Origin of the sequence: Pseudomonas sp. MWU13-2105, assembly GCF_023242315.1 — a bacterium.
GTDB lineage: Bacteria > Pseudomonadota > Gammaproteobacteria > Pseudomonadales > Pseudomonadaceae > Aquipseudomonas.
The window spans coordinates 1-115343 of record NZ_JALLIY010000009.1; the positions used below are offsets into that span (position 1 = coordinate 1).

At 62.1% G+C, this 115343-nt stretch carries 97 protein-coding genes, 3 tRNA genes and 2 pseudogenes (1 of these 102 running past the window's edge); 34 read left to right on the plus strand and 68 right to left on the minus strand.

Translation table 11 applies throughout. The features are described from left to right. The first annotated feature begins 322 nt into the window (after positions 1–322). From M5B96_RS14365 to M5B96_RS14385, 5 genes are all read left to right on the plus strand, one after another. Positions 323–1087: a transporter substrate-binding domain-containing protein gene (locus M5B96_RS14365; protein ID WP_412548611.1), complete on the plus strand. Its 765-nt coding sequence runs from the start codon at positions 323–325 to the stop codon at positions 1085–1087. Between the two features lie 67 nt (positions 1088–1154). Then, positions 1155–1871, plus strand: a complete 717-nt coding sequence (locus tag M5B96_RS14370) for an ABC transporter permease (RefSeq protein WP_248797334.1) — start codon at positions 1155–1157, stop codon at positions 1869–1871. A gap of 21 nt (positions 1872–1892) precedes the next feature. Continuing rightward, complete coding sequence (locus M5B96_RS14375; protein WP_248797335.1) at positions 1893–2630, plus strand: ABC transporter permease; 738 nt, start codon at positions 1893–1895, stop codon at positions 2628–2630. A gap of 18 nt (positions 2631–2648) precedes the next feature. Beyond that, a complete protein-coding gene (locus M5B96_RS14380; RefSeq protein WP_248797336.1) occupies positions 2649–3440 on the plus strand; it encodes an ABC transporter ATP-binding protein in 792 nt (263 codons plus the stop codon). Between the two features lie 272 nt (positions 3441–3712). After that, positions 3713–3985 (plus strand): DUF2790 domain-containing protein, encoded by a 273-nt coding sequence (locus M5B96_RS14385; RefSeq protein ID WP_248797337.1) that lies wholly within the window; start codon positions 3713–3715, stop codon positions 3983–3985. 62 nt (positions 3986–4047) lie between these two features. Here the strand turns inward: M5B96_RS14385 and M5B96_RS14390 are convergent, their stop codons facing one another. The 5 genes from M5B96_RS14390 to M5B96_RS14410 all read right to left on the minus strand — a co-directional run bounded on the left by M5B96_RS14390 (position 4048) and on the right by M5B96_RS14410 (position 10222). Continuing rightward, positions 4048–4983: a LysR family transcriptional regulator gene (locus M5B96_RS14390; protein WP_248797338.1), complete on the minus strand. Its 936-nt coding sequence runs from the start codon at positions 4981–4983 to the stop codon at positions 4048–4050. Between the two features lie 101 nt (positions 4984–5084). Then, complete coding sequence (locus M5B96_RS14395; RefSeq protein ID WP_248797339.1) at positions 5085–6026, minus strand: aldo/keto reductase; 942 nt, start codon at positions 6024–6026, stop codon at positions 5085–5087. Positions 6027–6148: 122 nt separating this feature from the next. Continuing rightward, positions 6149–7597, minus strand: coding sequence for an efflux transporter outer membrane subunit (locus M5B96_RS14400; RefSeq protein WP_248797340.1), 1449 nt, complete (start codon positions 7595–7597; stop codon positions 6149–6151). 19 nt (positions 7598–7616) lie between these two features. Next, entirely contained in the window at positions 7617–9089 is a 1473-nt protein-coding gene (locus M5B96_RS14405) for a DHA2 family efflux MFS transporter permease subunit (RefSeq protein ID WP_248797341.1), read from the minus strand. Continuing rightward, positions 9086–10222 carry an HlyD family secretion protein gene (locus M5B96_RS14410; RefSeq protein WP_248797342.1) on the minus strand — a complete coding sequence of 379 codons (1137 nt, stop codon included), beginning with the start codon at positions 10220–10222 and terminating at the stop codon, positions 9086–9088. Before M5B96_RS14410 ends, M5B96_RS14405 begins: the two co-directional genes overlap by 4 nt. Positions 10223–10474: 252 nt before the next feature. On the opposite strand from M5B96_RS14410, the gene M5B96_RS14415 reads away from it, so the two are divergent. The 4 genes from M5B96_RS14415 (at position 10475) to M5B96_RS14430 (ending at position 14255) form a co-directional block, all read left to right on the plus strand. Further along, positions 10475–11098 carry a TetR/AcrR family transcriptional regulator gene (locus tag M5B96_RS14415; RefSeq protein ID WP_248797343.1) on the plus strand — a complete coding sequence of 208 codons (624 nt, stop codon included), beginning with the start codon at positions 10475–10477 and terminating at the stop codon, positions 11096–11098. A 45-nt stretch (positions 11099–11143) separates the two neighbouring features. Continuing rightward, positions 11144–11701, plus strand: a complete 558-nt coding sequence (gene mug, locus M5B96_RS14420; RefSeq protein WP_248797344.1) for a G/U mismatch-specific DNA glycosylase — start codon at positions 11144–11146, stop codon at positions 11699–11701. An 85-nt stretch (positions 11702–11786) separates the two neighbouring features. After that, on the plus strand, positions 11787–12977 hold the full coding sequence (locus M5B96_RS14425) for a cyanate transporter (RefSeq protein ID WP_248797345.1): 1191 nt from the start codon (positions 11787–11789) through the stop codon (positions 12975–12977). 357 nt (positions 12978–13334) lie between these two features. Next, positions 13335–14255: a LysR family transcriptional regulator gene (locus M5B96_RS14430; protein ID WP_248797346.1), complete on the plus strand. Its 921-nt coding sequence runs from the start codon at positions 13335–13337 to the stop codon at positions 14253–14255. A 39-nt stretch (positions 14256–14294) separates the two neighbouring features. Here M5B96_RS14430 and M5B96_RS14435 read toward each other — a convergent pair whose 3' ends face one another. Both M5B96_RS14435 and M5B96_RS14440 read right to left on the minus strand, forming a co-directional pair. Then, a complete protein-coding gene (locus M5B96_RS14435) occupies positions 14295–14912 on the minus strand; it encodes a LysE family transporter (RefSeq protein WP_248797347.1) in 618 nt (205 codons plus the stop codon). A gap of 19 nt (positions 14913–14931) precedes the next feature. Next, positions 14932–15882 (minus strand): 2-hydroxyacid dehydrogenase, encoded by a 951-nt coding sequence (locus tag M5B96_RS14440; protein ID WP_248797348.1) that lies wholly within the window; start codon positions 15880–15882, stop codon positions 14932–14934. 318 nt (positions 15883–16200) lie between these two features. Between M5B96_RS14440 and M5B96_RS32730 the strand changes: the two are divergent. The 4 genes and pseudogenes from M5B96_RS32730 to M5B96_RS14455 form a co-directional block, all read left to right on the plus strand. Then, positions 16201–17355: pseudogene (locus M5B96_RS32730) on the plus strand (FIST signal transduction protein); the annotation flags it as partial. A gap of 372 nt (positions 17356–17727) precedes the next feature. Next, entirely contained in the window at positions 17728–18225 is a 498-nt protein-coding gene (locus M5B96_RS32735) for a methyl-accepting chemotaxis protein (protein WP_412548612.1), read from the plus strand. Between the two features lie 120 nt (positions 18226–18345). Further along, the gene (locus M5B96_RS14450; protein ID WP_248797350.1) at positions 18346–19923 is read left to right on the plus strand and encodes a sensor domain-containing diguanylate cyclase; all 1578 of its coding nucleotides are present in this window, start codon (positions 18346–18348) and stop codon (positions 19921–19923) included. A gap of 365 nt (positions 19924–20288) precedes the next feature. After that, the gene (locus tag M5B96_RS14455) at positions 20289–21347 is read left to right on the plus strand and encodes a carotenoid 1,2-hydratase (protein WP_248797351.1); all 1059 of its coding nucleotides are present in this window, start codon (positions 20289–20291) and stop codon (positions 21345–21347) included. Between the two features lie 123 nt (positions 21348–21470). Here M5B96_RS14455 and M5B96_RS14460 read toward each other — a convergent pair whose 3' ends face one another. Together M5B96_RS14460 and M5B96_RS14465 are read right to left on the minus strand one after the other, a co-directional pair. After that, complete coding sequence (locus M5B96_RS14460; RefSeq protein WP_248797352.1) at positions 21471–21845, minus strand: hypothetical protein; 375 nt, start codon at positions 21843–21845, stop codon at positions 21471–21473. Next, positions 21829–22812 (minus strand): hypothetical protein, encoded by a 984-nt coding sequence (locus M5B96_RS14465; protein ID WP_248797353.1) that lies wholly within the window; start codon positions 22810–22812, stop codon positions 21829–21831. Before M5B96_RS14465 ends, M5B96_RS14460 begins: the two co-directional genes overlap by 17 nt. 194 nt (positions 22813–23006) lie before the next feature. Between M5B96_RS14465 and M5B96_RS14470 the strand changes: the two genes are divergently transcribed. Together M5B96_RS14470 and M5B96_RS32595 are read left to right on the plus strand one after the other, a co-directional pair. Further along, a complete protein-coding gene (locus M5B96_RS14470) occupies positions 23007–23255 on the plus strand; it encodes a type II toxin-antitoxin system Phd/YefM family antitoxin (protein ID WP_248797354.1) in 249 nt (82 codons plus the stop codon). Between the two features lie 138 nt (positions 23256–23393). Then, positions 23394–23486 (plus strand): annotated as a pseudogene (locus M5B96_RS32595) (transcriptional regulator); the annotation flags it as partial. A 159-nt stretch (positions 23487–23645) separates the two neighbouring features. Here M5B96_RS32595 and M5B96_RS14480 read toward each other — a convergent pair. Together M5B96_RS14480 and M5B96_RS14485 are read right to left on the minus strand one after the other, a co-directional pair. Beyond that, positions 23646–24134, minus strand: coding sequence for an RES family NAD+ phosphorylase (locus M5B96_RS14480; protein ID WP_248797356.1), 489 nt, complete (start codon positions 24132–24134; stop codon positions 23646–23648). Beyond that, positions 24131–24640 (minus strand): antitoxin Xre/MbcA/ParS toxin-binding domain-containing protein, encoded by a 510-nt coding sequence (locus M5B96_RS14485; RefSeq protein WP_248797357.1) that lies wholly within the window; start codon positions 24638–24640, stop codon positions 24131–24133. The genes M5B96_RS14480 and M5B96_RS14485 overlap by 4 nt, the downstream gene beginning before the upstream one ends. A 354-nt stretch (positions 24641–24994) precedes the next feature. On the opposite strand from M5B96_RS14485, the gene dusA reads away from it, so the two are divergent. Beyond that, positions 24995–25996 (plus strand): tRNA dihydrouridine(20/20a) synthase DusA, encoded by a 1002-nt coding sequence (gene dusA / locus M5B96_RS14490; protein ID WP_248797358.1) that lies wholly within the window; start codon positions 24995–24997, stop codon positions 25994–25996. A 182-nt stretch (positions 25997–26178) separates the two neighbouring features. On the opposite strand, the gene rssC is transcribed toward dusA, so the two are convergent. Together rssC and rssB are read right to left on the minus strand one after the other, a co-directional pair. After that, on the minus strand, positions 26179–26661 hold the full coding sequence (gene rssC, locus M5B96_RS14495) for an anti-sigma factor antagonist RssC (RefSeq protein ID WP_100942915.1): 483 nt from the start codon (positions 26659–26661) through the stop codon (positions 26179–26181). Continuing rightward, positions 26661–27842, minus strand: a complete 1182-nt coding sequence (gene rssB, locus M5B96_RS14500) for a two-component system response regulator RssB (protein ID WP_248797359.1) — start codon at positions 27840–27842, stop codon at positions 26661–26663. The genes rssC and rssB overlap by 1 nt, the downstream gene beginning before the upstream one ends. A 276-nt stretch (positions 27843–28118) precedes the next feature. Between rssB and M5B96_RS14505 the strand changes: the two genes are divergently transcribed. Then, a complete protein-coding gene (locus M5B96_RS14505; RefSeq protein WP_248797360.1) occupies positions 28119–28415 on the plus strand; it encodes a PilZ domain-containing protein in 297 nt (98 codons plus the stop codon). Positions 28416–28477: 62 nt separating this feature from the next. On the opposite strand, the gene M5B96_RS14510 is transcribed toward M5B96_RS14505, so the two are convergent. After that, complete coding sequence (locus M5B96_RS14510; protein ID WP_248797361.1) at positions 28478–29164, minus strand: VacJ family lipoprotein; 687 nt, start codon at positions 29162–29164, stop codon at positions 28478–28480. 196 nt (positions 29165–29360) lie between these two features. Between M5B96_RS14510 and M5B96_RS14515 the strand changes: the two genes are divergently transcribed. Then, a complete protein-coding gene (locus M5B96_RS14515; protein WP_248797362.1) occupies positions 29361–29972 on the plus strand; it encodes an HAD family phosphatase in 612 nt (203 codons plus the stop codon). Positions 29973–30096: 124 nt separating this feature from the next. Continuing rightward, positions 30097–30360: a DUF4404 family protein gene (locus tag M5B96_RS14520; protein ID WP_248797363.1), complete on the plus strand. Its 264-nt coding sequence runs from the start codon at positions 30097–30099 to the stop codon at positions 30358–30360. 59 nt (positions 30361–30419) lie between these two features. Here M5B96_RS14520 and M5B96_RS14525 read toward each other — a convergent pair whose 3' ends face one another. From M5B96_RS14525 to M5B96_RS14565, 9 genes are all read right to left on the minus strand, one after another. Beyond that, positions 30420–35483 carry an NEL domain-containing protein gene (locus M5B96_RS14525; protein ID WP_248797364.1) on the minus strand — a complete coding sequence of 1688 codons (5064 nt, stop codon included), beginning with the start codon at positions 35481–35483 and terminating at the stop codon, positions 30420–30422. Between the two features lie 240 nt (positions 35484–35723). Further along, a complete protein-coding gene (locus M5B96_RS14530; protein WP_248797365.1) occupies positions 35724–40583 on the minus strand; it encodes an NAD-glutamate dehydrogenase in 4860 nt (1619 codons plus the stop codon). A 354-nt stretch (positions 40584–40937) separates the two neighbouring features. Continuing rightward, positions 40938–41792, minus strand: coding sequence for a class I SAM-dependent methyltransferase (locus tag M5B96_RS14535; RefSeq protein ID WP_248797366.1), 855 nt, complete (start codon positions 41790–41792; stop codon positions 40938–40940). Next, on the minus strand, positions 41770–43206 hold the full coding sequence (locus M5B96_RS14540; protein WP_248797367.1) for a hypothetical protein: 1437 nt from the start codon (positions 43204–43206) through the stop codon (positions 41770–41772). Before M5B96_RS14540 ends, M5B96_RS14535 begins: the two co-directional genes overlap by 23 nt. Further along, entirely contained in the window at positions 43203–43928 is a 726-nt protein-coding gene (locus tag M5B96_RS14545) for an ABC transporter ATP-binding protein (protein WP_248797368.1), read from the minus strand. Before M5B96_RS14545 ends, M5B96_RS14540 begins: the two co-directional genes overlap by 4 nt. Before the next feature lies 1 nt (position 43929). Continuing rightward, positions 43930–44709: an ABC transporter permease gene (locus tag M5B96_RS14550; protein WP_248797369.1), complete on the minus strand. Its 780-nt coding sequence runs from the start codon at positions 44707–44709 to the stop codon at positions 43930–43932. Positions 44710–44746: 37 nt separating this feature from the next. Continuing rightward, the gene (locus tag M5B96_RS14555) at positions 44747–46102 is read right to left on the minus strand and encodes an ABC transporter ATP-binding protein (RefSeq protein WP_248797370.1); all 1356 of its coding nucleotides are present in this window, start codon (positions 46100–46102) and stop codon (positions 44747–44749) included. Then, on the minus strand, positions 46092–46910 hold the full coding sequence (locus tag M5B96_RS14560; protein ID WP_412548609.1) for an ABC transporter permease: 819 nt from the start codon (positions 46908–46910) through the stop codon (positions 46092–46094). The genes M5B96_RS14555 and M5B96_RS14560 overlap by 11 nt, the downstream gene beginning before the upstream one ends. A 76-nt stretch (positions 46911–46986) precedes the next feature. Continuing rightward, positions 46987–47907: a glycosyltransferase family 2 protein gene (locus M5B96_RS14565; RefSeq protein ID WP_318654840.1), complete on the minus strand. Its 921-nt coding sequence runs from the start codon at positions 47905–47907 to the stop codon at positions 46987–46989. 285 nt (positions 47908–48192) lie between these two features. Here M5B96_RS14565 and M5B96_RS14570 point away from each other — a divergent pair, with 285 nt between their 5' ends. The 11 genes from M5B96_RS14570 to M5B96_RS14620 all read left to right on the plus strand — a co-directional run bounded on the left by M5B96_RS14570 (position 48193) and on the right by M5B96_RS14620 (position 61996). Beyond that, positions 48193–48549, plus strand: coding sequence for a hypothetical protein (locus M5B96_RS14570; protein ID WP_248797371.1), 357 nt, complete (start codon positions 48193–48195; stop codon positions 48547–48549). Between the two features lie 101 nt (positions 48550–48650). After that, positions 48651–49403: a CDP-diacylglycerol diphosphatase gene (locus tag M5B96_RS14575; protein ID WP_248797372.1), complete on the plus strand. Its 753-nt coding sequence runs from the start codon at positions 48651–48653 to the stop codon at positions 49401–49403. A 209-nt stretch (positions 49404–49612) separates the two neighbouring features. Continuing rightward, on the plus strand, positions 49613–50572 hold the full coding sequence (locus M5B96_RS14580) for an AAA family ATPase (protein ID WP_248797373.1): 960 nt from the start codon (positions 49613–49615) through the stop codon (positions 50570–50572). An 8-nt stretch (positions 50573–50580) separates the two neighbouring features. Continuing rightward, on the plus strand, positions 50581–51525 hold the full coding sequence (locus M5B96_RS14585) for a DUF58 domain-containing protein (protein WP_248797374.1): 945 nt from the start codon (positions 50581–50583) through the stop codon (positions 51523–51525). Beyond that, positions 51522–52016: a DUF4381 domain-containing protein gene (locus tag M5B96_RS14590; protein ID WP_248797375.1), complete on the plus strand. Its 495-nt coding sequence runs from the start codon at positions 51522–51524 to the stop codon at positions 52014–52016. The genes M5B96_RS14585 and M5B96_RS14590 overlap by 4 nt, the downstream gene beginning before the upstream one ends. Further along, positions 52009–53085: a vWA domain-containing protein gene (locus M5B96_RS14595; protein WP_248797376.1), complete on the plus strand. Its 1077-nt coding sequence runs from the start codon at positions 52009–52011 to the stop codon at positions 53083–53085. The genes M5B96_RS14590 and M5B96_RS14595 overlap by 8 nt, the downstream gene beginning before the upstream one ends. Then, on the plus strand, positions 53082–54842 hold the full coding sequence (locus M5B96_RS14600; protein WP_248797377.1) for a VWA domain-containing protein: 1761 nt from the start codon (positions 53082–53084) through the stop codon (positions 54840–54842). Before M5B96_RS14595 ends, M5B96_RS14600 begins: the two co-directional genes overlap by 4 nt. Continuing rightward, a complete protein-coding gene (locus tag M5B96_RS14605; RefSeq protein ID WP_248797378.1) occupies positions 54839–56488 on the plus strand; it encodes a BatD family protein in 1650 nt (549 codons plus the stop codon). Before M5B96_RS14600 ends, M5B96_RS14605 begins: the two co-directional genes overlap by 4 nt. Before the next feature lie 20 nt (positions 56489–56508). Next, positions 56509–57753, plus strand: coding sequence for an exonuclease SbcCD subunit D C-terminal domain-containing protein (locus M5B96_RS14610; RefSeq protein WP_248797379.1), 1245 nt, complete (start codon positions 56509–56511; stop codon positions 57751–57753). Then, on the plus strand, positions 57750–61391 hold the full coding sequence (locus M5B96_RS14615; RefSeq protein WP_248797380.1) for an AAA family ATPase: 3642 nt from the start codon (positions 57750–57752) through the stop codon (positions 61389–61391). Before M5B96_RS14610 ends, M5B96_RS14615 begins: the two co-directional genes overlap by 4 nt. Next, entirely contained in the window at positions 61388–61996 is a 609-nt protein-coding gene (locus tag M5B96_RS14620; RefSeq protein ID WP_248797381.1) for a glutathione S-transferase, read from the plus strand. Before M5B96_RS14615 ends, M5B96_RS14620 begins: the two co-directional genes overlap by 4 nt. A 175-nt stretch (positions 61997–62171) precedes the next feature. On the opposite strand, the gene M5B96_RS14625 is transcribed toward M5B96_RS14620, so the two are convergent. The 10 genes from M5B96_RS14625 to M5B96_RS14670 form a co-directional block, all read right to left on the minus strand. Next, positions 62172–62351 carry a hypothetical protein gene (locus M5B96_RS14625; protein WP_248797382.1) on the minus strand — a complete coding sequence of 60 codons (180 nt, stop codon included), beginning with the start codon at positions 62349–62351 and terminating at the stop codon, positions 62172–62174. Positions 62352–62563: 212 nt separating this feature from the next. After that, entirely contained in the window at positions 62564–62842 is a 279-nt protein-coding gene (locus M5B96_RS14630) for a DUF5629 family protein (RefSeq protein ID WP_248797383.1), read from the minus strand. Positions 62843–63014: 172 nt separating this feature from the next. After that, on the minus strand, positions 63015–65399 hold the full coding sequence (locus tag M5B96_RS14635) for an efflux RND transporter permease subunit (RefSeq protein WP_248797384.1): 2385 nt from the start codon (positions 65397–65399) through the stop codon (positions 63015–63017). An 18-nt stretch (positions 65400–65417) separates the two neighbouring features. Further along, entirely contained in the window at positions 65418–66470 is a 1053-nt protein-coding gene (locus M5B96_RS14640) for a WD40/YVTN/BNR-like repeat-containing protein (RefSeq protein WP_248797385.1), read from the minus strand. A gap of 306 nt (positions 66471–66776) precedes the next feature. Beyond that, positions 66777–69434, minus strand: coding sequence for an aminopeptidase N (pepN, locus tag M5B96_RS14645; RefSeq protein WP_248797386.1), 2658 nt, complete (start codon positions 69432–69434; stop codon positions 66777–66779). A 12-nt stretch (positions 69435–69446) separates the two neighbouring features. Next, positions 69447–70277 carry a DUF2797 domain-containing protein gene (locus M5B96_RS14650; protein ID WP_248797387.1) on the minus strand — a complete coding sequence of 277 codons (831 nt, stop codon included), beginning with the start codon at positions 70275–70277 and terminating at the stop codon, positions 69447–69449. Continuing rightward, a complete protein-coding gene (locus M5B96_RS14655) occupies positions 70274–70534 on the minus strand; it encodes a YeaC family protein (protein ID WP_248797388.1) in 261 nt (86 codons plus the stop codon). The genes M5B96_RS14650 and M5B96_RS14655 overlap by 4 nt, the downstream gene beginning before the upstream one ends. A gap of 27 nt (positions 70535–70561) precedes the next feature. After that, positions 70562–71434: a rhomboid family intramembrane serine protease gene (locus M5B96_RS14660; protein WP_248797389.1), complete on the minus strand. Its 873-nt coding sequence runs from the start codon at positions 71432–71434 to the stop codon at positions 70562–70564. After that, complete coding sequence (locus tag M5B96_RS14665; RefSeq protein ID WP_248797619.1) at positions 71431–72405, minus strand: metallophosphoesterase; 975 nt, start codon at positions 72403–72405, stop codon at positions 71431–71433. The genes M5B96_RS14660 and M5B96_RS14665 overlap by 4 nt, the downstream gene beginning before the upstream one ends. Further along, complete coding sequence (locus M5B96_RS14670) at positions 72402–73292, minus strand: NAD(+) kinase (RefSeq protein ID WP_103495792.1); 891 nt, start codon at positions 73290–73292, stop codon at positions 72402–72404. Before M5B96_RS14670 ends, M5B96_RS14665 begins: the two co-directional genes overlap by 4 nt. Before the next feature lie 88 nt (positions 73293–73380). On the opposite strand from M5B96_RS14670, the gene M5B96_RS14675 reads away from it, so the two are divergent. Next, positions 73381–74331, plus strand: coding sequence for a DUF1853 family protein (locus M5B96_RS14675; protein WP_248797390.1), 951 nt, complete (start codon positions 73381–73383; stop codon positions 74329–74331). Between the two features lie 40 nt (positions 74332–74371). Here the strand turns inward: M5B96_RS14675 and M5B96_RS14680 are convergent, their stop codons facing one another. Continuing rightward, positions 74372–75658: an arsenic transporter gene (locus tag M5B96_RS14680; RefSeq protein ID WP_248797391.1), complete on the minus strand. Its 1287-nt coding sequence runs from the start codon at positions 75656–75658 to the stop codon at positions 74372–74374. A 42-nt stretch (positions 75659–75700) separates the two neighbouring features. Beyond that, a complete protein-coding gene (locus M5B96_RS14685; RefSeq protein WP_248797392.1) occupies positions 75701–76048 on the minus strand; it encodes a metalloregulator ArsR/SmtB family transcription factor in 348 nt (115 codons plus the stop codon). 185 nt (positions 76049–76233) lie between these two features. On the opposite strand from M5B96_RS14685, the gene M5B96_RS14690 reads away from it, so the two are divergent. After that, the gene (locus tag M5B96_RS14690) at positions 76234–76785 is read left to right on the plus strand and encodes a cytochrome b (RefSeq protein WP_248797393.1); all 552 of its coding nucleotides are present in this window, start codon (positions 76234–76236) and stop codon (positions 76783–76785) included. Between the two features lie 140 nt (positions 76786–76925). Here M5B96_RS14690 and M5B96_RS14695 read toward each other — a convergent pair whose 3' ends face one another. Next, positions 76926–77843 (minus strand): 1-aminocyclopropane-1-carboxylate deaminase/D-cysteine desulfhydrase, encoded by a 918-nt coding sequence (locus M5B96_RS14695; RefSeq protein ID WP_248797394.1) that lies wholly within the window; start codon positions 77841–77843, stop codon positions 76926–76928. Positions 77844–78036: 193 nt separating this feature from the next. Then, positions 78037–80073 carry an NADPH-dependent 2,4-dienoyl-CoA reductase gene (locus M5B96_RS14700; RefSeq protein ID WP_248797395.1) on the minus strand — a complete coding sequence of 679 codons (2037 nt, stop codon included), beginning with the start codon at positions 80071–80073 and terminating at the stop codon, positions 78037–78039. A 213-nt stretch (positions 80074–80286) separates the two neighbouring features. On the opposite strand from M5B96_RS14700, the gene M5B96_RS14705 reads away from it, so the two are divergent. Continuing rightward, the gene (locus M5B96_RS14705) at positions 80287–81426 is read left to right on the plus strand and encodes a nitrilase-related carbon-nitrogen hydrolase (protein WP_248797621.1); all 1140 of its coding nucleotides are present in this window, start codon (positions 80287–80289) and stop codon (positions 81424–81426) included. Further along, on the plus strand, positions 81423–82463 hold the full coding sequence (locus tag M5B96_RS14710) for an AraC family transcriptional regulator (protein ID WP_248797396.1): 1041 nt from the start codon (positions 81423–81425) through the stop codon (positions 82461–82463). Before M5B96_RS14705 ends, M5B96_RS14710 begins: the two co-directional genes overlap by 4 nt. Positions 82464–82928: 465 nt before the next feature. Here M5B96_RS14710 and M5B96_RS14715 read toward each other — a convergent pair whose 3' ends face one another. From M5B96_RS14715 to asd, 31 genes are all read right to left on the minus strand, one after another. Beyond that, positions 82929–83813 carry a DUF2242 domain-containing protein gene (locus M5B96_RS14715; protein WP_248797397.1) on the minus strand — a complete coding sequence of 295 codons (885 nt, stop codon included), beginning with the start codon at positions 83811–83813 and terminating at the stop codon, positions 82929–82931. A 105-nt stretch (positions 83814–83918) separates the two neighbouring features. Then, positions 83919–84614 (minus strand): response regulator transcription factor, encoded by a 696-nt coding sequence (locus tag M5B96_RS14720; RefSeq protein WP_248797398.1) that lies wholly within the window; start codon positions 84612–84614, stop codon positions 83919–83921. A gap of 304 nt (positions 84615–84918) precedes the next feature. Next, positions 84919–87705: an ImcF-related family protein gene (locus tag M5B96_RS14725; protein WP_248797399.1), complete on the minus strand. Its 2787-nt coding sequence runs from the start codon at positions 87703–87705 to the stop codon at positions 84919–84921. Continuing rightward, on the minus strand, positions 87696–88157 hold the full coding sequence (locus tag M5B96_RS14730; protein WP_248797400.1) for a hypothetical protein: 462 nt from the start codon (positions 88155–88157) through the stop codon (positions 87696–87698). Before M5B96_RS14730 ends, M5B96_RS14725 begins: the two co-directional genes overlap by 10 nt. Before the next feature lie 38 nt (positions 88158–88195). Continuing rightward, the gene (icmH, locus tag M5B96_RS14735) at positions 88196–89410 is read right to left on the minus strand and encodes a type IVB secretion system protein IcmH/DotU (protein ID WP_248797401.1); all 1215 of its coding nucleotides are present in this window, start codon (positions 89408–89410) and stop codon (positions 88196–88198) included. Continuing rightward, positions 89410–90747, minus strand: coding sequence for a type VI secretion system baseplate subunit TssK (gene tssK, locus M5B96_RS14740; protein ID WP_248797402.1), 1338 nt, complete (start codon positions 90745–90747; stop codon positions 89410–89412). Before tssK ends, icmH begins: the two co-directional genes overlap by 1 nt. Continuing rightward, complete coding sequence (tssJ, locus tag M5B96_RS14745; protein WP_248797403.1) at positions 90740–91249, minus strand: type VI secretion system lipoprotein TssJ; 510 nt, start codon at positions 91247–91249, stop codon at positions 90740–90742. Before tssJ ends, tssK begins: the two co-directional genes overlap by 8 nt. Next, entirely contained in the window at positions 91236–93164 is a 1929-nt protein-coding gene (locus M5B96_RS14750) for a type VI secretion system Vgr family protein (RefSeq protein WP_248797404.1), read from the minus strand. The genes tssJ and M5B96_RS14750 overlap by 14 nt, the downstream gene beginning before the upstream one ends. Positions 93165–93180: 16 nt before the next feature. Then, a complete protein-coding gene (locus tag M5B96_RS14755) occupies positions 93181–93570 on the minus strand; it encodes a DUF4280 domain-containing protein (protein WP_248797405.1) in 390 nt (129 codons plus the stop codon). A gap of 81 nt (positions 93571–93651) precedes the next feature. After that, a complete protein-coding gene (tssG, locus tag M5B96_RS14760; protein WP_248797406.1) occupies positions 93652–94650 on the minus strand; it encodes a type VI secretion system baseplate subunit TssG in 999 nt (332 codons plus the stop codon). Continuing rightward, a complete protein-coding gene (gene tssF, locus M5B96_RS14765; protein WP_248797407.1) occupies positions 94635–96500 on the minus strand; it encodes a type VI secretion system baseplate subunit TssF in 1866 nt (621 codons plus the stop codon). The genes tssG and tssF overlap by 16 nt, the downstream gene beginning before the upstream one ends. After that, a complete protein-coding gene (locus M5B96_RS14770) occupies positions 96493–96987 on the minus strand; it encodes a type VI secretion system baseplate subunit TssE (RefSeq protein ID WP_248797408.1) in 495 nt (164 codons plus the stop codon). The genes tssF and M5B96_RS14770 overlap by 8 nt, the downstream gene beginning before the upstream one ends. Positions 96988–97057: 70 nt before the next feature. After that, positions 97058–97531, minus strand: coding sequence for an Hcp family type VI secretion system effector (locus M5B96_RS14775; RefSeq protein ID WP_248797409.1), 474 nt, complete (start codon positions 97529–97531; stop codon positions 97058–97060). Positions 97532–97606: 75 nt separating this feature from the next. Continuing rightward, complete coding sequence (tssC, locus tag M5B96_RS14780; protein ID WP_412548610.1) at positions 97607–99097, minus strand: type VI secretion system contractile sheath large subunit; 1491 nt, start codon at positions 99095–99097, stop codon at positions 97607–97609. A gap of 38 nt (positions 99098–99135) precedes the next feature. Beyond that, positions 99136–99651: a type VI secretion system contractile sheath small subunit gene (gene tssB, locus M5B96_RS14785; protein WP_248797410.1), complete on the minus strand. Its 516-nt coding sequence runs from the start codon at positions 99649–99651 to the stop codon at positions 99136–99138. A gap of 29 nt (positions 99652–99680) precedes the next feature. Next, a complete protein-coding gene (gene tssA, locus M5B96_RS14790; protein ID WP_248797411.1) occupies positions 99681–100697 on the minus strand; it encodes a type VI secretion system protein TssA in 1017 nt (338 codons plus the stop codon). Positions 100698–101109: 412 nt separating this feature from the next. Then, positions 101110–101186 (minus strand) — tRNA-Asp (locus tag M5B96_RS14795). A 107-nt stretch (positions 101187–101293) separates the two neighbouring features. Then, a tRNA-Asp gene (locus M5B96_RS14800) sits at positions 101294–101370 on the minus strand. A 57-nt stretch (positions 101371–101427) separates the two neighbouring features. Continuing rightward, positions 101428–101503, minus strand: a tRNA-Val gene (locus tag M5B96_RS14805). A 212-nt stretch (positions 101504–101715) separates the two neighbouring features. Continuing rightward, positions 101716–102477, minus strand: a complete 762-nt coding sequence (locus tag M5B96_RS14810; protein ID WP_263859585.1) for an SDR family oxidoreductase — start codon at positions 102475–102477, stop codon at positions 101716–101718. 11 nt (positions 102478–102488) lie between these two features. Beyond that, positions 102489–103700, minus strand: a complete 1212-nt coding sequence (locus M5B96_RS14815; RefSeq protein WP_248797413.1) for an O-succinylhomoserine sulfhydrylase — start codon at positions 103698–103700, stop codon at positions 102489–102491. Positions 103701–103849: 149 nt separating this feature from the next. After that, entirely contained in the window at positions 103850–105355 is a 1506-nt protein-coding gene (gene purF / locus M5B96_RS14820; RefSeq protein WP_100942976.1) for an amidophosphoribosyltransferase, read from the minus strand. Positions 105356–105396: 41 nt separating this feature from the next. Further along, positions 105397–105954: a CvpA family protein gene (locus M5B96_RS14825; RefSeq protein ID WP_248797414.1), complete on the minus strand. Its 558-nt coding sequence runs from the start codon at positions 105952–105954 to the stop codon at positions 105397–105399. Between the two features lie 96 nt (positions 105955–106050). After that, positions 106051–106716: an SPOR domain-containing protein gene (locus tag M5B96_RS14830; protein ID WP_248797415.1), complete on the minus strand. Its 666-nt coding sequence runs from the start codon at positions 106714–106716 to the stop codon at positions 106051–106053. Next, positions 106700–108007: a bifunctional tetrahydrofolate synthase/dihydrofolate synthase gene (gene folC, locus M5B96_RS14835; protein ID WP_248797416.1), complete on the minus strand. Its 1308-nt coding sequence runs from the start codon at positions 108005–108007 to the stop codon at positions 106700–106702. The genes M5B96_RS14830 and folC overlap by 17 nt, the downstream gene beginning before the upstream one ends. Next, the gene (accD, locus tag M5B96_RS14840) at positions 108004–108924 is read right to left on the minus strand and encodes an acetyl-CoA carboxylase, carboxyltransferase subunit beta (protein ID WP_248797417.1); all 921 of its coding nucleotides are present in this window, start codon (positions 108922–108924) and stop codon (positions 108004–108006) included. The genes folC and accD overlap by 4 nt, the downstream gene beginning before the upstream one ends. 94 nt (positions 108925–109018) lie before the next feature. Continuing rightward, positions 109019–109651: a phosphoribosylanthranilate isomerase gene (locus M5B96_RS14845; RefSeq protein WP_248797418.1), complete on the minus strand. Its 633-nt coding sequence runs from the start codon at positions 109649–109651 to the stop codon at positions 109019–109021. Between the two features lie 64 nt (positions 109652–109715). Next, complete coding sequence (truA, locus tag M5B96_RS14850; protein ID WP_248797627.1) at positions 109716–110540, minus strand: tRNA pseudouridine(38-40) synthase TruA; 825 nt, start codon at positions 110538–110540, stop codon at positions 109716–109718. A 234-nt stretch (positions 110541–110774) separates the two neighbouring features. Continuing rightward, a complete protein-coding gene (locus tag M5B96_RS14855; RefSeq protein ID WP_248797419.1) occupies positions 110775–113405 on the minus strand; it encodes a FimV/HubP family polar landmark protein in 2631 nt (876 codons plus the stop codon). A 208-nt stretch (positions 113406–113613) separates the two neighbouring features. Next, positions 113614–114612: an aspartate-semialdehyde dehydrogenase gene (locus M5B96_RS14860; RefSeq protein WP_248797420.1), complete on the minus strand. Its 999-nt coding sequence runs from the start codon at positions 114610–114612 to the stop codon at positions 113614–113616. Positions 114613–114806: 194 nt separating this feature from the next. After that, positions 114807–115343 carry the final stretch of an aspartate-semialdehyde dehydrogenase gene (asd, locus tag M5B96_RS14865; RefSeq protein WP_248797421.1) on the minus strand. The gene runs 576 nt beyond the window's last position, so only the last 537 of its 1113 coding nucleotides appear in the window; its start codon lies beyond the right edge, outside the window; its stop codon occupies positions 114807–114809.

Consider the following 115343-nt stretch of genomic DNA (forward strand, 5'->3'; position numbering starts at 1 on the left):
TTGAACCTGCCGATGATCACCGGTTGATCTGTCGACCAGGGCACATGGAGATGGGGCCGCCGTCCAGGCTGAAACCATTATGGGTGCGAATTAACCGGCTTGACTGGCAGGTTGGGTTTTAGGGTTTTGTCTTGTCCGCACAACAATCCTTGTGCGGACAAGCATTGGAGATTCGGCCTGAGCCGGATCAGTTCGCAACACTCCATTGATTAGGCAGGAAGTTATCAAGATGTCGAAGAAATCAAGCTGGTTGGGTTCTGTAGCGCTCAGTGCAATGGTTCTGGCCTGTGCTCCGGCACTGCAGGCCAAGGAATGGACCTCGGTGAATATCGCCACCGAGGGCGCTTACGAGCCGTGGAACCTGACGCTTCCAGGTGGAAAAATCGGCGGCTTCGAACCGGAACTGATGGATATCATCTGCCCGCGCATGAAGCTCAAGTGCAACGTCGTGGTCCAGAACTGGGACGGGATGATCGCCAGTCTCAACGCCGGTAAATTCGACGTGCTGATGGACGCCATCGTCATCAACGAAGAACGCCAGAAGGTCATGGCCTTCTCGACGGCTTACGCCCAGACCCCGGCCAGCTTCGTCTCGTTGAAAGCCGATCTGCTGCCGGGCAAAACCGGTGACGCCGCCGCCATCACCCTGGGCACCGATGCCAAGCAAGTCCGTGCCGGCGTCGAAGAGCTGCGCAAGGCCCTCAAGGGCAAGACCATCGGTATCGCCTCCGGCACCATCTACACCTCGTTCATCGACGAGAACTTCAAGGATGTCGCGACCATTCGCGAGTACGGCAGCTCGGCCGAAGCCATCCTCGACCTGCTGGCCGGTCGTATCGACGTCGCTTTCGACGACGTAACCTTCTTCAATTCGGTCATGGACAAGCCAGAGAACAAACCGCTGGTCTTTACCGGCCCGGTCATCAAAGGCCCGATCTGGGGTGATGGCGAAGCACTGGGCTTCCGTCAGAAAGACCCGGAGCTGAAAGCCAAGTTCGACGCGGCGCTCAAGGAAGCCATGGCAGATGGCACCATCAAGAAGCTGAGCGAAAAGTGGTTCAAGGCAGACCTTACCCCCAAGCAATGATCTTGAATGGCCCGGCAGCGTAAAGGTTGCCGGGTTGCTTGAACTTTCATCATAAGTGGGACCTTCTATGAACCTCTTGCAGCTACTCAGTTTTGGTGACTCAGGCTGGGGAATGGCGCTGCTCAAGGCAGCGGGCATGACCGTGGTATTGACCCTGGCGGCGCTGCTGGTGGGTGCGGTATTTGGCAGCCTGGTCGCGGCGGCCAAGCTATCCCGGCAGCGCGGCCTGCGCTGGCTCGGAGACCTGTATTCGATCCTGTTCAGGGGCATCCCTGAATTGCTGGTGATCTACCTGTTCTACTTTGGCGGTGCCAGTGTGGTCACGGCGGTGGGCCATTGGTTCGGCGGCGAAGGCTATATCGACGTGCCGCCTTTTCTCGTCGGGGCCCTGGCGGTCGGGCTGATTTCCGGTTCCTACCAGGCGGAAGTCTATCGTGGCGCTTTTCTCGCGGTCTCGAAGGGCGAACTGGAAGCCGGGCTGGCCATCGGCATGACCCGGGCCATGCGTTTCAAACGAATTCTGGTGCCCCAGGTGCTGCGCTTTGCGCTCCCCGGGCTGGGCAATGTCTGGCAAATGAGCCTGAAGGACTCCGCGCTGATTTCCGTGATCGGCCTGGTGGAGTTGATGCGCGCCAGTCAGGTCGCGGCCGGATCGACCCGGCAATATTTCACTTTCTACATCATCGGCGGCATCGTCTACCTCGTGCTCACTGGCCTGTCCGGTCGGCTGTTCAACATGGCCGAGGCTCGCGTGCGTCGCACGCGGCAGCGCAGCCCAGTCTAGTTCGAGTCGAGAGGACTACTTATGATCGATTTTCCGTTCCTCGCTGACACCATGCTCAAGCTTTTGGCCGCGTTGCCCACAACGCTGACGCTATTTTTCTGCTCATTGGTGATCGGCCTTACCCTCTCCGTCGGCATTGTCAGCCTGCGGGTCAGCCGCTGGTGGTTCTTCAGCTATCCGGCACGCTTCTACATCATGTTGTTTCGCGGCACGCCGCTGCTGATCCAGATGTTCCTGATCTACTACGGCCTGGGCCAGTTCCCGGCCATCCGCGACAGCTTCGCCTGGGTCCTGCTCCGCTCGCCCTATGGCTGCGCGGTGGTGTCGCTGGCCTTGTGCACCGCCGGTTACACCGCCGAAATCATTCGTGGCGGACTGCTCAGCGTGCCCCAGGGGCAGATCGAAGCAGGCAAGGCCGTGGGCATGTCGCCCTGGGAACTGCTGCGCCGGATCATTGCCCCGGTGACCCTGCGCCAGGCCCTGCCGGCCTACTCCACCGAAGCCATCTTGCTGGTCAAGTCCACGGCACTGGCCAGCCTGGTGACCGTGTGGGACGTCACCGGCGTCGCGCAACAGATCATCCAGCGCACCTATCGCACCATGGAAGTGTTCATCTGCGCGGCGGTGATCTATCTGGTGCTGAATTTCCTGGTCGTCCGTGCTGTCGCCTGGCTCGAGTATCGCCTCTCGCCGCACCTGCGTGAACGGCCGGTCGACACGATCAAAAAAGCCGCCCCTTCGCTGCCTACCCATTCCTGATTTGATACGGAGCCTGCCATGAGCACTCAGTCCGCTTCAGCCCTGTCGGTGACTAATATCCAGAAGTCCTTCGGCAACGCCCATGTCCTCAAGGGCATTTCCCTGGACGCCCACAAGGGCGACGTGATCTCGATCCTCGGTGCCAGCGGATCCGGTAAAAGTACCTTCCTGCGCTGCATCAACCTGCTGGAAACCCCCGATCAAGGCATCATCACCGTCAATGGTGAAGTGATCGAAATGAAACAGCACGCCGACGGCCGCCAGACCCCGAGCAACGCCCGTCAGGTCGAGCGCATGCGCAGTTGCCTGGGCATGGTGTTCCAGAGCTTCAACCTGTGGTCGCACATGACCGTGCTGCAAAACGTCATTGAAGGCCCGATGCGGGTGCTCAAGCGCTCCCGTGCCGAGTGCGTCGAGGAGGCCGAGGCGCTGCTGCACAAGGTCGGCCTGTACGACCGTCGTGACTACTACCCGGCGCATCTGTCCGGTGGTCAGCAGCAACGCGTGGCGATTGCCCGTGCACTGGCGATGAACCCGCAGGTGATGTTGTTCGACGAGCCGACCTCGGCCCTTGACCCGGAGCTGGTGGGCGAAGTGCTGCGGGTGATGCGCTCCCTGGCCGAGGAGGGCCGCACCATGCTGGTGGTGACCCACGAAATGGGCTTTGCCCGCCACGTGTCAAACCGGGTGGTGTTCATGCACGGTGGCCTGGTCGATGTCCAGGGAACGCCGGCGGAACTGTTCGAAGGCTTGCCGACCGAACGCTTCAAGCAATTCGTCTCCAGCCATCAGGAGCGCAGTGCCGAGTAAGCAAGCCCGACGCGCTGGACTGGCGAAACGACAACGGCCCCTGATTCGGGGCCGTTGTCGTTTCCAACCGGCGATTGATGCGGAATCTGGCAACAGTGTTTGTCCAACAGGCCGCTATATGGAGGAATAACAAACACCTAATATCGTCTCTACCGAGTGAGCCAATACAGTCAGCCTCAACCACTCACCCGGTAAACACTCGGAAACTCCGTTCCAGGCTTTACGACCATTGCGCTCGCAAAGCAACCGACCCAGACGATACGGTGAACATCATGAACTTCTCGAAAATCGCACTTATCCTTGTTCTTGGCAGTACTGCCGCGCAGGCATTTGCCGACGACGGTTACTCATCGGCAGCCAGCAGCCAGGTCCCTGTCGAAACCTACACTTACGCAGCAAAGCCCGATATCGAAAAAGTCGTTTCAATCACCGAGGCCGCCGATCAATGCGCGCCGGTCCCAGTGCAAATGACCTATGAAGACTCGCACGGCCAACGCCACATCCTGCAATATCAAGTGATGGGCACTGGCTGCTCGAACGGTTGAGCCCTGTTGTGGACGATGGAGGGTCGACACTCCTTCCCCGCACGACCTGCTGAAAAAAGTCATTATCGTTGTTGTGAACCGACACCTTCCTTATTCGATGCCAACAACTCCGGAATCACGCCTTTGAGAAACTCGAGCCAGGTTTTTATCTTGGCATCAAGAAACTTTCGCGAGGGGTAGATTGCAAACAGATTCAACTCTTCAAGATGATAGTCTGGCAATACCCGCAGCAACGTTCCGTGCCTGAGCCCCTCGACAGCCGAAGCAATAGGTTGTATTCCGATGCCCATCCCGCTTTTTATCGCGACGGTCATGCCATCGGCGGTATTGATGTGCAAGGGAGATAATGGAGTGCTGACACTTTCCATACCTTTCGGCCCCTCGAATATCCAGTTTTCAGCCGGCATTACCGTGTTCACGATTCTCAGGCAATCGTGTGCACAAAGATCCCCCGGAGAATCCGGGTATCCGCGTTTTTCCAGGTAGGCGGGCGAAGCGCAAAGAATGCTGTAGGTGCTACCGAGCCGCTGCGCGACAAACCCTGAGTCGGGTAAATCCCGCGCCAACACAATCGACATGTCATAGCCCTCCTCCAGCAAGTCAGGCAAGCGATTGGTCAGGACCAGATCAAACATCACCGAGGGATGCGTCTCCCGATACTTGGCAATGGCCTGGATCACATAGTGATTGCCAATGGCCGACATCGCATGAATCTTGAGCCTGCCAGACGGCATCACTTGAGCGGTACCGGCCTCCTCGTCCGCTTCACGCACCTCATCGAGGATTTTCTCGCAGCGCTGCAAATAACGCAGACCGGCCTCGGTCAATGCCAGGCGGCGAGTCGTGCGGTTGATCAGGCGGGCTTGCAGCCTGGCCTCAAGGCTGGAGACTGCTTTGGAGACGTTGGCGGTGGTGGTGTTCAGGATCTCGGCGGCGCCGGTAAAGCTGCCGCTTTGAGCGACCGCCGTGAAAAAACGCATGGTCTGGAACACGTCCATCGTTTCCACCTCGGGAAATCAGTAAAAATACCATAGGCCTGGTTTGAAGCAGCGCTCGCGCAAAAAGGGACGGCCCTGCAACAGCCGCCCCCGGCCACACATTATTTTTTGCGCGGAATAAACCCGGGCACGCCGGTTTCCACCACCGAATTGAAGCGTATCCGGGTGGTGATATCGTCGCGAATTTCCGCCATGGCCCGCTGCGGCAAGCTCGATATATCAAAGTTTTCCTGGATATGGCTCGGCGATACGGAGGTGGTCAGGAAAGCGACGCCGCGCTGTACCGCCCAGGCCAGCGCCACTTGCGCCGGGGTTTTGCCCAAGCGCCGGGCGATCCCGGTCAGCACCGGTTCTTCCAGCACATTAGGTTCCATACCATGCCCGAGTGGCGCAAACGCCAGGAGGATAATGCCGTGCTCCTGGCAAAACTCGAGCAGTTCCCATTCTGGCAGATAAGGGTGGGATTCGACCTGCACCACCGCGGGTTTTATCCGCGCCACGGCCACCAGCTCTTTCAAGGCCTCCAAGCTGATATCGGACAAACCGATGGACCGGCAGCGGCCTTCATCCACCAGGCGCTCAAGCGCCCTCCAGGTCTCGATCAAGGTGACGCCCGAGTCATAGATCACATGCCCCTGAAAATCCCTTGGGTCCTGGTCATCGCCGGGCTGGAAGGCAAAAGGTGTATGGACCAGATAACAATCGATGTAATCCACCTGAAGTCGGCGGCAACTGGCGGCAAAAGCCGGTTCGACGCGCTCGGGACGATGGTTGGTATTCCACAGTTTGGTGGTAATGAACAGCTCTTCCCGTCGAACCTCACCGGTCTGCAAAACCGCCTGCAGAGCAATGCCGACGCTTTCCTCGTTGCGATAGCGCTCGGCACAATCGAAATGTCGAAAACCCGCCTCCAATGCGGCCTTGACGGCTTGCGTGGTTAGCGAAAGGTCTCGAAACAGCGTACCAAAGCCCACCGCCGGCATCTCACCGGTTCCATGAACGATGGGAAATCGGGTGTCGCGAAGAGCATCGTGATAGGTCATGTCTTTACTCCATTGCCAAGGGCCACCACCGCGACAACGGCAGTGCCCGTTCATAAAATTTCGCCAGGCCGGACAGGGTCCGTGAACAGATGACTGAGCGGTGGACTCGAAGCTGACCGCTCTTAGCGAGCCGCCACTTTTTGCTCAAGGACACCGACGCAATTACCGCCGAGCGCGACGAACAAGCGCACCGTGTCGAGATAGCGCGCGGTCTTCACCCGGATCTGTCCCAACAGCGCCTGTTGATAGGCACGTTCGGCCTCCAGCACTTGAAGAACGCTGTTCTCGCCTTGCGCGTAGGCTTGCTGGTTCAAGCGCAAGCTGGTTTCGGCGGCGCTTAACGCGTCGCCTTGGGCGAGACTTTCCTGCTCGTCATGGTTGATGGCCTGCAAGGTGTCGGCGACCTGGCCGAACGATTGGATGAGCGTCTGCTGGTAGCCGGCGAGGGACGCCCGGTAACCGTCGACGGCCGCCTGGCGTTCAGCCTTGAGCGTCCCGCCATCGAAGATCGGCCCCGCCAGCCCCGCCGCCAAACCCCAGAGTGCCGCGCCGCCATTGCCGGAAGCGGCCTGCGCCAGCGACGCGGACAGCGCCACATGGGGATAAAGGTTCGCGGTCGCGATCCCCACGGCGGCGCTGGCCATATGCAAGTCAGCCTCCGCTTGCAGGATATCGGGCCGGTCGTGGGCCATTTCCGAGGGCAGGCTGACGGGCACGCTGGAGGGCAAGGCAAATTCGGCCAGGTCGAAGTCAGGCGCGATCCAGTCGGCCGGGCCTTTTCCAGCCAGAATCGACAGCGCATGGCGTGCCGCATCTCGTTGCTGGGCCAGCGGCGGCAGCAGCGTGCGATCCTGCGCCAGCCGTGTCTCGGCCAGTGCCACATCGATCTGCGTGGTGCTGCCGTTGAGACGGGCCATGCGCACCAATTCGAGATTTCGACGGTCATTGGCCAGCAGTTTCCCGACCGCGGCCATCTGCGCGTTGGCAGAAGCAACCAGCAGCGCCTGGCTGGCGACGTTGCCGGTCAGGGTCAGATACGCAGCCTCGTAGCGATGCGTCTGAAGATCGACCAGAGCGGCTTGTTGTTCGACCCGCCGCTTGTTAGCGCCGAAGGCATCAAGGTCAAAGCTGACCTGTGGCCCGACACTGTAGAAGTTGGCCACCGAAGGCTGGGCGCCGGTGTGGACCCGTTGGCGACCGCCCTGGGCGGCAAAGTCGACCTGCGGATACAGCGCCCCCTGCGCGGCAAGCACGGACGAAGCCGCCTGCCGCAGGGTGGCATCCGCCGCCACCAGTTCAAGATTACCGTCGATGGCCCGCCGGACAACCTGGTCGAGCTTCGCCGATTGAAAAGCCGACCACCAGTCACCGCCGGCCTTCTTGCCCAGGTCGATCTTGCCGCTGCGACCCAGCCCCGACTCGGCCTGTTGGTCATAGTGCTGCGACAGGCTGGCCACCGGTGCCTGATAATCAGGCCCGACGGTACAGGCCGACAAGAACAGAGCCGCCGACAGCGCACCGACCATCATAGGCAACAGCGGTCTGTCGAGGACGAACATATTGGCTTTCATTTGCCAGACTCCACGAAAACTAGTTGGTCGGAACGGGTTTGCGAAGAAACACCACCAATGGAGCCACCACCAGCATCGCCCACATCAAAATCTTGAACTGGTCGATGATGGCGATGAAGGCCGCCTGGCCGGTGATCATTTCGTTGAGCGCGCCCAGCGCCGGCAAGGACGTTGCTGCCGCCAGCCGATACGCGGTCAGATGACTGGCCAGTGCCTGGTGCATTGCCTGCGTGTTGTTGAAGAAGCAGGCTTGCACCACCGCCACGCCGAGCGTGCTGCCGTAGACCCGGGCCAGATTGAAAAAACCAGTGCCTTCCGCGCGCAGCTTCGGGTCCAGGGTACTGAACGCCACCTTGCTCAGCGCCGGCATCAACACCCCGAGCCCCGCGCCCTGCAGCGCACCGGCCAGCGCCACTGGCCACCAATCCATCAACGGCGAATAACCGAGCATCAGCCAGTTGGCATAGATCACCACGGCGATACCCAGGGCCACGAAGAGGCGGCGGTCGAGACGCTCGGGAACACGGCCCATCAGCAGGAAGGCAGCGAGCAGCCCGACACCCCGCGGTATCGTCAGATAACCCGTGGTATCCGGCGGGAAGCCGAGCAGTTCATCCAACATCGGCGAGGTCAGCGCCATGGTCGACAACAGCACAAAACCGAGGGCGAAAAACATCACGGTCGACAGCACGAAGTTGCGGTCCCGGAACAACCCCTTGCTGAGGAAGTGCACCTTCGCGGTCAGCGCATGCACCACGAACAGGTACAACCCCAGCGCACAGGCCACGGCTTCCAGGCAGATTTCCGCGGAAGCAAACCACTCAAGGCGTTCACCGCGATCGAGCAGCATCTGCAGCCCGATCATGCCCAGCGTGAAGCTGCCGAAGCCGAAGAAATCAAAGGGCGGACGTTGCTCGGCCTTTTTCTCCTCCAGCAACAACGTCACCACGAGGAAGATCAAGGCCGACAGGGGAACACTGATGTAGAAGATCGAGCGCCAGCCGTAAAGCTCACCGAGCCAGCCGCCGAGACTCGGGCCACTGACGATGCCCAGCAGCACAATGGCCGTCCACCTCGGGCCAAATGTCCCGCGTCGTGCCGACGGTAACGTCTCCATGGCAATGGCCATCGACAGCGGTGCCAAGACACCACTCGCGGCGCCCTGGATAATCCGTGCGCCGACAAACCCCAATGGCGTCGTTGCCTGGGTTGCGAGCAATAAGCCAAGGACAAAGCAGGCTATCGCGGCCTGATACACCACCTTCAAGCCGTAGCGGCCGGCGAGCCACTGCGCCATCGGCAGAGTAATCGCGCTCGCCGCCAGATACGAAGTGAAGACCCAACCTGCCTGGTCGTCGCTCATCGACAAGGCACCCTGGATAAACCTGAGCATCGCATTCGGCAGCGGCAGGCTGGCAGACTGCATATAGGTCACGAACAGCGCGGCAAGCCTGAGCGCACGCGCGCCCTCCTCTCCGGGGTTGGCGTTCATTGATCAGTCCCCGCGGTCAACAGCGCCTTGAGCGGTTGCCACCAGGGCGAGCGATAGCCGGTATCGACCCTGACCGTAGCGCTGGTGCCGGAAAACAGCGGCAGCTCCGGATCGACCTGATCGAGTTCGAGTCGAACCGGAACCCGCTGGACCACCTTGACCCAGTTGCCGGTGGCATTTTCCGGCGGCAGCAGGGCGAAATCCGCGCCGGCCCCAGGGCTCATGCTGATAACGTGGGCCTTGAACGGGTGCCCCGGATAGGTATCGATACGGATGGTCGCGGCCTGGCCCGGATGCATATGGGTCACCTCCGTTTCACGGAAGTTGGCCTCGATCCAGACCCGCCGGGACAACAGGGCAAAAGCCGGCGCCCCATTGCTGAGAGCGTTGCCGACCTGCAAATCGTCGACCTTGGCGACGATGCCATCGTCCGGCGCATACACCGTGGTGTATGAGAGGTAGAGCAGCGCCTCGTCGAGCTGCGCCTTGGCCTCACGGATCGCCGGGTGGCTATCGACCTCGATATCCGGATTGCCATTCAACGCAGCCACCGTGTTGGCAATCTGCTGCTCGATAGACGCCACATGTTGCCGGGCCATTTTAAGGTCGGTGTCCGCGCGCTCATAAATAGACCGCGAGACAAACTCCGTCGCCACCAATGCCTGCTTGCGGGTGAACTCCTTTTGATCGAAGCCGGCCGACTCCTTGGCCGCTTGCAGTTCGGCCTGTTGCTGGCGGTAGCTGGCCTTGAGTCCCTGGATGCGCAGCCGCGCCACGCTCAGTTGGGCCTCGGCGCGATTCACCGCGATCTGGAACGGCTGCGGATCGATCCGAAACAACACCTGGCCCTTGCGCACCGGCTGATTGTCCTCGACGGCGATCGCCACCACCTGCCCGGAAACCCGAGCGTTGACCGAAGCCTTCGCCACCCGGGCGTAGGCGTTATCGGTCGAGACATACGGCTCGCCCACCAGATAACGGACATACCCGAAGGCCGCGAAAAGCACCGGCACACCGACCATCAGCCAAGGTCTTAATTGCGCTTTGAGCGGTTTCCTGACGGGCATCCCGGCCGGGGTCTGACCCGGATGCTCGAACGTCTGCGAAGCGGGGATATCGAACGGTTGAGTCATGATCGAATGCACCTTTAACCGGGGAATCGGGCCGCAAAATCACTTGCGGCCCGGGGGATCGATAGTTGCTGTGAAGAAGCAGTCCATGCGCGGTCTGGAGGATGGCTCCAGCCCACCTGTTTCATCGCAGCACCAGCCGGTTCGAGCTCCGCCACAACAAACTTGAGATTCAGGAACTTCTGGTTCCTTAATTTTGTGCGATGGTGTAAGAATATCCCCACAGCGGTTTCCACTCAAGGATTTTTGTACATCATGGCACAAAATAAAATTACCGAGGGCAAGGGCCGCGGCCGGCCCCGCGCGTATGACCCGCAGACGGCGCTGCAGCAGGCGCTTGGGGTTTTCTGGAGCACCGGGTATGCCGGCGCCTCGCTGGACAGCATCGCCACCGCGGCCGGGATGAACCGTCCAAGCCTTTATGCAGCGTTCGGTGACAAGCACGCCCTGTATATCAAGGCGTTTGAGCAATACTGGCAGCAGGCCTCCGCCGCTGTGCACGAGGCACTGACGGACAACCGGCTGACCTTGCGCGAGGCATTGCTGGGGTTCTACGAGGGGCAGTTGTCGATCTACTTCTCGGGTGACGGTCAACCACGGGGCTGCTTTGTGATCGGCACCGCGACCACCGAGGCGGCCGCTGATCCCGAGATACGCGACATGCTTTCTGATCGCCTGGGCAAGCTCGATGCCGATCTCGAAACACGCCTGCGAGCGGCAATCAGCGCCGGCGAGTTGAGGCGCGATGCCGACCCGGCAGCCCTGGCCGTCCTCGCCTCTTCCCTGCTGCACAGCATTTCGATCCGGGCCCGGGCGGGGAAATCCCGCGCCGAATTGACGGAGCTGGCCCGCAATGCAGTCAACGTGATCTGCGCATGAGCCTGAATCGACTGTCCGGCAACTGCCGGGCCAGCGAGGTGCGGGGTGAGTGAAAAACTCGAAGACCTCCTCGCCGCACAGCTGGCGGTGATTTTCTGCGGCATCAACCCGGGACTGATGGCGGCCGCCCAGGGGCATCACTTTGCCGGGAGAAACAATCGCTTCTGGCGGACGTTGCACCTGGCCGGTTTTACCCCGGAGGAAATCCGCCCGCAGAATGATCGGACAATCCTGCGCCATGGCTGTGGACTGACCGCCGTGGTTGAACGGCCCACGGCACGCGCGGACCAGCTGTCATCCGCTGAATTCAGCGCGATCGCCAGCGACTTCGAACACAAGATCGCCCGCTACGCCCCGCGCTTCGTGGCCTTTCTCGGCAAGGCGGCGTACTGCGGGTTATCCGGCCAACGAGACGTCGCCTGGGGGCTTCAGCCACACACCTTTGGCAATGCCGCAGTGTGGGTCCTGCCCAATCCCAGTGGACGCAATCGGGCATTCACCCTTGAGCAACTGGTGGTCGCCTACCGTCAACTCCACCTGGCCGCGGGCGAAGCCCTGGCGCATTCCAGGCAGTTCCCGGTCCTGGAAGACAGCGAATCCTAATTTCTCGATACCCCGCCCTATTCATCAAATTGCTCCCCCCCACCGGCAATGGCCTAATCGAAGCTTTGTCATGCAAGGCTTACCAATGGAAAATGCTCGAGCTGCAAGCACCCACGCCGCAGGGTTGATGGTCAGTGTGGTGTTGGTCGCCCTCAATCTGAGGCCATCCATGGCCGCTGTCGGGCCGCTGTTATCGGCGATTCGCGGGGACATCCCCTTGAGCTTCAGCGCCGCTTCGTTGCTGACCATGCTGCCGGTCATGGCGATGGGCCTGGCAATGTTCCTCGGCCTGCGCATCGCCCAGCGTTTCGGCGAACACCGCACCATCGCCCTGTCCTTGCTGGTCATCGGCCTGGCGACGGTTTCGCGGCTGTACCTGGACAGCACCGTCGAACTGATCCTCAGCGCGGTACTGGCGGGCCTCGGGATCGCCCTGATTCAAGCGCTGATGCCGGCGCTGATCAAGTCCCGCTTCAGCAACAATGTGTCGCTGTACATGGGGCTGTACGTCACCTCGATCATGGGCGGCGCGGCGCTCGCGGCAGCGTTCTCGCCGTTTATCCTGGCGCGGAGCGCAAGCTGGCGGATCAGCCTGGCCAGTTGGGCGCTGCTGGCACTGCTCGGCCTGCTGGCCTGGTTCGCCCAAGGCTCGGCGGTCGCCGACTTGCCACAGGCACCGGCAAGCGGCCGACAAGCATCATTCTTCGGTAATTCACGGGCCTGGCTGCTGGCGATATTCTTCGGCCTCGGTACCGCGTCCTACACCTGCGTGCTGGCGTGGCTGGCGCCCTATTACGTGGAAAAAGGCTGGAGCGAACAAAGCGCCGGCCTGCTGTTGGGCCTGCTGACCGCCTTGGAAGTGGTGTCAGGCCTGGTCACCCCGGCGCTGGCCAATCGCAGCCAGGACCGGCGCCTGGTGCTGGTGATATTGCTGGCCTTGATCATCGGCGGCTTCTGCGGACTGATCCTCAGCCCGCAACGCTTCACCCTGCTCTGGCCCTGCTTGCTGGGCCTGGGTATCGGCGGCCTGTTCCCGATGAGCCTGATCGTCGCCCTCGATCACCTGGACAACCCGCGCCGCGCCGGCGGCCTGACCGCCTTTGTACAAGGGATCGGCTATCTGATCGCCGGTCTCTCACCGCTGATTGCCGGGGTGATTCGCGACCGGCTGGGCAGCTTCGAGTGGGCCTGGTGGTCGCTGACGGCGGTGATGGCCGTGATGATCGTGATGGTCCTGCGCTTCAATCCGCAGCATTACGCACGGCATATCCAATAGTCGTCAAAGAGCCGTTGGAGATCTCCTCGCGGACGGATCAGCCGGCCGTGGAAGCATCAGGTCGACGACGCCTCCCGGTGGTCGCGCCTCGGTGTTGCCAACGATCCGGCCGACCTCAACGAAGTGCATAAAACGGCCGCTCCGGGCAACGCCGGCGAGTGCAACGCGGGAGACACATACTTGGTTCACGGTGATTTTCTTCTTGGCGTGGATAACACAAGGGCCAGCCCCCTTATATTGAAGCAGTCGCCACCCGCTATTTAAAAAACAGATTCCATCCACTAATATACCAATAGACTGCCTTGCCACAAACATGAACAAAAGTCACAACTATGGAACCTGACCGAGACGGATCTTATGCTCAATAGCAATTTGCTCAGAAAGCTGGACATGCAGGACCTGATGGTATTTGTCGCGGTATATGAGCAGAGCAGTGTCACCGAGGTTTCCGAAATCCTTTGCGTCAGCCAGTCCACCGTCAGCTACTGCCTGAAAAAGCTGCGGACCAGCTTCGAGGACGAGCTGTTCATCCATACCCGCAATACCATGTGGCCGACCAGCAAGGCCACCAGCATGTACAGCCATGTGGTCAACATCATAAAAAACATCAATCTGTGTCATTCCGGGGCCAACGCCTTTGAACCTAGCGAACAAGAGATCACCTTCAATATCTGCGCACCGGAGTATTTCGAACTACTGATTCTCCCCGCCCTGTTGAAAAGTTTTATCAAGAGCCATCTTCCTATCATCGTAAACGCCCATAAATTCCACAAGGATGTGCCTGTCGATGAACTGGCGGACGGGCGCATTGACCTGGTTATTTGTGCCGGCCCGAATTTCCATCATGACGCCAAGCACTTCAAATCCAAGATACTGCTGGACGATGACCTGGTGTGCGTGGTCGACAAGCACTTCACCCCGCCGGAAAACAAGTTCAGCCTGGAAACCCTTGTCGCCCGCCAGCATATTTTCCCGACGCCGTGGACGTCAGACACCAACATGGTGGATGGCTGGCTTGGCAAACAGGGTTATACCCGGCAGATTGTCGCCCGTACCAATAGTTATGTCGCGGCACTTGAGATGGTCAGCGGAACCGATCGGGTGCTCATGTTGCCTCGCCGTCTCCAGCGGCGGATCTGTGACGAAACCAAGTTCGCGGCCTGCCAGCCACCTGTCGGCTTGCCCGGTTTCACAATAGACATGCTGTGGGACAGGAAAGCCGAGCAAAACAGCGCCAACACCTGGCTGCGCGAGCAGATTGCCAAGATCTGCGCCTAGGGCGACTTGGGGCGAAGCCTCGACAATCCCCATACAGCGTCAGCGCACGCCCCTGGCAACAGCCAGCAAAACACCGAAGCCCACCAGCAACCCGCCGAACGCACGGTCGATCCAATGCCGCACAGCCAGCAACCGTTCGCGCACGGCGCTAGCCGAAAAGCACAAGGCAACCACGCTGAACCAGGCCATATGCGCCCCCGAGATAAAAGCCCCATAGCCGATCTGCACGGCCAGCGGCGTATCGGCACGGACCACCTGCATGAACAGGCTGATGATAAAAATCGTCGTCTTCGGATTGAGGACATTGGTCAGGAAACCCGTGCGCAGTGCGGCAAAATCCGATAGCGGTGCAACAGCACTCTCGGCCAGCGCGCCACTGGGCTGGGTCCGCAACATCTTCACACCCAGCCAGATCAGATAGGCCGCCCCGGCCAGCTTGATGCTGTTGAACAGCCACAGCGACTGCTGGATCAGCAGGCCCAGGCCAACCAGCGTGTAGCTGACGTGGACCAGCACGCCCAACCCTATGCCCAAGGCCGTGAGCACACCCGCCCGGCGTGACAACATCAGGCTGTTGCGCGTGACCATGGCGAAGTCCGGGCCAGGGCTGATGACAGCCAATAGGGTGATGGAGATCACCGCCAACAATTGCGCCATAGCCAATCCTCTGAAAATCCTATTGAACCAATGGCACAGGTGTCAGGACGGGATGCCCGGAAAAATGCGCCTTCAAGTTATCAATGACCAATTGCACCGTGGCGGTGACGGCCTCCGGTGATCGCCCGGCGATATGCGGCGTCAGGATCACGTTATCCAGATTAGCGAATTCCACCGGCACATCCGGTTCACCTTCCACGACATCCAGTGCCGCCCCGGCAATGTCCCGGTTTGTCAGTGCAGCAATAAGCGCAACCGTGTCCACAACGCTACCGCGGGCGATATTGACCAGATAACCGCTGGGACCAAGGGCCTTCAGTACCGCGGCGTCGACCAGATGAAAGGTACCGGCACCGCCGGGCGTGGCGACGATCAGGAAATCGGCCCAGCCGGCCAAGGCTACCGGCGTATCAAAATAGGTAAAGGGTGAGTCGTGTCGAGGATGACGACTGTGATACCCCAGCGACATCTCGAATCCACCGACAGCGCGCCGGGCAATCTGCTGCCCGATATTGCCCAGCCCGAGAATCCCCAGGTTCTTTTTCGAGAGCATGGGACGCGGTTGCCTGGATTGAGACCATTGGCCACGACGGACCGCGGCATCGGCCTGCGGAATACCCCTGACAATAGCCATCAACAGCGCGATGGCATGATCGGCAACCGAGGCATCATTGGTGCCCGGGCCATGTGTCACGAGGATATTGCGGGTGCGAGCCGCAAGCAGATCGACCTTTTCATAGCCCGCGCCCTGGGCGCAGATGATCCGGAGTTGAGGCAGGGCGGCCATTTCAACGGCCGAGAGCCCCGTGGATCCGTTTGTCAGAACGGCCTGAACCTGAGGGCCCAAGGTCTTCAGCGTGTCGACCTTCGCTTCAGCCGACACCGCCACGTGCGCCTTGAAGCCGGCTGCTTCCAGGCGGGCAAGGCTTTCGGGAGCCAGCTCGATCAGAACCAGGAGATCTCGAACCATGACCAGGTACTCTTGATTTAGCCTGCGCGGGTTGGGTGCGCTCTACTCCATAGACTACATGATTAGTTGCAAGCGACCCGCCCCCCTTTGCCCGATCAGATGGACATTGCCGTGCCAGCAATCACCGTCGGCGAAGTCGGCCTGAACGGTTTCGTTGATCAAAATCAAAACCGGAAATCATATTGATATCACGCTGAACAGCACGGGTTGCGCGGGCTACGCTCACATCAACGGCAACAAACCATGCTCGCGCCCGTACGGCAATGGACCGCTGTTACCCACAATAACAATCTGCGGTTTACCTTGAGGTAGTCCTTGATGAATCTTTCTCATTTGCTCAGCCGAACCCGTTCCGCTTCCTCAGGCACCCTCAGCGTGCTCAGTACCGCCAATGAGCTACAGGCCAAGCTGCAGGCAGTTCGCCTGGAGCCGGTATTCATCTCCGGCTTCGTGTCCCCTCACCTGGACCTCGAACAGATCGCCCGCACGGTGCGACAGCGCTTCCCGGGCTGCGTCATCAGCCTGTGCACCACCTCCGGCGAACTCTGCAGCACCGACAGCCAGCTTTACTGTCCGACCGGCGAACGCTGGGACCGGATCGTATTGCAGTTGTTCGACCGCAGCGTGATCGCCAGCGCCGAAATTGCCATGGTGTCCCTGGAGTGCAGCGACATCCGCGGCGATGGCAAACGCATCAGCATGCGTGAACGCATCGCCCGCCTGGTGCAGAACCTCAAGAGCGTGCAACTGCGGACCCAGATCGATCAACGTGACACCTTGGCCTACATCCTTTTCGACGGCTTGTCGGCGTCCGAATCCTTCTTCATGGAAGCCCTTTACGAATCCGGTCGCTTCCCTTGCCTGTTCGTTGGCGGATCGGCGGGCGGCAAGGGCGACTTCAAGAAAACCCTGATCCACGATGGCTCGCGCAGCTACGAGAACCACGCCCAGATCGTCTTCCTCAAGTGCCCGCCCGGCATTCGCTTCGGCGTGTTCAAAAGCCAGAACTTCCAACCCTCGACGCTGACCTTCAACGTCCTGACCGCCTCCCTGGAAGATCGCACCATTCACCAGGTCATCGATGCCCAGGGCAATATCAAGACCATGGTCCAGGCCCTGGCCGACGCCTTCAAATGCGCGCCACAGGCCCTGGAGCAGCACCTGGGCGACTACTCCTTCGCCATCCGCGTGGGCGACGAGCTGTTCGTCCGTTCCATCGCCCGTATCGACCCGACGCAAGGCCTGGTGCACCTGTTCTGCGACGTGGCGCCGGGCGAAGAACTGATCATGGTCAAACGCACCTCGATCCGCGATGCCACCCGCGCCGACTACCAGCGCTTCCTGCAGGGCAAAGGCAGCCAGCCGATTGCCGGCATCCTCAACGACTGCATCCTGCGCCGGCTCAACAACGGCGCGGAGCTGGGCTCAATGACCGGCCTGTTCGGCGACGTGCCGCTGATCGGTTTTTCCACCTTCGGCGAGATTCTGGGGCTCAACCTCAACCAGACCCTGACCGCGATCTTCTTCTTCCACGTCGCCAACGGCGCCAGCTTCGAGGATGACTACGTCGACCGCTTCCCGATCCACTACGGTGAATTCAAGGCCTTCTTCCTCCGTCGCCAGGTCAAGAAACTGGTCGGCCTCAACCATGTCCTGGTCAAACAGATCGAAGCCTTCAAGAACAACAACTTCGCCAGCACCCTGGATGTGAGTGGCCTCGATGAAAACCTGCAGCCGGTGTTCCACGGCCTGACCGACCTGGGCGCCGTACTCGACCAGGCCAACCGCCATCAGGAACAGATCACTGGCGAGCTGCAGCACTATTCCCAGGAGTTGCACCTGTCGATGGACGACCTGACCACCACCATCGACCGCCAACACGACGTCGCCGCCGAAGCGCGCTCGACCTTCGACGGCCTGTCCACCCAGGCCGAGGAAGTGGTCGGTGGGGCACGCGAACTGGCGCAATCGAGCCTGCGCATCCAATCGATCGTCCAGGTCATCCAGCAGATCGCCGGCCAGACCAACCTGCTCGCCCTCAACGCCGCCATCGAGGCTGCCCGGGCCGGTGAAATGGGCCGCGGTTTTGCCGTGGTGGCCGACGAAGTGCGCAAACTGGCGGAGATTACCCGCAAGAATGCCGGGGAGATCGGCGTGGATATCGATCGGTTGTCGTCCGAGATCCAGAAAGTCGCGGTGCAGATCGAAGACCAGTCCACGGCCGTGGGCACCCTGAGGGGCTTGCTCGATGCCCTGGAAGACTCCGGCCAGATGACCGAAGGAACATCGCGGCGGACCAAGACAATTGCCGATACACTGACCGGGCTGACGCGGCGCGGTTGAAGGCCTGCCCAGCAAGAGCAAACCCGGGGGCTACGGGATGGCGTCAGCCAGACGTCCCAGTCGCCCCCCATTGCTTCATCATCGCCACAGGTATTCCCATGTCTATCCGGATCTCATCAAATGCCCACCCGGCCAAAGCCAACGCTTAACCTGCGCACTCTCATCCTGCTGATTGCACTCCTCTCCGCCGTAACGACCCTGGCCAACAGTTTCTGGGTTATCTACAAGGTTCAGAAGCAGGAGTTGATCAGCAACGCACTCGATAACAACAAGGACTACGCATCAAGAATCGCCGCCGGTATCGAGCAAGTCCTCAGCTCCGATATTGAAAAACTCAAATACAGCGCAGGTGTCATTGGCCGCGACTTTGACAACCAGGGCCGCCTGGATGACGAAGCCCTGCGACTGCTCAAGCAGGACAGCAGTTTCAATTCCATCCTGGTGGCAAACACCACCGGCACAGTAGTGACATCAGCGCCGGAAAGTCTGAACATCAGTGGTCAGGCGCTGCGTGACAAAGAGCCGCTGCAAAGCCGTGTGCCCAAGATCAGCAACTCATTCAAATCCATCGCCGGCAATCTCGTGATCTTCATCTCTTATCCCGTATTCGGCGCACGGGGAGAATACCTGGGGCTCATCGGCGGGACCGTTCGACTCGACCAGGAAAACGCCTTGAACACCTTGGTCGATCAACATGTTCGCCATGACGGCGCGCATGTTTATCTGGTCGACAGAACACGCCGCGTGCTCTATCACCCGCAACCCGACAACATCGGAGCCATCATCGGCGATGACGCCATCGTCGATGCCGTCTTACAACGCAAGAACGGTACTCTCCAGGCGCACGACGCCAGCGGTATCGAGATGCTGGCCGGCTTCGAAACCGTTTCCAGCAGCGGCTGGGGCGTCGTTTCGCAACAGCCGCTCAACAGTACCCTCGCCATGCTGAATAAACTGATGAACAAGGTCGGCCTGGGGATAGCCCCGGTGGGCTTGCTCGGACTCGTGCTCATCTGGTGGTCGGGGACGAAGATTGCCAGCCCGCTGTCCATGCTGGCCAAGTATGCGAAACGCCTGGATGCGCCTGAGAGCTACAAGCGTATCAGTGCGGTTTCGGCCTTTTTTAACGAGGCCTGGCAAATCCGCCGCGCCCTGCTGTTCAGCGTCGGCTTGCTGCAGGAGAAGATCGGCCGACTGAACCGGCAGGCCCAGAGCGACGCGCTGACCGGGCTGGCCAATCGCCGGGCCATGCAAGACGCGCTGACGCTCTGGGAGGAAACCGGCCAATCATTCGCGGTTGTCTCCCTGGATATCGACCACTTCAAGCGGGTCAATGACAGCTTCGGCCATGGCGTCGGCGATGATACCCTTCGCGTCGTCGCCGACCTGATGAAGCAGAACTCGCGGGAGAACGACCTGCCCTGCCGGGTGGGCGGTGAGGAGTTTGTCCTGCTGCTTCCGAACAGCTCACTCAGGACCGCGGCCGAAGTGGCCGAAAGGCTTCGCGCCTCGATCGAGCGCACGACCATCGAAACCGTCGGACATATCACGGTTTCGTTCGGCGTTGCCCTGTGGACACCAGAGAAGGCCTCCGTCGCCGCGGTCTTCGAGAAGGCCGATAAGCTTCTTTATCAGGCCAAGCAACAGGGGCGCAACCGTGTGGTGGTAGAAGAAATGAATTTGCCCGAGAGAACATAGCTTGGCGGCGGGTCGGGCAAGTGGTCTTTCGGTGCACAGTCCAGGACCACCAACGACATCAAATTGATATTGCAGCTTCAGAATTGTCAGCTAGCCTAATCGGCCAGGAGGTTTGAATCTCCCAGCCCCGATAACCGGCCAATCACGCTGCTCCTCTTTCATGGAAGAATGACATGGCCAGCCCCGGTGTCACCTCGAGTGTGCGACACCTGCTCTTCCCCCTGACTGCCCTTCCCCTGCCGAGCCGGGTTACCCCGGCCTTCGCTGACAGCAGATTCCTTTCGCCTGCACCAGCGCACAACCGTGCGCAGGTACAGGTGCGCTCGCCCCCCCACCACCTGGTTTCCATAGAGAGAGACGACATCATGACGTCATCGCAGCTTGCGCATCCTCCTGTTCCCGTGCCCTCGTCCGAAGTGGTCCTGCACCTGCCCAAGGACCAGTACCTGCACGTCGGCGCACCGACCGAATGGTGGTGGCATACCGGCACGCTCAAGGCGGGCGGGCGGGTCTTCGGCTTCGAGATCAACGCTGCGGCGTTCTATCCGCTGGGCTTCTTCCAGGTGATGCTGACGGATGTAGAGAACCAGAAGCACTATCAACTGACCGCCTTGATTCCGGGTATCAAGGATTGGGCGGAAAGCGACCCGAGCAAGGACTGGTGGGTGAAACAGACGGGCCTCGACGGTGTGTCGTATGTGACGATGAAAGCGCCCCAGGCTGATCCGACAAAAAACATGCAGGTTGAGGCGGTGATCGTGGACGCGGCCACCAAGACGGTCGTGAAGTTTTCGTTGAGGATGTCCCAGGAAGGACACCCGCTGTTTGTATGGGGCCGTGGTGTGCTGGACTATCCGGAAAAACCGGGTGGCCTGCAGCAGAACAACTACTACTACTCGCTGACGCGGATACACACGGAGGGGACACTGACCGTCGGCGACGATGAGTTTGCTGTTACGGGGCTTACGTGGATGGACCACGAGTATGGCAACTTCGGAAACGCGGCCAACCCGACCCTGTGGTTCCTGCAGGCCATGCAACTGGAGAACGGCGTGCACATCTCGCACTACACGACCTTCATCAAGGGGGCTCCTGCGCCAAAGCTCGATGTGCCGGTGCCGAGCAAGGCAACGATCGAATTCCCCGATGGGACCACCTACTACCAGACGGATTGCACGATGACGCCGACCGGAAGAACCTGGACCGGTCCGACCGGCGTGGTGTTCTTCATGGAGTTCAAGGTCGAGATTCCAGCGTTCGATGCCGTGCTCCATGTCGTCAGCCTGGTGGATGCGCAAGACTTTCCCTTCCCCAGGCTTCCTGGCACCAATCCCAGTGATACCTATGAAGGCGTGGCCAGGGCCAGCGGTACCTTCAAAGGCGAGCCGGTGCAGGGCACGGCCTGGAACGAGCAACAGTCGTAGGGGATGGCCCCGGTGTCTTTGTTTCAGACATTGGGGCCGGTCTTGCTTCCACCCTCGGGAGTCTGGAATTTGTTTTGCATCTACCTGGCCGACAAGAACGCGAATGGGCGCCCTTTTTCCGTATCACAATTCATCGGTGACGGGCACCACCAGATGAAAGACGCAGAGCAAAACAAATAGTATCCCCAAGTACTGGGGGAGTTTGAACCATCTCTGCAGGGCTATTGGAACAGGTTCAAGCTCCTGCTCCGTGAGCAATCCTCGCCGTATGTAAAGCTTTGGAAACATGAAAAATGAGCCAACAAAAAGCACCCTCATGACTCGACTGTCATAGGAGTTACCACCCCACCAGCGGTGATGACCGATCATCGTCGCATTATCCTTAAAATATGCTTCGACTACATCAAGCTTGGTTTTGGCAAGGTAGGCCAACAAACCGATACTAAAGAAGCTCGAAAACATGAACAGAACAGCAACAGCGTTATGCAGCATCGTCATCAGCGCCCCCCTCATAAATCAAATCACCGAAACGTTCTCCCAGTCCTCCACCGATGATCCCTCCGCCATAGCCACCGGCAGCGCCGCCAATAATTCCGCAAGTCAAAGCGCCCCACCCTCCAGAAACGATGCCGAGTCCAAAGACGCATACAGCTCCACCGGCGTGGGCTCCAAGCTTTCCTCCGATATAAGACCCCATAATTCCTCCCGACGCCTTACCGCCCTCCACATACCGCGCTTTCCTACACTGCTCCTCCCGCCCCGTCGAACACGCCTCCTGAATCGCCAGCCCCGCCGCCCCCACGTCCAGCGCCATACCCACATAGCCACCTTTGCTCAGGAAACGGGAGGTGCTGGCAATCTTGTTGATCCGTTGTGCATACCCGTCGATTTCCTGGCGATGCAGGTAGCTCCGGGTGGAAATGCCGAGCATCTTCTTGATCGACTTGTTGTGCCGCAGGCTGGTGCCGTAATGACCGACGCCCTGGAGTTGCATGTCCAGCTTCTGGAACAGTGCCTGGCGCTTGACGATGAACTCGGCCCTGGCCGAAGCGCCGCCTTTCAGATGCTGCTGAAGCAGCTTTTCGATTTCCTTCAAGGTGTCCTCCACCCCGGTCAAATGCCGCCCCCAGGCCGCAGTGGAACTGCCGATACCAATCGAGCTATAACCCAGCAACCCCTGCAACAAATCATAGTTGTTCAGGATCTCGACACCTGCCCTGGGTTCGAGGCTCAGGGCCAGATCGATTTCCCGGGCTCGGGTCATCAACCAGGCCTCTTCAAAGGTGCAGGAGGCCGTGCTGTCGTCGGGTACGATCACCAGTTGCCCTGGGGTGACCATCGAGCGGCGCAGGTGACTATTAATTGTGTCGAACTTGGTAAGTGCATGTGAGCCGCGCTGTATCAACAACTGGCTCTTTAGACTGGGGTAATGAGTGGTCTTTTCATTGATGAATCCATGCGCCATGTTTCACATCCTTTATGTGTGAAAAACGGCGCTAGATATAACGACAGATAAACACTAAAAGAAGAGCAATACCGCCACCCGAGACAACTCCCAATCAACTATCAGAAATATCCCACAGACTAGCAAAGCGAAGCTCCCGTAGCCTGTCAATAATGTTAGCCACTCTTCTTTTAATATCCGAAAGGAGCTCTTTCGTGACGCATATTTTACTGTCACAAACGGTCTTAAGCATTTCCAACCTGAAGAAAAAACCAGTGGACTCCGTGACGGCTGACGGCGATTTCTCTGTGACAAACCTCAATCGCAACGGGCCGGCACTCTACTGCGTTCCCGACTCAGAATATGAAGCCATGATGGAGCGCTTGGAAGACATGGAACTGGCCGCTATCTGCCATGAACGTGGGGGCGCCCCAACAATAAAGATTTCCCTTGATGCTCTATGAGCAGGGACTCTGAAAAAAGGACGGGACTTCCGAAACCTGGTGCCAGCTGCACCTTGGTCACGCTAACCACCTACGGTAAAAGCGCCACCGAAAACACATCTGCAAACATACGGCGCAAAATCACCAAGGAGCTGAATCATGCCCCTGACTGAAAAAGAACTCACGGAACGGGATGCCAAACGTAATATCAGCGAAGAGCTGTTGGCGTCCATTCGGGATGTGAAAGTCGGGCTGGTACAGGAAGTTGATAACGGCAAATTCGCCACGGATGAGCAGGTTGGGACGATACGTGTCCGGTGCTGGAGCCAGAACGCAGACTCGACTAACCGCTGACTGGTGAAATGGCTTCTAGATAAACACTGGTTTGAGTCCTTACTGGCCAAGCACCACTTACTTAAGCAACCGAGTATCCAGCCCAAACCGCTCTTGCGACACAAGCCTGAACTGCTCAGCCGCCAAATCGCAGCTCACCAGCAAATTCCAGGAATGCCGAGTCACCGCCGAAGGGATCAGCACGAAGGGATGCTGAGCCAACAACTCATCAGCAAACTGTCGCTGATTGGGCGAGGGTAACGAAGGGACAAGCCAGTTCGGGTTCGGCACATCTTCTGGCTGCACAACCTTGATAAGCGATGAATCCAGTACCTCAAAGCACGTCAGCACATGGGGCACCATATCCAGTGCATCGAACCCCAAGTGGGCCGCGACTTCCAGAATAGCCGTGGACGGGTCCGACGACGCATAAATCACCCGGCGGCCGGGTGGGTTCCATCGGCCACCGGATCGCTGCGCGCCAATGCCACTGTCCCACGTGTCCTTGTAGATCTCGCGGTCAAGGCGCCAAGCGTGCCACTGCCCGTCCCAGGGCAAAGGATTCATTGATAGACCCCGTGTTCAATCCGGGTCAGGTAATCTTCCACCACCTGGAAGCCAAGCGAGTTCTCGATCAGTTCCAGCGGGACATTACCGTCCAGGTACTTGCAGGGTTTCTGCAGCCAATCCTCAGCCAACTGCTGGCTGCCAAACACGTTGGTGGCGTGCTCCAAGGTCTGGGCATACTGAAACGCAACCGTACTTTGTTGCTGGTTCAGGCGTACTGGCTTGGTCTCTTTCGCCAAACGCTGGACGGTCCTGACAGACTTCCCTGTAATGCGCTGAACCAGGCCGTGCTCCATGTACAGAGCGGATGTTGAAAGCATGTCCCTGACGTCACTCAGGTCAAAGCCTTCCTGCGTGTACCGGATGATCAGCATGCGCTCATCACCTTTGCGGCCATGTAATAGCACCTCAGTAGGTTTTCTGGTGATGTTCGCTGTCCTTGGCACCGCTACCCCTTTTCCTGTGGATTTAACGGTTGGCTTGTTAGCTGGCTTCGCTGCGGACATAGCGGTGACCTCCTACGACATTTGGCACAATCATAGCGCCAAATGTCGCGATGCGAGCAGCTGAGTTTACCGGCCTAAGCGTCGCGCTCTTCATCTGCTTCCAGCGCGGCATCCAAGGAGAGTGCTTTCGCGCAATACAGCAGAAGGGAGAATGGGCAGCAACAATAAGGGTAGTGGAGCACTCGAAGCGCTCAAGCCAGAATTTGAAGCGAAACATTTCAAACGCCTGCTGCGCTTGCCAGCCCCGGCGATCAAACCCATTTCCTGATAAACTGCGCCCCATTCAGCCTCACGCCACTCAAGCCCGCGCCCTGCCCCATCCGCGCCGGCTGCGTCTACAGCGACAGACCTTCCATGCCTTTGAACGACGCTACACCTTCCCACTCCGAGCCATCTCGCCGCTTCAGCGTTGCCCCGATGATGGATTGGACTGATAGACACTGCAGATTCTTCCTACGCCTGCTCTCCAAGCACACCCTGCTCTACACCGAAATGGTCACCACCGGCGCCATCCTTCATGGCGACCATGAGCGTTTCCTGCGTCACAACGAGGCCGAGCATCCACTGGCCCTGCAACTGGGCGGCAGTGTGCCGGCTGATCTCGCCGCCTGCGCCCGTATGGCCCAGGACGCCGGCTACGACGAAGTGAACCTCAACGTCGGCTGCCCCAGCGACCGGGTGCAGAACAATATGATCGGTGCCTGCCTGATGGGGCATCCCGAGTTGGTAGCCGATTGCGTGAAAGCCATGCGCGACGCGGTGTCGATTCCGGTCACGGTCAAACACCGCATCGGTATCAACGGACGGGACAGCTACGCCGAACTCTGCGATTTCGTCGGCAAGGTGCAGGAAGCCGGTTGCCGCAGCTTCACCGTGCACGCGCGCATCGCGATTCTGGAAGGCCTGTCGCCGAAGGAGAATCGGGATATTCCGCCGCTGCGTTATGACGTCGCCGCTCAGTTGAAGCGCGACTTCCCGGCGCTGGAGATCATCCTTAACGGCGGGATCAAGACGCTGGAGCAGTGCCACGAACATCTGCAGACGTTTGACGGGGTGATGCTCGGCCGCGAGGCGTATCACAACCCGTATCTGCTGGCCGAGGTGGACCAGCAGTTGTTTGGCAGTGACGCGCCGGTGATTTCACGGGCGCAAGCGTTGGCGCAGTTGCGGCCTTATGTGGAAGCGCATATTGCTGATGGCGGGGCGATGCACCATATCACCCGGCATGTTTTGGGGCTGGGTACTGGGTTTCCAGGGGCACGGCGGTTTCGGCAGTTGCTGTCGGTGGATATTCACAAGACCAAGGATCCGCTGGCATTGCTGGATCAGGCTGGGGAGTTGTTGGAGGGGCGGTAACGCGATCGACTAGGGACCGCGTTATCGTTCTTCGCGGGCAAGCTCCGCTCCCACAGGGGACCGCGTAGGACCGTATTGTCGTTTATCGCCGGTTCAAGCCGGCTCTAGGTTCGAGAGAAGCGCAAAAAGGGCGGCACCTGGGAAGGTGTCGCCCTTTTTTGTACGCGCTTGGCGTCAATCGGTCAGGAACGCTCCAGCGCATTCACCAGGTCGTGAAAGGCTTCGCGGTTCGAGTCGTTCAGGCCCATCAGGATCTTGTGCGCTTCCAACACCTTGACCCGCACCACTTCTTCCGACTGGTCCTGCGACGGCAGGTCGGTCAGGCAATCCGTGCACGGAATCGGGTGGTTGACGATGTTGAAGACCTGGTCGAAACCCATGGACTGCAACAACCGGGTGATGTCGTCGTGGGTGGTGACCACGGTCGGCAACAAGCCCACCTTCTGCCGCGACAAGATCGACAGTTTGGCCAACAAGCCCAGCGTGGTGCTGTCGATGCTGCGGGTTTCCGTCAGGTCGATCACGATCGCCGAGAAGTTCAGCGCCGTGAAGATCCTTTCAATTGTTGCATCCAACGCTGAACAGAGGGTCAGGCGAACTTCACCGACGAACTTCAGAACGAAGGTGCCATCCTGCTCGGCGAACTGGATTCTACCGGTACTCATCAAATGTTCCTGCTCAACACTAACAGGGCGATATCATCCGGCATCTCCCCTAGCGTGGCCAATCCAAAGACCTGGCGCAAGCCATCCAGGCTGCCCCCGGCTGTTTTTACCAGTTCAGGTAAAGCAGCCTCTTTCTCTTTGAGTGTATCTTGCGTCAAAAGGTCCAGAATGCCATCTGACATCAGCGTCAAGCTGAACGCCGGCGGCAGCTCCAAAATGTGATCTTCATAGGTAGCTTCGTTGAACAAGCCCACCGGCAAACCACGCCCTTCCAGGTAACGCACGCTGTCCGGGGTGTAGAGCACCGGCAACGGCAAATGCCCGCCAATGCTGTAGGTCAACAACCCGGTTTCTTCATCGATCACGCCACCGACCATGGTCACGTGCTTACCCAGCTTGCAGTTGATCAGGCCACGGTTGATATGGCCCAGCACTTGCGACGGGGTGAACTCCGGCAAGGTGCCGTTGCGCTTGGATTCGAACAGCAGGCGGGTGGTCATGAACTTCAGCAGCACGGTAACGAACGCCGACGACGCACCATGACCGGAGACGTCCGCCAGGTAGAACGCCACGCGGCGCTCATCGACGCGGAAGTAGTCGACGAAATCGCCCGACAGGTACAACGACGGAATGATCTGGTGCGCGAACTGGAACTCGTCGATGCTCCACGGGCTAATCGGCAGCATGTTCATCTGCACCTGGCGACCGGCGTTCTGGTCTTCCTGGAGCAGGTGCAGGCTGGCTTCGAGCTCGCGGTTGGCGGTTTCCAGCTTCTCGCGGTAGCGCTGGTTCTCCAGCAGCAGCCGCGCACGATCCAGCGCCCGGCGCACGGAGTGCTCCAGGACGGCCAGGTCCTCAAGGGGCTTGATGAGGTAGTCGGCGGCACCCAGGCGCAACGCTTCGACAGCGTCGTTCATGACGCCCGCGCCGGACACCACGATCACCGGCGTCTGCGGCGAAAGCTCGGTCACCTGACGAATCAGCTCAAGACCGCCCATCTGGGGCATGCGCAAGTCGCAGATGACCAGGTCGGGCTTGGACCGCTCGAATACCTCAAGACCCTGCAAGCCATTGCCGGCCTGCAGGACGCTGAATCCGCTGTCTTCCAAGTAGGCCGCAAGGCTTGCACGCACTACTTCGTCGTCATCAATTATCAGCAGCGTGGCACTGGTTTTTTGCATGTGGGCAAACGGCGCCAGAATTAGGTTGGCGTAGACAGCAAGGCAACGTGCCCGACTCGTACTACTGGATTCGCTTTCTAGCCTCTCTGTCTCGATTGTGTCGAACGTTCACGTCCGGTGCATCGGTATCAGAGGTGCCCTTCTAAGGCGCAGACGGTACTCCCATCCGCCGGGCGTTTCAAGCTCATGCCGATGGTCGCTTGACGTCTTTACACCTCAAATCACCGGGAGTTATAAGAACAGTGCAAACCACAACGGAATTGAAGGACTGCCCCCATGAGCCGAACCGATCAGGACTACAGTGAAAAGCGTGATTACATCCGGATGCGCGTCGAGGCCGACGTCACGCTGATCCACGCCGGACTGGAGATTTCCGCCACCTGCCTGGACCTGTCGAGCAGCGGCATGCAAATCGCCGCGCCAAGGGCCTTCAAGGCCGGTGACCAGTTGCTGGTACGCATCGAGTCCGACCACCCGTCCCTCAAGGGCCTGGAGGCCGAGACCGAGGTGGTCTGGGTCCACGACGAGGGCGGCGGCCAGCGGCTGGGGTTGCAGATCCTCAAGATGAACTGAAGCCTGCCGGACAGAAAAAAGGCGACCCCTCGAGGTCGCCTTTTTCATTGTTCCGGTGACGATCAGAAGTCGTCTACAACCTTGCCGTCCTTGACCTTGAACTCGCGGTTCTGCAGGTAGGCGTTGCGGATGAAGATGTACTTGTCGCCGGTGATCAGTTTCTCGCTCGACAGCAGGCTGGTGCGGGTGTCGATCACCTCCGCGCCGAGCGCCATGTTGCGCGCCGGAATGTCGTTCATGTAGCGCCATGGCTGGGTATAGGTGTCGACGTACTTCGACGGCGCGTCACGCAAGGTGCTCGGGCCGAAGAACGGAATGACCACGTACGGGCCGCTGCCCACGCCCCAGTGTCCGAGGGTCTGGCCGAAATCTTCGTCGTTACGCTGCAGCCCCATTTTGGTGCCGACATCGAAGAAACCGGCGACCCCGAAGATGGTGTTGAAGAAGATCCGCGAGGTATCGACACCCGCTGCGTGTGGCTTGAGCTGCAACAAGTCGTTGGCCAGGTTCTGCACATCGCCGATGTTGCGGTACATGTTGTGGATGCCATCGACCAGGAACTGCGGCGTCACCGCCTGGTAGCCCTGGGCCAAAGGTTTCAACGCATAGGTGTCCAGCACATCGTTGAACTTGAAGATGGGGCGGTTGACGCTCTCCCACGGATCTTCGTCTGCCGCCTGTGCGGCAAATGGCACCAGCGCAACACTGGCACACAGGGACAGCTGAGCTAGACGATTGATCCAGCGCATAAAAAGAACTCCTTGGATAAAACGGGGCTGGGCAACCGCGCCCACGAAAAGCGGCCAGTATAAAGCGGATAACTTCGATTAGGCAGTATGGTCGGGACAAGTCCTACAAAGAAATGCAGACCGGGCAAGCGAGGCGAACGTCATCCAACTGTCATGGCCGTGACTTAACCTGCGGAGTCATTTCAGGGACGTTGCCATGCCATTACCCGCTGCCGTACCGCTGCCCGCGCCCACCGCCCTGCTCTTCGGCCTGAGCGGTTGCCTGGTGGATTTCGGCGCCCGCGCCCGCTCGCACCTGGACCCGGGCGAGCATACCCACGCGACGCCGGGTGCGCTGGAGATACTGCAGGGCCTGCAACAGCGCGGCGTGCCTTGCGCCTGGCTGGATGAATTACCCCACGCGGTCAGTCAACCGCTCGCCGCGACCCTGCCCAACTGGGTCAAGGCCGCCCTCCCCCCCGCCAACAGCGCCCAATGGCCGGCACCCAACGCCTGCTGGCATGCGTTGATGACCCTCGGCGTGCAGCAACTGGACGGCTGCGTGCTGGTCAGCGGCGAACCGCGCCTGCTGCAATCGGGCCTGAATGCCGGCTTGTGGACCATCGGCCTGGCCTCCTGCGGCCCCTTGTGCGGCCTGTCGCCGGTGGAGTGGCAGGCACTGCCGCAAAAAGACCGGGAAAGGAAACGCGGCAAGGCCACCGTGGAGCTGTTCGGCCTCGGCGTGCATTCGGTGATCGATCACCTCGGCGAACTGGCGACCTGCCTGGACGACATCGCCTTGCGCCGGCTCAAGGGCGAGAAGCCCTGACGCGGCGATCTTGATCAAGGTCATGCAGGCCGCGCGGGAGTGGATTACTCTGACATCAGGTACAGACCTTTATCGCCACATGGCGGTCTATGTGCCAGTGATTATCCAAAGAGGAAGTACCACAATGCCTGCCCGCGAACTGCAAGACCAACTCACTACCCTGCGCGAGCAACTGGAGCAGAGCCCGCCCCTGTCACCGGAAGAACGTGAACACCTGCAAGTGCTGATGCAACAGATCGAAGCGCAGATCAAACTGGAAAGCTCGACCCAGGACTCCAGCCTGGCGGACGGCGTCAACCTCGCCGTGGAGCGTTTCGAACTCGAACATCCCGCCATCGCCGTGACCTTGCGCAATATCGTCCAGACCCTGGGCAATATCGGTATCTGAAGCGCCCCACCACCGGGCCCGGTGCCCCCCCTTGACGGGAGCACCGGGCACAGGCTCGTTTACAGGTCGAAGCTCTCGCCCGCTGGCACTCGCGCCAACGCCTCCCGGGTCAACTGCTCCAAGCCATTTTTTCGTTCCCCGGCAATTGCTTCGAGCGTGCGCATGTACACGGCGTCGCTCATTTCCTGGTCGACGGGAATGTCTTCCCGGGCGATCCCCAGGGTGGCCGCGTTGCCCTGCACCGTCGCCATCCATTCAGCCCGCTCCTGCGCCGCGGCCTGCGGCTGCCGCGCCAGGTCCTCCAGCGCCGCCCGCAGGTCTTCCAGTGCACTCAAGTGTTGCTGCGCAGCAGCGGCGTAGTTCACCACCTCGGGCCGTTCCTCCAGGTAGTCCATCCACAGGGGCTGCTCAAGCAACAGTGCGATCCGCTTTTCCAGTGTGTTTTCGGCTGCCAGCACCCGGGTACCGGCCTCCCCGGTCATGTCCCGCGAGACATTGCTGGCCCCACGATACAGCATCGACAATGGCTGCCAGGGCAATCTCAGGCGCTTGGCGAGATCGACCCGATAGGCGAGGAAAATCTCCACCTCGTCGATGTCCGGCCAGCGTTCGTTAGCCGCCAGGGCCGCCAGGCGCCCCGCCTCCGCGATCTCGACCGCACCGGCCTGACGCGCCCTGGCAACGCTCATTGCCTCTGTCCTGGCCTGCTCTATGCGAGTCGAGCGGAGGATCTCCTGGTTGGCGGTCTCGACCTGTGCAATGTCGTTCAAGCGCCCCAGCCGCGCACGCCCCTCGGCCAATTGCAGATATGCCCTCTCCCGGGCCTGGCCGGTCAAGCCGCGCGCTTCGTAGAGCAGCACTTCGGCGCCCAGGCGACTGAAGACCTCGGTGAAACCGTCGGCACAGGTTTCCAGCTCGCTCGTCCAATCAAACAGGGCCTGGCGTAACTGGGTGTCGCGGGCTGCGGCTTCGATCATCCGCCAGACCCGCCGGGTCAACTGCGCACGGAATTCAAGGCGATAGTCAGCCGACTGACGCAACGCCGCGATGGCGCTCAGGAAGGTTTCATGCCCGGGTTCATGGGCGACCAGGTCCCACAATGTCCGTCGGCGTTCCTGCTCCGCAACCGAGAAGCTGCTGTCCAACCAGTTCTCGACCACCGGAACCAGGTCCGGCACGCCCTCTACGAGCCCTGTTTCTCCCGGTAAGGTGAAGCGTATCGAGGGCCGATCACGAAACAGGGTGATGTTTTGTTGCGTCACTTCATCCAGCGGATTGCCATACAACAGGACCGTCCTCATCCGCTGACTGCTCAGGGCATAGAAGTCCCCCGGGAGGGAGGTCAGGCGGTTACCCTGGATATCCAGCAGCATCAGATCCAGCAACTCCAGCACCCCGACCGGCCAGGCAATGAGCTCACTGCGCTGCACCTGGAGTGCTCGCAGTCCGGGCATGCCCCGGGCATCGAACGTGCCCAGTGGGTTGCCATTCAGGTTCAAGCGCCTCAACAACCTCAGGCTGCGCAATTGCGCGCCCAGCATCTGGGTCCAGGCGATTCGGTTGCCATTGAGCTGCAAGTTGCTCAACTCACTCATCTGGCCAAGACTCGCCGGCAGTTGCACCAGCCGTCCGCCGGTGATCTGCAAACGGCGCAACTTGGGAAAGTGCTTGAGAAACTCATTGAGGTCATGGCGATCGCGCAGGCCCACCAGGGACAACTTCAACGAGACCACATGGTCGAAATCCTCTTCCAGTTCGGGCAACTTCAGCAGGTTGATCCCGGAGAGATCCAACTCATGCCCCAACACCCGCCCCCTGGAGTCGATCATTGCCTGCGACTCCCGGCGCCAGCACCGTTTTATGCGCTCCACCGCGGCTCTTTTAACGACGGTATTGATATGCCAGCCGCCGACCCCGCCACGATCACTTTCGTACTCGGGGTTCACCCGCCAATACTCCAGCAACAGTTTCAACTTCTGGTACTCGATGTGCCGCCGCTTCAGGGCCATCAGGAAGACCTTGTCATCCTGCCCCTCCACTGCCAGGAACCGCCGAACCTCCTCCAGGCCCTGGCCGGGATAGAGTTTGTCCACCAGGCGCAGCAGATGGCTGGGCAGCACCTGCTCGGCAGTCTGCTGGCCCCCGAGCGGGTACCCGAATCGCCCATCGCTCAAGCGCATCGGCGACCTGAACCCCGGCTTGATGGCTGGCAGGTGCAGCAGCGCGCGAATCCGCGTCCGGGACAACTTCAGGCGTTGCACCACGGCCCGTTCGAGCTGCCGCGCTGGCGTGGTTCGCGAGTACCCCAGGGAGTTGAGTGCCGTATCCGGCAGGACACGCAACAAAGTGGCATACAGACCCTGCGGCGGCGGTGCCGTCGGCCCGAGTTCTCCGTCCATGACGTAGCCGTTCGACTGGCGGACCAGCACCAGCCGCTTTTCAGCCGAGGCCGGCGCCCCCAGACGGTCAATCAAGCGCAGACCGCCTGGCGCCAGTTCGGATGGCTCGTACAGCTCAATGCACCAGGTTTGCGACCACCCCGGCAGGTTTTCCAGGGAGTGCAGAGACAGCCGGTCGGCATCCAGGCTGACCGACGATTCGAGGAACATCCCTTCATAAGCCCGCGCGATGCGCACCTGCTGCAGGTACCAGTGGCTTTCCTCGGCCAGCCGCAACGGCACCTTGCCCGCCTCGAGCAACTCGACTTCATAACCATTGGCCGCACTGGCCACTTCATCGGCAACCGCCGTCGGCAGGCCCGGGAACTGACGCCTCAGTAAAGCAACGAAAGGATTTGTCGAGCGGGTCCGAAACTCGTAATAGTTCTCGAACAATGCGCTGCGCTGATTCTGCGCCTCATCAGCCAGACGCCGGCTCAGGGCGGCCCGTTGTTGCTCGGCACTCAACGGCGGAGCGTCGACGCGCCGGCCCAGTATCGTATCGATCTCCTGCGCAGCCAGCCCTTGCTGCACCTGCTCCAGCAGATGGCCGGCACGGATCTGTCGGGCGCTGATCGATAGCACCGGCAGATGGGTTTTATCCGCGGGGCCGTACTCCTTCAGCACGCCCCCCTCGCCATCGAGGAAGCGCAGAACCCTCGAAGAGGGCCACAAGGTCTCCAGCAGTTGTTCCTGGATGCGCCAATCCACCAGGCCACCGTTGGTGCTGCCGGTCTCGATAAAGCGCTGGATATCGGCATTGACCCGGAAGCGCGCCAGCGTATCGCTGAGCAATGCCGGTGTCTTCATCTGATCCAGGTAAACCGGACGCAAGGCATCGGCCTCGACGCCACTGACGCTCATGATCCGCCCGACCTGCTCCCAGGTCATGTGCTTGAAATCGGCACCCAGGCGCTCGAACAAGGTGCATTCGTCCCAACTGAGCGGGTCTTCCAGCTCATGCACCCAAGCGCCCGAGCCGTTGTGCCTGAAGAGCGGTTCATAGCTACTGCGAACCGGGTGCTCGGCACGGAACTCATTGGCCAGTTGGCCAGGCTTGAGCTTGTAGTAGGCCCCTTCGAATGGCAGATAGGTACTGGCACCGTGGCGGTGGAGTCCGGACTCGTCAGGCTTGAGCCCTTCTGGCAACTCCAGGGTGTGCCGATAGGGCTTGAGGTCGGCTTGCCATAAACGCGTGTCGCCACCTGGCACCTTGACCCGCTTGAGCCTATTGATAAACGCGGCGGCTTCACTGTTGTGCCCCAGCCCCTGCATGAAGGCCCCCAGTTCCAGGGTCAGCACCACCCCGAGAAAGGTCAGCACCGCCTGTTTTTTATCACCGTGCTCCCACTCTTCGATCCCCTCATAGAGCTGCACCAGTAGTTGCGCGCCGGCGACCGCCAGCATGGCTTCGCCCAGGCCCGGGACAAAAAACAGCAGGTTGACGCCCCAATTCAGGAAGGCTTGCCAACGGGCGCGACGGCTCTTCTTGTCCTCCTCATCGGTCGACACCGCCAGCACCCGGGCGTCGTCGAGTATCTTGACCAGATGCTGCGTATAGAGCTCGGTGAAAAGATCGGCAAACAGGGGGGCAGTCTGCAGTTGCAAGTCGGCGCGCTGATCCGATAGCTGTTGACGCACTCCCGGGCGCAAGGGGTTGAGCCGCTCGTTGAGAGCCGTGAAAAAAAACGGCTGGGTGCGCAGATGGATATAACGCCGGAAGCTGCGCTGATAATCCAGGTTACGCAGGCGGACTCGCAACTCATCCTCGAAGGCCGTCAGGTTCGGGTACTGCTTGAGTGCCTGCTCCGGATCACCGGACAGGTACACCACACAAGGGCGAGCCTTGGCCGATTGTCGGGACTCCGAGCAGATCAACAACACGCCCTTGAGCAGCGCCCCTCGGTAACCGCTTTCAGGAACAGCTACGTTGAGGAGCTTGAGGTCATGACATGCCACCGGGTCCGAGCCCCAGAACGGGCGCGGATCGCCGCCGACCAGACCTTTGAGCATGCGATAGACCGCTTCGTCGATATGCCCTTTCATCAGCGCAATATCGGCCTGCAGCGCCAGCTCGGACGTCTCGCAGGCCAGGAACAAACGCCGGAATTCGTCACCTCGTTGACCCGAGGTGTTCTTGCGCAAGAGGAACGATTCAATATGTTCCTTATATTGCCCCCCGAGATCCAGGCGTCGACATAACCGGGCAAAACCTTGCAGGGTCAGCGGCGTCTTTAGAACACCGCGGCTGTCACGGATGATCTCCGAACCTCGGTCGAAGCCAAAATCCGCGGTTTCACTTTTCTCGAAATTTTGCAGCGACGCCTGCAATAACGTCTGCTCGGTCACGCTCTCCTGATAGGGCGTGGAGAGTGTTTGCGCCGCCAGTATATGAACGTGCCGGAGCCTGTCACGCTGAATATCCAGGCCCGGCCCGAAGGCCTTGTCCAGCGCCTCTTGCAAGCGCGGCGCGGCAAACGCCTCCGGGGTCTGCAAACCCTGCAGGTAAGCCGCCAGACGGGTTTTATCGGCCTGCTGCAAGCGCATGTTATCGACGTAGGAACGTCGATGCCGAGCGGACGCTTTTTTCAACCAGCCAGGCAACCAGCGCTCCACGCTTGCATAATAATCTTCGACTTCCAGGGGAGCGCTGACATCCGTTTCGTCGACTGTAGAAACAACCATATTCGGAAAACCTTAAAGAACCTCGTTCACTTCGATACTAATCTTCACCATCGAGGAAAAAGTCTAAATAATTAACCATCCAGATAAATCTTCCAGGCAAACTACTCACGAAGAAAACAACTATTTACCGCCACTTCCAAAGTTGTTGTTTTCAAGTGCCATCCCGCTCACTTTCCAGGCAAAAAAAAGCCCCGCTTCTTACGAGGCGGGGCTTCTTTTCAACGCAACGCTATCAGTCGATTACTGCCCCGACTGACCGCTCAACGCCAGGTCCATCAGCTCACGGTTGGCCACCGCGTACATGGCGTAGTCGGTGCCGCTGGCGGCACGGATTTCCACCAGCATCGAACGCCAGCGCTCGGCCATGCTCGCGTTGCGCTCCAGCCACAGGGCCACGCGGGCTTCCATGTCTTGCGGCGCGTCGGCCAGCTTCAGCACCGAGATGGTGATCGCCCGTTGCTGCCAGTCCACATCGTCGCGGAAGGTTTCACGGGCCTGGGCCTGCCAGTTATTGCTCACCCGCAGGTCGCTGATCTGCTGGGAGTACCAGGTCAGGTCCAGCTCACTGCCCACCGCGAAGTAGGCCTTGGCCACTTCGGCGGCATCGTGGCCGGAAACGTCAGCGGCTTCGATGATCGGCAACAGGGTGTACAGGTGCGTGGTACCGGCGACCATGCGCGCCAGCAGCTCCGGCACACCGGCCTGGACATAAGCCTGGTAACGCTTCTGCCAGACTTCCCGGGTCGGGCCTTCCAGCAGTTCGTCGAGTTTCAGGCCCAGGGCCGCCAGGTGCGGACCGAAGTGCGCGACATCGCGGGCAGCATCCTGCTCGTTGCGACGGCTGCGCAGGAACCAGCGCGTGGCGCGACGGCCCAGGCGCATCAGCTCGTCCATCAGCTCCAACTGGGTCTCGGCCGAAACCTTGTAGTCCAGGGCTTCGATCTGACGGAACCAGTGCGGGAGGTGGAAGATGTCACGCACGATCACATAAGCACCGGCCACGTTCGCCGGGCTCATGCCGGTGGACTCCTTCAGGCGCTGCACGAAGGTGATGCCCATGTGGTTGACCAGGTCGTTGGCGATCTGGGTGCTGACGATCTCGCGCTTGAGGCGGTGACGGCGCATGGCATCGGCGAACTTGCTCACCAGCATCGGCGGGAACGCGGTTTCCATGTCGCGGGTCAGGTACTCGTCGTCCGGTACCTTGGACTCGAGCAATGCCGCCTTGAGGTCGATCTTGCTGTAGGAGATCAACACCGACAGCTCGGCACGGGTCAGGCCCTGGCCCGCCGCGACGCGCTCGACCAGTTGCTCTTCCGACGGCAGGAACTCGATCGCCCGGTCCAGCTTGCCACGGCCTTCCAGGTCGCTCATCAGGCGCTTGTACTCGGCGATCCGCTCGACTGCGCGACGGGCCGCCAGGGACAGGGCCTGGGTCTGCTTGTAGTTGTTGCCGAGGACCAGGCTGCCGACTTCGTCGGTCATGCTGCCGAGCAGCTGGTTACGTTGCTTCTCGGTCATATCGCCAGCCTGCACCACTTCGTTGAGCAGGATCTTGATATTCACTTCGTGGTCGGAGCAGTCCACGCCACCGGCGTTGTCGATGAAGTCGGTGTTGGAACCGCCGCCATTGAGGCCGAACTCGACACGACCGAGCTGGGTCATGCCCAGGTTGCCGCCCTCGCCCACCACCTTGCAGCGCAGTTCGTTACCGTTGACACGCAGTGCATCGTTGGCCTTGTCGCCGACATCGGCGTGGCTTTCGCTGCTGGCCTTGACGTAGGTGCCGATACCGCCGTTCCACAACAGGTCCACCGGGGCCTTGAGCAAGGCATTGAGCAGTTCGGTCGGGGTCAGCTTGTCGGCGCCAATGTCGAAGCGCTCTTTCATCTGCGGGGAAATCGCGATGCTCTTCGCGCTGCGCGAGAAGATACCGCCACCTTCGGACATGAGGCTGGCGTCGTAGTCGGACCAGGCCGAGCGCGGCAGGTCGAACAGGCGCTGGCGCTCGGCGAAGCTGCTGGCCGGCTCCGGGTTCGGGTCGATGAAGATGTGCAGGTGGTTGAAGGCCGCGACCAGCTTGAGCTTGTCGGACATCAACAGGCCGTTGCCGAACACGTCGCCGGCCATGTCGCCGACGCCCACTACCGTGATGCTGTCTTCCTGGACATTGATGCCGCGCTCGCGGAAGTGGCGCTGTACGCCGACCCACGCGCCCTTGGCGGTGATGCCCATTTTCTTGTGGTCGTAACCGGCCGAGCCGCCGGAGGCGAAGGCGTCGCCGAGCCAGAAGCCGTAGTCGATGGCAATGCCGTTGGCGATGTCGGAGAAGGTCGCGGTGCCCTTGTCCGCCGCCACCACCAGGTAGGGGTCATCGTCGTCATGGCGCACGACGTTGGCCGGCGGCACCAGGGCGCCGTCCTTCAGGTTGTCGGTGATGTCCAACAGGCCCGAGATGAAGATACGGTAGCAGGCGATGCCCTCGGCCGCGATCTCGTCACGACCGCCACCCAATGGCAGGCGCCGCGGCAGGAAGCCGCCCTTAGCGCCCACCGGCACGATCACCGAGTTCTTCACTTGCTGGGCTTTGACCAGGCCGAGGACTTCGGTGCGGTAGTCTTCTTCGCGGTCCGACCAGCGCAGGCCGCCGCGGGCGACGTTGCCGAAACGCAGGTGCACGCCCTCGACCCGTGGCGAATAGACGAAGATTTCGAACTTCGGCACCGGCTTGGGCAGCTCGGGAATCGCATGCGGGTTGAACTTGAAGCTGAAGTACGACTTGTTCTGGCCGTTGGCGTCGGTCTGGTAGAAGTTGGTCCGCAGGGTCGCCTTGATCAGGTCAAGGTAGCGACGCAGGATGCGGTCTTCGTTCAGCACCTGGACCTCGTCCAGCGCGCTCAGGATCGCTTGCTCCAGGCGTTGCTGCTTGTCGTCGAGGTCTTCGACGCTGAGCTTGCGCGCCAGGTAGAAACGGGTCTTGAACAACCGGGTCAACTCGCGGGCGATGTCGGTGTGGTTGTTCAGGGTGCTGGCGATGTAACCCAGGTCGAAGCCCAGGCGGATCTGCTTCAGGTAGCGGGCGTAGGCACGCAGCAGCGCCACGTCGCGCCATGGCAGGCCGGCGGTCAGCACCAGGCGGTTGAACGCATCGTTCTCGGCATCGCCACGGACGATGTGGACGAAGGCATCCTGCAGGGTGTCGTTGAGCTGCTGGATATCCAGGTCGAGGCCTTCGGCCGCGGTGAAGGCGAAGTCATGGATCCAGAACTCGCGACCGTTGTGGTGACGCAGGCGATACGGGAACTCGCCGAGCACACGCAGGCCGAGGTTTTCCAGGATAGGCAGGACGTCGGACAGCGCCAGCGGCGTGTCGGCGTGATACAGCTTGCAATGCAGCTCGCGCTGGCCGGCAACCTGGCCCAACGGCTGGTAGAAGCTCATCACCAGCGGATTGCTGTCGCTCAGGCTCAGCAGGTGCTGCATGTCGACCACGGCCGAGTGCGCGGCGAAGCGCTCGCGGTAGCCGGCCGGGAAGCCTTTCGGGAAGTCCGCCAGCACGTTGGTGCCCTGGGCCTCGCCGAAGCCTTCGACCACCAGGCTCTTGTAGTCGTCCTGCCAGCTGCGGCAGGCCTGGATCACTTCGTTTTCCAGTTGCAGCGGGTCGATGTCCAGGCGGTTCTTCGGATCGACCCGCAGGATCAGTTGCACACGGGCCAGCACGGACTCGGAGAAGAAGGTCCAGAACTCGCAGTCGGTGGCTTTCAGGCGATCCATCAGCACTTGCTGGATCTTCTGCCGCACTTCGGTGGAGTAGACGTCACGCGGCACGTAGGCCAGGCAGTAGCAGAAACGACCGTACGGGTCCTTGCGCAGGAAGACGCGGATCTTGTTGCGTTCCTGGATCTGCACGATCGACATCACGGTGTTGAACAGCTCGTCCACCGGGGTCTGGAACAGATCGTCGCGAGGCAGCACTTCGAGGACCTGGGCCAGTTCCTTGCCCAGGTGGGCCTTGGCCTGGAAGCCCGAACGGCGCTCGACTTCGGCGACCTTGCGGCTGATGTAAGGGATCACCCGCACGCTTTCGCCGTACACCGAAGAGGTGTAGAGGCCCATGAAGCGGCATTCCTTGATGACCTTGCCGGCGGCGTCGATCTCACGGATCGACACATAGTCGGGGTAGGCATTGCGGTGCACGCGGCTCGGGTGAGCGGCCTTGGCGAACGACAGCGGCGTCGGTTCGCGCAGGTAATTGACGGCGTAGTCTTCGATGCGGGTGTCGTCGGCGGTCAGGCCGGCGCGCAGCAGTTTGGTCAGGCCGAGGAAGGAGTTGGCGTCATATTCGATATGTCCACCGTCCTGCTCGTCACGGACCACGAACTCTTCGTAGCCGAGGAAGGTGAAGTGGTTGTCCACCAGCCACTGCAGGAAGGTCTTGATCTCGGCCTTTTCTTCCGGGTCGATGGCGAACTGGCTGGCGTCGATACCGGCCAGCAGCGCCTGGACCTTGGCCTTCATCGGTTCGAAGTCGGCGACGGCGATCCGTACTTCGGTCAGGACCTGCTCCAGCTCCTTGGACAGCACGCTCAGCTCGGCGGCGTTGGCGCAGCGATCGATTTCCAGGTACATCAGGGATTCTTTGTCGATCCCCTCGCCCTGGGTGCCCTTGGGCAGGACTTCGAGCAACTCGCCCTTGCTGCCGCGACGCACGCTCAGCACGGTGGTTTGCAGGGTGTGGATGCTGTAGCCGCGGCGGTTCAGTTCGGTGCGGACCGAGTCGACCAGGAACGGCAGGTCGGGGTGCAGGACCTCGACGGCGGTGTGGGTCGACTGCCAGCCATGACGCTCGTAATCCGGATTGTAGGCGCGAACCTGCGCCTGGGTGTGGTCGAAACGCTCCAGTAGACGCCAGGCCGAAAGGGTGCAGCCGGCGAGATCGGAGAGCCGGCGCTGGGTCAGCTCGTCCAGGGAAATGATGCCGAAGAACTGCTCAGCGAACAGCGCCACTTGTGGCAGTGCCTGTTCGTTGATGTGCTGCGCCAGTGCCGCCTGCAGTTGGTGCTGGAAGTCGGCTTTGCTGGCTGCGGTGAAGAACGCCATCTGTGGTACTCCGCTTGGGCTTGTTATATAGAGAGAAGCGTCGCGTTTTCTTCCCCGGAAAAGGGGACCTGCATCACTCTGCAGGGTAAAGCTGGGCAGTACAGAGTGACAGGTTGATGAAGCTGGCCGCGACCCAGGGGTCACATTCACGTTCAAGATAGTCGCACACGTCGACAACGGCCGGATGCACAGGCGGTATTTTCGCGGGCGACGCTCCGTTGCGCAGCTTAACGAGTGCGCGAAGGCCACTGCTTGCGGTGCTGCGACATATTCGGACATTGGCTGGTAGCACAGGGCGATGCGGGGTGTTTTCAGCCTGGGCGACCGGGGTGGCAGGGCCAGCCGCTGCTGACCTCAGCGTTTCGAGCGGCCAGGGCTCTTGATCCGGGCCACTTTATCTTCCAGTGTCCGCTTGAGTTTATTCAGCTGCGCCAAGTGGGTCATCGGATCGCGGGCGTACTCGAGAAACTGAGCCTGGTATTTCCCATACCTCAACTCATCCAGCTCCAGTTGATTTTCAAAAAAATCGCCGCCGGGTATCTCGCTCCGGACGGCCTGCATGCCCTTGCGCAAAAAAGCCACGCCTGGGTAAACATGCAGCTCTTCAACGCCCCAGTCGGGAAGCAGCGCTTTCACCGGTTCAGAAAGCAGATTGTTTCGGTTGATAATATCAATGGATTGCTTCAGCCAACGGACAGGGGTATCAAGAAAATCCTTGGCCAAGGTCGACCCGTCATAAACAGGCCAATACGACGTGAAATAGTCTTCAAGGACGTAATAACCACCCGGCACAACGCTTGAAACAAGAGTAAACAAGCTGGTTAGCTGATCAGAACGCTTGTGACTGCCATCATCAATGACAATGTCGAACGGCCCGTGTTTTTCCACAAATTCATTCAAGGCGAGCGCGTCGCCCTGATCGACGATAAACGTCTTGACCCTGTCGCGGTCCAAAACACTTTTATCGTAAATATCCAGGCCATAGATTTCCGCCAATGGAAAAACCTCGGCCCAGAGCTGCAAGGAAGCCCCGCCTGGTTCGCGCCCCTCGCCACCGACACCGATCTCGAGCAACTTGAATGGGTGATCGACATAGTCTAGAAAGTGAGTCGCATAGAACCGGTGATAGTGGTGGGGAACGACCTTATCGCAGCCACAGTCGATACCAACCGCCTGGAGACGCGCCTCAAGCTGTTTTCTGTTGTGCATCGCTGAAAACCTCCAGAATAAATTCCCGATGCTGATCCGTCCAAGTCTCTGCCCAGGACTTAGGCCAATTGACCGAGGCATTTGCATAACGTGCCTGGGTATCCCGGGTTCGCTTGGCGCCCTCGATAATGGCCGAGGACAACGGGTACAAGCCGGGGTGCGCCGGAATGATGTTTTTTGAAATACCGGTCAGGTAATCCGCTGTCTTGGTTTCAAAGGTGTTGGTGACCACAATGGCGCCTGAGGCGGCGAGGTCCATGGGAATCAGGCTGGGATGCGGCGAGGACATCAACGTTAGGCACAAATCAAAGGTCTTGGTGATCGCTTCATACTCATCCAAAGGCAATCTGGGCAACTGGGTCACTTCTACACCGTCGGCCAAGCGCACCGTCGTATTGCCGATCCCCATCCCATAAAACTCCCACTCGCCCTCCTCGAAGGCACCTTTCTTGAACGCATCAATCAAGGCCAATGCCGCCATTTCAAACATATTCCGGTTCACCGCCGGGCGGCTATAGAACACAAAGCGCTTGGTATTTTTCTGTTTCTCCAGATGAAATTCATTTTCCGGATAGATTGAGGACGAGTAAGCATTATCAAAACTCATCGACTTGACGGCTGCGCCTTGAGGAATGATCGCGTTGACCTCAAGATACTTTAGCAGTGCACTCGACGATGACAAGGTATGATAGTTGAAACCGTAGGAGTCCCTGGAAATACAGTACTGACTATTAAATGGATAGAAGGCCGCCTCAAAATCCTGAATCAGATACAAGAACGGGCGAGTGCCAGTTAACTGCGCGATTTTATTCGCAAAATAGGCACTGTACCAAACGGTGGCGACACAATTATCCCTGGGCGACACCCGCAGCGGCACAATCCGCGAGCCGATATATTCAATCTCCAGTTGCTCGAACAGATGTTCCATCGAGGGAAACTTTTTGAGTGCGCTACGAAACTCTTCCTCGACATAGTAAAAATTATCAAACAACACCAGGCGCACACGATAGCCTTGTTGCGCAATAAAAAGGGCCACATTGAAAACACCAAAAAAACCCGCGGAAATAGTACTAATGGTAAAGGCCGGCACCAGCACATTGATACGCACCGGTTCCTGATTGCTGACCCGTACCTCCGGTAGGTCATAAGCTCTATTGACCATCAGGTTCAGCAGATGCTCGTCGTAGACCTGCGGACGTTCAATTTCCGACTTCTCCTGTTCACGCATGAGCGAAGCCAGTGGAAGAAATACATTCGCGACCTTGAGTGAATAGTAGGCGAGCTTGACTCTAGGCGGTAGATTCGCAGGCGACTTACGTTCGCGCAACGTCGCCAGGGCAAGCCGGCAAGCGTAGGGACTTAGCAGCTCAAAAGCGGTAGCTTTAGCGATCCTGAAAAATGCGGCTTTACTCATACCCCCTCCTCAATCGAATCAATATCAACAATACTGCCCGACTCGAGCTTGATGGTTTTATTGCAGAACTTGTTAATCAGCTCCCTTGAATGAGAGGCCATCACCACAATTTTTGAGCTTTGCATAATGCTTTCCATTCGTTGTTTGGCTTTCTCCTGGAACGCTTCATCGCCGACCCCAAACACCTCATCAATCAGGAGAATGTCACTGGGATAAAGCGTCGACACGGCAAATATCAATCGCAACTGCATACCCGAAGAATAAGACCTGATCGGCAGGTCCAGATACCCGCCCAGCCCGGAGAACTCTTCAATCTCAACAATATCCTCTTGTACTTTTTTTAACGGAAATCCGTACAGGCGCGCCAAACGGTCAATATTCGCACGCCCCGACAATTCATGATCGGTACCGACCCCGAGTTCAAACAATGCCTGCACGCTGCCTTGTAAATATCGAGTTCCACTGGAAGGCATATAGATCCCGGCCAGGGTTCGCAGCAGCGTGCTTTTACCGGAACCGTTGTGCCCGATCAGCCCCACTCGATCGCCATCATTAAGGGTCAGGTTGATATTTTTCAGCGCCTGAATATGCACCGTGTGCGAATGATCACTGGAGATCACCCCACCGGTACTCATTTTCACCAACTGTTTTCTCAGTGACGCACCGGTTTCAGTGATCACGGGAAAGGTCAGCGACAGGTCTTTCAACTCTATCAGTGCCATATCAAATCCAGAAAACAATATGTTTTTTGTGCCGGCCAAAAAACCTGATCGCCACTACCCAGCCGACCAGACAGAAAACCGCCATGCTCAGATAATCAAAGGGCACGACAGGCAACGAAAGTAATGGATTTTTTACCAGGGAAAACAGCGTGGCAATCGGGTTATAGGCAAACCAGTTGATGGTCGCAGCAACATCGGATTTTTTATACAGAATCGGTGTCAGAAAAAACAGCACCGGCATTAATGCATCGATAGAGGGTCCCAAGTCCCTGAATCGGGCCCCCAGGGTCGCCACCAACAGGGAGATCCAGCACAAATTCAACATCACCAGCAGGAAACCAAGTAACGCCCAGGCGAAATTGATCGACGCTGGAAAGCCATAGATAAAAAACACGACCACTACAATGGACAGGTTATGCGCAAAATTAATCAAATGTTTGGACAGCAAACGCAAGATATGCAATGACAACGGCAGTGAGTAATTCCTGATAATCGCTGACTGATTAATAAAACAATTGGATGACTCTGATATCACCCCCGAAATCATGAACCATAGAATCAAACCCACGGCAAGATTCGGCAGCATCGTATGCAGATCAACGCCCATCACCGCGCTCCACACCAAGCCCAAGCCAATGACTCCAAGCGCGGTGCCCAAGGTTATCCACCACGGCCCCAAGGTGCTTCGTGCATAACGAGCCCGGGTATCACTCAAGGCGAAACTCAACCAGATATCTCGCCTGGCGATAGATTCAAATAAATCTCTAATCCCCTCCATCATTGAGCACACTCTTTCCTGGTCGGATACATAAGACGCCTCACTGACCTGTCACGTTGAGACTGATAGTGATAAATGGACTGTCGATGATTCCGGTCGCCACGGGATCACGCTGCGACCTGATCAACAGGGCTTCGTGGCACCAGTGCAGTGGTTGGTGATCATGTTGCTCGCCGTTGGCGATCACGACCTGAATCACATAGTCGCCCTTGGCCAGCCAAGGCATGATGAACTCGAACTCCGCCGACAATATCGAGCCCGCCGGGGCGCTACGATCCTTGCCGATCTGGCTGATATAGGTGTTGTCGCCGAACAGCGTCTGCCCCAAGCGGTCCTTGAGAAAAAACTCGATGATCGGGCCTTCCAGCCGAACCAGAGCATGCGCCTCGACGCGGAGCGTGACGCGTTCGCCCGCCAGCACCCAGGTCAATCCGGCCCCCGTGGAGTCGCGGAGCCGGGCGTCGACAATACGCGCATCGCGCCCACCAAATGTATCTACGCCGGGTGCCTGCGGGTCGAACCGAAAAACTTCCAACTCATTCGAATTGATCGGCTCGGCACGCTGATCAAGCCACCCCAAGCCAACATGAGCATGGCCCTTGGGCAGGCGCTTGTGCCCCTCGGCACGAACCAGAGCCGGCTCCGCGAGTTCGTCATTCATAGAGCGAAATAAATCGTCCAGGTACGCCTCGCAGACCCACGAGGATGGACCCGTCTGCTTTTCTTCCCCGTGCTCCAGCCAGATCACCCGATCACACAGATGGATAATGGCCGCCGTGTCGTGGCTGACAAAAACCAGCGAACGCTGCTCCTTGAACTTGCGGATAAACCGCATGCACTTCTTGAAAAAACAGGCATCGCCCATGGACAGGGCTTCGTCGATTACCAGGATATCGGCATCCACGTGGGCAATAACCGCAAATGCCAAGCGCACGTACATCCCGCTCGAGTAGGTCATGAGCGGTTGCTCCATGAACCCGCCGATATCCGCAAAGGCCGCAATCGCGGAAAAACGCTGATTGATTTCCTCGTGACTCAGCCCATACAGCGAAGCTGCCATATAGACATTCTCACGTCCGGTAAACCCGGCATTGAAACCGGCCCCCAATTCCAGCAGCGCCGCAACACGGCCCTGGACGCGGAGAACGCCGGAGGTCGGGCTCAAGGTTCCATAAATCAGCTGCAGCAGGGTTGATTTGCCAGAGGCCTTTTGGCCGATGATGCCAATGGCTTCGCCCCTTCTCAGCTCGAACGAGACCTGCTTCAGCGCCCAAAGCTCGCGATAACGACACTTTCGCCCCAGCGACAGCTCTTGAAAGAGCCGATCACTGGCTTTGTTGTAGATCGGATAGCACTTGCTGAGCCCCTCGGCGCAGATGGCAATATCAGAGGACATCGGCAAATCCCCCACGGGTTCTCTGGAAAAAAACCAGCCCGAGCCAGGCAAGCAGGCCACTGACCAGCAACGACAGGCACCAGGCGCCGAGATCGGGCAGCCGCTCCCAGATCAATACCGATCGGGCATTTTCAATCACCTGAGCCAATGGATTCAGATACATGAGCGGCTGGAATCGCTCGGGTAATGCGGTGACGGGATAAAAGATCGGTGACAGGAACAACAGTGCGCTGAGCAATGCGCCAACCCGCCGACCGATATCACGCAGGTAGGTCCCCAATGACGCCAGGACCCAGGACAGCCCCAGGGTAAACAACAGCAAAGGCAGTATTACCAGGGGTAGCAGCAGTGCCGTCAGATGCAGCCGTTGGAAAAACAGCACATAGAACAGCAACCAGACACATAGATTGACCAGGAACTGAAACAACGCCCCCACCAGCAATACAACCGGCAGGACTTCAAGTGGAAACACGATTTTCCTGACAGAGCTGCTATGGGCCAACACCACGCCGGGCGAGCGACTGACACACTCCGAGAACAGATTGAAAACCATCATGCCGATAAAAAGAATCAGGGCAAACTCCAACAGCGAACGACTGTCGGCTTCCCAACGGAACTTGAATATTCCACCAAAGACAAAAGAGTAGATAGCCAACATGAACAGCGGATAAACCAGCGACCGGAGTAGCCCCAGCCACGATCCTCGATAGCGCCCGCTAATATCACGTCGCGCCAACATCAAGGCGAGGCCTCGATGACGCCAGACGCCCCTCGACATCTCCTTCGACCTGCGGGTGAACTCATCCATGCGATCAATGCCTCTGAAAGTCAAATAACCACGATCTCTCGACCTGGCCAAACAAACAGCCCATCACCGAAGAACTTCAAATCTTTCGGATCACGGCGGCAAACAGCAGCCCCAGATTGCCGCCGAGCGTCTGCCGATAGACGCCGGAACGGCGAATACCGGCGATTCGATGGAACAGCGGCTGATCTCGTGCTGATTTAAAGTTGGCGAGGGTTTCGATATTTTGCTTATCCAGCAGATGACTCATCGCTTCCAACGCGCGGATATTTTTCCTGTTCCACTCATGAAAGCGTCCATGGATAACCATCCACAGTCGATAAAGACGCGCCAGCCAACCGGCATTGCTACCGACCAGATTGCTCTTGTGCTGACGATAGAGGGTCCTGGCATGCGGGTCGTAGAAGACCACACCGCCCTGGGCGCCAGACACCAGTTGATAAGCCCACCAGTCGTGGGAAACAACAGGAATATACGGACCGGCTTCGCGTAAAAGTTCCCGGGCAGCATGATTGAACACCATGGTATTGCCACCACCGATATTCTGTACCAGGGCATTGGCAAACTTCGGCGGCAGAGAAAATCGCGGGGACTGGCCGACCGCGATGCCCAACTCACTGATCAGTTGTGTGCGCCCACAATAAAGCGCCGGGACCTGCTCCTGGACACTTTGCAGCCACATCAAGGCGGTTTCGAGTTTGTCCTCGTTCCAGATATCGTCCTGATCGGACCAGGCATAAAAATCCGCCTGGACTTCAGCACGACAGGTCAACGAGAGAAAATTGGCCGCAAATCCCTTCTTCGGCCCGGAAAAAACTTTAAGGCGTTCCACCGGCCAGTCACTGGCACAACTATGGATGATATCCAGGGTTCCATCGGTAGAACCGTCGTCGGATATCGCCAGGCTCCAATTGAAATGGCTTTGACGCTCAAAAGAGTTGATCTGTTCGGCCAGAAAACGCTGGCCGTTATAGGTACACATCAAGATTGAGACTTTCAAGGCCTGATCCTCCGCTAAAAGATTTTTATGAAAAATCTTGAACCGGACAACGCTGGAACTCGGCCTGGCGGAGATTATCAAGATTTCGATCGGTATCGTCTACTGTCAGAAATGACAGGTATATACGAGCCTTCCGATTGAGAAATGGAAGAAATAGAAAACTCTATAGGACATTTCCCACAGCAGCCGAACACCCGCCAAAAAGCGCCCTTCGAGTCTTTCAGCCGCCTAGCCTTGAAAAATGAGGCAAAATAGCGCTCCCCCCGCCCAGACAGGAGCCTGCCCATGCAGCTCAGCACCGCCCACCTTATCGCCAACCCCTGCGACGATGAAGAAGACAACATGGCCATGCTCTGCTGCCATAGCGACAAGGGCGAAATGTTCCTGATGACCCGCTACCCCGACGAGGATGAGCTGGAGATCACCCTCGATGGCGAACCCTCCACACTGGAAGGGATCAAGGTCACCCTCGGCGCCACACGCCTGCTGATTGAAATCGCCGCCACCGACGCCGATGCGCTCAATGGCGACGATCATCTCGAAATCCTTCACCAGACCGCCGCGGCCGACCTGGCGGAAGTCGAACAGACGCTGAAAAACATACTCGCCGGCACCGGCACCTATGTCAGCGAATTGGGCTGACACCGGCCCGCCTTGAAACATTTGTGATCAGAACCGACACAAAAATGCACGAAGGGCTGGTTTAGAGTGCCCGGGTTTTTACTTCTGATCAGGAAAGCAGCATGAGCAAGTGGCGGAAAACGGTAGGGTTGGCCTTGGTGGTCGTGGTACTGGCGGCGGGCTCCTGGCTGATCTGGGGGCTCGGCAAAGGCAACGCGCTCTGGCAGATTGTCAGCCAGCAATGCGTGCCCCACCAGCAGGACGCGCAGAACCCCGCGCCGTGCCTGAGGGTGGATCTGCAGCAGCACGTGGCCTTGCTCAAGGATCGCCAGGGTCCCCTGCATGACCTGACCATACCGACGGACAGGATCACCGGCATCGAGAGTCCGCTGCTGCTCGAGGACAATGCCTACGCCTTTTTCGCCAGTGCCTGGCAGCAACGCGGGCGACTGTCCACCGAAGCCGGCAAGCCGATCAAGGACGAGCTCCTCTCGCTGGCAATCAACTCGCCATACGGTCGCTCCCAGGGCCAGTTGCATATCCACCTGGCCTGCCTGCGCCCCGAGATCTACCAACAACTGCTCGCCCAGGCCCCGCGGGTGACCCAGGCGTGGCAGCCCCTGGCGGTCAAGCTGAACGGCCATGAGTACCTGGCAAAACGCCTGAACGGCCAGGACCTGAAACAGGAAAACCCGTTCAAGGTGTTGGGCGAATATGCCCGCCAGCAGGGTGACAGCATGTCCCGTTATGGTCTGGCCCTGGTGGTAGCACCCGGCGGCGACCTGCTGTTGCTGGCGAACCGCTTGAGCCTGAGGGATTTCAGCCGCGGCTCCGCCGGAGAGATCCAGGACTATGGCTGCGCGCTGGCCCAATAGCCCGTGGCACACCCTCGCCTCGCCCGGTGCCCCCCACAGGGCGGGGCCACCCGCAGGAGATAACTCCGAACAAGATAGGACTTTTCCTCAAAACCCATAAAAATCCCCATGGCCGTTAGTCGCCAGCCCCCCCGATGCATTAAAGTAACGCCCCCAGCCGTGGCATTCATTCGAATGCCGTCGGCGACCCTCTCCAGGAACACTCATCGATGGAACATCGTGAAGCGCTGCTAGCGCTGCGAACCTTTCTTTCAGCGCAGATCCTCGGCCAGGAAAAGCTCGTCGAGCGCCTGTTGATCGCGCTGCTGGCCGACGGTCACATGCTGGTCGAAGGCGCCCCTGGCCTGGCCAAGACCAAGGCCATCAAGGAGTTGGCCGAAGGCATCGAAGCAGAGTTCCATCGCATCCAGTTCACCCCCGACCTGCTGCCCGCCGACATCACCGGCACCGAGATCTATCGCCCGGAAACCGGCAGTTTCGTGTTCCAGCAGGGCCCGATCTTCCATAACCTGGTGCTGGCGGATGAAATCAACCGGGCGCCGGCCAAGGTCCAGTCGGCCCTGCTCGAAGCCATGGCCGAGCGCCAGGTCAGCGTCGGGCGCAGTACCTACGACCTGTCGCCACTGTTCCTGGTGATGGCGACCCAGAACCCGATCGAGCAGGAAGGCACCTACCCGTTGCCCGAAGCCCAGCTCGACCGCTTCCTGATGCACGTGAAAATCGGCTTTCCCGATGCCGCGGTCGAACGGCGCATCCTGCAACAGGCCCGGGGCGAAGCCCTGAACGGCGAAACCAAGCCTGAGCGCCGGGTCAGCCAGCAGGCGATCTTCGCCGCGCGCAAGGAGATCCTCGGTTTGTACATGGCCGATGCAGTGGAGGAGTACCTGGTGCAACTGGTGATGGCGACCCGTACGCCGGCCAAGTTCGACCCGGAAATGGCCGAGTGGATCGCCTACGGCGCCAGCCCGCGCGGCTCCATCGCCCTGGATCGTTGTGCACGGGCGCATGCCTGGCTGGCCGGGCGCGATTTCGTCAGCCCCGAGGATATCCAGGCGGTGCTGTTCGACGTGCTGCGTCACCGCATCATCCTGTCGTTCGAGGCCGAAGCCGCCGGGATCGACCAGGACCGGGTGGTGCAGCGTATCCTCGATGTCGTCGCCGTCGCCTGACCCGGACAATGATCGCGCCCCTACCCGCCGAACCCGGCATCCGCACCACCCTCGCCGAATTGATCGAGATGCGCCATCGCGTGCGCGAAGTGCAGCTGTTCTCGACGCCGAGCCAGCGCAGCCCGCTGATTGGCCTGCACCATTCGAAGTTGCGCGGACGCGGGGTGGACTTCGACCAGGTGCGGGTCTACCAGGCCGGCGACGATGTGCGCACCATCGACTGGCGCGTCACCGCCCGGACCCAGGAGCCCCATACCAAGCTTTTTCACGAAGAGCGCGAACGGCCGATCTTTATCCTGGTGGAACAGAGCCGCCAGCTGTTCTTCGGTTCCGGGCTGACCTTCAAATCGGTGCTCGCCGCCCAGGCCGCGAGCCTGATCGGTTGGGCCGCCCTGGGCCATAACGACCGGGTCGGCGGCCTGGTCTATGGCGACAACGAACACTACGAAATCAAGCCACGGCGCAGCAAGCAAAGCCTGTTGCAACTGCTCAACCGCCTGGTGCGGGTCAACCACTCGCTGCACACCGAAGCCGCCGCCGAACCCAATGCCCTGGGCCTGGCGCTGATCCGCGCGCGCAAGGTACTGCGCCCCGGCAGCCTGGTGATCGTGATCTGTGATGAACGGGCCTTGAGCGATGCCGCCGAACAACAGCTCAGCCTGCTCTCGCGCCACTGCGACCTGTTGATGCTGCCGGTTTCCGATCCCCTCGACCATGCCCTGCCCGCCGCCGGCCTGCTGCGCTTCGCCGAACGCGGCGCGCAACTGGAACTCGACACCCTCAACCTCGAACTGCGCCAGACCTACCGCGCCCAGGGTGAAGCACGGATTGCCCGCTGGGAGCTGCTGGCGCAGAAACTGCGGGTGCTGCTGATGCCCTTGAGCACCCAGAGCGAGATGGTCGAGCAACTGCGCGAATACCTGAACCCCCAGCGTCCGGGGAAACAGCCATGAGCAGCCTGGAGCAACTGCAACCGCTGATCACCCCACCGATCCAGGGTTTCTGGCCGCCGGCCCCGGGCTGGTGGCTGCTGCTGGCATTGATTCCGCTGCTGGGCGTCGGGCTCTGGTACCTGCGCCGGTTCCTCCCGGTCAAGCGCCCCGTCGCCCGCGCCGAACAGCCCCTGGACCCGGTGCGCCTGGCCGCCCTGGCGGAACTCGCGCAGTTACCCAAACCCTATGACGGCGCCCCGGCCGGGGCCTGGTTGCAGCAACTCAACGGCCTGCTCAAGCGCCTGTGCCGCAACCATTACCCCTACAGCCAGAGCCATACCCTCAATGGCCGCCAATGGCTGGCGTTCCTCGACAACCGCTGCCCGGCCGCCGGCCTGACCCGCTGGATGGTCCTGGTGGAAGGCGCCTACAAGCCCGAATGCAAGCTCGACGACAAGGCCATCGCCGGGTTGAGCCAGGCGATCGACACCTGGATCCGCAAACATGTTTGAGTTCGCCTGGCCCTGGCTTTTTGCCCTGCTGCCGCTGCCCTGGCTGATGCGCCTGCTGTTGCCAGTGGCCGACAGCGGCGAAGCGGCGCTACAGGTCAGCTTTCTCGCCGACCTGGAAAGCCTGGCCCGGCGCCGCGCCCGGGTCAGCCTGCCGAGCTGGCGCCAGCAATTGCCGTTCATCCTGCTCTGGCTGCTGCTGCTGTCCGCCGCCGCGCGGCCGCAATGGCTGGGCGAACCCTTGCCGGTGGCCGCCAGCGGTCGCGACCTGCTGGTGGCCGTGGACCTGTCCGGCTCCATGGAATACCCCGACATGCGCTGGCAGGACGAAGACGTCAGTCGCCTGAGCCTGGTCCAGCACCTGCTCGGCGATTTCCTCGAGGGTCGCGAAGGCGATCGCGTCGGCCTGATCCTGTTCGGCAGCAAGGCCTACGTACAGGCACCGCTGACCTTCGACCGACGCACCGTGCGCATCTGGCTGGACGAAGCGAAAATCGGCATCGCCGGCAAGAACACCGCCATTGGCGACGCCATCGGCCTGGCCATCAAGCGCCTGCGCCTGCGCCCGGCGCAAAGCCGGGTGCTGATCCTGGTCACCGACGGCGCCAACAACGGTGGTGAAATCGATCCGATCACCGCCGCGCGCCTGGCCGCCGAGGAAAGCGTGAAGATCTACACCATCGGCATCGGTGCCGATCCGCAACAAACCGGGACCCTGAGCATGCTCGGCCTGAACCCGAGCATGGACCTGGACGAACCGTCCCTCAAGGAAATCGCCGGGATCACCGGCGGTCGTTATTTCCGCGCCCGCGACGGCCAGGAGCTGCAAGCCGTCAAGGCAACCCTCGACCAGCTTGAACCGGTCGCCCAGCAGCCGACCCAGGCCCGCCCCGCCCGGGCGTTGTATCACTGGCCGCTGAGCCTGGCGCTGCTGCTGAGCATGTTGCTGGTGATCCGCGAACGCTGGCCGGACAATCTGCTGCAACGTTGGCTGGCACGGCGCCAGTTCCTGCCGCAGCACCCGGAATGGCGGCAGCGCCTGGAGCGCTTGCGCTTGCGGAGGCGTCGATGATCGAAGCCCTCTGGCCACACTGGTTCCGTCCTGCCTGGCTGCTGGTCCTGCCGCTGCTGGGCTGGCTGCTGTGGCAACTCTGGCACCGGCAGAAGCGTGCCGGGCGCTGGCAGATGATCCTGCCGCCGGCCTTCCATCGGGTGCTGCTCAAGGGCGGTAGCGGCAGCAACAGCAAACTGCCGTGGATCGCCCTCGGCCTGGGCTGGACCCTGGCCGCCCTGGCCCTGCTCGGGCCGAGCTGGCAACGGGTCGAGCAGTCCACCCAGAAACCCGCGGACCCGCTGGTGGTGCTGCTCGAACTGACGCCGGACATGCTCGCCAGCGACGTGGCCCCGAACCGCCTGGAACAGGCGCGGCGCAAACTCTTCGACCTGTTGCGCGCGCGCAGCGATGCGCAGACGGCGATCATCGTCTACGCCGGCAGCGCCCACACCCTGGTGCCGCTGTCCGATGACCTGGGTACCAGCCGCAACCTGCTGGAAGCGATCAAGCCGTCGATCATGCCCGAGGCCGGCCATCGCGCCGACCTGGCGCTGAAAAAAGCCCTGAACCTGCTCGACCGAGGCGCCCAGGGCCAGGGCCGCTTGTTGCTGATCGGCTCGTCCCTCAGCGAAGAGGAACGCCAAGGTATTCGCCAGGCCCTCGGCGGCAAGCCCCACAGTTTGTTGATCCTGGGGATCGGCACCCGCGATGGCGCCCCGGTGGCCCAGGAAAACGGCGGTTTCCTCAAGGATGCCCAGGGCATGATCCTGGTGCCGCACCTCGACAGCCAGAGCCTGAAGGATTTCGCCGCTGAAATCGGCGGCCGCTACCGCCAGGGCCGCCTGGACGACAGCGACCTGCGCGGCCTTGGCCTGCTCGACGGCCCGCGGCAGTTGCGCAAGGACGGCCAGACCGTGCAACTCGACACCTGGGCCGACCAGGGTTACTGGCTGCTGCTGCCACTCCTGCTGCTGGCCGCTTGTGCCGGACGGCGTGGCTGGCTGTTCTGCCTGCCGCTGTTCTTCCTGTTCCCGCAGCCGAGCCAGGCCTTTGAACTGACCGATCTGTGGCTCCGGCCGGACCAGCAGGGCCAGCAGTTGCTGGAACAACAGCAGCCGCTCGAAGCCGCCCGGCATTTTGACGACCCGCAATGGCAAGGCATGGCCCTCTATGCGGCCGGCGACTACAGCGCCGCCGCAAAGAAATTTGCCGAAGGCGACGATGCCAACGCCCACTACAATCGTGGCAACGCCCTGGCCCGCAGCGGCGAGCTGGAGGCGGCGCTGGACGCCTACGAACAGGCCCTGGAACGTCAGCCGGACTTGCGACCGGCGTTGCAGAACCGGACACTGGTGGAAGAATTGCTCAGGGAAAAGCAGGCCAAGCCGCCGGCTGAACCGAGCAAGACCAGCGATTCCGCAGAAACCGCCAGCGAACAAAGCGCGGCCCAATCGGCCCCGGCCGGTACGAATTCGTCCAGCACCGCCACGGCCGAGTCCGCGCCCCAGGAGCAGAGCCCGGCGACCGGCAATCCGCCGCCCGACACCCAGGCCAGCCAGGCGGGCAATCAGCCGGGCAGCAATGAAATACCGGGCAGCGAGCTGGGCGACGAACAGACCACCCACCCGCCCTTGCGGGCCGCCGCCGAGATCATCGACAGCGAACGCCATCAGGCGTTGGAACAATGGCTGCGACAGATCCCCGATGATCCGGGAGAGTTGCTGCGGCGCAAATTCTGGTATGAACAACAGCTCCATCAGGACAAGACCCGATGACCCTGCGCTTCTCCCTGTTCCTTACGCTGCTGCTCTGCGCGAACCTGCCGGCCCAGGCCGAAGGTTTGCTGGCCAGCGTCGATCGCACGCGCCTGAACTCCGGCGAGTCGGTGGAGCTGACCCTCGAATCGAAGGATGTCACCCAGTTCGGCAAACCCGACCTGGCCCCGCTGGATGCCCAGTTCGAAGTGCGCGGTACCCGCCAGGTCAACCAGTTGACCATCCTCGGCGGCGAAAACCAGGCCACTACCCGCTGGATCGTCACCCTGACCCCCAGGGAAAACGGCAACGTGGTGATTCCGCCGTTGCACCTGGGCGAGCTCAGCAGCGAACCGATCACCCTGCAGGTGGTGCAAGGCGAGGACCAGGCCCCGGCGAGCAACCTGGCACCGGTATTCATCGACGCCAGCCTCGACCAGGACAACATCTACGTCCAGGCCCAGGCCGTGCTGACCCTGCGCATCTATCACTCGGTGTCGCTGTATGACGACAGCAGCCTCACCCCGTTGCAGATCCCTGATGCCCGTGTCGAGCAACTGGGTGAATCGCGCACTTACGAAAAACTGATCAATGGCGTGCGCCATGGCGTGATCGAGTGGCGCTATGCGATCTACCCACAGCACAGCGGCGAACTGGCGATCCCCACGCAGGTGTTTACCGCGACCCTGGTGGACGCCCAGCCGAATCAGGGACAAGGCCAGGTGCCCCAGGGCGCCAAGCCCGGCAAGCTGATGCGCGTCAGCTCCGCGCCGATGCTCCTGCAGGTCAAGCCACAGCCCGCCACCTGGCCGGCCGAAGCGCCCTGGCTGCCGGCGCGCAGCCTGAGCCTCAGCGAAAGCTGGAGCCCGGAACCGGATCACAGCCAGGTCGGCGATTCCCTGACCCGTAGCCTGACCCTCAAGGCCGAAGGCCTCTCCAGCGGCCAGTTGCCGCCGCTGCCGGCCACCACGATCAATGGCTTGCGGCGCTACCCGGATCAACCGCAACTGAGCAACCAGAACAGCGAACGCGGCCTGATCGGCACCCGCGCGGAACGCGAGGCGCTGGTGCCGACCCACAGCGGCAGCTTCGACCTGCCGGCGGTGGAAGTGCTCTGGTGGAACACCCATGAGGACCATATGGAGCGCAGCAGCCTGCCGACCCGGACCCTGCAGGTGGCGAACAACCCGAGCCTGGCGGTGGACACCCCGGTGAGCAGCGCCGTCAACAACGCGCCGCCGCAACCGCCACTGCTGTGGGCCTGGAAGCTCAGCACGCTGCTCCTCGCCTGCACCACCCTGCTCGGTTTCGGCCTCTGGTGGCGGGCCCGCTCGCAACCGGCGGTGCACCGCGCCGCGCAGACCGGCCCGAGCCCACGGACACTGCTCGACGACCTCAAACGGACCTGCCTGGCCAACGATCCGCAGGCCACCCGCCAGGCCCTGGATGCCTGGGCCCGGCAGCAACCGGAAACCCTGGCCGACATGGCCGCGCGTTTCGTCACCCTGTCCGATGCGCTGGATGGTCTCAATGGCGCGCTCTACAGCGAAAGCGGCCAGTTCTGGCAGGGTGAGGAACTGTGGCGGGCGATCCGCGCGATCCCGGTCGCCGAGCGCGCCCAGGACCCGCTGAGCGACAGCAGCCTGCCGCCGCTCTACCCCAAATAATCGACAAGTTGGAGTTTGCCTTGCGCCTGTTTCACACCTCCGACTGGCATCTTGGCCAGAACCTTCATGGCCAGGAGCGAGATTTCGAACATGCTTGTTTCCTCACCTGGCTGCTGGCCCAACTCGGGCAACAGCAGCCCGATGTCCTGCTGATCGCCGGCGATATCTTCGACACCGTCAACCCGCCGGTCAAAGCCCAGGAACGCCTCTACGACTTTATCGTCAGCGCCCACGAACAACAGCCGCTGCTGACCATTGTGATGATCGCCGGCAACCACGACTCCGGTTCGCGGATCGAACTGCCCGCGCCGCTGATGCGCCGCCTGCGTACCCACGCCCTGGGGCGGGTGCTGTGGCTCGACGACGGCCAGTTGGACAGCGATCGCCTGCTGCTGCCATTGCCTGCCGCGAACGGCGAAATCGCCGCCTGGTGCCTGGCCCTGCCCTTCCTGCGCCCGGCCGAAGTCACCGGCACGCAGCTGGGTGACGACTACCTGAAGGGGATCGGCGAGGTGCATCGACGCCTGATCGCCGCCGCCAATGCCAAGCGCCAGCCGGGCCAGGCCCTGGTCGCCATCAGCCATGCGCATATGGCCGGCGGCTCGGTCTCCGAGGACTCGGAACGCAGCCTGATCATCGGCAGCGCCGAAGCCCTGCCGGCGAACCTGTTCGACGCCAGTGTCAGTTATGTCGCCCTCGGCCACCTGCACAAGCCGCAGAAGGTCAACGGCGAAGAACGTATCCGCTACAGCGGCTCGCCGATCCCGCTGTCGTTCTCCGAGATCGCCTATCAGCACCAGATCCTCGAGATCGTCCTCGACGGCGAAACCCTGGTGAGTGTCGACAGCCGCCTGATCCCCCGCGCCGTGAACCTGCAGCGCCTGGGCCCGGCTCCCTTCGCCGAGATCCTCGAGCAGTTGGAGAAGCTGCCGGATGTCGACCTGCTGGCCGACCTGCAACGCCAGCCCTGGCTGGAAGTGCGGGTACGCCTGGACGAACCGCAACCGGATCTGCGCCAGCAAGTGGAAACCGCCCTGCAAGGCAAGGCCGTGCGCCTGGTGCGGATCGCCGCCGAATACGCAGGCTCGAACGCCGGTGAAGGCGAAACGGACAATGAGCGGCTGATCAACCTCGACCAGCTCAGCCCGCAGGAATTGTTCAGCCGTGCCTGGCAGGACAGCTATGGCAACCCGGTGGACGAAGCAACCCTCGATGACTTCGCCCTGCTGTTGCAGGAAGTCCAGCTGGAGGGTGAGCAGCCATGAAAATCCTCGCCATCCGCCTGAAGAACCTGGCTTCCCTCGCCGGCCCCTTCGAACTGGATTTCACCGCCGAGCCGCTGGCCAGTGCGGGACTTTTCGCGATTACCGGCCCCACCGGCGCCGGGAAAAGTACCTTGCTCGACGCCTTGTGCCTGGCCCTGTTCGGTGCCGTGCCCCGGCTGAACAACGCCTCGCGCGATGCCAAGGTGCCGGACGCCGACGGCGAGATCAGCACCGGCGACCCGCGCACCCTGCTGCGCCGTGGCACCGGTACCGGTTATGCCGAAGTCGATTTCGTCGGCATCGATGGCCGCCGCTACCGCGCCCGCTGGGAAGCCAACCGCGCCCGGGACAAGGCCGGCGGCAAGTTGCAGGCCAGCCGCCAAAGCCTGCGTGACCTCGACAGCGATCAGTTGCTGGCCAGCCAGAAAGGCGAATACAAGGCCCTGCTCGAAAGCCGCCTGGGCCTGAACTTCGAACAGTTCACCCGCGCCGTGTTGCTGGCCCAGAGCGAGTTCAGCGCCTTTCTCAAGGCCGACGACAACGAACGCAGCGAACTGCTGGAAAAGCTCACCGACACTGCCCTCTACACCCGCCTCGGCCGCCGGGCTTTCGACAAGACCAAGCAGGCCCGCGAAGCCCACAAGCTGTTGCTGGACCAGGCCGGCGGCGTCGCGCCCATGGACGTTGAAGCCCGGCTCGAGCTGGATCGGCAATTCGCCGAAGCCCAACAACAACTCAAGACCCGGCAGGCCCAACTCAAGCAACTGGAGTTGCAGCACACCTGGCTCAAGGAGTTGCTGCAATGGCAGGAACGACACCAGGCCGCCGTCGAACAACTGCACGGCGCGGAACAGCACTGGCTGGCCCGCGATGCCGAGCGCCAGCAGCTCGCCCGCCTGGAGCAACTGGCGCCGCAGCGGCATCAGTTCGCCCGTCAGCGCCAGTTGGACGAGCAACTGACACCCCTGGCGATACAGATCCAGCAGCATATTGATCAGCAGGCCGACTTGCAGGCCCGTCAGCAACAGCTGGAACAGAGCCGCTCGAATGCCCACGCCCAGTTGAGCGAGGCCCTCGTCCGGCAAAACGACAGCGCTCCACTGCTGCGCCAGGCCTTCGATGAACAGGCCACGCTGGCCCACCTGGGCAAAGACCTGGGCGATGCCGAACGGCAGAAACAGACTGCCGAACAGACCAGCGCCGAAGGCCGCACCCAGCTCAGCGCCTTGCTTGATCAACAACGGCAGGTCGCCACGCGCCTGGAGCAGATCGCCGAACAATTGCAGCACAGCGCCGCCCTCGCGCCGTTGAGCGAGGCCTGGAACGCCTATCGCGATCGGTTGCAGCAGTTGATGCTGATCGGCAATCGCCTGAACCAGGGCCAGCGCGAACTGGCACAGTTGCAGGCACGGGTCGCCCACACCGACCGACAACTGGCCGAGCAGCGTGGCGCGCTAGAAGTGCTGTACAGCGAAGCCGGGGCGGAGCCGGCCGCCGTCGGCGAACAGATCCAGATTCTCGGCAGCCTGCTGCAGGACAATCGCAAGCAACTGCGTGCCTTCGAAGAACTGCAACGGCTGTGGGGCCGCCAGCGTGAGCTGGACCAACGCGCACAGCAGTTGCAGGAGCGACTGCAAGGTATCCAGCAGCAACGCGACGAACTCAATCGCGAAGGCTTGCAGACACGGGACGAACTCAAGGTCGCCGAGCAAACCCTGACGATTACCCGGCAACTGCTGGAACGTCAGCGCCTGGCCCGCAGCGCCAGCGTCGAGGAATTGCGCGGGCAGTTACAGGACGACCAGCCGTGTCCGGTGTGTGGCAGCCATGAACATCCCTACCATCAACCCGAGGCCCTGCTGCAAAGCCTGGGGCGTCACGATGAGCGCGAAGAAGCCGCCGCACGGCAGGCCGTCGACACGCTGACGGAAAAGCTCAACCAACTGCGGGAAAAGGTTGGTGGGCTGATTGCCCAGCAGAAAGAGCTGCTCACCCAACAGGAACAGTTGGCCCAGCAGCAACAGGAACTGGCGCCGAGCCTGCAAGCGCATCCACTGCACGCCAGGCTGCTGGAGCAGGATGACGCCCGCCGTGAGGCCTGGCTCAACCAGCAGTTGCAGCAGTTGCAGCAGAACATCGGCCAGGACGAGCAACGGCAAGGCGCCCTGCTCACCCTGCAACAGGATGCCGCACGGCTCCAGCAACAATTGCAAGCGGCCAACGAAGCCAGCCAGGCCGCACACCAGCAGTTGCTCGATCAGCAGCGCCAGATGGACACCGATCAAGAGCGGCTGGAGCAGGAACTGGGCACCTTCGCCAGCCTGTTGCCGGTCGAGACCCTGCAAGGTCTGCGCAATGATCCGGCGTTGACCTTCATGCGGCTCGATCAACAGGTCGCGCAACGCCTCGGCCAGTTGGACCAGCAGCGCGAGGAGCAACAGGAACAGCGCGAACGCCAGGAAAAAATAGAACTGGAGCAGCTCCGCCAGCAGACCCGCGAGCAGCAATACGCAGAGCTGACACAACGCTGCGCCGTGTTGCTTGGGCAGCAGCAGGCCAGTCGGCTCAAGCTGGTCGACTTGATCGGTGAACACGCCAGCGTCGAAGCCTGGCAGCAGCGAATGGATCAGGCGGTGGAGCACGCGCGGCAGGCCGATACCTCGGCCAACCAGCAGCTGCAAGCACTCGATAGCCAACGGATCCAGCTCGGCGCCGACCTCAAGGCTCGCCAGGAGCGCCAGCAGGCCCTGGAACAGGAACGCCTGGAGCTGGCGCAACAGGTCGCGGACTGGCGCGCTCGCCACCCGGAACTGGACGACGCCGGACTGGAGCAACTGCTGGCCTGCGACGATGAGCACGTCAGCCAACTGCGCCAGCAATTGCAGGCCAGCGAAAAAGCCGTCGAGCAGGCCAGGGTATTGTTGCAGGAGCGGGAAAAGCACCTCCAACACCATCAGGCCCAGCACAACGGCAACCTCGATGCACCGACGCTGGACGCCGCCTTGGGCGACCTGCAAACCCAGCTGCTTGCCAGCGAACACCGCTGTGCGGAACTGCGCGCGCAACAGACCGAAGACCAGCGGCGCCAGGACGCCAACCAGGAGCTGCAGCAACGGATCGCCGAAGCCAACAGCGAGTATCAGCGCTGGGCGCGCCTCGACGCGCTGATCGGCTCGGCCACCGGCGACCGCTTCCGTAAACTGGCCCAGGCCTACAACCTCGACCTGCTGGTGCACCATGCCAATGCGCAATTGCGCCAACTGGTGCGCCGTTATCGCCTCAAGCGCGGCGGTAGCATGCTCGGGTTGTTGGTGATGGACACGGAGATGGGCGACGAACTGCGTTCGGTGCATTCGCTGTCCGGTGGCGAAACCTTCCTGGTCTCGCTGGCGCTGGCGCTGGGCCTGGCGTCGATGGCTTCCAGTACGCTGAAGATCGAATCGCTGTTTATCGACGAAGGCTTCGGCAGCCTCGATCCCGAATCCCTGCAACTGGCGATGGATGCGCTGGACGGCTTGCAGGCCCAGGGCCGCAAGGTCGCGGTGATTTCCCATGTGCAGGAAATGCACGAGCGCATACCGGTGCAGATCCAGGTGCGCCGCCAGGGCAACGGGCTGAGCACCCTGGAGGTGAAATGACGCCGGCCACGCTGTATTCGTTCCGGCGCTGCCCTTATGCCATGCGCGCACGCATGGCGCTGCATTATTCGGGGGTAGCAGTAGAAATCGAGGAGGTCAGTCTCAAGAACAAGCCGGCACGGATGCTGGCGTTGTCGAGCAAGGGCACGGTGCCGGTGCTGGCGTGTGCGGATGGACGGGTGATCGAACAGAGCCTGGAGATCATGCACTGGGCACTGGCCCAGCATGATCCGCAGGATTGGCTGCTCAGCCGCGATCCGCTGGCGGCACAGGCCACGGCGCTGCTGATCGAGGAGAACGACACGGTTTTCAAACAGTGGCTGGACCGCTACAAGTACGCGGTGCGCTACCCGGAGTTTGCCCTGGAGCATTATCGGCAACAGGGCGGGCAATTTCTCTTGAAGCTGGACGGTCTGCTTGCGCGTAACGGCCATCTGTTGGCCGAACACCTGAGCCTGGCGGACATTGCAGTCGCACCTTTCGTGCGCCAATTTGCCCATGTGGATCAGGTGTGGTTTGCGCAAGCGCCGTACAAACATCTACAGGCCTGGCTGGAACAGTTCCTGGCTTCGGAACTGTTCAATGCGGTCATGGCCAAGCGCTGATGTGGACTTGCTCACTTAAACGCATTCAATCTGAAACGCGCAACTTGACCTGAGCCAGGACGCATACCTTGTGGGAGTGGTGTGAGAGCGGTGCCTGCCGGCGAAGCTTTTGGTGGCCGCAAAGGCCTCTTCGCAACGGTCCAACTCCCACAAGGTATGCGTCCCGGCCTGATGCTCAGTGCTGGGCTTTGTGATCCAGCGCGGCATAGAAGTTGGCGCTCTGTTGCAGGTATTTCTGGGTGTAGCTCTGGGTGTGGCTTTTCGAGCTGTTGATTTCCACGCTGGCGCTGGCAGGCAGGGCCACGGTGGCAGAAACAGCGGAAGCGGCGATGATGGAGAAAAGATTGAAGTTCATGGCGGTAACCCTCGATGTCAGTTGGCTTGCTTGCCCTTTCAGGCCGTGAGTCAAAAGTACATCCGAGGGCTTGCATCGTTGAAATTCATTGCAGCAGTAGCGGATATCAGCGTCATTAATAGAAGCGCAAGTCCCTGATTCATCAGGGGCTGCGGTCTATTGTCGCAGCGCGCGCACCTCGGACGACGAGGTGAACCGATGCGGCAAACGCCTTATTCCTCTTCTTCGTCGCGCCCGGTGAAAGCGCTCATGCAGACCAGCCGATGCTCGCTGGAGTCGTCGCTCAGGGTCCAGCTTTGCAGGGCCTCGTCGAAGGTCGCCGCTTCAAGCTGGGCACGGGTGAAACTCCAGCGTTTCTCGGCCCGGCCATCCATGCACTCGATCAGCAGGCGGCTGTCGTCGAGGGTGAAATCGAAGGCGTGCAGGCCGTCGACTTCAAGCATGTTGCAGGTTTCAAGGGCACTGAGCAGGGTGTCGGTTGCAGCGGTCATGATGTTCTATCGTGTTTGGGGAAGTGCTCATGATAGGCGATATTGCCCTGCAGCGGAGCCACTACCTGTGGGAGCGGAGCTTGCCCGCGAAGAGGCCCTTGATGCCGCCAAAAGCTTCGCGGGCAAGCTCCGCTCCCACAGGGGGGATTCAGCACCTGCACATCAGGTGTTCTCAATGGGAAAACAACGACCCACCGACCTTCCCCGCCAGCTTCTCCGGCTTGATCAGGAACCGCGCCAGCGCCGGCAACAGCCACAGCGCGCCGAACATGTTCCAGAGCAGCATGAAGGTCAGCATCAGGCCCATGTCGGCCTGGAACTTGATCGCCGAGAAGATCCAGGTGCACACCCCGATCGCCAGGCACAAGCCCGTGAACAGCACCGCCTTGCCGGTGGATTTCAGCGTCTGGTAATAGGCTTCCTGCAACGGCAGCCCGGCACGCAGGAAGCTTTCCAGGCGACTGTAGATGTAGATCCCATAGTCCACGCCGATCCCCACGCCCAGCGCCACCACCGGCAAGGTCGCGACCTTCACGCCGATGCCCATGAACGCCATCAACGCGTTCCCCAGCACCGAGGTCAGCACCAGCGGCAGGACGATGCACAAGGTCGCCGCCCAGGAGCGGAAGGTGATCATGCACATGGTCGCCACGCAGAGGTACACCAGGACCAGGATGGTCAGTTCCGACTCCTTGATCACTTCGTTGGTGGCCGCCTCGATCCCGGCGTTACCGGCGGCGAGGAGGAATTCCAGGCCGTCCTTGTTGTTCTCCTTGGCGAAATCCTGCACCGCATGCACCGCGCGGTCGAGGGTCGCGGCCTTGTGGTCGTTGAGGAACACCAGCACCGGGGCCAGCGAGCAATTGTTGTTGTACAGGCCGTCGGCGCGGGCGATGGAGTTGTTCAGCACATCGGGGTTGCGCGACAGGGTTTCCCATTTCAGGTTGCCCTCGTTCATACCCTTGATCATCTGCTTGGATACGGTCACCAGGGAGATCGCCGACTGCACGCCCTCGGTGTTCTGCATCTTCCACATCAGCTCGTCGATGGGCGCCATGGCCTCATAGTGCGAACAGCCCTCGGGCGCGGTCTTGACCATCACCACCAGTACATCGGAACTGGTGGAGTAGTTGTTGATGATGAAACTGTTGTCCTTGTTGTAGCGCGAATCGGGACGCAGCTCCGGCGCGCCCTGGTCGAGGTCGCCGATCTTCAGGTTCTGCCCGTACCAGAGGCCGCCACCCAGGGCCAGCAAGGCCAGGACGATGGACACCGGGGCGACCCTGGGGCTGGCGAAATTCGCCAGCAGGCGCCAGAACGGGTGCTCGCGGGTCGCATCCTTCTTGCTGCGCCCGACCGCCCGCTTGCTGATGCCGACATAGGAGATCGCCACCGGCAGCAGGATCAGGTTGGTGAACACGATCACCGCCACGCCGATGGAGGCGCCGATGGCCAGTTCGCGGATCACGCCGATGTCGATGATCAGCAGGGTGATGAACCCCACGGCGTCGGCGAGGATCGCGATCATCCCCGGCAGGAACAGTTGCCGGAAGGTCCGCCGGGCCGCCGTCAGGGCGTTGTCGGCGTCGCTGGACTGCAAGGCGATGCCGTTGATCTTCTGCACCCCATGGGAGATACCGATGGCGAAGATCAGGAACGGCACCAGCATCGAGTACGGGTCCAGGCCGAAGCCAAACGCGTGCATCAGCCCCAGTTGCCAGACCACCGCCACCAGGGTGGTGATCAGCACGGCGATGGTGCTGCGGATACACCAGGTGAACCAGTACAGCAGCACCAGGGTGATGACGAAGGCCACGCCGAAGAACAGCACCACCATGACCAGGCCGTCGATCAGGTCACCGACCTTCTTGGCGAAGCCGACGATATGCACCTTGACATTGGGGTTCTGTGCTTCGAACTTGTCGCGGATCTTCTCTTCGAGCTGGTGGGAGAACTTCTGGTAGTCCAGCGCCAGTAACTTGCCCTGGTCCTGCGGGTCCGGGTAGGCCTCCAGCAGTGGGATATCGACAATGCTCGACTTGAAGTCGTTGGCCACCAGGCGCCCGACCTGACCGGACTTGAGTACGTTGTTGCGCAGTTTTTCCAGGCTGTCGGCCGAGCCGTTGTAGCTCTGCGGGATCACTTCGCCGCCAGCAAAGCCCTCCTCCGTCACCTCGGTCCAGCGCACGCTGGGGCTCCACAGCGACTTGAGGCCGGAACGGTCGACACCGGGAATGTAGAACACTTCGTCGTTGACCTGACGCAGGGTCTCCATGTACTCCTTGCTGAAGATATCGCCGTCCTTGGCCTCCAGCGAAATCCGCACGGTGTTGCCCAGGTTGGCGAGGTCATTGCGGTGCTCCATCATCTTTTCAATGAACGGATGCTTGAGCGGAATCATTTTCTCGAAGCTGGTGGACGGCCGGATCAGCGTGGCTTGCCAGAACAGGAAGGCGCTGACCAGCAGGCAGATGACGATCACTGCCGGGCGGTTGTTGAAAATCAGGCGCTCGAGAAACGTCGCCTTGTCTTGATGATGACTTTGCTGACTGCTCATAGATTCCCGCCTTTCTTGTTATTGGCCCAGCTCAGCGCCGGTCGGCGTGGTGGTGTGGGCGCCGCCCTGGCCGACGAGGATCAGGTTGCCGTTGCCGGCCGCCGTCACCGCCGACAGGGAAATCCGGTCGGGACGGTTGAACACGCTGAAGGTCACGCCGTCATCGCTGCTGCGGATCACGCTGCCGCCGTTGCCGACGATCACCAGCGAGCCGTCGGCCAGCAAGGTCGCGCCGGACAGACCGAACTCCAGGGCGCCACGGGCGGCCCTGAGTTCCACCGGCTCCCAGCTGCTGCCGAAGTCAGTCGAACGGTAGAGATTGCCGCGCAAGCCGTAGGCCAGCAGCGTCGAGGGTTGGGCGGTGCCGATCACGCCGAACAGCGAACCCTGGTACGGGCCGTCGACGTGTTCCCAGGTCTGGCCCCAGTCGGCGGAGCGGAACATGCTGCCCTGCTCGCCCACGACGAACAGCCCGGCGTCCTTGACCGCGGCGATGGCGTTGAGGTGGAACTGGTCGGGGTTGTCGATGCGCTCGCTGACGTTTTCCCAGTGCTGGCCGCCGTCGGTGGTTTCCAGCAAGGCCCCGTAGGCGCCCACGGCAAACCCGGTGCTGGCGTCCTTGAACCAGAGGTCGAGCAAGGGTGCTTCACGCTTGAGGTCCTGGTATTGGCGGGTCCAGGTGGCGCCGCCGTCGCTGCTGGCGAGGATCTGCGCGTCGTGGCCGACGGCCCAGCCGTGCTGGTCATCGACGAAATAGACCGCGGTGAGCATCTGCCGGGTCGGGACCCGGGCCTGGGTCCAGTGGCCGCCCTGGTCGTCGGAGAAGAGGATGTGCCCGCGATCGCCGACGGCCACCAGCCGCTTGCCGGCGTGGACCACGTCGAGCAGCAGGCCCTTGATGGCCTTGGAGGATTCGATGGAGTAGACAGTGTCGGCAGTGCCGGGCGCCGCCGCGTATGCGCTGGCCGGCAGTGCCGCCAGTCCCGACAGCGCCAGCGCCGTCACCAGCAATGCCGTGCCGCGCCATGTCGGCGGACAGCAAGAACCCGTAGGCCTCACAGGCTCATTCATAGACCTTTCTCCCCATTATTATTGTCAGGTCATACAACCTTTGAGGGCGCCTTCAAGGGCGTTTTCATGACTGCCTGGTCGTCTGGAACCGGCAATCTAGAGCCCCTTCTAAAGCTGGAGCTATCCTATCGGGCTTTGGAATCGTCTGACAATCGACGCCACGTTATCTTTTGTTAACCCGGGGCGTTGAGGGCAGGCCTGAATGATGGGGCATCAGGCGAGGTGATGAGCAAAGGCCACGGATGTGGCCTTTGTGGAGGTGAGTCAGGTGTTTCAAGGGTGTTTGTGCCGACGCAGGCAAACAGCTTAAGCCAGGCTCTTGCTGACAACCTCGTAGACATCCGCCGACAACTCGCCCGAACCGCGAATCCGCTCCAGCTCGGCCTTCATCAGTGCCTGGCGGGCACCGTCATACTTGCGCCAGCGGGTCAGCGGCGCCAACTGCCGGGAGGCGATCTGCGGATTCAGCGCATTGAGCTGGATCACCAGGTCCGCCAGGAAGCGATAACCGGAACCGTCCGCCGCGTGGAAGTTGATCAGGTTCTGCCCGGCAAAGGCACCGATCAACGCCCGCACCTTGTTCGGGTTCCGGATGGTGAACGCCGGGTGCTCCATCAACGCCTTGACCCGCTGCAAGCCGCCCGGTAACGGGCTGCCGGCCTGGACGCTGAACCACTGGTCCATGACCAGCGGATTGTCCTTGAAGTGCTCGGCGAAACTGGCCAGCGCCAAGGCCTTCTCGGCCTCGAACGGCGAGTTCACCAACACCGCCAGGGCAGTCAACCGCTCGGTCATGTTGTCGGCAGTCTCGAACTGCTCCAACGTCGCCGCCAGCACTTCAGGCCTGCCGCTGAGCATCAGGTACGACAGCGCGATGTTCTGCAGGGCACGCCGGGCGAAATGCTCGTTCTCGGCCACGTAAGCGGTGGTTTTCGATACCGCGCGATTGGCCTGGTAACGCTGCCACAAACCGTCGAACAACTGCTCGGCCAACTGCCGGCGGACGAACTCGCGGGCCGTGTGGATCGCCTCGACATCCGCCACTTCGCTGATCTCGGTGAGGTAGGCCTCCCCCGGCAGCGAGAGCATTTCGGCAACCATCGCCTGATCCAGCTGCTCGTTGCCCAGCACGCTGCGCAAGGCCGTGACCAGACGCGGATCGAGCACCAGCGCTTGACCCTGTTGATGCTGGCCGATCAGTTCCTGCAACACCTGCACCGACAATTGCTGGCCGGCGTCCCAACGGTTGAAACCGTCGCTGTCGTGCTGCATCAGGAACATCAACTGGTCGCGATCGTAGGGGAAGCCCAGCTTCACCGGTGCCGAGAAGCCCCGCAGCAGCGACGGCAACGGCTTGGCGGCGATGCCGACAAAGATGAAGGTCTGTTCGGCTTCGGTCACCGAGAGCACCCGGCTGGTGGCGCCGGCGGCCGCTTCACCGGCCAGTTGCAGGGCAATTTCAGCGCCCCGGGCATCCAGCAGACCGATCTCCACTGGAATCACGAATGGCAGTTTTTCCTGCTTGTCCGGAGTCTGCGGGCAGCTCTGGCGGAAGGTCAGGCTGTAGGTCTTGGCGCTCGCATCGTAACTTTCACTGACGGCGAGACGCGGCGTACCGGCCTGGCTGTACCAGCGCTTGAACTGGGTGAAATCGACGCCATTGGCATCTTCCATGGCCTTGACGAAATCGTCGCAGGTCACGGCCTGGCCGTCATGGCGCTGGAAATACAGGTCGCTGCCTTTGCGGAAACCTTCGGCGCCGAGCAGGGTGTGGATCATGCCGACCACTTCCGAGCCCTTCTCGTATACGGTCAGGGTGTAGAAGTTGGAGATCTCGATAAAGCTGTCCGGACGCACGGCGTGGGCCATGGGACCGGCATCTTCGGCGAATTGGTGGGTGCGCAGGTAGGCGACATCCTGGATCCGCTTGACCGTGCGCGAGTTCATGTCGGCGGAGAAGCCGGCATCGCGGAACACCGTGAAGCCTTCCTTGAGCGACAGCTGGAACCAGTCGCGGCAGGTCACGCGGTTGCCCGACCAGTTGTGGAAATATTCGTGGGCGACGATCGCCTCGACCCGCTGGTGCGCGGCGTCGGTAGCGGTTTCGGCACGAGCCAGCACGGCGCTGGAGTTGAAGATGTTGAGGCCCTTGTTCTCCATGGCGCCCATGTTGAAGTCATTGACCGCAACGATCATGAAGATGTCCAGGTCGTACTCGCGCCCATAGACCTCCTCGTCCCAGCGCATGGACTTCTTCAGGCTGTTCATGGCGTGCTGGCACTTGTCGATATTTTCCGGCTCGACATAGATGCGCAGCGCGACGTTACGGCCGCTCATGGTCGCGAAGCTGTCTTCGACGCACCACAGGTCGCCGGCCACCAGCGCGAACAGGTAGGCCGGCTTCATGAACGGGTCTTCCCAGGTCGCCCAGTGCCGCCCGTCGTCCTGCGGACCGTTGCCCACCGGGTTGCCGTTGGACAGCAGCACCGGATAGCGATGCTGCTCGGCGATCACCGTGGTAGTGAACTTGCTCATCACATCCGGGCGGTCGAGGTAGTAGGTGATCTTGCGAAAGCCTTCGGCCTCGCACTGGGTGCAGAACATCGTGCCGGACTTGTACAGGCCTTCCAGGGCGGTGTTGGTTTCCGGGTGGATCTTCACGCTGGTGTCGACGCTGAAGCGCTCGCTGGCCGGGTGCAGGGTCAGGTGGCTGGCGTCGATCTGGTAGTCGTTGCCCGACAACACGCGGTCGTCGAGTTGCACCGACAGCAGTTCCAACAACTGGCCATCCAGCACCAGCGGCGGCAGCCCCGCGCCGGCTGCCGGGTTGCGGCGCATCACCAGCTGCGCATGGACCAGGGTATGGTCCTCGAACAACTCGAAGGTCAGGTGCGTCTCGTCGATCAGGTAGTCCGGTACCTGATAGTCCTTCAGATAGATCATCTTCGGTTGTTCGGTGCGCATGAGGGCGTCCTTCTACTGATGCACGGCGAGCTGGTAGGCCGTGTATTTACGGATATTGATCACGCCGGTGTCGAAGATCAGGTACTGGCCCTTGATCCCCATCAGCGTGCCTTCGGCAATCGGGTCTTTGTCCAGGTTGAAGCTGACCACCTTGGTCGGGTAGTGCTCGATCGGGTAGCGGATTTCCAGCGGTTCGAGATCATGTACCGGCTGGATCGTCTGCAGGCCGAAGCGCGCCTGCAAGGCGGCAAGGCCCTCGGCACAGGACTCGAACAGTTGGTCGCGCACCGCCTTGAGGTCCACCGCCGGCGCATCGCCCTTGAGCAAGGCGCGCCAGTTGGTCTTGTCGGCCACCTGGCTACGGAACAGGTCCTCGACGAAGCCGGACTGCTGGCGGGTCGCCACACGGACGATCGGCAGCGCCTGGCTGGCGCCCTGGTCGAGCCAGCGGGTCGGCAACTGGGTGGCGCGGGTGATGCCGACCTTGATCCCCGACGAATTGGCCAGGTAGACCACATGCTCGGTCATGCAGAATTTTTCGCCCCAGGACGGCTCGCGGCAGGTGCCGGCGTCGTAATGGCAGCGTTCGGGACTCATGATGCAGGTGTCGCACTGGGCCAGCTTGGTCATGCACGGGTAGCAATAGCCCTGGCTGAAGCTGGTCTTGGTCTTGCGTCCGCAGTGGGTGCAATGAATCGCCCCGAGGAACTCCAGGCGCAGCTTCTGGCCGATCAACGGATTGACCGGCACCTCGCTGTCACCCAGGCGAAAGGCGTACTGCACCTGCGCGCCTTCAAGGCGCGTCGACATCTTGCTGATTGCACCGCGGCCAAGCTCGATCAATGGATGGCATCCGACTTGAACAGGATGTTCGGCACCGGGGCCGACTTCGAGGCGCATTCCTGCACGCCCATGTAGCCGGTGCGCTGGTCTTCCGGCAGGTTCTGGGTTTCCCAGGCGATCATCGCCTGCAACGACAGCTCGCGCTGCTCGGCGCTGAGCTTGCGCCCGTCCGACCATTTGCCGATTTCCACCGCCAGTTTCAGGCTCTGGTAGATCTCGGGGGTGATGTTTTCAATCATTTCGATAAAAGAGGACATGCGCTCTCCACGCGTGAAAAAAGTCGACTAGATGGCCAGTTTACGACGAGACCAGAGGCCGCCCAACAAGCCGCTGAAACATCCGATGAGCAGTCCGCCGACATGGGCGCCGTTGGCGATTTCGCCGAAGCCGATCATCGACACCAGGCCCGACAGGCACAACAGCAGCCAGACCAGCATCATCACCAGCACACCGCGCGGCAGACGATAGGCCGGGTTCGGCGACACCCATTGGTAGATCCAGCAATGCCCAAGCAAACCGTAGAGCACCCCGGACAGGCCGCCGAACAGGGTCGGGCCGCTGACGTAATACTGCGTGTAATTCGAAACCAGGCTGAACAGCAACGTCAGCCCCAGTAGGTTGATGCTGCCCTGGCGCAGCTCGATGCGCCGGCCCAGTTCCCAGTACCACATGCCGTTCATGGCGATATGCAGGATGCCGAAGTGGATCAGCATCGGCGTCACCAAACGCCACCACTGCCCCGCCGCCAGGCCGTCGGCCAGGGGGCTGAACTGGACGTAGTTGCCGCGGACCTGGAAGTCGAGGAAGGTGAACCAGTGCAGGGTCTGCAGGTTGTCACCGAGCAGGGTCACGCCGGCGATGATCAGGCTCAGCAAGAGGATGCCGGCGGTGGTCGGGCTCTGGCGGACCTGGGTGAGAAAGTTCGGCCGGGTCATGCCCAGCGGCTGGTCCGGGACTTCCAGCTGGTTGTCCGGATCGCCGGCGGGGAAACGCTGGTACAGCGACAGCACGTCGGCGCTGATCGACTCGGGCACCCACAGCACCTGCTCGCCGGACTCCTCGTTGACCCGGTGCGGCACCTGCATGCGCTCCAGCAGTTTGACGAAGCCACTCAGATCAGTGCTCAACGGCAGGCGTAAGACAGCAGTGGCACTCATCGCAAAGCCTCGGGACGTTCGACGTCGACCCAGACGAATTTCTGCGGGTCGAGGGTGGTTTCCTGGTCCAGCCGGTAAGCCGCCAGCTTGCCGTAGAGCACCGCGCTGTAATCCAGGCAGGCCAGGTTGGGACGGATCGGTGCGGGCTTGCCGCTGCGCCAGTAGTGACCGACGAACAGCATCGGCTCGTCGAGGCCGTAGCGCAGCAAGGCATTCTTTTCGGTCGAGGACAGCGGTTTGCTCGCCACCATTTCAGGCAAGGCATCCGGCTGGAAGACGATATCGCCGTAGGTCTGCGGGTCGTCCTCCCAGAACTTGGTGCGGAAGAACGCCCGGGTCAGGCCGTCGCCGCCGGTCAGCGTCAGGCCGTCCGGCAGGCGCATATCGGTGCCGCGCAACAGGCGGTCGAACACCGTCGCGGCAAAACTGCCGGGCAGCGCTGAATCCTTGAGGAATGCTTCGTCGATCCGGCCGTCGGGGTACTGCGCCCGCAAAGGCGCGATCAAGCCGCCATCCCAGCAGGCATGCACCACGCGGAAACGTCCGGCATCGACGAACAGCGGCAGCTCGTAGAACCAGGCGAGGAAATCATGCCAGTCCGCCGGGTGTTGTTCGAACTGGACCAGGGTTTCCTGGAGCAGCCGGGCGTGCCGTGGTGTGTGTTCGCGGACGAACTGCTTGCCGCTGCCCGCCGCGGCCGGCGTGCTCCAGCCCAGGGCATTGAATTCGTGGTTGCCCATGATGCACAGCGCCTGCCCGGCCTCGACCATGTCATGGACGATATGCAGGGCCTCGCGGATGCGCGGGCCACGGTCGATGATATCGCCGAGGAATACCGCCATGCGCGACGGATGACGCCAGGTGCCGCCCAGCTTCTGGTAGCCGAGCATGTCCAGCAGATGTTCGAGGGTATGGGCGCAACCGTGCACATCACCGATCAGATCGTAGCCACGCGCGGGATCGAGCATCAGTCGCCTCCACCACCCAGCCGACTGCCCCAGCCGAGCTTGGTGCGGCAGACTTCGTAATAGTTGTGATCCAGCGGATGAATCAGCCGCAGCTTCTGCGGTTTCTTGCTGATGGTCACCGTATCGCCGGGCGCACAGGTGAAATGGTTCTGCCCGTCGCAGGAAACCTGCGGGTAGATCTGCATGTCCTTGGACACCACGATTTTCAACTCGCTGTTGCCGTCCACCACAATGGGGCGGCTGGACAAGGTATGGGGGTACATGGGCACGATCACAATGGCATCGAGCTTGGGATGCATGATCGGACCGCCGGCGGACAGCGCATAGGCAGTGGAGCCAGTGGGCGTGGCGACGATCAGGCCGTCGGCCTTCTGGCTGCAGACGAACTGGCCGTCGATGTACAGCTCGAACTCGATCATCCGCGTCGACTTGCCGGGGTGCAGGACCACGTCGTTGAGCGCATCGCCCTGGCCGATGGCTTCGGCATGCCGGCGCACTTCGGCCTGCAGCAGGAAGCGGTTTTCCACCAGGTAGTGGCCGTCGAGGACCTTGGCCACTTCGACTTCGAGGTCGTCCGGGCGGATATCGGTGAGAAAGCCCAGGTTGCCACGGTTGATCCCCAGCACCGGAATATTGTGCCGGGCCAGCGCGCGGGCGGCGCCGAGCAGGCTGCCGTCGCCGCCGACGACGATGACCATGTCGCAGACTTCGCCGAGCATCTTGCGCGACGAGGTTTGCAGGCCGTGGCCCGGCAGGACCTCGGCGATGGTGTCCTCGAGGATGACGTGCAGGTGCCGCGCCAGGAGGAATCTCTTCAACCGGCGAACGGTTTCCAGCACCTGCGAACTGCCCAGGCGGCCAATGATGCCGATATTGCGAAATTGCTCCATGGGGCTCCTGCGGGGTCTGGGACGAGCAAAGGGGAGATTATGGGCGAAAGCCGGCCCGAGACAAAACCCTTTCAGCTATGCTCGCAGGATGATCCTCTTCCCCGACTTGCTCAACCTGCCCCGACAGTTGCGCCATCCCGAAGTGCGCGACCTGGCCTGGGTCATCCTGGCGCCACCGATGCTGGAAGACACGCCCTGGCCGCAACGCCACCCGTTGGCCGGCAGTGACTGGGTGCAGGCACCGGAGCGGCTGGAGCAGTGGCTGCATGGGCTGGATCGCGATCCGCTCGAGCTGCAGGCTTGGCTGGTGCGCGGGGCGACCCGGCGACTGGGCCTGTATTACGAACGGTTGTGGCAGTTCGCCGTGCAGCAGGCGCCCGGGATAGAGCTGATCGGCGCCAACCTGCCGATCCGGCGCGAGGGCCATACCCTGGGTGAGTTGGATTTGCTGTTGCGCGATCGCGATGGCGTGCACCACCTGGAACTGGCGATCAAGCTGTACCTGGGTCCGCAGCACGGCGGCGGCGAAGACCCGGCACGCTGGCTCGGGCCGGGTTGCCATGACCGGCTGGACCGCAAGCTGGCGCACCTGAGCGAGCACCAGTTACCGATTTCCGCCCGCCCGGAGAGCCGCGCGGCCTTGGCGACGCTGGATATCCATCAGTTCAGTGCGCAATTGTGGTTGGGGGGGTACCTGTTGTATCCGTGGCCCGGGACGGCACTTCCTCCGCGGGGGGCTCATCCGCAGCATCTGCACGGGCGCTGGTTGCATCAGCGCGACTGGGCGGACTTTATCAAGCGCAGCCCGGCGGGCCGTTGGCAACCCCTGCCGCGCCATGCCTGGCTGGCACCGGCGCACTATGCCGAGGCGGATGCCTGGCCACGGGAGCAGTTGGCTCAGTGGCTGGAGGAGCTGGACCCGCATGCTCCGGCGCAGTTGCTGGTGCGCCTGACCCGGAATGCGCAAGGCGACTGGGAAGAGGCCGAGCGATTGTTCCTGGTGGCCGATCTCTGGCCGAATGTGCCGGGCACAGGTTAGATACTGTGGTGTCCTTTCGGGCCTCTTCGCTCGCGCTTCATCAAACCAGCGACAAACGCAACGCCAGGGCCGCCAGGGTCACCAGCAGCACCGGCAGGGTCAGGACAATCCCGACCTTGAAGTAGTAACCCCAGCCGATGCGGATATCCTTGCGCTCCAGCACATGCAGCCAGAGCAAGGTCGCCAGGCTGCCGATGGGGGTGATTTTCGGGCCCAGGTCGCTGCCGATGACGTTGGCGTAGATCATCGCCTCCTTCACCACACCGCCGGCCTGACTGGCATCGATGGACAAGGCACCGATCAGCACCGTGGGCAGGTTGTTCATGACCGAGGACAGGAAGGCGCTCAACAGCCCGGTGCCCATCGCGGCGCCCCAGACCCCGTAACTGGCGAAGTGATCCAGCCAGCCGGCCAGGTAGCTGGTCAGCCCGGCATTGCGCAGGCCATAGACCACCAGGTACATGCCCAGGGAGAAAATCACGATCTGCCACGGCGCCTCTTTCAACACCTTGCGGGTCGAGATCTTGTGACCGCGCGCGGCGATCCCCAGCAGCAAGGCCGCGCACACCGCCGAAATCGCACTGATGGGAATCCCCAGCGGCTCCAGGGCAAAGCAGCCCACCAGCAGGATGATCAACACCCACCAGCCGGCAATGAAGGTCGCCTTGTCATGGATCGCACTGGCCGGTAGTTCCAACTGCCGCGGATCGTAGTCACGGGGAATGTCGCGGCGGAAGGACCACAGCAGCACCAGCAGGGTCGCCGCCACGCTCACCAGGTTCACCGGCAGCATCACCGAGGCATAGGCATTGAAGCCGATCTTGAAATAGTCGGCCGAGACGATGTTCACCAGGTTCGACACCACCAGCGGCAGGCTCGCGGTGTCGGCAATAAAGCCGGCGGCCATGACGAACGCCAGGGTCGCCGCCTTGGAAAAACGCAGGGCCAGGAGCATGGCGATAACAATCGGCGTGAGGATCAGCGCCGCGCCGTCGTTGGCGAACAACGCCGAGACCAACGCTCCCAGCAGCACAAAGGCGGCGAACAACTTGCGGCCGCTGCCCTGCCCCCAGCGCGCCACATGCAGCGCCGCCCAGGCGAAGAAGCCGGCCTCATCGAGCAGCAGGCTGATGATGATCAGGGCGATAAAGGTGCCGGTGGCATTCCAGATGATCTCCCATACCAGCGGAATATCAGCGAGATGGACTACACCACAGAGCAAGGCCAGCAGCGCGCCCAGGCAGGCGCTCCAGCCGACGCCCAGCCCCTTGGGCTGCCAGATCACCAGGGTAATGGTCAGCAGAAAAATCAACGCCGCAATCAACATGCACAACAACCTTCATGGTTAGCAAGAGGGGGGGACAGTGGTTCAGCAACAGCGCAGTGGCCGGTCGTTCATGGCCTGCAGGCGTTGGATATCCGCGGCCAGCCAGTGCCCGCTGGCCTGCAGGGTGCCTTGCACCAGGGTCGAGACCCATTGGGGTAGCCCAGGGTGCAGGCGATAAAACACCCACTGGCCCTGACGACGATCGGCCAGCAGCCCGGCCTGGCGCAATTGCGCCAGATGCCGGGATATTTTCGGTTGGCTCAGTTCAAGTGCCGCGGTCAATTCACACACACAGAGTTCACCTTCACGGGCTACCAACAGCACGATCCGGCTACGGGTTTCGTCAGCCAGGCATTTGAAGAGTTCCACGGGGGAGGCAAAACAGGACATCGCAGCAACTCATATATGGAAAATCGAATATATGGATAGTCATATATGAAAGCAAGTACCAATCACGAACAACACGAGGTAAACCCTGACTCAGCGCAGACAAAACGCTTAAAAAACCATTAGAGTATAAAAACTCCATCGCTCAAGAATGGAGGTTCCAGCCCTGATGACCCGAGGAACACGCTATGCCCTGGAAGAATACCGACAGCCGCTATAGCAGCATGTCGATTGCATTGCACTGGCTGATGCTGGTGCTGCTGGCGGTGGTTTACGCCTGTATCGAGTTTCGCGGGATTTTCCCCAAAGGCAGTGGCGGCCGCACATTGATCGTCGAAGCGCACTATATGTTCGGCCTGACCGTGTTCGTGCTGGTCTGGTTGCGTTTGCTGGCGCGCACCCTCGGTGTAGCACCGAAAATCATCCCCGCGCCACCGACCTGGCAGATGCTGCTGTCGAAGCTGATGCACTGGGCGCTGTATCTGTTCATGATCGCTACGCCGCTCCTGGGCTGGCTGGCCGTGAGTGCGCAGGGTCATTCGGTGATGTTCTACGGCATCGAGCTACCGGCGCTGGTGACCGAGGACGCTGCGTATGCCAAAGAGGTCAAGGGCTGGCATGAACTGCTGGCCAGCACCGGCTACTGGCTGATCGGCCTGCATGCCCTGGCCGGGTTGTTTCACCATTACTTCGTGCGGGATAACACCTTGCTGCGCATGTTGCCCAAGCGTCGTACCTGAGCCCTCTTGCTCACAATGGACGCCCACGATAACGCGGAGTATCTGTCCCCCCGAAACCTGTAGGAACCTGGCTTGCCAGCGAAGCTCTTGGCGATCTTGAGGGCCCTTCGCGAGCAAGCTCTGCTCCTACAAGGAGCGGTTTACAGAGTAAAGCCCCGGCGACCTTGCAAACCGCCGGTGTGCAAGAACACCAGGCGCGTGCCCGGGACGAAGCGTCCGGCACTCACCTGTTCCTGCAGCGCCAGCAACGCCTTGCCGGTATACAGCGGCTCCAGCGGCACAGCGCTCTGTTGCTCGCTTTGCTCGATGAACCCCAACAATGCCGGATCGACCTTGGCAAAACCGCCACGGCAGGCGTCGATCAATTCAAAGGCAGGGCTCATCGCCCCACCCTCCTCCAGGATCGCCGTGACCAGTGGCGCCACGCCATGGTCGGTCGGCACCGCCAGCGCGCCATATACCGGTCGGTGTCCGGCTTCGGCCAGCACCAGCCCAGCCAGGGTGGTCCCGGTTCCGGCGGCCAGCCAGCAGCCGTGATAATCGTCCCAGCCGAGCGCCGGCAATTGCTCAGATAGCTGATCCAGCAAGACCCCACAGCCGCGCGCGCCTATCAAGCCACCAGCACCCTCCGGCACGCCGTGCAGGTGTGGATAGCGCTGCTGCCACGACGCCCAGAAATCCGGCGCATGCCGCGCCCGATAACCGCCATAGCCAAGCCAGTGCAGCTCCATGCCGAAGGCCTGGAGGTCGCCAACGGTGGGGGTTTGCACGGGATGCCCACGCAGCAGGCCAACGGTGGGAAAACCGAAACGCTTGCCCGCCGCCGCCAGGGCGTGAAGATGATTGGAATGCGCCCCGCCCAGGCTGATCAAGCCCTCGGCGCCGGCTTGCCGGGCCGCCGCCAGATATCCGCTGAGCTTGAACCACTTGTTGCCGCTGATCAGCGGATCGATCAGGTCGAGGCGCAGCACGGCCACCTCGACCCCGGCCCGGGTCAACCAATCCAGATGCAGCGATTCGAGGGGTGCGCGGGGTTGCCAGTCGGCAGGGGGGAGCATTCGAGGCAGTCCGCTGGGAGGGGACTGCCAGTTTAACAGTTCGGGGCTTTCGAGGGCCTCTTCGCCGGCAAGCTCCGCTCCCACAGGATTGAGGGCAACCACAGATTTTGTGTGTGGCGCAAGATCTGTGGGAGCGGAGCTTGTCGGGACGCCGCACCGCCGCGAAGAACGATAATGCGGTCGACCTGGAAAACTACAGCCCAGCCGCCAGGCGCGACCCCTGGTTGATCGCCCGCTTGGCATCCAACTCCGCCGCCACGTCCGCGCCACCGATCAGGTGCACGCTCTGCCCGGCCGCGAGCAAGCCGTCCTGCAACTCGCGCAACGGATCCTGCCCCGCGCAGATCACCACGTTGTCCACCGCCAGCAACTGCGGCTCGCCACCGCCGATACTGATGTGCAGGCCCGCCTCGTCGATGTTCAGGTACTCGACGCTGTTGAGCATCTGCACCCGCTTGTTCTTCAAGCCCGTGCGGTGAATCCAGCCGGTGGTCTTGCCCAGACCATCACCGACCTTGGAAGCCTTGCGCTGCAACAGGAACACCTCGCGGGCCGGCGCATGGGGCTCGGCCTTGATCCCCGCCACCCCGCCACGCGCCTCAAGCCGGGTGTCGATGCCCCACTCCTTCCAGAACGCCTCGCGATCCAGGCTGGTGGCCACGCCTTCATGCACCAGGAACTCCGAAACGTCGAAGCCGATACCGCCGGCCCCGATCACCGCGACCTTGTGACCCACTGGCTTGCGCTCCAGCAGCACATCCAGATAGCTGAGGACCTTGGGGTTGTCGATACCGGGAATCGCCGGCAACCGCGGCGCGATGCCCGTGGCCAGGATAATCTCGTCGTACCCGCCGGCCACCAGTTGCGCCACATCCACCCGCGTACCGAGACAGACCTCGACATGGCTGGTCTGCAGCTTGCGCTTGAAGTAACGCAGGGTTTCGACGAACTCTTCCTTGCCCGGCACCCGCTTGGCGACGTTGAACTGGCCACCGATTTCACTGGCCGAATCGAATAGCGTCACCTGGTGCCCACGCTCGGCCGCCACGGTAGCCGCCGACAGACCGGCCGGCCCGGCGCCGACCACGGCGATTTTCTTCACCTGGGTCACCGGCAGGTAATTCAGCTCGGTTTCGTGGCAGGCCCGTGGGTTGACCAGACAGGAGGTCAGCTTGCCGCCGAAGGTATGGTCCAGGCAGGCCTGGTTGCAGCCGATGCAGGTATTGATTTCGTCGGCACGCCCTTGCGCCGCCTTGTTGACAAACTCCGGGTCGGCGAGGAACGGCCGGGCCATGGAGACCATGTCGGCATCGCCGTCGGCAAGGATCTGCTCGGCCACTTCCGGGGTGTTGATCCGGTTGGTGGTGATCAATGGAATGCCCACCGAACCACGCAGTTTCGCGGTGACCTTGCTGAACGCGGCGCGCGGCACCTTGGTGGCGATGGTCGGAATCCGCGCTTCGTGCCAGCCGATGCCGGTATTGATGATGGTCGCGCCGGCCTGCTCGATGGCCTTGGCCAACAGCACGATTTCATCCCAGGTGCTGCCGCCTTCCACCAGGTCGAGCATCGACAGGCGGAAGATGATGATGAAGTCCGCCCCCACCGCCTCACGCACCCGGCGCACGATTTCCACCGGCAGGCGCATGCGGTTCTCGTAGCTGCCGCCCCAGCGATCGGTCCGATGGTTGGTGTGGGCCGCGAGGAACTGGTTGATGAAATAACCTTCCGAGCCCATGATTTCGACGCCGTCGTACTCGGCATTCTGGGCCAGTACCGAACAGTTCACGAAGTCGGCGATCTGTTTCTCGATGCCTTGCTCATCCAGTTCTTTCGGCTTGAACGGGTTGATCGGGGCCTGGATCGCACTCGGCGCCACTTGTTTCGGGCTGTAGGCATAACGCCCGGCGTGGAGGATCTGCAGGCAGATCTTGCCGCCGGCCGCATGCACCGCATGGGTGACGATACGATGCTGGTCCGCTTCGGCCTGGGTGGTCAGCTTGGCCGCGCCGGAATACACGCCGCCCTCGTCGTTCGGCGCGATACCGCCGGTCACCATCAGGCCGACACCGCCCCGGGCACGCTCGGCGAAGTAGGCCGCCATGCGCTCGAAACCGCCGGACTTCTCCTCAAGACCGGTGTGCATCGACCCCATCAGGGTGCGGTTGCGCAACGTGGTGAAACCCAGGTCGAGCGGGGCCAGCAGGTGCGGGTATTGGGCGGCGGTCATAGAAACTCCACAACGGGCAAGATCACGGAAATGCGGGAAGCTCCAAGGCCCCCGTCAGTTGTATGACTGGCACATTAAAGAGCCCCCGGCCCCGGCTCAATGACCGAAACTGACAACTTATTGATCGAAACGTGCAGCAGCCCTTGGCAAGGACGCCCGCTGGACCTACCCTAGTCAATGACTCCCGCACCCGGTCGTTCGTTATCCGCCCCCATGCGCAAATTCCTGCTCTTCTCCCTATTGATCCTGCTGCTCGCCACCGTCGTCGGTTACGGCGTGTGGACCCAACAGCGCGGCAGCGGCCACTACCTCTCGGACCTGCGTATCCGCCTGGCCGTGAACCAGGGCGTGGCGGGCGGCCACGGCAACCTGCTGGGCCTTCAACCAGAGCTGTTTCCCAACGACTACCAGAGCCCGGCGCGCCTGCACCGCAAACTGGCCGCCTATCTGCAGCAGGCCCGTGGCCTGGGACTGCTGAACGACAAGACCATTGTGGTACTGCCGGAACATATCGGCACCTGGCTGCTGCTGCACGGGGAAAAGGACGATCTGTACCAGGCCATCGACCAGCAAGAGGCAATGAACTGGCTGATGCTCGGCAACCCGCTGAAGCTGCTCGGCGCCCTGTTCAATGCCAAGGGCCGCAGCTTCCTCGAAGACGCCCGCCTGCGCATGAAGGCCAGGGCCATGGCCCAGGATTACCAGGCGGTGTTCGGCGGCCTGGCAAAAGAGTTCGGTGTCACCCTGGTGGCCGGTTCCATCGTCCTGCCCGACCCCAGCGTCGAGCAAGGCACCCTGAAAATCGGCAAGGGCGCGCTGTACAACGTCAGCCTGGTCTTCGCCGCCGACGGACGCCCCCTCGGCCAGCCCCAACGCAAGCTCTACCCGACCTTCGACGAACGCGGTTATATCAAGGGCGGCGGACGCCAGGAACTGAATGCCGTGCAGACCCCGGCCGGGCGCCTGGGCGTGTTGATCGGCAGTGACAGCTGGTACCCGGACAACTACCGTCGGTTTGACGAGCTCGGCGTGTCACTGATTGCCGTGACGGCCTCGCTGCCTGGCAAGAACAGCTGGGAGCAACCCTGGCGTGGCTTCAAGAACGCGGCCACACCGCAAGAGATCAGCCTCAGGCCCGGCGAGCTCGGAGAAGGCGAGGCCTGGCATCGCCTGACCCTGAGCAGCCGCGCTCCCGCCAGCCGGTCACTGGCCGGCATGACCGTGTTCCTGCGCGGCCAGTTCTGGAATCAACGCTATTCCGGGCAGAGCTTTATCAGCCAGGACGGACGCGCCATCGACGGGCAGGACGGCAGCGATCGCGGTGCGCGCCTGCTGAACCTGTGGCTGCCATGAAGCCGGTGTCGATGCGCCTGGGCGACCTGTCCGTGAGCTTCGTCCACAGCCTCGCCGACGCGGTGCGCAGTCACGGCCAGGACCCTGACCTGCTGCTGCAGCAGTACGGACTGGACCCGGCGCGCCTGGCCGAACCCAATGCACGGTTGTCGATTCCGCGCTATATGCGCCTGGGGCACGCGGCGATCCAACTCACCGGCGATCCGGCCCTGGGTTTGCGCATGGGCCGCTGCAGCCGCCTCAGCCAGGCGGGCCTGGCCGGCGTCACCGCCGCCCAGGCCCCAACGGTACGCGAGGCAGCACGAACCTTGACCCGCTTCGAGGCACTCTACGGCTCCAACTATCGCGGGCAATCGAGTTTCCACGAAGACGCCGACGGCGCCTGGCTGCGCTTCTACTCCATCAGCCCGTACAACGCCTACAACCGCTTTGTGGTGGACTCGATCATCGCCGGCTGGTTGCAGCAACTGGCCAGTGTCGGCGGCGAAAAGCTGCACGCCGAGCGTATCGATATCGAATTCGCCGAGCCGGACTACGCCGCGGCCTACAAGGGTCTGGGCGACTGCCAGGTGCATTTCGCCGCCGAGCACAATCAACTGCGCCTGGGCCAGGCCAGCCTCGGCCTGCGCAACCCGGACCATTGCCCGAGTACCTGGCGACACCTGCTGCAACTGTGCGAACGGGAACTGGAACAACTGACGCGCACCCGCAGCCTGCGTGAACGTATCACTCAGTTGCTGGGGCCTTTGCTCAATGGAGGCCGGGAACCCGACCTGGAAGAAGTGGCGGCACGCCTGAAGCTGCCGACCTGGACACTGCGTCGCAAACTGGCCGAGGAAGGCACGCAATTTCGCGCCATTCTCAACGACACTCGCCGTGACCTGGCGATGACCTATATTCGCGATACCGAACTGGCCTTTGGCGAAATCGCCTACCTGCTCGGGTTTGCCTCAGCCGAGGCTTTTCAACGGGCTTTCAAACGCTGGAACGGCCAGACACCCGGCGAGTTCCGCCGCAGTCAGCGGCATTCGGCCTGAGCCGAAAAACCACCGCCTACAGCTCGGTCGCGTCTTCGGCCGGCTCAACCGGGTCCAGCTCGAAAGCCCGGAACTCCAACAGCTCTTCTTGATAGTCATCCATCGTCAAACTCCTTTTTCGCTCGAAGGTAAACCGCGGTTTTACTAACCATTACTAGCAGCTCAACAAGATCCTCGCCGGAGCCGGTTTGCGGGCTCCTGCAAATCGGGGCCAAGCGCAAAATATCGCCGCACTCGTCCCGAGCACCGCGCCTACAAGTAGCAGCGGGCCGGATCCAGCATAGGGGTCCCATGTGAAGGAAAAATGAAGCCCCCCTCCTGCCCAGGCGCCTGGACAAGGGTCTGAAATAAAAAATTAGCAGAACGGTCAGGATTTACCCAGTTTTATTTTACCGGCGGCGTCCCCCCCTCGCGAGGCCACGGGATCGAGGTCGACAAACCCGATCCCGCCGCCTGGTACCGGACTTACTGAGCCGGGGTTGCCGACTCGCTGGCGGCCGGTGCCGGAGCGGGCGTCGGTTCGGCAGGGGCTACCGGCGCGACTGGGGTGGCCGGGGCTTTCTCAAGCGGTGCAGCGTCAGTCGGCACGGCGACCGGCTCGGATGCAGCAGGCGTAGCCGGGGTGGCAGGAGCAGCATGCACCGGCTCCACGCTCTTCGGTGCCGGTACAGACGGCGATTCCGCTGGCTTGGCTTCCGCAGCCTTGTGCTCCGCCGCCTTCGGCTCCGCCGGCTTGTCCGCCTGGGCCTTGGCCGGGACCGCCTCGGGCATCCCCAGCTCGGCCTTGGGTTTCTCGTCGGTATGTTTCTCTTTCTTCACTTCAGGCGGCAGGAACAGTTCCACCAGGGTGAAGAAACGGTCATAGAAGGTCGCCGAGGACACGGTCTCGCTGGCCACCTTGACCATCGAGTCATCCGTCGAGCCGATTGGCATCGACACCGAACCCAGCACACCCACGCCCAGGCTGGCGGAGTTGTTGACCTTCTTCAGGGCGTAGCGGTCCTGCAAGGCGTTGGCGAACATGGTCGAGCGATGATTGGCACTGCCATCCGCCGCACAGACCACGCTGAAGCTGATCTGCATATGGGTATCGCCAGTCTGCTGGAAGCTCTTGTTGCCGCTGATCAGTTTCGGGTCGCTACTGGTGATGATGTAGCCCTGGCTGAGCAAGGCGCGCCGGGCCGCTTCACAGGACGCCGCGTCGCTCACGCCGTAGTTGCGCGAGAAGGTGCCGGCGTCGTCGAAATTTTCCCGTTCGTAAACGGCGGTCTTGGTGGTCGACGAGCAGCCTGCGGCGCCCGCTACCATCAGTGCCAATGCAACGGCACGCAAGTGGAATGATGTCGACATTGAAAATCCTGAGGAAAAACGGTCCGGGGCGTATTGTGCATCAGATCGACATCGCTGAGCGCACACTGAACTGGTTGTGACAGCGAATTTTCAGGAAAATGCACCTCAGCGTCCTTCCATCTGATAACGCACCTTGTACAACTCATTGTCGCCACGCAGGCCGAGCTTGCGAAATGCCGCCTGCTTCTGCGTGCTGATGGTCTTGATACTGCGCGAGAACTTGCGCGCTATGTGCGTCACCGACAAGCCGTCGAGGCAACAGCGCAACACCTCGTGCTCACGCACCGTCAATTCGGAGGTCCTGGCCAGCACGTCGAGGCTGGCGAGCTCAGACTCCGAGGCCGGCGTGGCGATATCGAGCCGCGACACCTCATGCACCTGCAACGCCTCGACCATGTCCGGGTGCAGGTAGACCTTTCCGGCCGCCACCTGCCGAATGGCCAGGACGAACTCGCCGGAATTCAGCTCCTTGCCAATAAAGCCGCTGGCCCCGCAGCGCAGCGCCAGGGCCACCGTCGCCGGTACGTACAGCGACGAGATGATCAGCAGCCGCAACCGCGGAAAGCGGATCCTCAAGGTGCGAATCAGGTTCAGGCCGTCGACTTCGCCCGAACGCAGGGAGTAATCCATCACAACCAGGTCGACCTCCTGCTCGCGCAAGGCGGCCATCAGCGCCGAGCCCCGGGTGAAACTGCCCAGCAACAGAAGATCGGCCTCGGCCTGGATCTTGATCTCCATGCCGCACAGGACCAGGCTGTGATCATCCAGAATCATGAGGCGGGTAGGCTTTTTCTCGAGCATGGACTCTCCTGCACTGCTGCCAATGAAAAACTGACTCGGCAGTGGTCAGGTCCGACCGACGCGAAATCGTTGGGCGAACCGCCACCCCTTCACCGTGGCATCCTGCCCAACCGCTACATCCCCTGGTCCCCCTACGCCAGAAAAATCTTCCCGGCCCGCCGCGCCACGATGGCCAGCGACGCCCTGGGGTGGGTTATGGGCGACCATGCTAAACAGTCATCGGCGCGTTCGACATAGGACATTTCCACAGGATCATTTCGAAACCGACCTTCATCTTGCGGGACAGGCCAAATACCTACAGTCGCTACGCCGAAGGGCATCGGAAATCGCTGAGGATCTTGCGGCCGAAGGGATGGTCAAGACTGGCACTGCGCAATTGCAGCACCACCTCGACATCCTCGAAGCCCAGGGTCAGCCAGTAGCCCTCCCCGCTCGGCGCCGGCACCAAACGCCCCTGCTCCATAAAGCGGAACCAGGCCCAGGGCCCTTCGGCCGAGCGCACCAGGCTGCGACCATCGAGCAGTGTGACCACCATCCTCAATTGGCTGCCCAGGGCCCGGGTCGGCCAGGTAAACAGACTGGGCCGGATCGGGCCGTGGGCGTAGTCGAGTTGCAGCTCATCCAGGCTCAGGCGCAGCTGGGCGATGCTTTCATCCATGGACACAGGACTGAGCTCGAAATCGACCCGCGCGACGTCGGACGTACCGGGGAAAAACGCCCGGCGAATCTGCTCCGCGCGCCGGAACTGTGCTGCCACCGTGCCATCCAGTAGCGTGACGTGCGGATGACGCTGTTGAAAATCCTGCAACAGCCCGGCAGGAGCGAACAAGCGGTTGAAGTCGGCCAGCGATAGCTGCTCTCGGGCCTGCCGCTCAAAGGGATAACGCTGGGCGAGCAGGCGTGAGCATTCGGGACCCAGTTGCTGATTCAGGCCGACGCCAACTGTCAGCACGGTCTGCCGCTGCAAATGTTGCCGGCTGACACTGACGATCTCGGCAAACAGCGGTTGCAGCATCGGCGGCAGACTGTCGACCTGCCGTTGCAGTTGCTCCAGGCCGTCCACCGGCGGGCTCGGCAAACCCAGCAGCAATGCCTGCTCCCGGGCCTGCAGGTAAACCGCGGCCTGGGCCAGGGCTTCGCGCAATGCCTCGAGCGGCGCGCCGGCGCCTTCGCTCAGCCGCTGCAACGGCGCAAAATGCCGGTTGACCGGGTGCTCCTCGGCATCAAGCATAACCGGGAGCGCCTTGCTCGCCGCCGAAGAAAGGCTGGTGGCCAGTGACGAAACCTGCTGGCGCGCCCGGTCGAGCAGACGCTGCGGGGCCTCGCTGAGCTCCAGGCGGGTCTCACGTCCTGCCGCGCGCAGCAAGCTGAACAGCGCCGAGTCGGCCCGCGCCAAACGCTCGAGCCTGAGGGCCAGTGACTCGGGCTGGTCGAGGCCGACCAGGCGCAGGTCGGCGAAGAACTGCTCCCAGTGGCGGATATAGTCCTGCGCATAAAGCGCGGACACTTCATTGTGCAAGGTCAGCGCATCCAATTGAAGCCCCGCGCCCATGACCCAATCTTCATCCTTGAGCGCCTCGGCCACCAGCAATGGCAGGTGGCTGAGCAGCCGCTCATAGCCCTTGGGACTGAAGCGTGGCGGAACGCCCCGATTCAAGGGCGCGCCGCTGCGTCGGGACAGACTCAGCAAGCCCTCGCTGCCACTGGCCGCGACGACACTGAAATCCTCGTCGTCGGCACTTCCCGGCATCTCGCTCAGTCGAGCGTAGAGGCGCTGCTGTGCCGGCTCGCGACGCAGCTCTTGACGCACCCGCTCGACCCACTGCGGATCGACACTCAGCACCGGCCCTGTCGCCAGCAGCGGTATCAGCGCCTGGATGTGAGCCAGCAATTGCTCGCGTTGTGCCGGCGCCAGCGACTGCGCGAAAGCGCCCGGCACCTGGGCTGACAGCCAGTCGTCGAAGGCCGCCGCGTCGAAGCGGCCCTGGCCACCCAGCATCAGGTAAAACCGCAAGCGCTCCAGGTTCTCGCTGTACAGCCCATTCGGCGCGGCATCCTGCAAGATCTGCACAATGCCGGGCAGCAACTCATCAAATAATGCCCGCTGATACAGGCTACCGGTCTGCTCCAGCAATCGCCGATATTCGCCCCCCCAGAAAGCCGGCTGCGGCCAGCCGTCCGCAGGGGGATAGGCCAGGTTCCTGAAGCGCCCCAGGCGTTCGAGCAGCGCTGGCGTCACCCGCGTCCCGGCGGCGCCGGCCGGCAACGCCGCGAGTCCCCTTTGCTGCTCGACCAACCATTGCAGTTGCCGAGTCTGCTGCCAGTAACCAGTGCCGAGCAGCGTCGCCAAGAGCATGACCAGGACACTCGATCCGAGCGCAAGAAACCAGCGCCTCCCGCCAACACTCGACGGCAAAAACCTCGACCAGCGAGCGTGGCGGCGACGCTGCTGCAAGCAGCGAACCAGGCGCTGGCTGGCGGTCCGGGTACTCGGCTCAACGCGCAGGTGGCCGCTGCAACGCAGCGATTGCAGGTGCACCTGCGCCACCCGCGGCTGCTCGAAAAATGCCGTCTGCAGATAAGGCTGCAAAACCTCGCCGAACTGGCGCCACAACCGCGCGAAACCGTAGAGCCGAACCCGCGCCGAGGTCTGCGCCTCGCCCTGCAAACGCTCGGGGAGTGCCTCTTGCAAGGCCGTAAAAGCGCTGACGAGACGTTCGGCCAGCCGCGCCAGGTTGTGCCGATTACGCCTGCGGACAAAGCTTAGCGCCAAGTCCCGCTCGGCGGCCGGCAAGGCCAGCAGCGACGCCTCGAAGCCCGGCAAACGATCACAGTGGGTCACGATCACCTGCACCGGCAAACCGCGACCGAACTCGGCCGCCAGTTCTTCCAGCCGCGCCCGCAGGATCAGCGCCTGGGCATCGCGGGCGGCGGGAGCCAGGCGTAGCAGATGCAGCACATTGAGCACCAGCACTGCCCCGGCGACAGCTATCCCCTGGCGGCGCGAGCCTTTCAGTTCATCCAGCAGGCAACGCCATAACCGAGCGCAACCGGGGTCTGCCTGGGCCAGCAGCGCCGCACTTACGGCCATGACCGAAAAGGCGCCGATACGCCCCGGCTGCACGTCATCGGGCGGCGCCCCCGCTCCCCCATCAAGCTACGCTTGCCGGCACCGGCCGCCCCCAGCAGCAGGAATACCGGACCGCTGGCGCCGGCCTGGCTTTCCAGGCGCCAGCGCTCCAGCCGTTCACGCAGGCGGCGTTCCCGGGCACACGGCGGCTCCAGCCCCTGCAACGCCTGTTGCGCCGCCTCGACACGGTGCAACTCCCGACGCTTGCGCTGGCGCCGGGCCCAGCAGAAATAGAGCAGCCCACCCAGGTACAAGGGCCCCAGCAGCAACCACTGCTGCCAGTCATGCGCCAGCGGCGAAACGGCGTCGATGGACAAGCGTGGGCCATGGCCGCGCACCAACAGGGTCAACAGATAAAGACCCACCACCAGCGGCAGTGCCCGCAGCAGGTTTTTCAGCAATCTCAGGAGCATGATGGCAGTCATCCGACGGGGCAAAGAGGTGACGCGCCCTAGGGTTGGGCGATGTCGGTCATGATCGATTCGAAGACAATCTCCACCCGGCGATTGCGCGCGCGATTGTCCGCGCTGTCATTCGCTACCCGTGGTTCGCTGGCGCCAAGCCCCAGGACCTGCACGCTCGCACGCGGCGGCGTTGCACCGAACATTTCCGCCTGCACGGCACGGGCACGCCGGAGCGAGAGCTCCACGTTGGAGACCTGGCCCCGGCCGACCGGCGTGTCATCACTGTGGCCGATGATCCGGATACGCCCAGGCCGATCCGCCAGCACCGTGGCGATACGTTTCAAGGTCGCCCTGTGCCGTGGCGCGATCACACTGGCACCCGGTGCAAACAACTCCGTGGTTCCGAGCAACAACCGAACGCCGTTGGCCTGACTGTTCAACGTCAGGCGCCCGGCCTGGATATCCTCGGCCAGATGCCCAGCCAGACTCTCGGCCAACGAGGGCCATCGCGCGGGAGCAGCAGGCTGCGTGTCCATGGCCGACAACGCCCGCGCGACGTTACGTATTTGCCGGTCGGAGCGCACTTGCACGTCGTATGCGGCCAGCATCGCGAGGATGGGCGACAGCACCAGCAGAATGTACGCGCCCCAGCACAGGACGCGCCGCCAGCGCTGTCTCATCCGCACCGGCCTGGGCAGCGAACGCGGATAACGCTCGCGGTACAAGCGCAGGGTTTCGTAGAGCCGGGCACGCTTGAGAGCCAGTATCGACTGACCTTCACGCTGGATTCGATAACGCCCCTCCAGGCCCAGCGCCAGGCACAGGTACATCAGTTCGAGCAGCGCCAGGTGCTCCAGCGGCCTGAGCTGGGCCTCGTCCAGATAGGCGAAGAAGCCTTCGCCACCCTCGCTTTGCTGGTGAAAGGTCATCAACAGGCTGTGCTGTGACCAGGCGCCGCGAGCCCATTCACTGCTGGCGATGACCTCATCAAGCAAGGTGCACAGGGCATAACGGGCGCGCAGCACAATGTGCGACTCGATACCGTGAGCCAGGGACTGCTGCTGGAAGGTCCGCATCCGCGTGATCAACCGCAGGCGCAGCGCCGGCAGGTCGGGCTGGCGCGTCAGGCGCTGGAACAGCACCACTTCATACAGCAGCTCGTCAGCCAGCCGGCAGAGGTGTTCGGCGGCCGCCGCCGGCCGTGCCTGAACAGGCTCATGGGTGTTGTTTTGCGATACGGGAACCGCCCTGACAGGTGCCATCACGGCTCCCTGATGGCCCAGAACGCCAATTGCAGTCCCGGGAACGAACCGGCCACATGCAAGCCAAAACCGCTGGTGTCCACCAGGTCGGCCCACAGCGGGTGATCACTCGAGAGCTGGAAATAGCTGAAACCGGGATAGTAAGGCAGCTCCCGGGGCGCCGTCGGCAACACCTGGATCGCCAGTCCGGGCAATTGCAGATTCACCAGGTCGTGCAGGCGCTCGGCCGGGCCGATCTTCAAACGGCTGGGGAAGCTTTTGCGCAGTTCCTCGTCGGGCACCTGCGCGCGCACCGCGAGAATAAAACGCGCCGATTGGTACAGGTTGATATCCGCCACCTGGGCAAAACGAAACCCAAAGGCCCCGGGCTTGAGGGCCAGGGCGACCACATCGGCGCTGGCTGGCGCACTCAACGCCTGGAGCAGATCCTGGATCAGCGGCACAAAGCTCTCGCCCAGGCGATCATGCCGATACGGCGGGTACACCCTGGGCCGCTTGCGCTCCTGGCCGAAGATCGCCAGCTCGCCGGCCAGCCGCACCAGCTCGCGGTACAGAAGCTCGGGGTGCAGCGCCGGCTGGCTGGCCAAATGCAGCAACAGGCTTTCAGCGCGGTTGACGCTCTGCAGCATCACGTACTGCTGGATCTCCGTCATCCCGCCGAGCCCGCCCTGGCCCAGCCCCTCGGCCAGGGCGGCGCCGCGTTGCCGGGCGCGGGCGATCAGTTCATCGACGGAGCGGGCCAATACCGGCGAACAACGCCAGGCCAGCAACGGCGCGACCTGTTGCCGGTCAAGCACCACCAGGCCGGCGGCCGTGCGCTCGACTACCCGGGCCACCCGCAAAAAAACATGGGAAGCGGCCACGTCAGCTTCTCGCGCCAGCTTCAGGTGCAGCCGACTGACCTGCAAACAGGCGGGCTCGCCGCCCTCGCTATTGGCGTCGGCCACCAGCACTTCGCTGATCCGGTAACGGGCCAGGCTGTCGTTCGCGGGGGCGCTTTCGGTGTCCGCCGAGCCTGGCTGATTGAGCGCCAGGGCCAGCACCAATTGCACATCACGCTCGTTGTCGGCCACCGGATAACGTAGCCGCAGCAACTCCTCGTCCGTCAGGACGAAGAGGCTGCCATCGGGCATGATCCCTTCGCAGGCACTCAAGGCCAGGCTGCCCAGCGCCAACTGCGCGGCATCGATTTTCAGCGCGGCAAACCCCCAGCCGTGGGGCCGCACGGCGCGCAGGACCTGCGCCAGCCGGGCCCGGTGATGGCGCTCCTGCTGCTGGAAGTGCTGCGGCAGCAGAAACATGCCTTCGGACCACACGACGCTATCGTGACTACTCATCAGCCTTCTCCTCCAGGGGCGCGGCGCTCAATGCCACGCGCTGGCGACCGATCAGGCCCGTCAGCCGCGCGGGCCGCGTCGGGTCGATTTCGGTCCAGGCCCACCACTGGGCATGGTCGATGTCGCGGTACTCGGCCACCAGCGCGATAAACCGGGTGCCGGGCGTCGGCAGGAAACCCCGCGCCTGCAACTGGCCAGGGCGCAGCAACAATGATTCCTGCCGGAGCAGGTCACGGCCCAGCGCCTGCTCGGCCGCGGCTTCCGACTGGAACAGCTCGACCTGCTCCAGGCGCTTGCTGTCGGCCAGTTGCAGGAGCCTGACGATCACCGGTGACGGCCGGCCATGCAGGTCGGGATTGCTGTCCAGTGTCGCTTCCAGGGACAAGCCGATATACGGTTCAGACGCCGGCGGCTCGTCCGCCCAGAACCAGCTACACCCTGGAAGTGCCAGCCCCGGCAGCAGGCACAGGCCCCATCGACACACCCGCTTAATCACGCCCATCGTCAGCCTCCCTGGGCTGCTTGACCGCCGCCGGTTTCGCCGCCCTGGCCGAGGTCGTGGCGGCGCTGGCACCGCCATTGATGTCAACCGAGGCCGAGCCGTCGAGGCTCACGCTCTTGCCGTTGATCGCCACGCCCGCGGCACTGAGCACCAGGGTGCTGGAACCGACCTTGAGGGTCAGGCTCTTGCCGGCTTCCAGCACCAGCTTGCCGTGGGCCTTGAAATCCATATCCGTCGCTGTCGACTGCCATTGGCCGGCAATCCTGCAATGGCTGTCGCCACCGATATCCAGCGAATGATCGGCGTCGATCCGACTGTTGCGCTTGCCGCCCACCGACTCATGGAGATCGTCCTTGACCTTGAGCAACTGATTGGCACCGATCGTCAGGTGCCAGTCGTTGCCGATGCTGGCAAAAGCATCGTTGCGCACCGTCAGGTCCTGGTTGCGCCCGGCATGGATCAACAGTTGTTCGCGACCGGCCTTGTCCTCGAAGCGCAGTTCGTTGTACACCCCCGGCTCGCCCAGGGACTGCGACTTGAGACCGCTGCGGGCCGCCTGTCGCGGCAGCCCCCAGGGCGGCCTATGACCAGCATTGTAGAGCCCGGCGGTGACCAGCGGCCGGTCGGGATCGCCACCGAGAAACTCCACGACCACCTCCTGCCCGACCCGCGGTACGAACAGCGCGCCCCAACGCTTGCCGGCCATCGGCTGGGCGACCCGGACCCAACAGGAACACTGCTCGTTGCGCTGTCCGCTGCTGTCCCAATGGAACTGCACCTTGATCCGGCCGAACTCATCGACCCAGATCGGCTCACCGGCCTTGCCGACCACAAAGGCCGTCTGCGGCCCGGCGATCAGCGGACGCGGCGTCTGGATCGGCGCGCGAAACACCTGGGCGGTGGCGATCGCCTCGACCTCGCAGCGCAATTGCGCCGTATCATCCAGTTGCAAGGTCGCGGCCACGATCAGGTAATCGCCGTTCTGCTCGGCGCGCGGATGATCGACCAGGGTAAAGCACTGTCCGGGCGCCAGATACGGCGACTGACTGACGCCCCGGCGCCATCGTTGGTTGGCATGCGCGGCTTCGAGCCGAATCCGTGCCTGGGCTTCGCCAGAATCACGACGGCTGAATCGCCCGGGAAAACCTTCCTGTCGATAGTTGCCATGGCGCGCTGTCGCCGCGACCGCATGGCTGGCCGAGAGAACACTGGTCTCACGGTTGCTGGCCTTGGTGAAATCGAAATCCACCAGGCTGACCATCCCGGGCCGCAGTTCGCCGTGGGACTCCCAGACGAGCATGCTGCCCGGGACCTTGTCCTGACTGGGCCGGTAGTTCATTTCACGCAAGTGCGCTACCGGCTTGTGGGCACTCATCGAGTCGGCAATCACCAGCAGATGGTCGTCGGCTGAATGTTCGAAGAAATAGTAAAGTCCCGCGTCCTCCAGCAAGCGGCTGCAAAAGGCAAAGTCGCTTTCGCCGAACTGCACGCAATACTCCATCGGCCCCGGACATTCGGCCTGCCAGTCGAGACTGCCGGGATAGTCGCCGAAGACCTCTTCGAGCACCTGCCTGAGGGTCAGGTTCTGGAAAATACGCTGGCGCCGGGACTGCGTCAGAAACCACAGCCAGGGCCTGAGGGAGAGCCGATAGCGCGCCTCGCGCTCGACCTGGCCAACGGCGCTGAAAGCCGTGATGTAGCCATGGAGGGAACGCACCCGTTCACCTTCGATCCCGAGGTTCAGTAGCAACGGGCGGCCCAGCAGGTCATCGCCCTGCAAGCCGTCATCCACGCTGGCAATGGTCAACTCGTACTCACCGAGCTGGCTCAACCCTTCCCGGCCACTCAGTTCGAGCAGCGACAGCTTGGCATCGACGCCAGGCACCTGGACGCGGTGGTAGGTGTTTTCGGACATGGTGACAAGGGCTCGCTCAGGCAATCGTGGTCTTGAGGGTGGCGCTGGCGTCGACGCGGATCTGCCCGCCCCAGTTGCACTGGCAGGTACAACGCTGGTCCAGCGCCGGCAGCTTGGCGATCCGCGTCCGCGCCGCGCCGGGCTGCCAGGGTGTGACCGTGGCGGGCACGCAGGGCATCGGCGTCAGCACGCCCATGGCGGCGGCCGTCGCCGCCGCGACCTGGGGGTTGGCCGGGCTGCGGCAGAGGCCGAAGGGCGGAATATTGACCAGAGGTTGGTGATCGAGAATATTCGCCGCCGGTTGTCCTTCGGCCGTGACCCGCCCCAGCGGCAGGACATTCAGGCGGGCCGGCGCGGCACCGAACGAACAGGAGAGCAAGGCACCCATTACAACTTGCTGATTCATGCGTGCTCCAGACAGACATCCATGGAAAGCCCATGCAGTGTCAGTGAAGGCGCCCGCGCGGGGTATCGGATAACTCCTAAATCAGCCCCCGGGGGGCGCGGCTGAGCGCTGGAAGCGTGCCGGCTCGAAGCGCCAGCCCGCTGCAGTCGCGCACTTGCGCCCCAGCCAGCAGGCCCGCCCCAGGCCTTGCCGCGCGCCCAATTGCAGCGCGGGTCGCTGCGCCGGTTGCAGGCGCAGGTCGAGGTCCCATTGATAGGTCGGACCGACATAGCATTCGACCAGCGGGCACAGGGCCTCGAAGTAGCGCCCGCCGGGCAGCAGGTACTGATAGTCCGACCAGGACACCGGCCCCAGGTGCAGGCAGAAACTGTGCTGGATATTCCACTGCCGCCGCCCCAGCAGCGCGGCCCCACCCAACTGCGCCGATGCGCTCCGCCGGCCGAGTTGCAAGCGCTCGTCGAATGCCAGGACCGCCCGATGCCGGCCCAGGCTGCTCAGCGCCGCCGGCAAGCGCAGCAGATCCCGGACCAGGGCCAGCAAACCGGCGGCACCGCGGCGTTGATCGATAAACTGCGGTGCGTAGAAGCGCGTGCCACTGGGCAAGGTGCCAGTCTCGCCCGGGGAGAACGCCGACACATAGTCGGCGAAACGATCGTCGGTCGGACGATCGGCCCAGACCACCGGCCGCACCCGCGCCCAACTGCGATAAAGCAAGCTCAGCAAACGGTGGTGAAACACATCGAGAAAGTGCGCCAGGGTGCTGTCGCCATGGTTGATCTGGCGCGACAACACATCTTCGCTGAAATGCAGCGGCATCGGCCCATTCGCCCCCGTCAGGCCGAAGAAGTTCACCGCCAGCAGCGCGGCGCGGCCCTCGCGCAGGCGCAACTGGGCGATCATCGCCGGCTCGAACGCCAACGAGACATGTTGCGCCAGGCGCAGCGGGTCGTCGCCCAGGCGCTGCGCCGTGCCCCAGCGCGGCGCATGGGGGTAAGTGCACTCGAGCAGACGCATCGCGGCGAAAAAATCGTAGCGCCAGGGCTCGGCGAGCAGTTCCGGCGGCGCTACCAGATCATGCATTGGCCGGCCCGCGCCTCCCAGGTCTTGATATGACCCCGGCTCACGCTGTGCAACTCGGTCTGCATAAAGGCGTTGAGCGCGGCATAGCGGACAAAAAACCGCTCCAGCGCGGCCCCGAACAGATAGCTCCCGGTACCTTCGCAGGCGGCATCGTCGAGAACCAGTGTCAGGTTCAGGCCGCGCCCGAAAGCCACCGGCCCGGGCCCGGGCAAGCGCCGGGTGACGACCTGCGCGCGCAACGAGACGATGCCTTGCAGCAACTTGTGTCCGCTGCTGTCGTCCTCGGGCAGGTAATGCGCCAACAATTCGCGCAAGGCCCGGGCTCCGGCCGCCCCCTCGCGGTGAGCCAGGGGCAGGTAGTTACGCGACAACTGCCGCACCACCTGCCATTGCCGATCGCCCTGGGACGGCGCCGGTAGCGGACGCGAGGGCCCGGCCACACAACGGATCGCCAGCACCGGCGCGCCCACATCGAGGACAAAGTCGCTGTTGCCCGCCCCCAGGGGCAGGCGCAACGGCAGGTCGCGGTTGGAGCACAACACATCCACCGCCAGGCGCTGCAACTCGGCATCCGCCTGCAGTGCCAACACCAGGCTGGCATCGCAGCCTCGGTAACGCCGCTGCCCGTCGACGAAATGCTGCGGGACCCGGCTGGGGCTGCGTTGCATCTGGTAGAAACCCGCCGGGCGAGCCGCGCCAGCGTCCAGCCGTGGCGGGGCATACAACGGCAGGATCACCTGGCGCTCCTTGGAGCCGGCGGCATACCCATGGACCGCCAGCACCTCCTGGATCTCGTAGGCCAGCGGTCGCGCCTTGTCGACCAGCAATGGCAAATCGTGCCGACAGGGGTCGACGACGATACGCTCGACCCGCTTGCTGAACAGGTTGATCACCGGTGTGCAGAACAACCCGAAGTGGCTGGCATTGACCAGTGCCGACAGCGGTTGCGGCAGCGGCGCAAACACCACCACCAGTTCCACGCTGTGCGCCGGACAGTCGCGCAACGCCGGCCCCAGGCCACCCAGGCTGACGAACCGCTCGCCCTCGGCGAAGGCGAGAAAGGTCTTGAGCTGCGCACACACCGCATCGCTGTTCAACGACCGCGCATACTGGCTGGACGCCGGAGGCGCTGACGGCTGGCGGATATGCCCGGGGTCGATTCGCCGGCTCCACCGGCCCTCGCCTTCGCCGCAACGCACGAACAGGCCTTCGGCACGCGTCAGCAGGGCTTCCTGGACAGCCAGGGGCAACGAGCCATCGCCACGCAGGAACAGCGTCAACTCTTGCAGCGCCAACTGATCGAAAGACAGCCCGGCCGTGGTCCGCAAACGCAGGCGCAAGGCACCACCGTCCTGCTTGAGCACACTGGCCGGCAAGCCCTTGAGCAACCCGGCACTGGGCAGGTAATCCGCCGACTCCAGCGCCAGGGGCCAGAGCGTGACCGGGCGCAGGCTGCGAAATTCGCAACGCGGCTCTTGTCCGCCGGCCTCACCCAGCGAGCGCACCACGGTGTCGACCGGCAAGGTGAAACCCGAGGCCAGCGAGCCTTCCTGCAAGTCCGGGGAAAACTGCAACACCGCCATGGACGGCACCGGTAGCAATTGCTGCGGCTGCACCAGTTCCAGCAGGCTCTCGGTGAAACGCGGGAATTCGGCTTCCATTTGCAGTTGCACGCGGGCCGTGAGAAAACTCAGGCCCTCCAGCAAGCGCTCCACCGACGGATCGGTCACCTCCTCGGGACGCAGCCCCAGAGTGGCGGCGATCTTCGGGTAGTCCTCGGCAAACTCGGCACCGGCTTCCCGCAGGAAACTCAGCTCACGTTCATAGTGACGCAGCAGCCGCTCATCCATGAGATGCCGGGCGCCCATAGGGCCGGACCCGTACCTCGCCACTCTCGGTATTCCAGGCCGACTCCAGGCGAAAGGCATGCAACGCATCGAGGCCACGAATCTCGCCTTCGATCAGAAAATTCAGGCTGGCGCTACAGGGCGTCGTCGACAGCAGTTGCACCGCGACGCTGTAACGCAGGATGCGCGGCTCGAAATCCAGGACGATTTCCCGGATACGGCTCTCGAGCTTCTGCGTATCGATGCTCGACAGCACCACTCCGGCCAGGTTGCCCAGGCCGTAGTTGAGTACCGAACGGGTGACATGGGGCTGGCTGCCCAGCGGACAGATCGCCCCCAGCCCGGTGGCATTGAACAGTAGCGTGAGATCCCGGCACAGGTGTTCCAACTCTGGCCGCGCGCCCGCGCCAGGCCGGCGCCGGGGCATCTGGTCGCCAGGGTTGGCGAGGCAGAGCAGACGTTCGAGCAGCGGTGTCATGGAAGTGCTCATGAAAATCCTCCCGAAAAAACCCAGGCGCCAACGGGCCCCGCGGCACACCGCGGGCCCCGCCGGCGTTCGATCACACGGTGGTGTTGCTGAGCAGGTCGTAGCTCTTTGCAGGGGTCGCGACAGCCTTGCCATCGATGAAGTGCTTGTACTGATACTTGATGGCGGTGAAGCTGATCTGGATGGTTTCGCTCGGACGATCACCGCTGCCGCTGATCGCGTAGCTGCTGATGATCGGCGCCGTCAACGTGAACTCGACATAGGGTTCGTTCTTGCCCGTGGAACTGCCGCTGGTCTGGATAATGCGCAGGGTTGCCTCGCCCAGCGACTTGCCGCTGACCGACTCGATAAACAGATAGGGCGAAGAGACGTCGGTGGCCTTGTTCAAGGTGATCTCGGTGACATGCCCGACGCTCGGCTCACGGTCATTGCCAATGGAGATGGAACGACCACTGCTGAAGCCCCAGGAGTCGATTACGATCCAGTCCTCGTGATCCTTCTCCTGGCAGTTCCCCTTAATCTCGGTTTTGAATTTCAATACAATCATGCGGACTCCGACATCTATTTATTTGAATGGTTAAGCACCTTTTCCGGAGCCGGGCCCCGGTCGGGCGTGAACCCCTCAGCCTTTGACCGAGGGCAGTTGAGAGACCAGTCGCAGGGACACGCTCAGGCCTTCCAATTGATAGTGCGGACGCAGGAAGAACTTGGCCTGGTAAAAGCCCGGGTCGCCTTCCACTTCCTCCACCACCACTTCGGCACCCGCCAACGGCTTGCGCGCCTTGTCGGCGTCGCTGGCGGTCGCCGGGTTATGCTCGACGTACTTGACAATCCAATTGTTGAGCCAGATCTCCATGTCTTCGCGCTCGCTGAAGGAGCCGATCTTGTCGCGCACGATGCACTTGAGGTAATGGGCAAAACGGCAGGTGGCGAACAGGTACGGCAAGCGCGCCGCCAACTGCGCATTGGCGGTGGCGTCGGGGTCGGCGTATTCCTGGGGACAGTGCAACGACTGCGCGCCGATAAACGCCGCCAACGAGGTGTTCTTGCAATGCACCAGGGGCATGAAACCGTTCTTGGCCAACTCCACTTCGCGCCGATCACTGATGGCGACCTCGGTCGGACAGGTCATGTCGACGCCACCCTCTTCGGTCGGATAGGTGTGGACCGGCAGGCCGCTGATGGCCCCGCCGGACTCGATGCCGCGAATCCGCGAACACCAGCCGTACTCCTTGAAGGAACGGTTGATATTGATGCCCATGGCGTAGGCCGCGTTGGCCCACAGGTAATTCCGCGCCTGGCCTTCGGTGACTTCCTCGAAGGCGAACTCCGCCACCGGCGCGGTGCGCGCGCCATAGGGAATGCGTCCGAGGAAACGCGGCATGGTCAGGCCGATGTAGCGCGAATCCTCGGAACGCCGCAGATTGCGCCAGGCGGCGTGCTCGGGGGTGAGGAACAGCTTGCTCAGGTCGCGGGGGTTGGCGACCTCGCGCCAGGAGTCCATCAGCATCACCGCCGGTGACACCGCGCTGATCAGCGGCGCATGGGCCGCCGCGGCAATCTTCGCCAGGGACGCCAGCAACTCGACATCCGGCGGGCTGTTGTCGAAATAGAAATCAGCGATCAGCACGCCGAACGGCTCGCCGCCCAGTTGCCCATACTCATGCTCGTAGATTTTCTTGAACAGCGGGCTCTGGTCCCAGGCCGCGCCCTTGAATTTCTTGAGCTCGCGGGCGACTTCATCCTTGGCGACATTGAGGAAGCGGATCTTGAGCTTGCCGTCGGTCTCGGTGTTGCTCACCAGGTAGTCGAGGCCGCGCCAGGCCGATTCGACCGCCTGGAAGTCCGGGTGATGGAGGATGTCATTGACCTGCGCGGACAGCCGGGCGTCGATTTCGCCGATCAGTGCCTGGATGGTCCCGATGGTGTCGTGGGCAATCAGTTGGGTCGTGCGCAGCGCCTGTTGGGCCAGGGTCTGCACCGCATTTTCGATGGCTTCGCGCACCGGCTCGCCACGCGGCTTGAACTCGCGTTGCAGCAGGTCGTTGAATTCACTGGGCGACAGTTCTACCGTCGGATCGATGCCGGACTGATTCTGAGATGTAGCGGACACGGATAGTTACCTGTTTCAGGGAGCGATCATCGAAGGCATCAGTCTTCGGATTCGGTGGCCGCCGGCTTGGCCTGGGCCAGCAGCGATTGCATCAGGGCCGGGTTTTCCAGCAGGCGGGCCATCAGTTGCTCGGCGCCGCTCTTGCCGTCCATGTAGGTCAGCAGGTTGGCCAGTTGATTGCGCGCCTCCAGCAGCTCGCGCAGCGGCTCGACATTGCGCGCCATGGCCCCGGGCGAGAAGTCGTCCATGCTCTTGAAGCCGAGCGACACCGCCATCTGCCCTTCCCCCGTCAGTTGGTTGGGGACATTGATCTGCACCCGGGGGTGGATGGCGGCCATGCGCTCATCGAAGTTGTCGATATCGACTTCCAGGAACTTGCGCTCGGCCAGCGGTGGCAGGTCGGCCCGATTGGCTCCCGAAAGGTCGGCGAACACGCCGTTGACAAAGGGAATCTCGACGGTCTTTTCGGCGCCGTACAACTCGACGTCATATTCGATCTGGACCCGTGGCGCACGGTTGCGCCCAATGAATTTCTGGCTGTTGTTACTGGACATACAGATAAACCTGAGCAGGGTGGGAAAGGTTAGTCATGGGCAATACCGCCCAGGGCATGCAGGTCGGCGAGACTGCCGGGCACCAGCTCGGCGATCGCTTCGAGAAAACTCATGGTGGCGAGCCGGCGCGTCCTGGCCGCCAGCAGCGGCACCGGGCTCGACGGCTCGTGGTGGGCGTAGTAGGCGCAAATGGCGTCCAGGGCACGGACTACGTCTTCGCGGGACTGGCAGACGCCGCGCCAGGCGGCTGGAGCGCGGTTTGCCGGCTCGCTGGGCGGAGCCGCTGGCGAGTCCGCGAGCGGCGGCGACAAGACGCCGCGGCAACGCTCTTCGGCGACGCGACACCACTTGTCCAGGGTCCGCCCGAGCCCAGCCAGGGGGGAAATACCCGGTGCCGCGGTTTTTTCCTCGAGGCAAATGTCGATCTGCGCGATCAGCTCGACCAGCGCCCTCAGCGAGCGCAGGTTCTCGAGCAACTCATCGCGGGCCGCGGACTCGACCAGGCCGACCAGCCGCGCCAGCCCCTGTGCCCGAACCTCGTCTTGAGCGGATTCGGCGATGTTGGCCAGATCGGCCAGATACAGCGGTTCAAGGCCCACGGCGCCAGCCAAGGGTTGACGCTTGAGCACCAGGACCACACTGCTGGGCACCGCCAACTCGGCGAGGGTATTGAGCCGCATCAGCGGATCGTGATCATCTTCAGCCAGGAGCTGGGGGTGAACATCCTCCCAGCGCTCGTGCAGCAGGCTGTCGATCAACCGCAACCCATCGACAAAACCGGACAACCCGCGCACCTCCAGCAAGGCCCGCGCCAGGCATACCGCGACCCGCAGGTCGAGGGAATCTTCCAACAGCACCAGGCACAGCGCGCGTACCCGTTGCCAGTCCACGGGCGTGGCGGGATACACATGATCGCCATATTGAACTTCGTTGCCGCCCTCTATTTCTTGTAACAGTTGAATAAAGTCCGCCCGATATTCCAAGTTCGGGCCACATGACCTGTCAGGCAGGGTATTGATATAAGGAATCAGTTCTTCTATCGACATATTCCAGCCCCATGACAAATGCCCTTCAGGCATGCTCAAACACAATGACAAGCTCTAAACCTCAACGCCTTGTGCACACGGCACGCCAGGCGCTGCGGGGATTCACTCTAGTCAAAGGGTGGGGCCGAAAACATAGGAATAATCCGAGATCGGACAACCACGAAGTTCCGGATCAGCGGCGAACAACAGGGGAAGTTTGTAACTTGCAAATAAACAGCAAAGCAGCAAGTTACATGACACTGTTCAAACATCTGGCGGACAGTGAAGATGTCATAAAGCAACGAGGAGAGGAGCGCTGCAAATCAGTGCAAGAAGCGCAGGGGCCATTGGCAAAAAACAGGCAAAAAAAAGCCCCGGCAAGCCGGGGCATTTTCTTTTGCTTCAAGGAGTTCAAGGGCCTTGAAGCGGTGTATGGCGCAGCGGACGGGACTCGAACCCGCGACCCCCGGCGTGACAGGCCGGTATTCTAACCGACTGAACTACCGCTGCGTATCGCTCGGACTTGCGTCCGTTGAAACCTTTGAATCCTGAAACCCGTGATCGACAAGCTTCGGTGCTTTCCGATCGCAGACCGCGCGAGGCGATCTGTACAAATATGGCGCAGCGGACGGGACTCGAACCCGCGACCCCCGGCGTGACAGGCCGGTATTCTAACCGACTGAACTACCGCTGCGCGTCGGTTGGAAGCTCCTTGCGGAACATCCGATTCTCTTGCGAGAAACTCAACGATTGGTGGGTGATGACGGGATCGAACCGCCGACCCTCTGCTTGTAAGGCAGATGCTCTCCCGGCTGAGCTAATCACCCTTTGCTTCGTTGAGGCCGCGAAATTTACGCAGGTAGCGGACCTAAGTCAATAGCCTGCTTGAAGTTTTTCATAAAAAGACAGATTCGTGTCACAGGCAAGGCCATCAAGCCCCGCTCTCTGCGGGAGCGCGCTTGCTCGCGATGGTAGCCGGAACACTGCGGGCCGGCAGACTTCCCGCGTTATCGTTGACGTCCATCGCGAGCAAGCTTGCCTACCGGTAGATCATCTTGCGGCTCATGCCGCCGTCAACCACGAACTCCTGGCCGGTGACAAACCCCGCATTCCTCGACAGCAGCCACGCCACCAGCGCCGCCACATCCTCGACCGTGCCTACCCGGCCGGCCGGATGCTGGGCATGATCGGCATCGCTCAACGGCTCGGCCCGCCGTAGCGAGGGATCACGCGCATCAATCCAACCCGGGCTGACCGCGTTGACGCGGATCTCCGGCCCGAGGCTGATGGCCAGGGCATGGGTCAAGGCCAGCAGGCCGCCCTTGCTCGCTGCATAGGCCTCACTGTCGGGTTCCGACTGCGCCGCGCGGGTGGAAGCCAGGTTGACGATCGCGCCGCAGTGGGCCCGCAGGTAAGGCGCACAGTGCTTGGCCAACAACATCGGCCCACCGAGATTGACCGCCAGCACACGATTCCAGTGCGCCAGGTCGAGGCTTTCCAGGGTGCTGTTGTGCGGGTCGGCAAGCGCCGCGTTGCACACCAGCGCATCGATCCGGCCGAAACGCCCCAATACCTCGGCAACGCCCTGGGCCACCTGGGCTTCGTCAGCCACGTCCATGGCAATAAAACAGGCATTCTCACCCAGGACCCGGGCGACCTTGCCGCCCCGGCCACGATCGAGATCGGTGAGCACCACCTGCCAGCCTTCACTGATCAACCAGGCCGCAATCCCCAGGCCAATGCCGCGCGCCGCGCCCGTTACCAGGGCGACGCGGCCGTTGTTGGCAACGGCCGCGTCCAGGGACCACTCGATCACAAGGCCGCCAACCCGCGGGCCAGGTCGGCTTGCAGGTCGGCGACATCTTCAAGGCCGACGGCGACACGGATCAGGCTGTCGCGAATCCCCGCGGCCTCACGTTCCTGCGGCGCCAGGCGGCCGTGGGAGGTGGTGCTCGGGTGGGTGATGGTGGTCTTGCTGTCACCCAGGTTGGCGGTGATCGAGATCAACCGGGTGGCGTCGATAAAGCGCCAGGCGCCCTCTTTGCCGCCCTTGACCTCGAAGCTCACCACCGCGCCGAAGCCGCGCTGCTGGCGCTGGGCGAGCTCGTGCTGCGGATGACTCTTGAGACCGGCGTAATGGACCTTCTCGATGCCGTCCTGCTGCTCCAGCCACTCGGCCAGGGCCTGGGCATTGGCACAGTGGGCGCGCATGCGCAGGTTCAGGGTTTCCAGGCCCTTGAGGAAGATCCAGGCGTTGAACGGGCTGAGGGTCGGCCCGGCGGTACGCAGGAACCCGACGACTTCCTTCATCTGCTCGCCACGCCCGGCGACCACGCCGCCCATGCACCGGCCCTGGCCGTCGATGAACTTGGTCGCTGAATGCACGACGATGTCCGCCCCCAGCTTCAACGGCTGTTGCAGGGCCGGTGTGCAGAAGCAGTTGTCGACCACCAGCATCGCGCCCTTGGCGTGGGCGATTTCGGCCAACGCGGCGATATCCACCAGTTCGGCCAGCGGATTGGACGGCGACTCGACGAACAGCAACTTGGTATTCGCCCGGATCGCCGCGTCCCAGCCGGACAAGTCGGCCAATGGCACGTAGTCGACTTCAACGCCGAAGCGCTTGAAGTACTTCTCGAACAGGCTGATGGTGGAACCGAACACACTGCGCGAGACCAGCACATGGTCGCCGGCACTGCACAGGCTCATGACCACGGCCATGATCGCGGCCATGCCGGTAGCGGTGGCCACCGCCTGTTCCGCCCCTTCCAGGGCCGCGATACGCTCTTCGAACGAGCGCACGGTGGGGTTGGTGTAGCGCGAATAGACGTTGCCCGGCACTTCTCCGGCGAAACGCGCCGCCGCATCGGCGGCGGTGCGGAACACATAGCTGGAAGTGAAGAACATCGGGTCGCCGTGCTCGCCTTCCGGCGTGCGGTGCTGACCGGCGCGGACGGCCAGGGTGTCGAAGGCCACGCCCTCGAGATCGCTGTCCAACCGACCGGCATCCCATTCCTGACTCATGCTGCCACTCCTTGCTCGATTCTCTTGAAGATTAAAACCGGCCCCTCGCAAGGACACCCCTGCAGAAACAGGGCTTGCATGGATGCCCGGCCCCTACAGGGGATGCGGTGTTTTCAGGACCGCGGCCACACCCCGGAGCCGGCTTTTACTCAGTTGTTGTACAGGTCGATGATCGCGCTGACCGCCTGGGTCTTGACCTTGGACGCATCGTTACGCGCCTGCTCGATCTTGGCCAGGTAGTGCTCGTCGATGTCGCCGGTGACGTACTTGCCGTCGAACACCGCGCAATCGAAGTTCTCGATCTTGATCTTGCCACCACCGACGGCCTCGATCAGGTCCGGCAGGTCCTGGTAGATCAACCAGTCGGCGCCGATCAGATCCGCCACGTCCTGGGTCGTACGGTTGTGGGCGATCAGTTCGTGGGCGCTTGGCATATCGATGCCGTAGACGTTCGGGTAACGCACCGCCGGGGCCGCCGAGCAGAAGTAGACATTCTTCGCGCCGGCTTCGCGGGCCATCTGGATGATCTGCTTGCAGGTGGTACCGCGCACGATGGAGTCGTCCACCAGCATGACGTTCTTGCCACGGAATTCAAGCTCGATGGCATTGAGCTTCTGGCGCACGGATTTCTTCCGCGCCGCCTGGCCCGGCATGATGAAGGTGCGGCCGATATAGCGGTTCTTCACAAAGCCTTCGCGGAACTTCACGCCCAGGTGGTTCGCCAGCTCCAGGGCCGAGGTACGGCTGGTGTCCGGGATCGGGATGACCACGTCGATGTCATGCTGCGGACGCTCGCGCAGGATCTTCTCCGCCAGCTTCTCGCCCATGCGCAGGCGCGCCTTGTAAACCGACACACCGTCGATGATCGAATCCGGACGCGCCAGGTAGACGTGTTCGAAGATGCACGGGGTCAGCGACGGATTGGTCGCGCACTGCCGGGTATGCAGCTTGCCGTCTTCGGTGATGTACACCGCTTCGCCCGGTGCCAGGTCGCGGATCAGGGTGAAACCGAGCACATCCAGGGACACGCTTTCGGAAGCGATCATGTACTCGACGCCTTCGTCGGTGTGACGCTGGCCGAACACGATCGGGCGGATGCCATGGGGATCGCGGAAACCGACGATACCGTAGCCGGTCACCATCGCCACTACCGCATAGCCACCGACACAACGGTTGTGCACGTCGGTCACCGCGGCGAACACGTCCTCTTCGGTCGGTTGCAGCTTGCCACGCTGGGCCAGCTCGTGGGCGAACACGTTGAGCAACACTTCCGAGTCGGAGTTGGTGTTGACGTGGCGCAGATCGGACTCGTAGATTTCCTTGGCCAACTGTTCGACGTTGGTCAGGTTGCCGTTGTGCGCCAGGGTGATGCCGTATGGCGAGTTGACATAGAACGGCTGGGCTTCAGCCGAGGTCGAACTGCCGGCGGTCGGGTAGCGCACATGGCCGATACCCATGTGGCCGACCAGGCGCTGCATGTGCCGCTGATGGAATACATCGCGGACCAGGCCGTTGTCCTTGCGCAGGAATAACCGGCCATCATGGCTGGTCACGATACCGGCAGCGTCCTGGCCGCGGTGCTGGAGCACGGTTAGCGCGTCATACAGCGCCTGATTGACGTTCGACTTACCGACGATACCGACGATGCCACACATGCGACGCAACCCCTACTTAATGAATCTGAACTGAACAGCCCTTACTGCGGCGTTTTGGCCGGCAAGAGATGCTCCTTGAACGGAAGATCAGCGGGTACGCTGATTCCGCTGGCTAGCCACTGACTGCTCCACCCCAGGATGAGGTTCTTGGACCAGTCGGCGACCAATAGAAATTTTGGCACGAGCTGGGAGCTCTGCCACCACGAATCCTGTTGGACCGGCCCCAGGCTCAGCAGCCCGACGGCCACCACCACCAGCAACGCGCCACGCGCGGCGCCGAAGGCCATGCCGAGGAAGCGATCGGTCCCGGACAGGCCGGTGACGCGAACCAGTTCGCCGATAAGATAGTTGATCATGGCACCCACCAGCAGGGTGGCAACGAACATGATTGCACAGCCCGCGATCACGCGCGCCGAAGGTGTCTGGATATAGTCGGTCAGGTACACCGACAACGAGCCACCGAACATCCAGGCGACCGCGCCGGCAATGATCCAGGTGAGCAGGGACAGGGCTTCCTTGACGAAACCACGGCTCAAGCTGATCAACGCAGAAACGACGATTACCGCAATAATCGCCCAGTCAACCCAGGTAAATGGCACAGTGCAGCCTACAGACGGATAAGGCGGCGCATTTTAGCAGAGCGCCGCCCCACTGGTAAGGCGATTGTCAGAGCATTTCGATACAAAGCCGCTGGCTTAACCGCGCTCCGGTTGGAAACGCACGACAAAGCCCTTCAGATTCTGCTGGCGACCCAGCAGGTCACGCAGCCGATCGGCCTCGGCGCGCTCGATCAGCGGACCGACAAATACCCGGTTCTTGCCATCGGCGGAACGGATATAGGCGTTGTAACCCTGGCTGCGCAGGTTTTTTTGCAGGCTTTCGGCACTGTCGCGACTGGACAGGCTGGCCAACTGCACCGACCAACTGATCGGCAGGCCGTTGGGATCCACGCGATTTTGCGTGGTATCGAGCTTGGACGGCGCCACCGCAACCACCTGCGCCGGCGTTTGCGTCGGCGCCGGAGCTGGCTTGGCGACAGCAACCGGGGCTGCCGGCTTGGCCACCACGGCCGGAGCGACAGGCTTGGCTGCCGGTGCCGGCGCGACAGGCACCGGGGTCTGCTCGAGCTCGTCATCGCTCGGAACCGGCTCCTGGGGCAACGCCTGCGGCTCGGGAACCGCTACCGGCTCGACCTTGACCTGTGGCAGCGCCGAGGCCTGGGGCGCCGTGGGTGCCTCGACACGCACCTGACGCTGCTCGTCCTGGCGGGAAAACAGCATCGGCAGGAAGATCACCGCCAACGCCACCAACACCAGTGCACCGACCATCCGTTGCTTGTACGCCTTATCCAGCATTGCCATTGGCAGCCTCCTCCGTGGCGCGCCGGGCCAGCCACTCCAGCGCCTCGGCAACACAAAAAAACGATCCGAACAACAGAATCTCGTCATCGACGCCAGCCTGGGCACATTGCCCTTCCAACGCAGCGGCGACACTCGCGTAAACGCTCACCGAAGCACCGCGCGCGACCAAGGCGACCTGCAGGTCGGTGGCCGGGCGGCTGCGCGGCGTCTGCAAGGACGTCACCGCCCAATGCTGGACATGCCGCTGAAGCGGTGCAACCACACCCTCGAGGTCCTTGTCCGACAACAACCCGAACACCGCCAGGCGCCGCCCCTTCAAGGGGCTGCGCGCCAGGCGCTCGGCCAGGTATTCGGCGGCATGGGGATTATGCCCGACATCCAGCATCAGGCTGAGCGACCGGCCTTGCCAGGTCAGCTTACGCCGATCCAGGCGCCCCACAATACGGGCATCTTGCAGCGCCCGGGCAATCCGCTCCGGCTGCCATGGCAGATCCATCAGCAGATAGGCCTGCAGGGCCAGGGCGGCGTTTTCCATGGGCAGGTCAAGCAGCGGCAAGTCATGCAACTCGACCACCTGCCCCTGGAGATCGACGCCACGCCACTGCCAGTTCGCATCGGTAAGACCGAGATCGAAATCCCGACCACGCAGGAAGAACGGGCAGCCCAGCTCGCGGACCTTGTCCAGCAGCGGCTGCGGCGGGCTCAGGTCGCCACACAGCGCGGGCACGCCCGGACGGAAGATCCCGGCCTTTTCGAACGCCACCGACTCACGGGTGTTGCCCAGGTATTCGGCATGATCCACACCGATACTGGTCACCAGCGCCAGATCGGCATCCACCACGTTGACCGTGTCCAGGCGCCCGCCCAGACCGACTTCCAGCACCACCACATCCAGGCCCGCGCGCTCGAACAGCCAGAGTGCGGCCAGCGTACCCATCTCGAAATAGGTCAGGGAGGTCTCGCCACGCCCGGCGTCCAGGGCGACGAAGGCTTCGCACAACTGCGCGTCCGTCGCCTCGACCCCGTTGATCTGCACACGCTCGTTGTAGCGCAGCAGGTGCGGCGAGCTATAGACGCCAACCTTGAGTCCCTGTGCTCGCAGCAACGAGGCGACAAAGGCGCAGGTCGAGCCCTTGCCATTGGTGCCGGTCACGGTCACTACCCGAGGCGCCGGCTTGCCCAGCCCCATGCGGTTCGCTACCTCTTGCGAGCGCTCCAGCCCCATGTCGATGGCCGATGGGTGCAATTGCTCCAGGTAGGCGAGCCACTCGCCCAGGGTACGTTCGGTCATAGGCTTGCAGGCACCGGCGGGACAATCACAGTTTCGACCGGCACGGCAATGTACTCGGGCGTCGGCAGGCCCATCATCTGCGCCAGCAGGTTGCCCAGGCGCGGACGCAGTTCCTGGCGGGCGATGATCATGTCGATGGCACCGTGCTCCAGCAGGAACTCGCTGCGCTGGAAGCCTTCAGGCAGCTTCTCGCGCACGGTCTGCTCGATCACGCGCGGGCCGGCGAAGCCGATCAGCGCCTTGGGTTCGCCGACGATCACATCGCCAAGCATCGCCAGGCTCGCGGACACACCGCCGTAGACCGGGTCGGTCAGCACCGAGATGAACGGCAGGCCTTCTTCCCGCAAGCGCGCCAGAACGGCCGAAGTCTTGGCCATCTGCATCAGCGAAATCAGCGCTTCCTGCATCCGCGCACCACCGGAAGCGGCGAAGCAGATCATCGGGCAGCGGTTTTCCAGGGCATAGTTGGCGGCACGGACGAAACGCTCGCCGACGATGGCCCCCATGGAGCCGCCCATGAACGAGAATTCGAAGGCGGAAACCACCACCGGCATGCCCAGCAGGGTGCCGCTCATGGACACCAGGGCGTCTTTTTCGCCGGTCTGCTTCTGGGCCGCGGTCAGGCGATCCTTGTACTTCTTGCCGTCACGGAATTTCAGGCGGTCCACCGGCTCCAGGTCCGCACCCAGTTCGACGCGACCCTCGGCGTCGAGGAAGATATCGATGCGGGCACGCGCACCAATGCGCATGTGGTGGTTGCACTTGGGGCAGACGTCCAGGGTCTTTTCCAGTTCCGGACGATAGAGCACCGCATCGCACGATGGGCACTTGTGCCACAGACCTTCAGGCACCGAGCTTTTCTTCACCTCGGAACGCATGATCGAAGGGATCAGTTTGTCTACTAACCAGTTGCTCATGCTTTCTTTCTCCAATTCGTTTTCGGCCCGTCGGACAACCGGGCCCGCCTGTTTTCTGCGGCGGTATGCATGGACGGCGGCAGGCTGCCAGCCGTCACATTGGCGCTGCGCAACCGCGTACGGCCCGCATGAACGCCTCGATCTTGGTACGATCCTTGATGCCCTTGCCCTGCTCCACTCCGCCACTGACATCCACGGCATAGGGCTTGACCCGGGCAATCGCCTCCGCCACGTTGTCGGCGGTCAGGCCGCCGGCGAGGATAATCGGTTTGCTCAGGCCCTGTGGTACCAGGGACCAGTCGAACGCGGCGCCGGTTCCCCCGGGAACGCCTTCCACATAGGTATCGAGGAGAATCCCGCTGGCGCTCGGGTAAGCCTCGCAAGCCGCGGCGATATCGTCACCGGCCTTGACCCGCAACGCCTTGATATAGGGACGGTGATAACCCTCGCACTGCTCGCGGGTTTCATCGCCATGAAACTGCAACAGGTCCAGCGGCACCGCGTCGAGGATTTCCCCCAGCTCGCAGCGGCTGGCATTGACGAACAGGCCGACGGTGGTCACGAACGGTGGCAAGGCGGCAATAATCGCCCGCGCCTGCCGGACCGTCACCGCTCGCGGGCTTTTCGCATAGAACACAAAACCAATCGCATCGGCCCCGGCGTCGACGGCGGCCAACGCATCTTCAATGCGGGTAATCCCGCAAATTTTGCTGCGAACGGCGGGCATATCGTAAAAACCCCAGGTATTTTGCCGAGAAAGTCCCGGATGGTAGCAAATGCTTTTCCGGGCGTCAGCCGTCAAGTTCCGAGAACCCGGTGAGAAAGTGCGGCCCGATGTAACGCTGCGGCAGGGCAAACTCGTCGCGATACTCCACCTGCACCAGGTACAGGCCGAACGGATGCGCGGTGACGCCGCCAGTGCGCCTGACCCGACTTTCCAGGACTTCCCTGGCCCACTCCGCCGGCCGCTCGCCCGCACCGATGGTCATCAGCACCCCGGCGATATTGCGCACCATGTGATGCAGGAAGGCCCCGGCACGGATATCGATGACGATCATCTTGCCGTGGCGGGTGACCCGCAGGTGGTGCACTTCCTTGATCGGCGACTTGGCCTGGCACTGGCCGGCACGGAAAGCGCTGAAGTCATGGGTGCCGATCAGGTGGCGGGCGGCCTCGGCCATGCGCTCGACATCCAGCGGGCGGTGGTTCCAGGTGATTTCTTCGTTCAGGTGGGCCGGACGGATCTGGTCGTTGTAGATCACATAGCGATAACGCCGGGCGATGGCCTTGAAACGTGCATGGAAGTGCGCCGGCATCACCTGCGCCCAACTGACGCTGACGTCATGGGGCAGGTTGATATTGGCACCCATGACCCAGGCCTTCAGCGAGCGTTCGGCGCGAGTGTCGAAGTGCACCACCTGGCCACAGGCATGCACGCCGGCATCGGTGCGCCCGGCGCACATCAGCGAAACCGGCGAATCCGCCACTTTCGACAAGGCTTCTTCCAGGGTCTGCTGCACCGTCGGCACACCGGAGGCCTGACGCTGCCAGCCGCGATAGCGCGAGCCTTTGTACTCGACGCCCAGGGCGATCCTGAAAAAGCCGTCGGCCGCCATTTCGGCGATCGGGTTATCTATATTTGCCAAGAACTCACAGCCTGCTGGTTTACGCAAAGGCGGGCATTATAAGGCCAGCCGGCCGAGACGCCATGCGTGAGGGACTTTTAGTTCATCCCAGCGGCAGATGTCGTGGGGCTTGAACCGCTGTCGCCAGCAAACCGGCGCAAGGATCGTGGCGAGCTACAAACAACAACGGCAGCCCTGGGGCTGCCGTTGTTGTTGAAGCGCCGATCAAGCCAGGCGTTTGAGCATCTCTCGCGCTTCGTTCTTCTGCGCTTCGCTGCCTTCGTTCAGCACCTCGGCGAGGATATCCCGCGCCCCATCGCTGTCGTCCATGTCCATGTAGGCCTGGGCCAGGTCGAGCTTGGTGGCCGCTTCGTCGGTACCCGACAGGAAGTCGAACGACTCGTCCTCGGGCAATTCGCCAGCCGCCAGGCTCGGTGCCGCGAGCGGCGGTTGCTCCAGGCTCTGGGACAAACGATCCAGCTCGGCGTTGACGTCATCCAGCTCGTCGGTGAAAGCATTCGGGCCGGCGTGCGCCTCCAGCTCGTCCGCCAACGACAGATCGAAATCCGCCGGCAGATCCAGATCATCCAGACCGCCCGTGCCCAGGGTCGGGACCTCGGCGTCGGAATCCTTCAGGTCTTCGGTCAGGCTCAGCAGGAAATCTTCATCCGCCGAAGTCGACAGCGGCGCCTCCCCGCCCAGGTCCAGGTCGAAATCCGCCAGGTCGTCGAGAGCCGGCTTGGCCGGGGCCGGCTGCTCCAGCAGCGAGTCGAAACTCAGATCGTCATCCAGGGCCGGCGTGGCCCCTGCCTGCTGCCCCAGAATCGATTCGAAACTCAGGTCGTCATCCAGCTGCAGGTCATCCAGGTCCACCTTGGCCGGCGCCACCTGCGCCGGCGAAGCCGCTTCGAGATCATCCAGGCTCAGGTCGAAATCACTGTCGAAAAGATCATCCGCCGCCGGGGCCGAGGCCGCAGCCGGGGCCGGGGCCGCAGCCGGGGCCGGGGCTGGAGCTGGAGCTGGAGCTGGAGCCGGCGGTTCATCTGCCAGCAACTCCTTGACGTAATCCTCGCTCAGTTCAGCCGCCACCGCCGCTGCCCCGAGTCCCGCCACCGCCGCAACGGCGATCATCGACGGAAAACGACTCTTGAGCTGCTCGACCTCGGCCTGGTGTTGGCCGGCCGGCAACTGCCGTTCCTGGGCGATGAAGGCATCCCGATCACCCTGCAGACCGTAGACTTCCATCAATTTCAAGCGCACATCGGTACGCTGCGGTTCGTACTTCACCGCTTCTTCAAGCAAGCCGGCCGCCTGGTTCAGGTGACCGCGCTGGATATGCAGGTTAGCCTGGTCCACTACATCGGTAGGACGCTCAGCGGCCGGGACCGGGGCCGGAGCGGGTGCCAGCTTTACGCTGGGCGGAGGGACCTCCAGACCCTCGAAGCTGCTTTCAGGCATATCCAGCTCTTCGGAAAAGCCGCTTTCCTCGTTTAGCGCCCGAGCCATACGCAGGTGCTTTTCCGCTTCCTGCTTGGCCTTGCGACGACGCGCGAGGAACAACAGGAGCAGGAGGAACACCAGCACCACGGAACCGGCCAGCAAGCCCATCAGGATCGGACTGGACAGCAGGTCATCGAGCTTGCGCTCCTGCGCCACGGCGCTGTCTGGCTGGATCGGCGCTGCAACCGGCGCCGGCTTGGCCACCTCGGCGGCCGGCGCCACCACAGGCGCCACCTCCGGCTTGGCGGCCAACTGGGCCGACATGGCATTGGCCGGGGCCGCTGCGGCCGGCGAACCTTCGGCCTGCAACTTGGCCAACTGGTCGTTCTTCAGCTGAATCAGGCGCTGCAACTTGTCCAACTGGCTTTGCAGGTCTTCCATCCGGCTTTTCAGCTCGGCGTTGTCGCGCCGGGTGGTGTCCAGGCTTTCCTGGGTCACCGCCAGCTTGTTGTTCAAGGCCTTGTTGTCACCGGCGGCGCCTTTGCCGTGTTTCTTGCCGGATTCGGCGGAGACCAGGCTCAGGTTGTCCTTGCCAGCAGCCTTGGCCAGAGCGCCCTCGGCCCCCTTGTGTCGAGTGGCATCGATCTGCTGCTTGCCACCATGCACCGAGCGCCGCCCCGCACGCCAGGCGGCATTCTGCGCGGCCACCTCGGCAATCGCCCGGGGCTGCGCCAGCGCGCGGCTTTCCACCCGATCAGGCAGGCGCAGCACCTGGCCGGTCTTCAGGCGGTTGATGTTGCCGTCAAGGAAAGCTCCCGGGTTCAGCGCCTGGATCGCCAGCATGGTCTGCTGCACGGAAGCGCCGTTGCTCTCCTTCAAGGCGATGTCCCACAAGGTGTCCTTGGGGCCGGTGGTGTATTGCTTGGCCTTGGTCGGTGCGGTGACCGGCGCGACAGGCGCGGCCGGTGCCTTGGCGGCTGCGACGGCGGGCTTGGCGGCATCGGCGGGCGGGGCGTATTTCGACGGATCGAGCAACACGCTGTAGTCGCGCATCAGCCGACCGTTGGGCCACTGCACCTGCACCAGGAAGCGTACATAGGCTTCGGACAGCGGCTTGCTCGAGGTGACCCGCACCACGCTGCGACCGCTGGGATTGATCACCGGAGTGAAGGTCAAGTCGTTGAGGAAATCCTGGCGACTGACCCCGGCGTCGGCGAAAGCCTGCGGCGAGGCCAGGCTCGGAACGATATCCGAGGCGCTGAGGCCACTGACATCCTGCAATTCGATTTCCGCCAGCAACGGCTGGTTCAGAGTTGACTTGAGGGTCACTTCCCCCAGCCCAAGCGCATGTGCCATACCGGAAGACAGCGCCGAAGCGGCCGCTATTGCTAACACCAGTTTGCGAACTTGAACCATAGCCTCTTCCTTTGTTTGTGCATTCCTCGGCTAGCGAGAAGGTGGTGTCGCCCGCCTTTCGGCAGTGTGCGCGCCCTTGAAAACATCGCCGCAGCGCGCGGTTTCAGCCGACGCCCTTGCAAATGCCCGAGGACAGGTTCACCTCCAGCAACCAGCCTGAGCATAGCGTCAGGCTAGAATCATTCTGCAAATTGCCGCCAAGTATCTTTTACAGCAGGTCTTTTATCAACAGCTCTGCCAGTTGCACAGCGTTCAATGCCGCACCTTTGCGCACATTGTCGACTGTCAGCCACAGATTCAACTCGCACGGGTCGTCCACACCGCCACGTACCCGTCCGACATAAACCACATCCTGCCCCACCGCGTCACCCACCGCCGTCGGATAGTCGCCGGCTTCCACCAGCTCGATCCCCGCCGCTGTTTCCAGCGCAGCGTTCACCGCGGCCAGATCAACTTCGGCGGCGGTTTGCAAAGAGACACTATAGCTATCGCCGAAAAACACCGGGGCTTGAATGCAAGTCACTGAAATTTTTAACAAAGGTGCCGCGAGCAGTTCACGAAGTTCACTGACCAGGCGTTTTTCCAGCGCAACATGCCCCAGGGCGTCCGGTTTGCCGACCTGGGCCAACAGGTTAAAGGCCATCTGCCGATCGAAAAAACGCGGTTCCAGCGGACGGACGTTCAGCAACTCCGCCGTTTGTCGGGCCAGCTCGGTCACCGCCTCGCGGCCCTGGCTCGACACCGCCAGGCAGGCCGTCAGGTTGACCCGCAGGATATCCAGGCCCTTGAGCGGCGCCAGTACCACCGCCAGTGCCGTGGCAGCGGCGCTCGGGCTGCCGACCTGCACCGGCTTGCCCAGGCTCGCCAGCACCTCGGGATTGGCTTCCGGCACGACATGGGGCACGGGCAAGGCACCGGACAGGTCGATCACCGTACAGCCCGCCGCCGTCGCGCGCGGGGCAAAGCTGATGGTCACCGCGGGACCGGCGGCGAAGAACACCAACTGGACTTTGCCGAAGTCGAACTCGTCGACCTCGCGCACCCGCACGTTCTTGCCCCGAAAGGGCACCGAATGCCCCGCCGACTCGCTGCTGGCCAGCAGGTGCAGGTTGGCCACCGGAAAATCGCGCTCCTCGAGGATCTGCACCAGGGTCTCGCCGACGGTGCCGGTGGCGCCGATCACGGCAATATCAAAGGACTGGCTCATGGGATGACCTCAGGTGAAACGGGGGGGAGCGGCACTTTACCCGTGACTGAACGGTCAGGCAATTGAATGCCCGTAGGTCACCCCTTGTGGCGAGTGGGCTTGCCCACTCGCCACAAGGGGTTGCGCCAACCGAAACCTGCCAATAAAAAACCGCGACTCTGACGAGACGCGGTTTTTTTCAAAGCCTCGGCGGATCAACGCTCCAGCAGGATCCGCAGCATGCGCCGCAGCGGCTCGGCCGCGCCCCACAGCAGTTGGTCGCCCACGGTGAAGGCACCAAGGAACTGCGAGCCCATGTTCAGCTTGCGCAGACGGCCCACCGGGATATTCAACGTACCGGTGACCTTGGTCGGACTCAGCTCCTGCATGCTGATTTCGCGCTGGTTCGGCACCAACTTGACCCAGGGGTTGTGCTGGCTGATCAACCCTTCGATATCGGCGATCGGCACGTCCTTGTTCAGCTTGATGGTCAGCGCCTGGCTGTGGCAACGCATGGCGCCGATGCGCACGCAGATACCGTCCACCGGGATCGGGCTCTTGAAGCGACCGAGGATCTTGTTGGTCTCGGCCTGGGCCTTCCACTCTTCGCGGCTCTGGCCGTTCGGCAGTTCCTTGTCGATCCACGGGATCAGGCTGCCGGCCAGCGGCACGCCGAAGTTCTCGGTCGGGTAGGCTTCGCTGCGCATGGCCTCGGCCACCTTGCGGTCGATGTCGAGGATGGCACTGGCCGG

Bases quoted from the DNA above. Each gene is read 5' to 3' on its own strand.
- tssG (WP_248797406.1), bottom strand. From the start codon at position 94,650: ATGCATGATCTGGTAGCGCCGCCGGAACTGCTCGCCGAGCCCTGGCGC.
- M5B96_RS14515 (WP_248797362.1), top strand. From the start codon at position 29,361: ATGCCATTACCCGCTGCCGTACCGCTGCCCGCGCCCACCGCCCTGCTC.
- M5B96_RS14435 (WP_248797347.1), bottom strand. From the start codon at position 14,912: ATGGCGCAATTGTTGGCGGTGATCTCCATCACCCTATTGGCTGTCATC.
- M5B96_RS14690 (WP_248797393.1), top strand. From the start codon at position 76,234: ATGCCCTGGAAGAATACCGACAGCCGCTATAGCAGCATGTCGATTGCA.
- tssJ (WP_248797403.1), bottom strand. From the start codon at position 91,249: ATGGGCGTGATTAAGCGGGTGTGTCGATGGGGCCTGTGCCTGCTGCCG.
- M5B96_RS14505 (WP_248797360.1), top strand. From the start codon at position 28,119: ATGAGCCGAACCGATCAGGACTACAGTGAAAAGCGTGATTACATCCGG.
- M5B96_RS14660 (WP_248797389.1), bottom strand. From the start codon at position 71,434: ATGAGTGCCACTGCTGTCTTACGCCTGCCGTTGAGCACTGATCTGAGT.
- M5B96_RS14465 (WP_248797353.1), bottom strand. From the start codon at position 22,812: ATGGCGCATGGATTCATCAATGAAAAGACCACTCATTACCCCAGTCTA.
- M5B96_RS14730 (WP_248797400.1), bottom strand. From the start codon at position 88,157: ATGCTCCTGAGATTGCTGAAAAACCTGCTGCGGGCACTGCCGCTGGTG.
- M5B96_RS14860 (WP_248797420.1), bottom strand. From the start codon at position 114,612: ATGAGCCAGTCCTTTGATATTGCCGTGATCGGCGCCACCGGCACCGTC.
- M5B96_RS14545 (WP_248797368.1), bottom strand. From the start codon at position 43,928: ATGGCACTGATAGAGTTGAAAGACCTGTCGCTGACCTTTCCCGTGATC.
- M5B96_RS14705 (WP_248797621.1), top strand. From the start codon at position 80,287: ATGCGCAAATTCCTGCTCTTCTCCCTATTGATCCTGCTGCTCGCCACC.
- M5B96_RS14590 (WP_248797375.1), top strand. From the start codon at position 51,522: ATGAGCAGCCTGGAGCAACTGCAACCGCTGATCACCCCACCGATCCAG.
- M5B96_RS32735 (WP_412548612.1), top strand. From the start codon at position 17,728: ATGGACGACCTGACCACCACCATCGACCGCCAACACGACGTCGCCGCC.
- M5B96_RS14585 (WP_248797374.1), top strand. From the start codon at position 50,581: ATGATCGCGCCCCTACCCGCCGAACCCGGCATCCGCACCACCCTCGCC.
- rssB (WP_248797359.1), bottom strand. From the start codon at position 27,842: ATGCAAAAAACCAGTGCCACGCTGCTGATAATTGATGACGACGAAGTA.
- tssA (WP_248797411.1), bottom strand. From the start codon at position 100,697: ATGTCGATAGAAGAACTGATTCCTTATATCAATACCCTGCCTGACAGG.
- M5B96_RS14635 (WP_248797384.1), bottom strand. From the start codon at position 65,399: ATGAGCAGTCAGCAAAGTCATCATCAAGACAAGGCGACGTTTCTCGAG.
- M5B96_RS14480 (WP_248797356.1), bottom strand. From the start codon at position 24,134: ATGAATCCTTTGCCCTGGGACGGGCAGTGGCACGCTTGGCGCCTTGAC.
- M5B96_RS14510 (WP_248797361.1), bottom strand. From the start codon at position 29,164: ATGCGCTGGATCAATCGTCTAGCTCAGCTGTCCCTGTGTGCCAGTGTT.
- M5B96_RS14620 (WP_248797381.1), top strand. From the start codon at position 61,388: ATGACGCCGGCCACGCTGTATTCGTTCCGGCGCTGCCCTTATGCCATG.
- folC (WP_248797416.1), bottom strand. From the start codon at position 108,007: ATGACCGAACGTACCCTGGGCGAGTGGCTCGCCTACCTGGAGCAATTG.
- truA (WP_248797627.1), bottom strand. From the start codon at position 110,540: ATGGCGGCCGACGGCTTTTTCAGGATCGCCCTGGGCGTCGAGTACAAA.
- M5B96_RS14680 (WP_248797391.1), bottom strand. From the start codon at position 75,658: ATGTTGATTGCGGCGTTGATTTTTCTGCTGACCATTACCCTGGTGATC.
- accD (WP_248797417.1), bottom strand. From the start codon at position 108,924: ATGAGCAACTGGTTAGTAGACAAACTGATCCCTTCGATCATGCGTTCC.
- dusA (WP_248797358.1), top strand. From the start codon at position 24,995: ATGCCTTTGAACGACGCTACACCTTCCCACTCCGAGCCATCTCGCCGC.
- M5B96_RS14415 (WP_248797343.1), top strand. From the start codon at position 10,475: ATGGCACAAAATAAAATTACCGAGGGCAAGGGCCGCGGCCGGCCCCGC.
- M5B96_RS14630 (WP_248797383.1), bottom strand. From the start codon at position 62,842: ATGACCGCTGCAACCGACACCCTGCTCAGTGCCCTTGAAACCTGCAAC.
- M5B96_RS14830 (WP_248797415.1), bottom strand. From the start codon at position 106,716: ATGGCAATGCTGGATAAGGCGTACAAGCAACGGATGGTCGGTGCACTG.
- M5B96_RS14710 (WP_248797396.1), top strand. From the start codon at position 81,423: ATGAAGCCGGTGTCGATGCGCCTGGGCGACCTGTCCGTGAGCTTCGTC.
- M5B96_RS14375 (WP_248797335.1), top strand. From the start codon at position 1,893: ATGATCGATTTTCCGTTCCTCGCTGACACCATGCTCAAGCTTTTGGCC.
- M5B96_RS14580 (WP_248797373.1), top strand. From the start codon at position 49,613: ATGGAACATCGTGAAGCGCTGCTAGCGCTGCGAACCTTTCTTTCAGCG.
- M5B96_RS14570 (WP_248797371.1), top strand. From the start codon at position 48,193: ATGCAGCTCAGCACCGCCCACCTTATCGCCAACCCCTGCGACGATGAA.
- M5B96_RS14725 (WP_248797399.1), bottom strand. From the start codon at position 87,705: ATGGCCGTAAGTGCGGCGCTGCTGGCCCAGGCAGACCCCGGTTGCGCT.
- M5B96_RS14405 (WP_248797341.1), bottom strand. From the start codon at position 9,089: ATGAACGCCAACCCCGGAGAGGAGGGCGCGCGTGCGCTCAGGCTTGCC.
- M5B96_RS14695 (WP_248797394.1), bottom strand. From the start codon at position 77,843: ATGCTCCCCCCTGCCGACTGGCAACCCCGCGCACCCCTCGAATCGCTG.
- M5B96_RS14595 (WP_248797376.1), top strand. From the start codon at position 52,009: ATGTTTGAGTTCGCCTGGCCCTGGCTTTTTGCCCTGCTGCCGCTGCCC.
- M5B96_RS14640 (WP_248797385.1), bottom strand. From the start codon at position 66,470: ATGAATGAGCCTGTGAGGCCTACGGGTTCTTGCTGTCCGCCGACATGG.
- M5B96_RS14750 (WP_248797404.1), bottom strand. From the start codon at position 93,164: ATGTCCGAAAACACCTACCACCGCGTCCAGGTGCCTGGCGTCGATGCC.
- M5B96_RS14380 (WP_248797336.1), top strand. From the start codon at position 2,649: ATGAGCACTCAGTCCGCTTCAGCCCTGTCGGTGACTAATATCCAGAAG.
- icmH (WP_248797401.1), bottom strand. From the start codon at position 89,410: ATGGCACCTGTCAGGGCGGTTCCCGTATCGCAAAACAACACCCATGAG.
- M5B96_RS14775 (WP_248797409.1), bottom strand. From the start codon at position 97,531: ATGATTGTATTGAAATTCAAAACCGAGATTAAGGGGAACTGCCAGGAG.
- M5B96_RS14855 (WP_248797419.1), bottom strand. From the start codon at position 113,405: ATGGTTCAAGTTCGCAAACTGGTGTTAGCAATAGCGGCCGCTTCGGCG.
- pepN (WP_248797386.1), bottom strand. From the start codon at position 69,434: ATGCGCACCGAACAACCGAAGATGATCTATCTGAAGGACTATCAGGTA.
- M5B96_RS14715 (WP_248797397.1), bottom strand. From the start codon at position 83,813: ATGTCGACATCATTCCACTTGCGTGCCGTTGCATTGGCACTGATGGTA.
- M5B96_RS14385 (WP_248797337.1), top strand. From the start codon at position 3,713: ATGAACTTCTCGAAAATCGCACTTATCCTTGTTCTTGGCAGTACTGCC.
- tssK (WP_248797402.1), bottom strand. From the start codon at position 90,747: ATGAGTAGTCACGATAGCGTCGTGTGGTCCGAAGGCATGTTTCTGCTG.
- M5B96_RS14395 (WP_248797339.1), bottom strand. From the start codon at position 6,026: ATGACCTATCACGATGCTCTTCGCGACACCCGATTTCCCATCGTTCAT.
- M5B96_RS14410 (WP_248797342.1), bottom strand. From the start codon at position 10,222: ATGACTCAACCGTTCGATATCCCCGCTTCGCAGACGTTCGAGCATCCG.
- M5B96_RS14845 (WP_248797418.1), bottom strand. From the start codon at position 109,651: ATGCCCGCCGTTCGCAGCAAAATTTGCGGGATTACCCGCATTGAAGAT.
- M5B96_RS14700 (WP_248797395.1), bottom strand. From the start codon at position 80,073: ATGACCGCCGCCCAATACCCGCACCTGCTGGCCCCGCTCGACCTGGGT.
- M5B96_RS14815 (WP_248797413.1), bottom strand. From the start codon at position 103,700: ATGAGTCAGGAATGGGATGCCGGTCGGTTGGACAGCGATCTCGAGGGC.
- M5B96_RS14430 (WP_248797346.1), top strand. From the start codon at position 13,335: ATGCTCAATAGCAATTTGCTCAGAAAGCTGGACATGCAGGACCTGATG.
- M5B96_RS14575 (WP_248797372.1), top strand. From the start codon at position 48,651: ATGAGCAAGTGGCGGAAAACGGTAGGGTTGGCCTTGGTGGTCGTGGTA.
- M5B96_RS14550 (WP_248797369.1), bottom strand. From the start codon at position 44,709: ATGATGGAGGGGATTAGAGATTTATTTGAATCTATCGCCAGGCGAGAT.
- M5B96_RS14530 (WP_248797365.1), bottom strand. From the start codon at position 40,583: ATGGCGTTCTTCACCGCAGCCAGCAAAGCCGACTTCCAGCACCAACTG.
- tssF (WP_248797407.1), bottom strand. From the start codon at position 96,500: ATGGATGAGCGGCTGCTGCGTCACTATGAACGTGAGCTGAGTTTCCTG.
- M5B96_RS14770 (WP_248797408.1), bottom strand. From the start codon at position 96,987: ATGAGCACTTCCATGACACCGCTGCTCGAACGTCTGCTCTGCCTCGCC.
- M5B96_RS14670 (WP_103495792.1), bottom strand. From the start codon at position 73,292: ATGGAGCAATTTCGCAATATCGGCATCATTGGCCGCCTGGGCAGTTCG.
- M5B96_RS14555 (WP_248797370.1), bottom strand. From the start codon at position 46,102: ATGTCCTCTGATATTGCCATCTGCGCCGAGGGGCTCAGCAAGTGCTAT.
- M5B96_RS14605 (WP_248797378.1), top strand. From the start codon at position 54,839: ATGACCCTGCGCTTCTCCCTGTTCCTTACGCTGCTGCTCTGCGCGAAC.
- tssB (WP_248797410.1), bottom strand. From the start codon at position 99,651: ATGTCCAGTAACAACAGCCAGAAATTCATTGGGCGCAACCGTGCGCCA.
- M5B96_RS14755 (WP_248797405.1), bottom strand. From the start codon at position 93,570: ATGAATCAGCAAGTTGTAATGGGTGCCTTGCTCTCCTGTTCGTTCGGT.
- M5B96_RS14450 (WP_248797350.1), top strand. From the start codon at position 18,346: ATGCCCACCCGGCCAAAGCCAACGCTTAACCTGCGCACTCTCATCCTG.
- M5B96_RS14720 (WP_248797398.1), bottom strand. From the start codon at position 84,614: ATGCTCGAGAAAAAGCCTACCCGCCTCATGATTCTGGATGATCACAGC.
- M5B96_RS14455 (WP_248797351.1), top strand. From the start codon at position 20,289: ATGACGTCATCGCAGCTTGCGCATCCTCCTGTTCCCGTGCCCTCGTCC.
- M5B96_RS14685 (WP_248797392.1), bottom strand. From the start codon at position 76,048: ATGTCCTGTTTTGCCTCCCCCGTGGAACTCTTCAAATGCCTGGCTGAC.
- purF (WP_100942976.1), bottom strand. From the start codon at position 105,355: ATGTGTGGCATCGTCGGTATCGTCGGTAAGTCGAACGTCAATCAGGCG.
- M5B96_RS14540 (WP_248797367.1), bottom strand. From the start codon at position 43,206: ATGAGTAAAGCCGCATTTTTCAGGATCGCTAAAGCTACCGCTTTTGAG.
- M5B96_RS14520 (WP_248797363.1), top strand. From the start codon at position 30,097: ATGCCTGCCCGCGAACTGCAAGACCAACTCACTACCCTGCGCGAGCAA.
- M5B96_RS14625 (WP_248797382.1), bottom strand. From the start codon at position 62,351: ATGAACTTCAATCTTTTCTCCATCATCGCCGCTTCCGCTGTTTCTGCC.
- M5B96_RS14615 (WP_248797380.1), top strand. From the start codon at position 57,750: ATGAAAATCCTCGCCATCCGCCTGAAGAACCTGGCTTCCCTCGCCGGC.
- M5B96_RS14560 (WP_412548609.1), bottom strand. From the start codon at position 46,910: ATGGATGAGTTCACCCGCAGGTCGAAGGAGATGTCGAGGGGCGTCTGG.
- M5B96_RS14390 (WP_248797338.1), bottom strand. From the start codon at position 4,983: ATGGACGTGTTCCAGACCATGCGTTTTTTCACGGCGGTCGCTCAAAGC.
- M5B96_RS14675 (WP_248797390.1), top strand. From the start codon at position 73,381: ATGATCCTCTTCCCCGACTTGCTCAACCTGCCCCGACAGTTGCGCCAT.
- M5B96_RS14460 (WP_248797352.1), bottom strand. From the start codon at position 21,845: ATGACGATGCTGCATAACGCTGTTGCTGTTCTGTTCATGTTTTCGAGC.
- M5B96_RS14485 (WP_248797357.1), bottom strand. From the start codon at position 24,640: ATGTCCGCAGCGAAGCCAGCTAACAAGCCAACCGTTAAATCCACAGGA.
- M5B96_RS14425 (WP_248797345.1), top strand. From the start codon at position 11,787: ATGGAAAATGCTCGAGCTGCAAGCACCCACGCCGCAGGGTTGATGGTC.
- M5B96_RS14535 (WP_248797366.1), bottom strand. From the start codon at position 41,792: ATGCACAACAGAAAACAGCTTGAGGCGCGTCTCCAGGCGGTTGGTATC.
- M5B96_RS14525 (WP_248797364.1), bottom strand. From the start codon at position 35,483: ATGGTTGTTTCTACAGTCGACGAAACGGATGTCAGCGCTCCCCTGGAA.
- M5B96_RS14370 (WP_248797334.1), top strand. From the start codon at position 1,155: ATGAACCTCTTGCAGCTACTCAGTTTTGGTGACTCAGGCTGGGGAATG.
- M5B96_RS14600 (WP_248797377.1), top strand. From the start codon at position 53,082: ATGATCGAAGCCCTCTGGCCACACTGGTTCCGTCCTGCCTGGCTGCTG.
- M5B96_RS14655 (WP_248797388.1), bottom strand. From the start codon at position 70,534: ATGTCCTCTTTTATCGAAATGATTGAAAACATCACCCCCGAGATCTAC.
- M5B96_RS14400 (WP_248797340.1), bottom strand. From the start codon at position 7,597: ATGAAAGCCAATATGTTCGTCCTCGACAGACCGCTGTTGCCTATGATG.
- M5B96_RS14440 (WP_248797348.1), bottom strand. From the start codon at position 15,882: ATGGTTCGAGATCTCCTGGTTCTGATCGAGCTGGCTCCCGAAAGCCTT.
- rssC (WP_100942915.1), bottom strand. From the start codon at position 26,661: ATGAGTACCGGTAGAATCCAGTTCGCCGAGCAGGATGGCACCTTCGTT.